This window comes from Sneathiella sp. P13V-1 (assembly GCF_015143595.1).
Lineage (GTDB): Bacteria > Pseudomonadota > Alphaproteobacteria > Sneathiellales > Sneathiellaceae > Sneathiella.
Window position 1 is genome coordinate 686,102 of the sequence record NZ_WYEU01000002.1, and the last position, 115,343, is coordinate 801,444.

A 115,343-nucleotide genomic window follows, 5' to 3' on the forward strand; every position below is an offset into this window, starting at 1 on the left:
GCTAATGAAGCCATAACGCTGCTGATGTGCGGCTTCAAATTCCGCCTTTGCGGCGGCGACATTCCCTTCGGAAACGAACATACTGCTGTCGGATCCATCATAACGAAGATGCAGCTTCCGCTCTACTTTCAGGCGGTTATCCGGCACATCCTGTTGTTTGAGGTCTTCAATGCCTGCGGCGGCGAGTTCATCAATTTCAGTAGCTGCTATTTTGAGGCTTGAAGCATCAAGTGGCAATTCGACAGATTTCTCTTTTAAGGATCGTTGATCCGCGAGACCCATGCCAAAGGCGGAAAGAACTCCTGCATATGGGTGCAGCAAGATGCGCGACATACCTAAGCTGTCGGCAACCAGACAGGCATGTTGACCGCCAGCGCCACCAAATGATGTCAGAACATATTCTGACACATCATAGCCGCGCTGAACCGAGATTTTCTTGATGGCATTTGCCATATTCTCAACCGCAATGGTCAGGAAACCGGAGGCAACTTCCTCAGGAGACTGATTTCCGCCAGTGGCGTCGTTGATTTCATCTGTAAGGGTTTTGAACTTCTGCCGGACAACGTCCACATCCAATGGCTGATCCGCGTTCGGGCCAAAAACAGGAGGGAAGAAATCAGGGCTTAGCTTACCTAACATGACGTTACAGTCTGTAACGGTAAGCGGTCCGCCTTTGCGGTAACAGGCTGGGCCGGGATTTGCGCCGGCACTGTCTGGTCCAACGCGATAGCGGGATCCATCAAAATGCAGGATCGAGCCGCCACCTGCAGCCACCGTATTAATCAGCATCATCGGTGCGCGCATCCGTACACCGGCAACTTCGGTTTCAAAGGTGCGCTCAAACTCCCCGCCGAAGTGGGACACATCAGTAGACGTGCCGCCCATATCAAAGCCAATGACTTTATCAAAACCAGCCAGTGAAGATGTCTCCACCATGCCCACAACACCGCCAGCGGGGCCGGATAGAATGGCGTCTTTTCCTTGAAATAGACGGGCATCGGTTAGGCCGCCGTTTGACTGCATGAACATGAGGCGGCTATCCCCAAGTTCACTTGCCACTTGATCCACATAACGCCGAAGAATAGGGGAGAGATACGCATCCACAACTGTTGTATCGCCTCGGCTGACCATTTTCATCAAAGGGCTGGTCTCGTGGCTGGTGGAAACCTGCGTAAAGCCGATCTCCTTGGCAAGGTCAGCTAACTTCTTTTCGTGATCAGTAAATCGATATCCGTGTATCAGGACAATGGCGCAGGTCCGAATACCCCTATCATAAACGGCCTGTAACTCTTTACGGGCCTCAATCAGATCCAGCGGTATTTCGATGTCACCGTGGGCGGTAACCCGCTCTGTAACCTCTACCACTTCCTCATAGAGCATTTCGGGAAGATCGATTTTCAATGCAAACAGTTTTGGGCGTGTTTGATAGCCTATGCGCAGAACATCTTTGAAGCCTTTGGTGGTAACAAGAAGTGTCCGCTCTCCCTTCCGCTCCAACAGGGCGTTGGTAGCAACGGTTGTTCCCATTTTGACAGCGGAAATTCTCTTGGAAGGGATTTGTTCGTTTGGCTCAATTTTGAGTAGGTCGCGAATGCCCTGGATCGCGGCATCTTTATATTGTTCTGGATTTTCACTTAATAGTTTGTGGGTGAGAATATTACCCTCGGGATCTTTTGCCACTAGATCAGTAAATGTGCCCCCGCGATCAATCCAGAACTGCCACTGCTTTTCTTCGGACGGTGTTGTCTCTGTCGCCATTACGCTACCCTGATTTATATAATTTATTGAGAGAGTTCGACGGAATAAATGCTCTGTTTTTCAGCTATTCCTTTAAGCTCAAATTCCCCTAGATGATTTGTTTTTTCATTTATCTTTGCGGCGAAATCACTGGATAAAACCAGTGGTTTACCTACATGTTTGGATAGACTTTCTAACCGTGATGTCAGATTAACGGCAGGCCCCATAACAGTGAAGTCTAGGCGGTCCAACGCCCCCACATTGCCATAGGTTACCTTTCCAAAATGAAGTCCCATACCAAAGTGAATTTCCGTCGCACCGGTTTCCGCGCGGGATTTGTTTTCTTCAGTGACCTTTTCAAAAACATCCTTTGCGGCAGACAACGCGGACTGGCAGGCCTCTTCCATTGTGGTTTTGTCATCCACTGGGAAAATAATCAGCACCCCATCACCAATGAATTTCAGGATTTCACCACCATGGGCTTTTGTGTTGTCGGAAAGGATCTGGAAATAACTGTTGAGAACTTCAAGCAGGCTTTCCTCATCAAGTTGTTCTGTCATTTCAGTAAAGCCGCGAAGGTCGCTGAACCAAAGCGCAGCCTTGATTGTTTCACTGTCACCACGCTTTACCTGTCCATCCAGAACCCTCTCACCGCTTCGGTGCCCTACATAGGTGTCAAGCAGGGTAATGGCGACTTTACGGCTCGCATGAACTTCAATGATGGGGGCAATATAACCGATCAGGTCTTCTAACTCTTCGATTTGCTGATCTGAGAAACCATCAGGATGGGCGGTGACATAGGATAGTATGGGAATAGAGCTGTCCATAAAATCCATTGGCATCATCAGATAATCCGTCAGCCCCATCTTGGCTTGCTCAAACAGAAGGTTATGGTCTTTCTCAGGATCCAACTCATTCAACCGGCGACGGAAAGGTTTGTGATTTTGATGGACCCACTCAGCAGGGGATCCAAAGTAAGAGGAGGTTTCTCTAATTCCATGTTGACCGCCCCACTGGACGGCTTTTCTGTCTTCAGATGTCCAGATGTAAGCCCAGATATCGATTTGGGGATGAATGGTTTGAAACCCAATGCGAAGGCGATCAATCTGGATGCCAGCCTTGTTGATCTTCTCCGCAAGTTCCTCAATGAACTCAGTAGGATCGTGTATAAGGCGACCGGTTTTTAAAATCCAGTTTCGAACCGTTTGCATAAACTCTGTTCCACAAAAATTAACTTCTGGCCTCTAAATATCGGTTTAAAGGCAACAGACATCAAGATTAGTTATGCAGGTAGGTTATAATTGATTGCGATTATTGTCGCCTGTTTCTATCAATCAGGTCATTGCTTAAAAGCGCGTGAGGGGCATCATGGCACATAAAGGAATTATTCTGGCAGGGGGAACTGGCTCCCGGCTTCATCCGCTGACATTGGGTGTCAGCAAGCAATTGATGCCGATCTATGACAAGCCAATGATCTATTATCCACTGTCCACCCTTATGCTGGCTGGTATTCAGGATATTCTGGTGATTACAACTCCCGAGGAGCAGTATCTGTTCCAACGACTTTTAGGGGACGGCCACAAATGGGGCTTGAATATCACCTATAAGGAACAGCCATCTCCTGACGGGTTGGCGCAAGCCTTTTTGCTGGGAGAGGAGCATATTGGAAATGATCCATCCGCTTTGATTCTTGGCGATAATATTTTCTATGCCGCCCAATTCAGCCAGTTGCTTGCCAATGCTGTCTCCCGTGAAGTGGGGGCGACAGTTTTTGGCTATCATGTTGCCAATCCAACTGCCTATGGTGTGGCGGAGTTTGATGAAAATGGCAAGGTGATCGGGGTGGAAGAAAAACCGGATCACCCGAAATCCAACTTTGCTATTACGGGTCTTTATTTTTACGACAATCAGGTTGTAGATATGGCCAAATCACTTACGCCGAGCGCCCGTGGGGAGTTGGAAATTACAGACCTGAACCGTCTGTATCTGGAACAAGGTCAGTTGCAGATGGAGTTTCTTGGACGTGGCAGCGCGTGGCTCGACACAGGAACTCATGATCATCTGATGGAAGCATCTTCCTATGTTCAGACGATTGAAAAAAGGCAAGGCCTTAAAATCGCCTGCCCAGAAGAGATCGCCTATGAAAAAGGTTACATCACCGGTGATCAATTGGAAGAACTTGCAACGCCACTGATTAAAAGCGGATATGGCAGTTATCTGCTGTCATTGTTGAAAGACTAAAGAAAAGGCGGCCAATGGCCGCCTTACTTTTAGATGAAATCGTGTTCTTTCAGGTAACTGATAATCTGATCGGCGGCTACATCCGAGGGAGTGTTCGCGCCATCAATAATGATTTCAGCATTTTCAGGGATCTCATATGCGCTATCAATACCTGTAAAGTTTTTAATCTCACCCGCACGGGCTTTGGCATATAGACCTTTGATGTCCCGCTCTTCACAGACGGAAAGCGGTGTGTCGACGAAGATTTCCAAAAACTCACCTTCTTCAAGTAGTCCACGCGCCATCTGACGTTCTGACCGGAACGGGGAGATGAAGGACACCAGTGTGATCAAACCCGCATCCACAAAGAGCTTGGAAGTTTCTCCCACACGGCGGATATTTTCCACGCGGTCTTCATCGGTAAAGCCCAAATCCTTGTTCAGGCCATGACGCACATTGTCACCATCCAGCAAATAAGTGTGCTTGCCCATGGCATGTAGTTTCTTTTCAAGCTGGTTGGCAATGGTGGATTTACCGGATCCAGAAAGCCCCGTAAACCAGAGTACAGCAGCTTTCTGCGCCTTCTGATCAGACCGCGCTTCTTTATTAATATCAACGGCTTGCCAGTGAATGTTGTCTGCCCGACGCAGCGCAAAATCAATAACACCAGCACCAACAGTTGCGTTCGTAAAGCGATCAATCAGGATGAAAGATCCTGTCTGGCGGTTCTCTTCATAGGGATCAAAAGAAAGGGGCTTATCCAGCGCAAAGTTACAGACACCAATTTCATTTAGGTCCAGGGTTTTTGCAGCCGTATGTTCCAACGTGTTGACGTTGATTTTGTATTTCAGTTTCGTCACGCGGGCTTGCGCGGAGGCTGTGCCTAGTTTGATGATGTAATTCCTGTTTGGAAGAAGGGCCTCTTCATTCATCCAGATCAGTTTTGCTTCAAACTGGTCCGCCGCAGATGGACGATGTTGCAAGCTGGCGATCATATCGCCGCGGCTGATGTCAATTTCATCTTCAAGGGTTAGGGTAACAGCTTGACCTGCAATGGCTTCTTTCAAATTGCCATCAAAAGTCACAATTTCTTTTACCTTGCTGGTCTGGCCAGAGGTGGGTTCAACAATTCCGTCACCCACAGAGATACGTCCGCTGGCAATGGTTCCAGAAAAGCCACGGAAATCCAGATTAGGTCGATTAACCCACTGAACGGGCATTCTGAAAGGTCGGTCCAGTGTATCTTTGACAACTTCTACGGTTTCGAGGAAAGGCAAAAGCTGAGGTCCTGAATACCATGGGGTTTGTTCACTTGCCTCAATAACATTATCTCCGCGCAATGCGGACAATGGAATAGGGGTGATATTTTCAAAACCAAGATTAGCCGCAAACTCAAGATATCCGTTGACGATACTATCGAACCTGGATTGGTCATAATCCACCAAATCCATTTTATTGATGGCGAGAACCACATTTTTGATGCCAAGCAGTGACACAAGGAAACTGTGACGTTGTGTCTGGGTCAGTACTCCTTTACGGGCATCTATCAGGATAATGGCGACATCCGCTGTTGAGGCACCCGTGACCATGTTACGGGTGTATTGTTCATGACCTGGTGTGTCCGCAACGATAAATTTGCGTTTATCGGTCGCGAAAAAACGATAGGCCACATCAATAGTAATGCCTTGCTCACGCTCTGCTTGCAGACCATCAAGAAGAAGTGCGTAGTCAATTTCACCACCTTGGGTGCCGATGCGCTTGCTTTCGGAAGTCAGCGTGGCCAATTGGTCTTCAAATAGAAGTTTTGAATCCCATAGAAGGCGTCCGATCAGCGTACTTTTGCCATCATCAACGCTGCCGCATGTGATAAAGCGAAGAAGCGTTTTTTGTTCCTGATCTTTCAGGTATGCATCAATTTCAGTTGGGTTTTGTTCTGCAATACTCATTAGAAATAACCCTCCTGCTTTTTCTTCTCCATTGACCCGGCCTGATCTTTGTCGATAAGGCGTCCCTGACGTTCGGACGTACGGGCAACCAACATTTCCTGAATGATTTCAGGCAGTGTATCAGCTTCAGATTCAACAGCCCCGGTGAGCGGATAACAACCCAGAGTTCTGAAACGCACGGATTTCATTTCAGGTGTCTCACCTTCTTTGAGCGGCATGCGTTCATCATCAACCATGATCAGCATGCCATCGCGTTCGACAACCGGGCGTTCTTTAGCGAGGTAAAGGGGAACAATTGGAATGTTTTCGAGGAAGATATACTGCCAGATATCCAACTCTGTCCAATTGGATAGCGGGAACGCACGGATGCTTTCCCCATCACGAACACGGGCGTTGTAGACATTCCAAAGCTCTGGGCGTTGGTTTTTAGGATCCCAGCGGTGATTTTCCGTACGGAAGGAAAAAATACGCTCTTTCGCGCGGGATGCCTCTTCATCCCGGCGTGCCCCACCAAAGGCTGCATCAAACTTGTAATGATTAAGCGCCTGCTTTAGGGATTCCGTTTTCATCACATCTGTATGGAGCGCAGATCCGTGCGAGAAGGGGCCTATGCCTTTATCAACGCCATCTTGGTTAATATGAACCAATAGGTCCAAATCATATTCCTTGGCAATTTTGTCCCGAAATTCGATCATTTCCCGGAATTTCCACGTGGTGTCTACATGCAACAGTGGAAATGGAATGGGTGACGGATAAAAGGCTTTGCGTGCCAGATGGAGCAAAACTGAACTATCTTTGCCAATAGAATACAACATCACAGGTTTTTCAAACTCTGCGGCGACTTCACGGAAGATATGAATGCTCTCTGCTTCCAGCTGGCGAAGATGTGTAAGGCGATCCTGAGACATGGTTGCTTTCAAAAGAAATATGTTGTTGTCCTTGGATTAGGTCGTTTCATTTTATTCTACAAGCTATTTTTCCATATTAAAACACCAAATAAATGTGAAATTGTGATATTTCCTGTAAAATAATGTTGAAATAGTGATTTTGATTACATTTTCATTTGTCTACAGTGGAATAGCGCCTAATATGTTTCACCTTGGCCGTTTTGTTTATTGAGGGGCGATGGCGCAGTCAGAACAAAATAAACGCGATTATGTACATCCGCGCGTTTGTCCGGAATGTGATCTGGTGCATGAGCATGTCCCAGTTGAGCATGGTCATGCGGCTTATTGTAAGCGTTGCGGCAAGCTATTGTATCGTGGTCATGCACATGCTTTGGAGAGGTCGCTGGCTTTTGCCATTGCGGGAATTGCATTTTTTACTGTCGCAAATCTGGCACCGCTTCTGGTTTTTACAATGCAGGGTAACAGTAATGCCAATCTCCTGATTGATGGGGGCATTGCGTTTATGCAAACGGACTTCTGGGCATTGGGTATTCTGGTGCTGTTTGCCAGTGTGATCGCGCCAATTGCCATACTTTGCTTGCTGGTGATGATGATTACCCCAATTATCTTGGGGAGTGCCCCACGATTTATCGGGCGGGCCTTTCGTCTTTACGTATTGCTGAGACCATGGGCGATGGGGGAGATTTTCGTGATCGGCCTGATTGTGGCTTATGTGAAGCTCGCTGATTTTGCGGAAGTAGGAATTGGGCTATCGATGATCGGTTTTATTGGCATGGTCATCACGACAATACTCGCACTGATGTATCTTGACCCCAGGGAATTATGGCTTCGAATTGAGGAGCTTCGGAAATGACTGGGGTGGAGAAGCAGGATCATGGCAAGGATATCGATCTTGTAGAGTGTCATCACTGTCATCATGTGATGAGCTTGCCGGCGGATCAGCATTTGCGTGGTAAGCAACTTCTGTGTTCCCGTTGTAAAAGTCGTATCACGCACGACCGAAGCCATAGCTTGCAAAGAACCACCGCTTTTCTAATTGCCGCTTTCGTTCTTTATTTTCCAGCAAATATCTACCCGATTATGAAACTTGTTTCTTTTGGTGAGGAAAGCAGGGAGACAATTATTTCAGGTGTTTTGCAATTAATTGCTACTGGTCAAATTGGAATTGCGATTGTTGTCTTCATGGCAAGTGTCTTTGTGCCCATATTCAAAATTGCGACATTGGGGTTTTTGGTCGGATCTGTTTATTTCAACATAGGATGGCGACCTGTTGTAAGAACAAAACTATATCGTTTCGTGGAATGGATCGGACGCTGGTCTATGATTGATATTTTCATGATTTCTGTTCTTATAGCACTGGTAAAACTAAAAGCTCTTGCAACAGTAGAGGCGGGAGTAGGGGCATTGGCATTTGCTGCGGTCATTATCCTGACAATGTTTGCAGCGAATAGTTTTGATCCCAAACTCATTTGGGAAAAGGGTGAAAGCAGGGGCAATGACAGAGGGGAATAATTCTGGCGGTTATGAACAGCCAGTGATTAAAAGCGGCTATGCCGGATTGTTTGCAATCTGGTTGATCCCGTTGCTTGCGCTCGTCATAGCAGGATGGCTGGTTTTCAAATCGGTATATGATAAAGGGCCTGAAATCAGCATCACCCTTCCTAGCGCAAAAGGAATGGAAGCAGGTAAGACACCCCTTAAATACCGTGATGTTGTTATCGGTGTTGTCGATCGCATCGTTATTCCTGATGAACAGGATCAGGTGGATGTGATTGTGTCTGTCAACAAAGAATCCCGAAAATACCTCACTGATACAGCGCGGTTCTGGGTGGTTGCACCGGCCATTGGCTTGGAAGGAATTTCCGGATTGGATACGCTTCTTTCCGGCTCATACCTTGAAATTGACCCAGGTGCAGGCGGTGAGGCTGCTTATGAATTTGAAGGCCTTGAAAATCCGCCGGTGATTTCATCAACCGTTCCGGGGAGGGAGTATCTTCTGCGTACAGGCAGCCTTGGCAATATTCAGCGTGGCAGTCCCGTTATCTATCGTGGGCTGCAGGTTGGTAAGGTCCTTGGTCATCGCCTCGCCCTGAATAACCAGTCCATTGAAATCATTGCCTTTGTGGAAGACCCATATACTAATCTCGTCACCACAAAAACCCGCTTTTGGGATGCGGGCGCCGTAAATGTTCGAGTGTCCACAAGTGGTGTTGATATTGGCGCCAGCTCATTTTCAGCACTGCTTTCTGGTGCGATTGAATTTGCGTCGCTGCGATCAGATGGACCGGCAGGTATTGCCGAAAGTGGTCAGGAGTTTTACCTGTTTACCGGTCGCTCTGCCATGGAAGAAGCGCGTTATACGCATCGCGTGCCCTTTGTCCTTTATTTCGATGGTTCGGTTAGTGGACTTGAAGTGGGTGCACCCGTTGAATTTAAAGGCATCCAGATTGGTACCGTCCGTGATATTTCCCTGCAACTGGAACATAACAGCGGCGAATATGCCATTCCTGTGGTGATCAATATCGAACCGCAACGTATTCGGGTTAAAGCCGATCCAACTCTTCCCAATGACCCTGCAACTAGCCAGAATGCGCGTCGCAGAGCTTTGGAATCCCTGATCAAGAGAGGGCTTCGCGCGCGCCTTAAGTCTAACAATTTCCTGACAGGACAATTGATTGTCGATCTGGATCTCTTCCCGGAAAGAGAAGCGCGCTATTACGCGGAAGGATCGGACATCCCTGAAATTCCCACTTTGCCGACCGAACTTGAAGAGATCACAACATCTCTTACCAAGCTGATTGAAAAAGTCGAAAAAATGCCGATCGATCGCTTGTCGATTTCTTTGACAGAAACAGCTGAAGGATTGCAGGAAATCATTACTGAAGGGCAAATCACGGAAACCATCAAGGAAATCCGGGGTGTGGCCAAATCGGTCACCAGTATCATAGGCAAAGTGGACAAAGAAACGCTTCCGCGGATCAATGAGGCTGTTGACGATGGTCGGAAGACATTGGCTGAAATTGATAAAACGCTCAATAACGCTAGTACTCTGTTTAAAACGGCCGATAATACTTTGGCTGACGGATCTCCGCTAAAGTACGATCTGTCCATCATGCTAAGAGAATTGGCAGCCGCCAGTAGATCTGTTCGTAATCTTGCAGAATTTTTAGAAAGAAACCCAAGCTCTTTGCTCAGTGGAAAGAAATAAAATGAAAATCAAAAGCCTTTCAAAAATTGTTCTTTTCACGGCGATAGTCGGTTTGTTGGGCGCTTGCGGGCAGTTGATCCCGCCTTCCACTCCAACCACATTTTTTAGAGTGACCCAATCACCGATTATGACTAAGGAGATTGTGGCCCCCGCCTTGAGTGCAAAGAATATTCGTCTTGGTGTTGGACCAGTCCAGATACCGGGGTATGCGGATCGCCCTCAGATTGTCTCAGAAGGGGAAAATGGTCAGCTGATCGTTGATGATCTCAATCATTGGGCTGAGCCATTACAGGATAATCTGGAACGGGTTATGGTCTCTAATTTAGGCGCAATGCTCGGGGCGGAGCGTGTTTATCCTTTCCCAACCAGTTTCCATCCTGATCGGGAAAGCCTTCAAGTGGCGATAGAGATCAGAGAGATGATCAAACAGAAGGATGGGAAAGTTCGTTTGCTGGTTAGTTGGAATGTGAAACGCATGCTGGATAACAGTTTGCTGGTACGTGGTTCCGCCAATTTTGTCAGCAATGACATAGCTGTCACATATGGCGCCTATGCTAACAGTATCAGTGCGATGCTCATGCATCTTTCGAAGAAAATTCTACGTTCTATCGAACCAAAGATCTAAGTGTAAGAGTAATCTTTATGAATGTTCTGTTTATTACAATCGACCAATGGCGTGCGGATTTCTTAGCAGCAAATGGAAATGATGGGATAAAGACCCCTAATCTTGATCAACTCGCAGCGGACGGTGTTCTGTTCCAAAATCACTTTAGCTGCTCTGCGCCTTGTGGGCCGTCTCGTGCAACACTGCACACAGGCATGTATCCAAGCAATCACCGGGCAATCAGCAACGGAACGCCATTAGATGGTAACTTGACTAATTTAGCTTTGGAGGCGCGAAAAGCAGGGTATGAGCCTGCTTTGTTTGGTTATACTGATGTAACAGCGGATCCAAGGGAAACGGATTTAAACGATCCTGTGATGTTTACCTATGAAGGGATACTCAAAGGATATAAACCTGAGGTTATCCTTGGCGAGAACAGTCGCCCGTGGCTTTCTTACCTAAAGAATAAGGGATATGATGTTCCGGGTGAGGGATATGCAATCTATTATCCTTCAGAAGATTATGATCTGCCAGATGGCAAGTTTAGAACCTTCGCACCCTCTCGATTTAAGGCTGAAGACAGTGAAACGGCGTGGCTTGCGGATCAGGCAATTGATTATATGGCCAATCGATATGGCCATCCCTTTTTCTGCCATTTGAGCTTCCTTCGGCCGCATCCGCCATTTATTGCGCCGCCCGAATATCACGACATGTATGATCCGGCCGATATGAAGGCTCCGAAGCATTTTGGGGATGTGGAAGCTGTTTCAGATACCCATCCAATGCTTGAGTTTTCATTGGATAACATTCAGCAATCAACATTCTATATGGGCGGTGAAGGGCTGGTGCGTGATCTTACTGAAGATCAAGTGAGGCAAATTCGCGCCACGTATTCTGCCCTTGTCAGCGAGGTGGATGCAAATGTTGGCCGGATTGTAAATGCGCTGAAAGAAGCGGGAGAATATGAAAATACATTGATCATCGTCACCGCTGATCACGGCGAACAACTGGGCGATCATCATCTGATGGGTAAGCTCGGTTTCTATGATCAGAGTTTCCACATCCCTCTAATCATTAAAGCTCCTGAAGAGTTTACTGGTGCACGTGGTCGCAAAGTGACGGCATTTACAGAGTCAATTGATGTGATGCCGACCATATTGGAGATGCTGAACGCGCCGATCCCTAACCAATGTAACGGATTGTCAGTCAAACCGTGGCTAGAAGGTAAAGATCCGGAAAACTGGCGAGATGCGGTTCATTGGCTGTTTGATTATCGTGATATCAAAAATGAACTGCCAGAGCAGGCGTTTGGGTTGAACCATAACCAATGCAATATGATGGTTTACCGGGATGCGCAGTTTAAATATGTGCATTTTGTTGCTCAACCACCGCTGCTTTTCGATCTGGTGAATGACCCGGAGGAGACCAGAAACCTAGCAGAGGAACCTGATTATCAAGCAGTGGTACTGGATTACGCGCAAAAAATGCTGTCTTGGCGGATGGAAAATGAGAACCATACGCTTGACGGTTATCTGGTGACTGCACAAGGAATGCTTTCGGGATACAAATAATCAGGGTCAGATGGGGTTTGGCACAGGTTTTCCGGCAAAAAATGCGTCCAGATTATCAAGGCATTTGAATCCCATTTGATCCCGGGTCTCGTAGGTCGCACTGCCGATATGCGGCAGCAGGAAAACGTTGTTGAGCTCAAGATACCCTTTGTTGAAGTTTGGCTCTCCTTCAAAGACATCAAGACCGGCAGACGCCAGTTTTCCCGATTTTAAGGCCGCCAGCACAGCATTGTCATCAATGATGGGGCCGCGGGCGGTATTCACCAGCACAGCGCCATTGGGCATTTTACTGATGGCTTCTTCATTGATCATGTGATGTGTTTGTTCTGTGAGGGGGCAATTGATCGACAGAAACTCGGCCTGTTCCAGAAGACTATCCAAAGTCTCGTGATAGGTGGCGTTTTCCAACCCGCGCGCGTCAACAGGTCGGCGATTGTGGTAGTGGATTTCCATATCGAAACCTTGAGCGCGGCGCGCAACCGCTTCACCAATGCGGCCCATCCCGACAATGGCTAGTTTCTTTCCGCTGACATGAGTTCCCAAAAATTCAATAGGAGACCAACTGGTCCAATCACCACGGCGAAGGGCTTGCCCTGCTGAATAAGCCATGCGCGATGCCCCTAACATACAAAGCATGGCAATGTCCGCTGTGGCATCCGTGAGAACATCTGGAGTGTTGCCGAGGGCAATGCCTTTACTTTTTAACGCATCAACGTTCAAGTGATCGTAGCCAACCGAGAAGGTCGTTACGATTTTGACACTCTCTGGAAGGGTTGAGACCAGTTTTTCATCAAACAGGCATGTCGGGTCACAGATGATACCGTCCATACCTTCAGCAAGTTGGATAAGTTCTTCGGCAGGCATGGGATCAAGTGAAGAATTTACAACGGCTTCATAGTCCTTATTCAGGCGGATAAGGACATTTTCAGGAAACTGACGTGTTGCAAGAATTTTTGGTTTTGAAGTCATTGTACCCAAACTGCTTTTTATTGTGAGGCGAGGTGATGATACCTGAACATAAATGTGATGCAATCATACCCTTTTCCATCTAGTGAGATTTCTTCTTTGGATCGCTCACAAAGGTTGCTATCTTGCTGCTTACAAGAAATAACAACAACACCGAAAAAAGGGGGGAACATGACAAATTTCATCACAAAAGAAGAGTTTTTAAACTCAGCGGGGACAGTATACGGTCCGGGTGAATGGTTCAAAGTTACTCAAGAGCGCATCAATCAATTTGCCGATGCAACGGATGATCATCAGTTTATCCATGTTGACCCGGAAGCGGCGAAGGAAACACCATTTGGCGGAACTATTGCGCATGGATTTTTGACCTTGTCACTGTTGGCGCATTTGGTACCGCAAATTTCACCCAAGCCGGAAAACCCGAAAATGGGTGTGAATTACGGAATGAACAAACTTCGTTTCCTGAACCCGGTCAAAGTGGATAGTGAAATTCGGGTGACATCCAAGGTTCTGGAAGTCGTGGAAAAGAAACCTGGTCAAATTCTGACCACTTCGGAAATTACAGTCGAAATCAAAGACGAGAAAGTTCCAGCCCTGATCTGTGAGTGGCTTGGAATGACTTTTGTCTAAAAAATAAATCACAAACAATAAGATAGTAGGAGCAGTTATGAGCTTTCGTTTTGATGGTCGTGTTGCCATTGTAACTGGTGCGGGTAATGGTTTGGGCCGTTGCCACGCCATTGAACTTGCCAAACGTGGCGCAAAAGTTGTTGTCAACGACTTGGGCGGTTCACGTGATGGTAGCGGTGCTTCAAGTGACGCCGCGAAAGCTGTGGTCGCGGAAATTGAAGCGGCCGGTGGCGAAGCTATCGCCAACGGCGCGGATGTTACTAAATATGACCAAGTGGAAGCGATGGTGCAGGAAGCCAAAGACAAATGGGGTTCCGTTGACATCCTTGTCAATAACGCCGGTGTATTGCGGGATCGTTCTTTCAATAACGTTGAAATGAGTGACTTCAATTTTGTTTTGGATGTTCACCTGATCGGTTCTGTCAATTGTACAAAAGCGGTTTGGCCAATTATGCGTGAGCAGAATTACGGCCGTATCGTCATGACCACGTCTTCAAGTGGTCTTTATGGTAACTTTGGTCAGACAAACTACGGCGCCGCCAAAATGGGTGTTATTGGCCTAATGAACACCTTGGTTTTGGAAGGCGGAAAATACGGCATTCGGGTGAATGCACTGTCACCATGTGCGGCAACACGTATGACAGAAGACTTGATGCCTGAAAATCTGTTGGGTCTGTTGAAGCCTGAATCTGTAACGCCAGCGCTTCTCTATCTTGTTGGTGAAGAAGGTCCAAACCGGACTATTATTACTGCGGGCGCAGGTACATTTGCCCGTACCATCGTATATGAAACTGGTGGTATGTGGTTGCCTGAAGAAGACCAGACACCTGAGAAAATAGCTGAAAACTGGGGTGCCATTTCAGATCCGGCCACTCAGAAAGAATATACAAGCGGTAACGATCAGACTCAAAACATGCTGACAAAAGCAGCAGAAGGTCTGGGTATCAAGCTGGGATAATAAGTTGAGGCGGCTTTTATTGGGAAAGCCGCCTTTACCTTTGTTCGGTTGGAAAGATACGCTGTCTTTCAATAAAAATAATATACTGTTGGCCTTTTTCCGAACCAGACACTAAAATCCTGAAAATTTCTGGGAGGGAATATTGACGCGGACGATCGGCTCCAATGGGGAGAGGACGCTTAGATCCTTGCGTGAAGCAGGTTTAAAAAGGCTTTATAAACAAGGTTTTGCAGGAACTACTTTGCGTGAACTCGCAAAAGATGTGGGTGTGCAAGCAGGGTCTCTATATAATTACTTCGAAAATAAGCAGGACTTTCTGTTCCAGCTTATGGACTATGTCATGGATACGTTGACGGACGCAACGGATCAACGCCTTGCAGCGGCTCAATCTCAGCATGAGGCGTTGATGATCTATGTTGATTGCCACGTTCGGTATCATTGCGAGAAAAAACGAGAGGTTCTGATTAGTACAACCGAACTTCGTAGCTTAACGCCTCAAAATTATGAGAAAATAATTGCCAAACGGGACGAGTATGAGCGGCGGCTGAAAGATATTTTGGCCAAAGGAAATGAACTGGATGAGTGGAATATCGCAGAGCCTCATATCACCAGTAAATTGATATTGGGCATGATGACAAGTGTGGGCACATGGTACAGAAGTGATGGGAAACTTGATCTTGATAATCTGGTAAGGGTGTATCAGGAAATGGTTTCAAACCTGGTGAACGGTTCAATTGACCTGGAAAAAATAGAAATTTCGCGAGTAAATTAAAACACCTCAGATTTGTCGAAGAAACCATATATTAGATGTGTTAAATTAGTGGCTTGTTAATGAATCGCGGTAATTATGCTACTTATCCAGTAGTAACTTGTATCGATTAGAAATGAAGCAAGACCAAATAATTCAATCGCAATCCTATATCAGGAACAGTCTTCGAAAGCTTCTGATACCCCTTTTTGTATTTTTTATTTGTGCGATCTCCTTAGAAATATACACAGTTTGGAGTATCTCCTCAAAACAGGATACTCTGGAGCGAGATCGATCTGCAAGATTACTGCAATCCGTCTTAAATACCGAACTAGAGAAACTGAACGCTCTTGCCTTTGATGTCGCCTATTGGGATGACTCTGTTATCAATGTTGGCTTGTCCTTAAATGAGGACTGGTTTCATGAAAATAGCGGTGACTATGCAAAGGAGAACTTCAATCTCTCAGCAATTTATCTGGTTGAATTGGATCCCGAACATAAGACGCTCTTGTCTTCAAACGGTATCGTCGGTGGTGACCTCTACACGTCTTTTCCAGGCATGGAAGCAGAACTCAAACGAATTACCCGAAGGGACCTCTCGGTTGAGGAAAATAATTCAGATAGTTTTATGCTGAAACATGCGACAAGCGACAAATATTATATTGTAGCGGCGGCTCGAATTTCACCTGATGAACAGTCTATCACAGAAGAGCTGATCAAAGCTTATGAAGGCACCAATCGGTTTTATATCTATATTCAAGAGATCTCACCCGAATTTTTAAAAAGTATTGAGAGTAGGTTTGGTCTTCAGAATTTAGAGCTGGGCCCCCGTGATCTGGAATATACTTCTTCCAAATCTGCAATTCCGCTTATTGGCGGATCTGGTGATGTTATTGGGTATATCTGTTGGCAACCAAGTCAGGCAGGTAAAGAATTGTTGCTTAAAACGCTCCAAAGTTCTTCGCTGATTTTTGTCGTCATGATCCTGGTGGGTTTCTATATTTGGGCTAGAAGTATTAACTTGCTGAAAGTTATCTCAGGCGGGATTGATAACCTAAGTGAAAGTCAACGTATTGCGAAGGATTACGAGCGGGCCATCAGACAACTTGTGGACGGTGAGTTTATTTATCGTATGTCCGTTAACGAAGCCCTGGTAAAAATCTCCAGCAACGCTTCAGATACTCTTGGGCTCGATCGAATTTGCATCTGGCAATATGATGATCAGTCGGACGAGATGAAAAGCATCTGCCAGTTTGAAAAAGGCGAGTCGAATGCGGGTAAGGCTATTAATTTCAAACTTGGCGAGTTTCCGACCTTGGCAGGCCTTCTGGAAGGAGATGAACCTGCCATCATCAATATGAAGCTGAAAAATGAAGAAATAGAGACACTTCAAAAACGATGTATGGATGAAGTCTACTACCAGTCAATTATGGTGTCCCCAATTGTGCGACACGGTATGAAAGTAGGCGTGATTTTCTTTTCGACTTTGGATGCTGATTACGAATGGACTGAAGAAAAACAGAATTTTGCCTCTTCCATTAAAAATATTGTTTCTTTGATTGTGGAAGTTCATGCCAGAAACCTGATCGAAACAGAACTGCGCATGGCGAAAAATAAAGCGGAAATGGCGAACATGGCAAAGTCAGATTTTCTTGCCAATATGAGCCATGAATTGCGCACGCCCCTCAATGCCATTATCGGTTTTTCTGATATCATGAAACAGCAGATATTTGGGAAACTTGGATCCGATCAATATGTTGAATATGTAGGGGACATAAATGCGAGCGCTAAACATCTCTTGAGTTTGATAAATGACATTCTGGACGTGGCAAAGACAGAGGCGGGAACTTACAAGATTTATCCGGTTGAGGTTAATCTGGAAGAAGAGCTTTCCAGCACCATTCGGATGGTTCAGGGCCGATTTATAGACAAAGCCATTTCAACCCAGTTTAATCTCGGCGAAGGCGCTAAGACAGTTGTGATGGACTTAAAGTGCTTCAGGCAAATAGCGCTTAATATCTTAAGTAACGCTGCAAAGTTCTCTGGTGAGAAGTGTAACATTACCATAGAGGCCATTCGTGACAGGGATTATATGACCTTGAAATTCACTGACGACGGGATCGGTATAGACCCCAAGAAGCAGAAACTTGTTTTCGATGCCTTTATTCAAGTTGAAAATGCCATGAATAAAACCCACGAAGGAACGGGTCTTGGGCTCGCCATTACTCGGGCCCTTGTTGAATTGCATGACGGCAAGATTTCTCTTAACAGCACACCTGGGCAAGGCACAACAATTGAAATTGTAATTCCACAAGAAATAGCCAAAAGTGCAGAAGTTTCAACAATTGCAGTTTAAATTTATATCCACTTGTGATTTTTTTGTTTGGCTATAATCTTTAGGCAACAAATTACTTTAGTCTCGACAGGTGGAAAATGGATCCAAGGGAAGTCAAATCAGTATCAGATGCGAAAGCGATTGTAGAAGAGCGCGGCCTTGAATATGTGAAGGTCGGTATCTTCGATATAGATGGCGTTATGCGCGGTAAATACCTTAGTAAAAAGAAATTCTTTGGTATTTTGGATGATGGCTTTGGTTTTTGTGATGTGGTTCTTGGTTGGGACGTGGATGATCAGCTTTACGACAAAGAAAGCTACACCGGTTGGAAATCTGGATACCCAGATGCCAAAGTTGTCCCTGTCATTGATACCTGCCGCGATTTGCCACTTGAAGGCGATATGCTTCTCTTTATCCTTGAATTTGCGGATCGTGCGGAAGCAGTTTGCCCGCGCGGTACATTGAGGCGCATCATTCAAAAAGCTGCTGATATGGGCTTCACTGCGACAGCCGCCTGCGAATACGAGTTCTTCCTATTTAATGAAACACCAAAGTCCGTTCGGGAAAAAAATTACACGGATCTGGAAAATTTCACTCCCGGCAATTTCGGGTATTCCATGCTTCGCGCAACGACCGAGGCGGACTTCTATCACCAGCTTCTGCATCTGTGTAATGAAATGGATATGCCGATTGAGGGCCTGCACACTGAAACAGGACCGGGGGTTCTTGAAGGTGCGATTGCTTATGATGAAGCCTTGGCAGCGGCTGATAAGGGCGCGTTGTTCAAGACCTTCACTAAAGTACTCGCCCAACAAAACGAATTGATGGCGACCTTTATGGCAAAATGGTCTTCAGATTATCCGGGACAAAGTGGCCATATTCACCTTTCGTTGAGCGGTAAAGATGGGAGCAGTGTGTTCTTTGATGAAAGTAAAGAGCACAACATGAGCGATGAAATGCGCTACTTCATTGGTGGTCAGCAGGCTTTGATGCCACAGTTGCTTGCCATGGTCTCACCGACAGTGAACAGTTACACACGTCTGATCCCGGGTTTCTGGGCGCCAACTGATGCCAGCTGGGGTGTTGAAAACCGTACCTGTGCGCTTCGTGCTATTCCGGGTAATCCGAAATCCCAACGTGTTGAGTACCGTATCGCAGCGGCCGATATGAACCCTTATATTGCCATTGCAGCTGCATTGGGTTCGGGCCTTTGGGGTATTGAGAACAAAATCGAGCCGGGTGAAGCTGTGGAAGGCAGCGCTTACGACAAGACCTTCCCGGAGGAGCTTGCATTGCCACAAACCCTTTGGGAAGCCGCACAGAATCTGAAAGGTTCAGCCGCCGCCCGTGAGTTGTTCGGGGATGCTTTCGTAGATCACTACGCCATTACGCGTGAATGGGAAGAACGTGAATTCAGAAAAGCGATTACTGATTGGGAAATGAAGCGATATTTCGAAATCATCTAATCGAGAAGGGGAGCAATGCTCCCCTTTTTTAATCGGCAATGCGGATGCGTTGTTCCCCGATTTTTTCTATGATTTCCTGAGGCGGTTCCCGATCTGTGATGAGAAGGTCAATATTGTCCAGGTCGCAGACCTTTACGATGCCACTTCGGGTGAATTTAGTGTGGTCCGCGACAACAATGACATTTCGTGCCTGAGGCAGGATCGCCCGTTTAAATTCCGCCTCTGACAGATCATAATCAAGACATCCCTGATCCGCGGTGATTGATCCCATGGAAAGAATGGCGCGGTTTGTTGTGAACTGTTTGGCGAATTCAATGGCCATAGGACCATAGGCGGCACTATCGTCAGACCTGATCTCACCGCCCGCCATGAAAACCCGATTTTGATTACGGGAACACAACTCCCGTGCCACTTCGGTGGAGTTCGTGACGACGGTCAGGTTTTTGTGGGTGATCAGCTCATGTGCGACATAACAGGATGAGGATCCGTTATCCAATAGAATGGTTTCTCCATCATTGATCATGCTGGCCGCAAGGCGCGCTATTTTCTCTTTTTCTTCACGTTGTTCCTGCATTCGGCTTAAGAAGGGCGGCTCCAATGTGTTCTGAGGAAGAACAACACCGCCATGAATTTTCTCAACCGCACCTGAGGCGGCGAGTTGTCTGATGTCGCGCCGGATTGTTTCGTCGGATACATCCAGAGTATTCGCAAGTTCGATGACGCTGCAGCTTTTTTTAACCTGCAGAAGTTTCATTATTTCGGCATGTCGTTTTGATTGTTTAAGCATGAAATCCACCCCCACATAAACATTCACTCATACTCGCTTAGCATGTTTGAGGGAACAACCCAAGAATTATGTGGAAATCCACAGTATGTGTACAAATAAATGTTGATTTTTGGATTTTGAAAATTAGCTCATTAACAAGTTACGCAGACGGGTGAAAAATCTGTTGTGATGGAAAAACAAAAATGACTAAATAGCACCCAAATGGGACACGCCGTTGATCGTAATTTACTCTATTTAAATATTGGAAAACCTTAATGTCAGATAGTTTGAAAACTTACAGCCCTGTTGATGGAAGCCTGTATGTTGAACGCCCGTATATGTCGGTTGATGAGATCCCGGCTATTGTTGCTGCGGCGAAAGATGCCGGTGCAAAATGGCGTCAGGTTCCCATCGCTGAACGTGCGGAGATTTTGACCAAATGTGTTGAAACATTTGTTTCTCGTCAGGACCAGATTGCTGAAGAACTGGCATGGCAGATGGGGCGCCCTATCCGGTACGGTGCGGGTGAGGTTGGTGGTTTCCGTGAACGCGCGGAATACATGATCTCCATCGCGGAGAAAGCGCTGGCACCTGTGAAGATTGAAGAGAAAGAAAACTTCAACCGCTATATCAAACGCGAACCGCTTGGCGTGGTCTTTACAATTGCGCCTTGGAACTTCCCGTATATGACGGCTGTGAACTCCATCGTTCCTGCGCTGATGGCGGGCAATGCGGTGATCCTGAAACACGCGACACAAACGCATCTTTGTGGGGAGACAATGGTGAAAGCCTTTGTTGATGCAGGACTTCCAAAAGATCTGTTCCAGTTGGTCGTTGCCACACATGATTTCGCCGCAAAACTGATCCAGTCTGGCGGTGTTGACTTTACAGCCTTTACTGGATCCGTTCCGGGCGGTGCTGCCATTGAAGAAGCCGCTAAAGGTCAGTTCATGGGTGTTGGTCTGGAACTTGGCGGTAAAGATCCGGCTTATGTGCGTTCTGACATTGATCCTGTGTTCGCTGCTGAAAACCTTGTTGATGGCGCCATGTTTAACAGTGGTCAGTCATGTTGCGGTATTGAACGTATCTACGTTCATGAAGATGTTTACGACGCCTTTATCGCCGCCGTTGTTAAAACTGTGAATGACTATAAACTTGGCGATCCACTGGACCCTGAAACAACATTGGGCCCTGTTGTAAATGCGAAAGCCGCAGATTTCGTTCGCGGTCAGATTGCAGATGCGGTGGCCGCCGGCGCAAAAACTCTGATCGATACATCCAGATTTGAAAAAGATGCAGAAGGCAGTGCCTATTTGGCACCGCAGGTTGTTGTGGATGTAGATCACAGCATGCGCATCATGACTGAAGAGAGCTTTGGTCCTGTTGTCGGTATTATGAAGGTTTCTTCCGATGAAGAAGCCATCAAGCTGATGAATGACAGTGAATTTGGCCTGACGGCATCTGTCTGGACGCTTGACGAAGACAAAGCCATCGAAATTGGTGATCAGATTGAAACGGGTACATGGTTCATGAACCGTTGTGACTATCTTGATCCGGCTCTTGCCTGGACTGGCGTTAAAAATTCCGGACGGGGTTGCACCCTTTCAAGTGTGGGTTATGAAAGCCTGACACGTCCAAAATCTTATCACTTACGTAATAAAATCTAGGAAACTCCTATGACTGTAAATGTTGATCAACTGACAGGTAACTGGAACTACCCAACAGCGGTGCGTTTCGGTGTTGGTCGCGCCTCTGAAATTGGCGCTGCATGTGTTGAACTGGGCATGAAAAACCCGCTTTTGGTAACCGATCCGGGCCTTGCGAACTTGCCAATGGTAACAAACGCGGTGGCGTCCTGCGAAGCTGCGGGCATTAGCTGTGCGGTGTTCAGTGACGTGAAGCCAAATCCAGTTGGCAAGAATGTCGACGATGGTGTTGAAGCCTATAAAGCAGGCGGCCATGATGGTGTAATTGCTTTTGGTGGTGGATCCGGTCTTGATGCGGCAAAAGCCATCGCTTTGATGGTAGGGCAGGACGCTGATGTCTTTGATTTTGAAGATGTTGGGGATAACTGGACACGTGTAAATGCGGATGCAGTGGCACCAATTGTCGCCGTACCAACAACATCTGGAACAGGTTCTGAAGTGGGCCGCGCCTCTGTGATCACAGACGAAGCTAACCATGTGAAGAAAATCATCTTCCATCCAACAATGATGCCATCCATCGTTGTTGCGGATCCGCAGCTTACAGAAGGTCTGCCTGCGCATATTACAGCGGCAACCGGTATGGACGCGCTGTCTCATAATATCGAAGCCTATTGCTCCCCTTTCTATCATCCTATGGCAGAAGGTATCGCGGTTGAAGGTATTCGTCTTGTGAAGGAATATTTGCCTGCGGCGGTAAAAGATGGGTCAGACCTGGTTGCCCGCAGCCAGATGATGGTGTCTTCTACTATGGGCGCGACAGCGTTCCAGCGTGGTTTGGGAGGGATGCACGCGCTCGCGCATCCACTTGGCGCTTTGTATGACGCGCACCACGGTTTGTTGAACGCCATCCTGATGCCATATGTGCTGATCCGCAACCGTTCAGTGATCGAAGATCGTATTGCACGCCTTGCTGCCTTTATGGGATTGGAAGATGCCAGCTTTGATGGCTTCCTGAAATGGGTTCTGGATCTGCGTCAGGAACTGGAAATTCCAAATGACTTGTGTGCTATCGGCATTGATGATGAAAAAGCCGAACTGGTTGGCAAGATGGCCGTTGAGGATCCGTCCTCAGGTGGTAACCCGATCAGCCTGACAGCAGAAGAATACACAGAAGTGTTCCTAAACGCTGTTAAAGGTGATCTGGGCTAACCAAACGTAATAACGACAATGATCCCGGCGGATAGGATAACAGATGCCACAAGCCGCCGGGTGATAGCCCCTTCGTTCAAGAAGTAACCACCGATAATGACGGAGAGGGGAATTGACGCCTGCCTGATTGTCGTCACCGCAGCAACATCTCCGCCATTTCCATACGCCATAAGGATCAGGAAATATGATCCGTAAACACAGGCGACCAATTTCATATGTAAGATCGGCTGTCGAATTAATCTAATGATACCCATTGCAGGTGGACGCTTGTGCCCAAATAGAGGATATGTCACAGCAAGTATCGGGCATAAGAAAGTATGAACCCAGAAGAACAGTACTGGCGCTTCTATACCCTTCATAAGTTCTGCATCCGCTAAGGAATAGATGCCTGTACCGCACAAGGCTAATACGGCAAACGCAAGAACTCGAATATCACTGAACAAGTTTGTGCCGCGGCGATAAAGCAACAACACGGCACCAGCCATCACCAGTGCAATTCCGCTTAAGATCTCCCAATCATACAACGTTCCCAGCGCGAAATAGTTGAACGCAACAATGAAAATGGGGGAGGCCCGAATGATCGGATAATATGCAGACAGATCACCCCGGCTTAACGTGGCAACAAGCGCAAGGCTGTAGAGCGTCTGACCAGCGACAGAGATCATGACAAACATCCACTGATCTGGTGTCAGCCAGAAGTTCGCTCCCGTCACCAAGCCATGAAGGCCACCCACCAAGGCAATAGAGACTGCCATGGTCATAAAGGCGGAATCAGGTTCGGGGTCCTTTTTGATCAGCAGGTTCCATAAAGGATGGAGCGCAGCGGATGCTAAAACAAGAAGAACGACTGTTAAGGTCAAGCAATCTCTCCATCGGGAAGAGGGAGGTCGTTACAAGTGAAAAACGCTTGAACAATCTGCCGATCCATCTTGTCTTTCAGACAAACAATGGATTCTGTCATAACCGCGCTGCAATCCCTAAGGGGTAACGCGATCAGGCGTTGGTCATGTCCAAATTCAGGTTTGCTGACAAGCCCAACACCGATTTCCGCGGCGACGGCCTCTCGTGCGGCTTCGCGGCCTTGAACTTCCACACCTGTTCTGATGGAAAGTTCCGCGTTTTTGAATTCTTCCTCAATAAGGCGGCGGGTTCTGGACCTTTTTTCGCGTAAAACAAGCGGATAGCGGGAAAGTTCACGTAAAGTCACATCATCCTTGTGAGCGAGCTCGTGCTTTTTTGAGACAAAGGCCACCAGGGGATCTTCGGCAAGTTTGATGGTATGAAACTTATCTTCCGGAGTGACATCAGCAACAATGCCAAGGTCATAGGAAAAACTGTTGAGCCCTTCGATGATCTCTTCCGCATTTGCAAAAGTCGCAGTGACGGAGATACCAGGGTAGAGACGTTTGAAACGGGATATGAGCGGGAAAATATAAAGTGGGGTATCCGACGCAATAGTCAGTGAGCCATTTTCCAACGCTTGATGCGCAGATAGCAAGTCCCGGGCCTGATCTTCCAACTGGTACTTATGTTTTGTAATCTCAAAAAGCTGCTCCCCCAGTGAGGTAAGCTTTACCACGCGTTTATGTCGGTGAAACAGCAGAACACCAAAATGTTCTTCCAGCTTCTTTACCTGATCTGAAATGGCGGGCTGTGTCAGGCCCAGCTTGTCAGCTGCTTTAGAAAAGCCGCCGTGAAGAGCGACGGCATGAAAGGCACGAAGTTGAGAGTTATTCATAAGTAAAAGCGATAAGATAAATTACAAAAAAAGATTATACTTATGGTAGGGGCTTTTCTATATCTAAGTCAAGGTCTAGGCGCAGTTGGGAGTGTCATGAAAATGTATTCTTTTGAATATATGGAATGACGATTGGGACGTTGGTGAACACTGCGTCGCCAGCTAGAAGAGGGTATCATGGCAGAAAACAAACCGCATCAATCGGAAGGGGATGTGAACTTTTCCGCGCGTCGCAAAGAATGGGCAGCGGAAAACATTGGGCCTGAACAGGCGGCACTTCTGAAAAGAGATGCAGATGCTTTCATGCATCAATCGGTATCAACACCCTGCCTGAATACCATCAAAGGTGCCGAAGGGGCCTATATTATTGATGGGAACGGGAAGAAATACCTGGATTTCCATGGGAATAATGTTCATCACATTGGCTATGGTCATCCCCGCCTAAAAGAAGCGATCACCAAGCAAATGGATGAACTGCCATTCGCGCCGCGGCGTTTTACCTGCGATCCTGCTGTAGAACTTGCCGAGAAGCTGGCAGAGATTTCCCCTGGTGATTTAAGTAAGGTTTTGTATGCCACAGGTGGCTCAGACGCCATCGAAATGGCAATGAAAGTTGCCCGCGCAAAAACAGGGCGATTTAAGACAGTTTCATTTTGGGATGCTTTTCATGGCGCCGGTTTTGGCGCGTCCAGTATTGGAGGAGAGCAACTCTTTAGGGGGCAAGATATAGGCCCATTGCTGCCCGGAACTGAACATGTTGCGCCATTTGCCTGTTATCGCTGCCCATATGGATATGAATGCGACACTAATGGCCAGCCTGATTTGAAAGTCTGTAAGACCACCTGTGCCAATATGCTGCGCTACGTCCTAGAAAAAGAAGGGAATGTGGCTGCAGTCATAGCTGAGCCTGCACGGGCTGTCCCGTATACACCACCTAAAGGGTTCTGGAAGATGGTGAGGGAGGCCTGCAATGATGCAGGTGCATTGCTCATTTTTGACGAAATACCGACAGGCCTTGGCAAAACAGGTGAAATGTTCGCCTGTAACCATGATGAGGTTGTTCCGGATATTCTGGTTATGGGGAAAGCTCTGGGTGGGGGCATTTTGCCCATCTCCGCGATGCTGTGCCGGCCTGAGTTGGATATTCTCGGGGACTATGCCATAGGTCACTATACCCATGAGAAGAACCCCGTCACAACGCGGGCTGCACTTACAACAATCCAAATCATTGAAGATGAAGGATTGGTGGAAAACGCAGCCAAAGTGGGGGCTTATGCGTTGGATCGTATGGCCGCCATGAAAGACAAATACTCCCTTATCGGTGATGTTCGGGGACGGGGTTTCCTGTTGGGGCTGGAGCTTGTAACGGACCGGGAGGCAAAAACACCGGCCAATGATCAAGCGGAAGAGATCCTATATCGGGCTTTTGATGCGGGGCTCAGTTTTAAAACAACAATGGGTAATGTTCTGACGCTGACCCCATCTTTGATCACGACAGAAGCACAAATGGATTTTGCACTGGATGTGATTGAGGATGCGCTGAAGGTAGTATCATAAATTTTGGTGATATTTAGAATATAAAATAACGATTTTACTTATATCAAAGGCAGGCGTAAGAATTATTTAAATTCCAACGCCGCCGATGGAGAGAGACGTGAACCAGCAGGTAAATCAGGAAATGCAGTATTCCACAAGTCAGGGTGACTACATCATGGGGGAAGAACCATATCTTCTGACGCCAGGGCCATTGACCACCGCCGCTTCCACAAAAGCCGCCATGTTGAAAGACTGGGGTTCATGGGATGGAGACTTCAAAGCTGTAACCGCTGAAATTCGCGCTCGTCTGGTTGCCATGTGTGAAGGCGGCGATGCATATGATTGCGTTCCTATGCAAGGTAGCGGTACCTTTGCGGTTGAAGCAGCCCTTTCTTCCTTTATTCCAAAAGACGGTAAGGCGCTTGTTCTGATGAACGGTGCTTATGGCAAACGGGCAGGAAAAATTCTGGAATATATCGGTCGTGATTTTGTCAGTCTTGATAAGGGGGATTATCTGCCACCGATGCCGGAAGAAATCGATGAGATCCTGAAAAACGACAAAGCAATCACCCACGTGCTGGCCGTTCACTGTGAGACAAGTTCCGGTATCTTGAACCCGCTTAAAGGGATTTCCGATGTTACCATGAAGCATGGCCGGAAACTTATTGTTGATAGCATGAGTGCTTTCGGCGCTGTCCCGGTTACAGTGGATGAAATTCCTTTTGAAGCGCTTGTCTCTTCTGCCAACAAATGTATTGAAGGTGTACCTGGATTTGGCTTTGTTCTTGCCAAGAAATCTGCCCTGGAAGCCTCAAAAGGTAATTGTCACTCTCTCAGCCTCGATCTCTACGATCAGTGGATTTATATGAACACTTCTGGGCAGTGGCGCTTTACACCTCCAACACATACTGTGGTTGCCTTTTTGGAGGCGTTGCGCCTTCACGAAGCAGAAGGTGGGGTTGCCGGACGCCTTAAACGCTATTCACAAAATCGCGACACCCTCGTCGGCGGTATGAAAGAGATGGGATTTGTTCCACTGTTGGACGAAATGTGGTTATCTCCAATCATAACCACATTTTTTAGCCCTGATGATGAAAAATTTGACTTTACTCGCTTCTATGACGAGATAAAATCAAGGGGCTTCATTATTTATCCGGGAAAACTTACGGAGGCGGAAAGTTTCCGTATCGGGTTTATCGGAGCTCTAGACAAATCGGTGATGGAGGGTGTCCTTAAAGCGATCGCAGAAAGCTGTGCTGCTATGGGGGTGACCAACTTCGCCCCCCCAGCAGGAGTGAAATAACACAGTTTGGACGCAACATTTGTACTAATTAACCTCCTAGGAGGTGTGGCCCTGCTTTTGTGGGGCCTTCGCATGGTCAATACAGGCGTGACACGCGCTTTCGGTCGTGAATTGGGCTATGCCCTCAATTTCAGTTTAAAAAACCGGATAAACGCTTTTTTAGGCGGTCTCGGTGTGACTATGTTGCTTCAAAGCAGTACGGCAACGGCGCTGCTCACGGCGTCATTTGCGGGCAGGGGGCTTGTAACCGCCTCGGCCGGTCTTGCGGTTATGTTGGGCGCAGATGTAGGGACCACACTTGTCGCCCAAATCCTCACATTCGATTTAACGTGGTTGGCCCCCGTTCTTCTGTTTATGGGATTTGTGCGCCATTCAACGTCAAAAACAACCCGCGCAAAGAATTTGGGCCGTATCGGCCTTGGCCTTGGCATGATGTTGACGGCGTTGAAGTTGTTGGTTTTGGCGTCGGAGCCAATTCGTGGCTCAGAGGTTGCTCAGTTTCTGTTTTCATCGCTATCAGATGAGCCGGTTCTCACAGTTATTTTAGGAGCAATCCTAACATTTGTTGCTCATTCCAGTCTGGCAACGGTTCTGTTTATTATCTCACTGGCTGCCTCGGGCGGTGTGCCTTTTGATGTGGCGCTTGCCATGATTTTGGGTGCGAACCTGGGGGGAGCGTTCCCGCCAATTTTGGCAACCCTGAACGGGGATGTTGCCGCCCGCCGTCCTCCTGTCGGGAACCTTATTTGCCGTGTTTCAGTTGTGGTGTTTGTCCTGCCATTCCTTGGTCAAATCGAACCGGAGCTCGCGCGCCTTGGCGGTGATACCACACGCCAGATCGTAAACTTCCATACACTTCTGAATGTCGGGTTGGCGGCTATTTTCATATTTTTCACAGGTCCCATAGGTCGGTTATCTGAAAAACTGATTACGGAAAAGATTAATCCTCTAACCGCGGCAAACAGGCCCATGCATTTGGACCGGGCAGCACTTGAGAGTCCTCAGTTGGCGCTTGCCAATGCCCTTCGGGACACTCTTCGTATGGGTGATATTCTGGAGAAAATGTTCCGCGACTTCCGAACAGCCTTTGAGACAACAGACAAAGAATTGCTGCAGGAACTTCGTGATACGGACGAGTTGATCCTTGAGTTTAATGCCGGGGTAAAAAGTTATTTGACGGAACTTGGGCGCGAACCGCTTGACGATGAAGATGAAAAGCGCAGCACCGAGATTATGACATTTGCAACCAACATGGAAAATGTTGGCAATATTCTTCTCCTTAGCATGGTTGAGATGCTGGAGAGAAGCGCGGATCAACAGGTATCTTTCTCGCAGGAAGATACAGCAGATCATAATGCGCTGTTTGAACAAGTTCTGGAAAATATGAAACTTGGGTTCAATCTGTTGATCAGTCAGAACCGAGGGGACGCGAAGGACCTAATTCGCCGTAAACAGGCTTTGCGTGATCAGGAGCAGAGATATGTTCAAAATCACCTCAAACGGTTACGCCAGAATATCGGAACCGATGAGGCCTCTAGTGCCATTCACTTGGGTCTGATGAGTGACCTAAGACGTATCAATTCGCTTGTGACTGAAATTGCCTATCCAATTGCCCAGGAAAAGAAAAGCAAACATAAAGATGAAAAAGTCACAAAAAAGTCTTCTAAAGACGTTAGAAATTCACCTGATGGAACATTCTAAGCCGATGCGGTTATCTTTATGGGGGTAAAGATGGACAACCTGGAGTTTGAAACGCGGCGCGTTGATGTTCGAAACCTAGAAGAATTGATCGATATTACCAAATCCGTTGGGTGGGAATATGGCGAGATTTACTGGCGCGTAATTTTAGCCTGCTCCACAGGATATGCAGTTTACCATTTAAGCGGTGAAATGGCGGGGTGTGCTTTTGCCGTCAAATTTGGGGCGGGCAGGGGCAATATCGGTGTCGTTATCGTGCGCCCTGAATATCGTGGGAAAGGGATTGCCTCCCACATGATGGATTTGGCCGAAGGCCACATTCTGGAAAACGGTAAAGGGACAGTTACCCTTGTGGCCACTGAAGATGGATATCCGGTTTATGAACACCGCGGATATGAAGTGATTTCCAAGTGTTATGAGATGTTTTCGCGATCAGAAGAAAAAAGGGGAGAAGTGCCACATCTTCCCAACGTTCGCTTTTCTTCAATCTCTGACAAGAACTTTTCAGATGTGCTCCTATTCGACAAAAGAGAATTTGCAGAGGATCGATCCCATGGGCTAACCGCTTTACGCGAGGCGTCAATTAGTTCTGTGGTGCTAAATGATGTGGGAACTGGAGAGATTTTAGGCTTTGGAATTATTTATCCGCGCGCTGATATGTTGAAAATCGGCCCTGTGGTTGCAAAAGAACAGGCGCAAGCAGAAGCCATTGTGAAAATGCTATCATATGGGAAGCAGGGAATAATCCGCACCGATGTTTTCGCCCACCAGCCTGGTTATATTGAATTTCTCAAGAGCCTTGGATTTAATGACGATTGGAACTCAACTGTTATGGCCTTGAATGGACATAAGGGGTTGGTTGATTTGCCAGGCGTGTTCTCAATAGGCGCACAGACAGTAGGGTGAAAAAGGGGAGCATGGCTCCCCTGATTATTTTCAAACAAACTCAAACATGCGATCCGGGTAATCGGTGATGATCGCATCCACCCCCCAATCAAGAAGACGTTTGCCATCTTCTGGATTATTTACAGTGTAAACAAGGAAACGGATACCTGCATCCTGAACGGCTTTAATCAGTTCCGTGGTTGCAAAACTGTGATGGCAGTGAAGGCTGGCCGCGCCAACAGCTTTCAATCGGCGTTCCCAATCAACTGGAACGGCTTCGGTTAAGTAACCACGCTCAATTTCCGGGGCGTGTTTGTAAGCGACTTCCAACGCTTCAATATTGAATGATGAAAAGAGGAGCGGAACCGTATCAGGTAGAGATTTGTTCAAGTCTTCGATAATTTTCAAGGTAGTTTCAACCTGCCAACCCGCAGTGGGCTTGATCTCGAAATTAACGCTCATGTTGAATTCGACCAAAGCATCGATGAGTTCTTGCAGAGTTGGGATTTTTTCACCTTCAAACTTTGGATCAAACTTTGATCCAGCATCAAGGGCGCGAACTTCTTCCAGTGTTTTCAATAACACCGCACCTTGACCGTTTGTACATCTGTTGACGCTTGAATCATGGCAAATCACAACTTGATTGTCTGCCGTCACCATGCCGTCAATTTCAATAGATTTCGCGCCTAAATCTGCCGCAGCTTTGAAAGAGGCAAGCGTGTTTTCCGGTGCATGCCCACAGGCACCACGATGGCTGATAACACGAGGCATTGTGTCGAAGAATGAAGATGACATGATTTGGTTTATCCTCTTGATATCAATTGTTTACAGACCAATTGATAGGTGTTTTATGATGTTGTTCCAGATATGCGTTGGCTTTGGAGAAATGACCATTTCCAATAAAGCCCCGATGGGCTGACAAAGGGGATGGGTGCGGGCTTGTCAGGACCAGATGCCTGTTCCGGTCAATGACTTTTCCTTTCTTCTGGGCATAGCTTCCCCAAAGCATGAAGACGAGGTTTTCGCGCCCTTCATTAAGTGCACTCACCGCGGCGTCCGTAAACTCTTCCCACCCGCGTTTTTGATGGGCACCAGCTGTTGCCTGAACAACCGTCAGAACACTGTTTAGAAGTAGAACACCTTGATCGGCCCAGCTTTCAAGAAAGCCATGATCGGCAATTGGGATCCCAAGATCACGTTCCAGCTCTTTATACATATTGAGCAAGGAGGGAGGTGTACGAACCCCTTTTTTGACTGAAAAGCTCAATCCGTGAGCCTGCCCCGGACCGTGATAGGGATCTTGACCCAGGATCACAACTTTTACCCTATCAAAAGGTGTGTGATCGAAAGCTGCAAAGATTTCATTCGAAGGAGGATAAACGGTTTTTCCGCTTTTCTTTTCATCCAGTAAAAACTGCCTGAGACTTTTCATATAGTCTTTATCAAACTCGCCCTTAAGGACGCTTAACCAGCTTTTTTCCAGTTTGATTTCAGACATTTAATCCCCGAATTACAGATCGTTTGTAAAATGACGTCTTGTTGTTTCGGTTTTATTACAATTCTCGCTTTCAATGAAGCGGAATCTTTTCATATTTCGGAATTTCGCATGTAAAATGAAACTAAAAGGGGCCTTTATCTTGTTTGTTGACCTGTGATAGTCATGAATGATGAAAATAAAGGCATGCGGATGGGAAAATACAGCAAACCCGAGAGTTTAGAGGAAGCGTTGGAGTGTCTAAAAGACAGTGCCGCGACCATTTTGGCTGGCGGAACGGATCTGTATGCCAATGAATCTTTCAAAGCTGATAATCTTCACCTTATAGATATTTCAGAAATTCAAAGCCTTTGCGAAATCGAAAGCACATCAGATGGCTGGTGGATTGGTAGTGCGGTCAGCTGGAGCGAAGTTGCAAAAGCTGATTTGCCACCGCTTTTTGACGGACTTCGAGAAGCGGCACGAATGATTGGTGGGCGGCAGGTTCAAAATGCAGGTACAGTTGGCGGTAATATCTGCAATGCGTCCCCAGCGGCGGATAGTGTTCCCCCACTAATGGCAATGAATACCTCTGTAGAGATTAGAAACATCCACGAGACGCGCCTTGTTAAACTTGATCAGTTTATCAAAGGGCGAAGAGACGTTGACTTAAGGCCTGATGAAATGGTCACGCGCCTCTTCGTACCAGATAACGGCAAGACCTCTCGATCGGTATTTCTTAAAACTGGTGCGCGCGCGCAATTGGTTATTTCACCCGTTATGGCGACGGGTATTCTTCAAATAGATCATGACGATGTTATCATCGATTTTCGAATTTCCATCGGTGCATGTTCGCCTGTTGCAAAAACATTGGACAGCATTGGGGATCGGGTCAGAGGATTGCACATGTCTGAAGATTTGAGCGCATATGTTAGGGAAGAGGATTTTGATATTCTGGATCCGATCAGTGATATGCGAGGAGATGCGGAATATCGTCTCAATACTGCAAAATCCATGACACGCCGGTTGATCCGTGAATTACAGGTGGCTCATGTCTGACAAGCTCACCTTCACCGTAAATGGCATTCCAGTTTCCACAAGTCGGCCCAGAGGGGAAAGGCTATTGGATTTACTGCGGGATGATTTATCGCTCACAGGCACGAAATCAGGGTGTAATAGCGGTGATTGTGGCGCCTGTACGGTACTCATAGATGGGGAGCAACATTGCGCCTGTTTAACGTCCATCGGAAAGTTAAAAGATAAATCCATTCAAACAGTTGAAGGATTATCCGGTGATGCAGAATTAAACAATTTGCAGCGCGCTTTCCTGAAGGCGGGGGCGGCTCAATGCGGGGTTTGCTCCCCCGGAATGCTGATGGCGGCCCACAGCTTGCTACAAGAAAATTCGGCACCAACAGAAACACAGGTTAAAGATGCCCTTGGCGGTGTGTTGTGTCGCTGCACCGGGTATCAGAAAATTGTTGAGGCTGTTCTGATGGCTTCAAAAGATCAGGTGGATTTATCTGATCCAACGGTAACAAGTGACTCTATTGGAAAATCTGTTCTGAAAGTGGACGGAGAAGAAAAACTCAACGGCGCAGCACGCTATGGCGCGGATGTAATTCCGGATGATGCCCTTTATATCCGGGTTTTAAGATCCCCTTATCACAGGGCAGAAGTTGTCTTTCCAAAGGAATGGCCGTCAGCGGATGAGTTTGACGGGATCACTGATATTTTGGGCGCTCAGCACATTCCCAATAACCGATATGGTATTTATCCTGAAGGAAAGGATCAAACCGTCCTTTCTGAAGGTGTTGTGAGATATCGGGGGGAGGCCATTGTCGCCCTTGTGGGTGAGAAAGATCGACTTTCCGATTATTCCCTTGATGATTTTGGGATCACTCTGAATAAATTGCCCGAGATTATGGATGCAGAGGAGGCATTGGCCAAAGGTGCCCCTGAATTTCATGAGGGGCATCCCAACAACATCTTGATCAGTAAGACACTGCGCTCTGGTGAAGAAGGTGTAGTGGGGAAAGTCTCTTCAAGCGGATCATTTTGCACCAGTTTTGTGGAACATGCGGCCATCGAGCCAGAAGCCGGATATGCGTATATGGATGAAGGCCGCCTTGTGATCCATGCATCCACACAGGCAGTGCATATGGACTTGCAGGAAGTGGCTCATATCACTGGAATGGCGGCGTCTGATATTCGTATTATCCCGACCGAGGTTGGCGGTGGGTTTGGCGGAAAACTGGATGTTTCTGTTCAGCCGCTTCTGGCCATCGCAGCGCTTCGATCTAATCGTCCAGTGGCCTTTGTCTATTCCCGCAGCGAAAGTATGCAGGCATCGCCAAAACGGCACGCAGCAAACATCACCGCAGATTTTTCCGCAGATAGGAACGGACATCTGGTATCCGCCAAACTTTACGGCAGGTTCAATACAGGTGCCTATGCATCCTGGGGGCCGACGGTAGCGGGACGTGTTCCCGTTCATGGAACCGGACCGTACCGTGTACCCAATGCTGAAATTACAGGGGAGGCCATCTATGCAAATGGTCCCATCGCGGGGGCCTTCAGGGGATTTGGAGTGCCGCAGGTGGCGATTGCCCATGAATGCCTGATGGATGATTTGGCGTTGGAGCTGGGACTTGATCCGTTGGAGATCCGTATCAAAAACGCACTCCAAGCAGGGGATGTAACGGCAACCGGTCAAAAATTAGCGGCGAGCACGGGTCTTACCGCCTGCTTGGAAGCGTTAAAACCCAAATGGCAGCATTTCAAAGAACAAGCGACCTCCCTCAATAACGCAGACAGCTCAGCACGTTATGGCGTGGGTATCGGGGCCATGTGGTACGGCATAGGCAATACGTCTTTGAGTAACCCTTCTGAAATGGAAGTTGGCCTGACTAGGGACGGGAAACTGGTTTTCCTGAATGGTGCAGTGGATATCGGGCAGGGGTCAAATACCGTTCTATTACAAATTGCGGCTGCGGCGTCCGGATTTCCAGTTGATCAGTTTACTTATGTCATGGGGGATAGTGATCTGACACGGGATGCAGGTAAGACTTCCGCCTCCCGTCAGACATTTGTATCCGGGAAAGCGGCGGAGATTGCCGGTCTGGATATCCGCCAGAAAATCCTGCGTCAGGTTAATGCGTCAGAGAAAGCAGAACTTTCACTGATTGACGGAAATGTTCAGGTGAAAGACAGCGATGAAACCCATGTTATTAATCTGCGGCAATTATCGCCCGATGAAGATGGGTATGTGTTCAAAGGATTTGGGCGCTTTGACCCGCCTACCACTGATCTGGATGAAAACGGTCAGGGAACCCCATACGCCACATATGCTTTTGCCGCCCAGATTGCATTTGTTGAGGTGGACACCGAACTTGGCACTGTGAAAGTGAAAAACATTGTGGCGGCCCATGATGTGGGACAAGCGATTAACCCGCAACAGGTTGAAGGTCAAATTCACGGGGGTATCGCACAAGGGCTTGGGCTCGCCTTGATGGAAGAATATATCCCCGGGAAAACTGAAAACTTACATGACTATTTAATCCCGACCTTTGGGGATATGCCGGATATTGAAAGCATCTTGATTGAAGATCCGGAACCTCTTGGGCCATATGGCGCCAAAGGAATTGGAGAGCCTGCATTGGTCCCGACTGCCCCTGCCATTTTCGGGGCCATCAGAAATGCGACAGGGGTGCGCGTCACACAAGCGCCAATGACCCCGACAAGATTGCAAAAAGCAATCCGAGATCTTAGCGGATCCTGATTTTTAACTTCTCGCCAAGGTAAGAAAGTGGTGTCGCGATAAGCCCTTTTGGAAATAGAACAACGCTTATCATAAACAGGCACCCAAGGATCATAATCCAGAAATCCCCAAATAATTCTGAGAACCAGTTTTCAGCATATCGAGTGACAAAGGCTCCCAATAGGGCGGCAAGCAAAATCTCTTTCCCGCCAAGGGCAACCCAGATCAATACCTCAGTCGATAAGGTGAACCCAATAAGGGTTGGGGAAGCAAAGCCATCCAATGTCACAAATAGCGCCCCTGCAAGCCCTGCGATGCCGGCCCCCAAACAAAAAACAGAGAGCTTTAAGGGTAATATGGCGTAACCAAAAAACGTCAAACGTTCCTGATTTCCCCGAAGGGCCGCGAGCAATATGCCGTATTTGGTCGCCATCAATATTTGCAAGGATACCAGCACGATAAACACAATACTCAGAAGCAGGTAGAAGAGGGGGATCGCATCCCAAAACTCATAAAACACGCCAAAGCTGTTGATGGTAAGCGGCGGAATATCCAATAATCCGTTATATCCCCCAAGGGCGTACCAATTACTCATGATACGTTCCAGTATCAGGGTAACGGCGATGGTCATAATGGCAAGGTAAGCCCCTTGCACCCCTTTTCCGGCAAAAAGAAATATCCCAAGCAAAAATGCGGCGAGGACGGACAGAAATATCGCGAATATAACGCCCAAAATACTTGCGGTGATGTCAGGGGTGATCATTCCTTTAGTGAGTGTCGCCATAGCATACGCGCCAATACCAAAAAACGCAGCTTGCCCAAGGGAGAGAATACCGCCGTAGCCCCAAACAATGGCGAGGGATAATGCGAAAAGACCATAGACGAGATAGTAATTAAGCTGGCTCACCCAATATCCGCTCAAAAATGTGGGTGCCGCCAATAAGATTGAAAAGACCGCAAAGGTCGGAAGCAGGGGGAGAAGCCTGTTTGTCATTTTGATTTCCCACCCAAAATGCCATTGGGACGCATCCGAATAACAACAAGAGCTAGAAGGAAGACAACCACTTGTGCGGCAACGGGAGAAATCCAGGTTGTAAGCAGGCTGTTGGTACCTCCAACGGCGGCCCCGCCCACTAAAACACCCGCAAAGGGCCCGGTGCCTCCAACCAGCAAGGACAAGAAGCCCGGCACCAAATACCCAAGTCCCATTTGCGGATCAACACTGATCGTTGGCGCTACAAAGGCACCTGCAAGCCCGGCTAGCGCCGAACCCGTCACGAAAGACCAGGAATTGATCTTTTTTGTATTTAATCCCAATATTTCTGATGTGATGGGACGGGAGATGACAGCCCGAGCCATCAAACCGTAATTTGTTTTCAAAAACACCCAGAAACACCCGAAAATCATGGCTGCTGCAAACCCCATTACCACCAATCGGTAAAGAGGATATTCAAATCCAATTAAAGACACTCTCATATCCAAAGGAACGGGAATGGACTGAGACTCGGGCCCGAAGAGGAGGACAATGGCCTGCTTCAAAGCGATGGATAGCCCCCATGTGGCAAGGATTGTATCCAACGGACGATGATATATGTGCTGAATGAGCGCTTTTTCGATCAGAAATCCAAGGAAACCCACAATTATCGGGGCGACAAGGATCGAAGGCCAGAAACCAATACCACTTTGACCTGTGAGAACGGCAACATACGCGCCGATCATAAAAAGCTCTCCGTGCGCCATATTGATAACGCCCATAAGTCCGAAAATAATCATGAGCCCAAGCGCCACCATCACAAGGATGAGGATATGGGAAAGCGCGTCCATGGCGATGATCAGAATGTCAGACATCTCCATAGTTCAAATCCCCAGAAACTGATGAAGAAGGTCGCTGTTTTCGCGGATCTCCTCTGCTGTTGCCTGTTGCTTAACCTCTCCATTTTCAAGAAAGATCACATCGTCTGCCAGATCCATAATGAGATCTACATTCTGCTCCACTAGTAAAATGCCGATGCCGGTTTCCTGATTGATGCGTTTAAGGGTTTGGCTTATCTCCTCAATGATACTGGGTTGAATACCCTCAGAAGGCTCATCAAGAAGCAGCAGTTTCGGGGCAGCGATCAAGGCACGGGCAATGGCTAAAATCTGCTGCTGACCACCTGAAAAAGTACCGGCTTTCTGGGTGGCGCGTTCTTTTAACACTGGAAATAAATCATAGATCCGGTCTAGGGGTGTTGTGTCCCCTTTGGCTCCTAAAGATCCAAGTCGCAGATTTTCCTCAACCGTAAATTCGTCAAAAATTTCACGTCCTTGCGGGACATATCCAATTTTTAAGTGAGAGATTTCGTGGGGCGTGGCATTGCTGATATCCTGCCCCTCGAACATAACAGATCCTGCTTGGAGCGGCACAATCCCCATAATGGTCTTTAAAAGGGTCGTTTTCCCCATACCATTTCGCCCAACGAGAGCTGCAATGCGATCTGTTGGGATCTGTAAGTTACATTTGTGTATCACAGTGGATTTCTTGTATCCGGATGTGAGGGAAGAAAGTTCAAGCAAATGACATCTCCCTTTTTCCGAAATACAAGGCCCGAACGTCAGGATTTGAGGATACCTCTTCAAAGCTACCCTTCATGACTATATGACCAGCAGACAGAACATAGATGGGACAGTCCAGCGCCTGAATAAACCGAATATCATGTTCGATGACGATAATTGTCGTCTGAAGTGTTTGATTTAACTCTTTGATCAGGCGAACGGTTTCCTGAGTCTCTCCCACAGTCATGCCGGCGGTTGGTTCATCCAGCAATATAAGTTTAGGGGACTGGATCAGTACCATACTGATTTCCAGCCACTGTTTTTCCCCATGGGATAGAGAACCCGCAAGAACCTCTTTTTTGTGGATCAAACCTACTTTGGTCAGGATGTCTTCGGCGGAAATATTCTGAGGCGTGGCCACGCCAAAACGAATGAGCGGGAGCGCAATGTTTTCCGCCACTGTCATTTCTTCAAATACAGACGGAGACTGAAATTTCCGACCAATCCCCAATTTGCAAATTTCTTCTGCTTTTTTATTGCTGATGTCGACCTGATCAAAGATCACACTACCACTGTCCGCGCTCTCAGCACCGCAGATCACATTGAAAAGCGTGGATTTACCGCATCCATTGGGGCCTATGATCGCACTTAATGTACCTGCCTCGATAGACATCTCCATATCATCAATGGCGATGACGCCACCGAATCTCTTGGATAGGTTTTTTAAGTGAAGCAATGGGTACGGCATGGAGTAATTTTGTAGGTGTTCTTACTAAATTAGAAGTTGGGTCGTCTGCGTTCAAACAAAAAAACATATGTGTGCCGTCAAAGAATTTATCTTATTGAGACTATTTCTGTCTTTTTCCATGAATTTTAAATTTGAATACTTGAATTGGAGTGAAAATACCAGATAAACAACTGCAAAATTGTTGAAATGACAGGTTCATCAATAACTTGTATGCAATCAAATAATTTAAAAAGGTTCGTTATGACTGGGATCAGCCGCAGAAATTTCATTGCCGCTTCAGGCGCTACACTGGCCGCAAGTGCGTTTTCAATGCCCTCCATTGCAAGTGGTAAAACAATTAAAATCGGTGCAGTGCAGCCATTCTCTGGTGGGCTTGAATTGTTTGGCGCGCAGGCCAAAATGGGATTGGATCTTGCCGCATCTCAGATCAACGCCGCTGGCGGTATCCTGGGCCATCAGGTTGAGGTTCTGTATGAAGACAACAAAACTGATCCTAAAACATCAGTTGAACGTGCCCGTAAATTGATCCAGCGCGACGAAGTTATGGCGCTGTCTGGTCCAATTACATCTGCGGCCCGTGACGCTATGGCAGGTACAGTTCGCCGCATGAAAACACCGCTTCTATATGCAACAAATTATGAGGGCGGTATTTGCGATCGTTATTTGTTCTCTTTCAATACGGTTCCAAATCAGGATACGGCACCACTTATTCCTTACTTGAAAGAAATTGGAAAAGGCGACAGCTATTACATGTTTGGTGCAGATTATGTATGGCCGCGTAACATGTTTAAAGCGGCCGGTGACATGATCAACAAAATCGGCGGTAAAAGCGTTGGTGAAGAATACACGCCATTTGGTGTCAAAGATTTCTCACCGATTATTCGCAAAATTGCAGACTCTGGTGCAAAGATCCTACTGTTTGCGCTGCCGGGTGCAGATGGTATTACCTTTATTAAACAGGCAGAAGAGTTTGGCCTGATGGATAAAGTGACCATTGCCTTCCTCGGATTTGCGGAAACTTATCTGGGCGCTTTCGGTGCCGGTAAAGGTGAGGGGATGTATGCAGGTCTTCCAATGGTCGCAAGTTCATCTGAGGCTGGTGTTCAGGATTTTGTTTCTCGCATCAAGGCGCAATCAGGTGCCGATGCAGTTGTGTCTTTCTATGTGATGACTCACTATAATTCGCTGATGGCTGTAAAAGCAGGTATGGAGCGTGCCGGTAAGGTAGATAAAGAAGCATTGATTGACGGTATGGCGGGTCTTGAATTTAATATCCCGACAGGCAAAGCATCTATCACAAAAGATGATCACCACGTTGCCATGAACATGTATATCGGTAAAACTGCAGGTGGTAGTTTGCAGGTTGAAAAATCTCTTGGGATTATTGAACCTGCTAAACAGTGCAGCTAATCGAATTTTGAAATAGTGGGGAAGTAATGCAGATTTCAGAAATTACCACAGCACTTGAGGGGCATATGCCCCTCGGCTTTAAAACACTAAATGTGTTGTCAGACTGCCGAAAGGCTGGCTTGGTAATTGTTGATGAGATCAACGGATTTGCAACTGTTGGCGCCGGAAATCTGGCGCCCCCCGTACCCAATGATCAGGTTACCACTATGGTATCCGAAACGGACCGTATCGCACGGGCGTTCAGTGCCAATGATCTTCCTGTTCTAGCCTTTCTAGATACCCATGAGCCCGGAAAAGCGGAACCACCTTATCCACCGCATTGTGAGGCAGGTACGGGTGAGGAAGAATTGGTTCCTGAGCTTGAATGGCTACATGAAGATGAAAATGCCACCTTGGTTCGAAAAGACTGTATCAATGGGTTTATCGGTGCGTTCGATAAAGATGGCGGTAATGCCGTCATGCAATGGGTGGCAGATAACGGCATTACAGATCTGCTGGTCGTTGGGATTTGCACAGATATCTGCGTAATGGATTTTGTGCTGACATCTTTAAGTGCGCGCAACCACGACATGCTGTCTGATCTGAAAGAGATTTACGTCTACGATAAAGGCTGCGCGACCTTTGATATGCCAAAGGAAGTCGCTGTTGATGTGGGGCTTCCAGAAACATCTGCGCACCCGCAGGATATTACCCATTATATGGGGTTGTACTTTATGGCCTCCCGCGGTGCGGGGCTTGTAAATCAGGTCAATATTTAATATCAGTCTGACTTATTGAAAAGATTATAAATATCAATTTTAATAATTTATCAGCTCTCTTTATACTCCTCATAATTCTGCAATAGTAGTATTGCAATATGACGGGCTGTTTCGGATGGGAAGCAGTTTAAGTATCATCTTAGAAGAGGGTTGAAAGTATGTCGAAAGACACAATCACGGTAAATGGCCGTAATTACGCATGGCCAAAGAAACCTGTTGTTGTGGTTTGCATTGATGGTAGCGAACCTGCCTATATCGAAGAAGCCATTAAAATGGGTGTCATGCCCTATATGGAAAAGGCATTGGCGGGCGGTGCAGATCTTCGTGCAGATTGTGTTGTTCCAAGTTTCACCAACCCAAACAACCTGTCGATTGTAACTGGTCAGCCACCAAAGGTTCACGGTATTTGCGGTAACTATTTCTACGATACTGAAAATGACGAAGAGGTCATGATGAATGACCCGCGTTTCCTTCAGGTGCCGACAATCTTCAAAGCCTTCTTCGATGAAGGTGCCAAAATCGCTGTCGTAACAGCAAAAGACAAACTCCGCACATTGCTGGGTAACGGCCTTGATGTGACATCCGGCCGGGCGATTTGTTTCTCTTCCGAGAAATCAGCCGACGCAACAATGGCTGAAAATGGCATCGATGATGCGGCATCCTGGATTGGCCGCGAAGTGCCGTCTGTTTATTCCGCTGAACTCAGTGAATTTATCTTCGCATGTGGTGTGAAGTTGATGGATGAGTTTGCGCCCGATCTGATGTATCTCTCTACCACTGATTATATTCAGCATAAACATGCACCGGGGACACCTGTTGCCAATGATTTCTATGCGATGCTGGACAAATACATGACGGAACTGGATGCCCGTGGTGCCGTTATTGCGCTGACCGCTGATCATGGCATGAAACCAAAATTCGACGATGCAGGGGAGCCGGACGTTATTTTCTTGCAGGATTTGTTTGATGAATGGTTGGGCGAAGGGAATTCCCGTGTGATCCTTCCAATTACTGACCCTTATGTGGTTCACCACGGTGCACTTGGATCCTTTGCAACCGCATATGTTCCAGAAGATCGCCGCGACGAAATCATCGCAAAACTGAAAGACGTGGATGGCATCATGGAAAGCCTGTCTCGCGAAGAAGGTTGCGCCAAGTTTGAACTGCCAGAGAACCGTACTGGTGACATCATCATTGTCTCAACAACAAACAAGGTTCTGGGGACGAGCGTTAGCCGTCATGACCTGACTGCCTTGAAAGAGCCGCTTCGCTCTCACGGTGGCATTTCAGAGCAGCGTGTACCGCTTCTTTGTAACCGTCCTGTTGGCGATTTTGTGTCCAAAGAAGGTAAGCGTAACTTCGACATCTTCGATATGGCACTGAACTACGCAGAGGCATAAGAAAAACATGGATATCCGTCACGAGCAAATGCGTATCGCCGGTCAGAAAATCGATACTGATGACCGAATTGAAGTACGCCACCCGTATAACAATGAAGTCGTTGGGACGATCCCGGCAGGGCAGGTTGAACATGTCCGCCAGGCCTTTACGGCTGCGGCTGAATACAAGCCGACCCTGACACGCCATCAGCGTTATGAGATTTTGCAAAAAACGGCGGATATCCTTGTTACCCGAAAAGAAGAGATTTCCGACTGCATCACAGCTGAGGCTGGACTTTGCAAAAAAGACAGCCTTTACGAAGTAGGCCGTGCCTATGACGTGTTCAGCCTGTCTGCACGTCTTTGTATTTTAGATGATAGCGAGGTTTATTCCTGCGATATCACGCCGCACGGTAAGGAACGTAAAATCTTCACCATGCGGGAGCCTCTGACAGCCATCAGTGCGATTACGCCTTTTAACCACCCGCTTAATCAGGTGGCCCACAAAATCGCGCCATCCATTGCGACCAATAACTGCATGGTCTTGAAACCAACGGAAAAAACACCGCTAACTGCGTTGTTGCTTGCGGATGTTCTTTATGATGCCGGTCTGCCGCCAGAAATGTTCTCAGTTGTCACCGGTCGTCCGGAAGATATTGCGGATGAAATGCTACTGAACGAACATGCTGAATTGGTGACTTTCACTGGCGGTGTTCCAATCGGCAAATATATTGCTGAAAAAGCAGGATATAAACGCAAAGTGCTGGAACTCGGTGGTAATGATCCGCTGATCGTTCTGAAAGACGCTGACCTTGAAAAAGCAAGTGATCTTGCCGTAGCGGGTGCTTATAAAAACTCCGGTCAGCGCTGTACGGCTGTTAAGCGTATTTTGGTTGATGACAGTGTAGCGGATGAGTTTGTGGCTTTGTTGGCCGCGAAAACTGAGAAGATCAAATACGGTGATCCTTTTGACCCTGATGTGGATATGGGTACCGTGATTAATGCCCAGTCTGCAGAAATGTTTGAACGCCGAGTGAATGATGCTGTGGCGGCGGGTGCCAAGCTTATTTGTGGCAATAAGCGGGATGGGGCACTTTATTCCCCAACTGTAGTTGATCATGTGCCATTTGATTGCGAATTGGTGCGTGAAGAAACCTTTGGCCCTGTGGCCCCGGTTATTCGTTTTAAAGATGAAGAAGATGCCATCCGCATTTCCAATTCCACGGCCTTTGGATTGTCTTCAGGTATTTGCACCGATAGCTGGCCATCCATTCAGAAATTCATTCGTGAACTGAATGTGGGGACTGTGAATGTCTGGGAAGTGCCGGGCTACCGTATTGAAATGTCTCCATTTGGCGGTATCAAGGACAGTGGTCTTGGATATAAAGAAGGCGTCCTGGAAGCAATGAAGAGCTTTACTAACGTGAAGACTTATTCACTTCCCTGGACTTAAAACACCCCGATTTTCGAAAAGCCGTATCCTCGTGATACGGCTTTTTTTGTTGTTCACGTTGTTTTGAAGCGCTTTTTAGATAAATATGGTTAAGGTGCTGCAAGATAAGTGATCATCAGGGTGCAAATGCAGGGTTTAGTTTTAAAAAATCTGGTTACCGAATTTGATAACAAAGAAAAAATCGGTCCGGTTTCCCTGACTTTGGATAAGGGCAAAATGCTTTCCCTCCTTGGTGGGTCGGGTTCAGGAAAAACCACCACCCTTCGGATGATTGCGGGCTTGGCGCCAGTTGCCTCTGGCCAGATCCTTTTTGAAGGTAATGAAATTTCACATCTGCCGCCGCAAAAGCGGGGAGTTGGTATGGTGTTTCAGAACTTTGGTCTGTTTCCCCATATGACCGTGCGAGATAACATCACCTTTGGCCTTCGAATGGCGAAAAAACCTGCAGACTTTATCAATCAGAAGTTCGAATGGATTGCCGAAAAGACCAGATTACTTGAGTTGTCAGACAGATATTCAAGTCAGTTATCTGGTGGTCAGAAACAGCGGGTCGCGCTTGCCAGAACATTGGTAATGGATCCCGATATATTGCTGCTGGATGAGCCGCTTTCAAATCTGGATGCGAATTTGCGCGAAGATATGGGGCGATTTATTCGAGGGTTGCAACAGGACCTGAATATAACAACTGTATTTGTAACCCACGATCAGGAAGAAGCTCTTATGCTGGCGGATGAAGTAGCTGTCATGGATGGGGGAGAAGTCCTCCAACAGGGGAGCCCGGAGGATATTTACAAGCGCCCAATTAATGAGGGAGTTGCCAGATTTATCGGGGGAAGTAACATCATTTCAGGTAAAATCGACAGCTCAGGCGAGTTTGTGTTTTCCGCAGGTAAGTTAAAATCAAAAATAAATAATAACGTTCAAAATCATAAGGTTATGCTGCGATCTGAAGACCTTAAATTGATGCAGTTGGATGACTTTGAAATTGGCTGCAATGCATTCAAAGGTACAATTCAAGAGGCGAGATTTAAAGGCGGTTATTTTGAGTATCGCGTGCAGGCGGGGGATGAGGATCTGATCATTCGGCATATGGGAGAAGAAAAGTTTCCCGTTGGTGCTGATGTGTCTATTTCAGTGGCCGAGAAGGATGTTTGGCCACTTAATTTAAATTAATGACTTTCATAACAGGGTGTTTTCATAATGGTAAAAAGCATTTTAAGTGTCGCCACAGTGTTGGCGGTGGGCTTATCTGCAAGTGTGACGCTTGCGGCGGATAAAGCTGCTTCTGATTTTCGAGACGCATTTTTAAACGGGAAAGCCACTTGGGCTGATGTGGAAGCGCGCGCCAAGGAAGAAGGGGAAGTGAACTGGTTTCACTGGGGCGGCAGTGAGAAACTAAATGCGTGGATTGAACGTGCTGTTGTGCCTGTGATGAGAGAAAAAGGGATTACCCTTAAAACAACACGCATCGGCGGCACGCGTGAAGCGGTTGATCTTGTTCTTGCTGATAAACAAGCAGGTAAAGGGATCGGTGAAGGCAGCGTCGATATGATCTGGCTCAACGGTGATAATTTCTACACTTTAGCCCAACAAGACGCTCTGTTTGGATCTTTCGCCAATAAAGTCCCACATGCCGTGAACTTCGCGTTTGATCCTGCGGATCCGCGCTCGCAGCTCAATTTGGCCGATTTCGGTACGCCAACGGAAGCCCGTGAAATGCCGTGGTCAGGGGAACAATATGTCTGTTACATCGATACATCACGGCTATCACAGGCCGACGCCCCAAAAGACTTTAAAGAATTGGAAAGCTGGCTTGTCAAAAATCCGGGCCGATTTACCTATGTGAAGCCACCGCACTATATCGGAAACACATTTGTTCAAACGGTTATGTATGCCCATGGCGGCGGGTTTAAGCCCTTCCAGAAATCCATATCAGAATTTACACCGGAGAGCTTTGCAGCCCTTGTTAAACCGGGGTTTGAGTATCTGAAGCGTATCGAGCCTAATCTGTTGCCAGTCTATCCGCAAAACCAAGCGGCGAACCAAGCCATGTATAACAACGGTGAAGTGGACATGGCCTGTGAGTTCGGTCTCTATTTCGTGGCAAACCAACGTGAAAGCGGAGCATTTTCTGACACAACAGAAACAGTGCTGTTTCCAAAATCAGGCATGATCAAAAATAAGAACTTCCTTGCGATTCCATCAAATAGCCCGCATCCAGCCGCAGCACTGGTTTTAGCAAATGTGATGTCTACGGTAGATCTACAGATCTCTAAATTGAAAGATATTGGATATCCACTTGGTGTTGATATCTTTAAACTGTCTGCGGAAGATCAGAAACGTGCAGTAGACGCAGCGCCTAAACAATATGGTGTGACTGATGCCGAGCTTGCGGGAGCCGCTGTGGCTGACACCAATGCGTCTTTGGTTAAAGTGATTGAAGCCATCTGGATTGAGTATATCGAACGCAAATCAGACAAGCCATTCAATGAAATTGTGGCAAATGCCATGAAGAAATCCGGCTGATCTAACATATGAATATCCACCGCCAAGGCATACACAAAAGCTGGGCCCGGTTAATGGGGCTTTTTCCTGCTCTGGCGGTCTTGTGTATCCTGTTTTTTGGGGCTTTGTTTTATGCCCTTTCACAAAGCCTTGGTTATGCTCCTCAATATGGCGTATCTGAGTTTATAACTTTCCGCTTTTATGGTCAGTTGTTTGTTGATCCAGGGTTTTGGAAATCACTGGGACTGACTTTCTATTATGCGCTTATCCCTACATTTATAGGGTTGGTGATAAGCATTGTCTTCGCCGTTCTGTTATCCAACAAATTTCGGGGACGGGGATTTGCCTTGATCATCTACAAAATCCCTATGGTGGTGCCCTATCTGGTTGGGGTGAGTTTGGTCCTTTTGCTTTTCTCAAATGGCGGGTTAATTGCCAGATTTCTGTATCTAGTCGATATTATTGATCGGCCATCAGACTTCCCGAGGCTGCTTCAAACCGCGGGTGGCTATGGCGTTATGCTTGTTTATCTATGGAAACAAGTGCCCTTTATGACCATCATTCTATCTTCACATCTGTTGGTGCTCGGCCGTGAAGCGGAAGAAAGTGCCGTTATGCTTGGGGCGAGTAAGTGGCAAATCTTGTGGCATGTAACAATCCCACGATTAATCCCAGCCATAGTGAGCTCAACACTTATCGTTTTTGCCTTTAATTTTGGATCATTCGAAGTGCCATATATTTTGGGCGCGGGGTTTCCCAACACACTCACAGTGGAGGCGTGGCGGCTGTTTGATGACCCTGATTATTCCATCAGACCGAAGGCCATGGCGATTGCAACAGTGGTGAGTGTTGTGTCAGGTACCTGCTTGCTGCTGTATTTAAGCCTTTACCGGCGTTACGAGAAGAAGAGGGGGCGGTTATGAAGACGCTGTCCCTTCGTGGTAAATTGCTTCTGTTATTCTTTCTGACTTCTATCGTGGGTCCTTTTATTCCTCTATTGATGGCGTCTATATCCTTTCGGTGGGGGTGGCCAGACTTGATCCCGTCTATCTGGTGGTGGGAAAAGAGAGACGTAGTGGCAACACCGCTCGCGTGGGATTACATCCTAAGCCCCGTTTCCAGAATTGTTCCAGCACTTGGGAATACTTTATTTATCGCGGCAGCGGTAACTGTCATTTCGCTTCTTCTTGCCATTCCTGCAGCCCGTGTCATTGCACGTGAGAATTTTAGGGGTAAATCGCTGATTGAGCTTGCATTTGCAAGCCCGCTTATCGTGCCTGAGATTGCGGTTGGCATAGGAATGTATCTGGTTTTTGTCTCTTTAGGGATGCAGGGAAATTTACTGGCGGTCATTCTATCACATTTAGTGCCTGTGTTGCCTTATCTGATCCGTGTTTTAGTTGGGATTTATGCGGAACTTGACCAATCCATGCTGGATCAGGCGGAACTTTTGGGGGCGTCACCATTTCAACGATTTCTGAAAATTGAACTTCCGCTTCTCATGCCAGGTGTCATAGCAGGGGCGTTATTCGCCGTTCTGATTTCAACGAATGTCTTTCTGCTGACCTTCTATATGGGGCAGGGGCAGATCGAAACCCTCGCCACAATCCTGTTTTCAAAACTTAGCGGTGGAGGTTCGCTAGATCCAGTGTCTGCTGGGCTTACAATTATGGTATCCCTTCCGGGGCTTTTATTCCTTATATTGTCCAGCAAGACCATACGCGAAGATGTTTTCGCCGGAGGGATAAGCCGGGAATAACATCAATAAATGAGGCATTAAATGATTGTTGTTCTAGGCTCTATCAATATCGATCAGATCTATCATGTAGACCAGTTGCCCACCCCGGGTGAGACCCGTATGGGGAAAGGGTATCTGCAAGTTCCAGGGGGAAAGGGGGCTAATCAGGCACTGGCGGCACGGCGTGCAGGCGCAGATGTTGTCATGGTCGGGGCTGTTGGCCGGGACAATAATGCTCAAGCGGCTCTTTCTCTGATGGCAAAAGATGGTGTCCGTTTGGATAAATTAAAAATCAGCTCTAATCCAACTGGTTCAGCTTCCATTTGGGTCGGGGAAAATGCTGAAAACTCTATCATCGTAAATGGCGGCGCGAATATGGATGTCTCTGCTGATCAATTGTCTGATGATATATTGAAAGACGCTACTTACCTGATGATGCAGATGGAAATTCCAGCGGAAGAAGTCTCAGAAGCTGCGAAAATGGCAAAGTCTGCAGGTGTCAAAACCATTCTCAACCTTGCCCCTTATCAGGACGTTGATTTATCCCTTTTTCAACATATTGATATTTTGGTTGTGAATGAAACCGAGGCGAGAAATATTGCTCATAAAGTAAGTGCTAACACTGATAGTTATGAAGATATGTGTATGCAATTATCAGTAGACCTATCCCTCACATGTGTGTTGACGATGGGTGAAAAAGGGGTGTGTTATCTGCAGGATAATTTAATATTACAAATCCCTGCAAATAAAGTGTCCGCCGTAGATACTACCGCAGCAGGGGATTGTTTCTGCGGCTATCTTGTAGCGGATTTGGATGCCGGAAACACCATAAAAACAGCGATTGAGAAGGCAAATAAAGCGGCGTCTTTAAGCTGTATGGTGGAAGGGTCGCAAAACTCAGTCCCCTGGAAAACTGATATTTAAATATTTCCAAAAAGTATAATTACTTTTCTGAAATATGAGAAAAAGGTTGAAAATATAAATATGAAGGATAATCATATTTACGGTATTAGTAAAAATTTTACATGTTTACATTAACGGGAATAGAGCAGCATTGGGGGGTTATATGTTGCAGAGAATTTCTAGACAGTATCCCAAAACAGGGATACATGGCCGAGTTGTACATGAGCTTGGCAAGGATATCGTAAGAGGGGTCTTTTTGCCTGGTCAAAGGCTTCCAAATGAAAACGTTTTCATTGACCGTTTTCATGGAAGTCGAACCGCAATTAGAGAAGCGTTTCGTGTTCTGTCGGCAAAAGGTCTTCTTGAGGCTCGGCAACGGGCAGGAACTCATGTAAGGCTTCGTCATTTTTGGAACTTATGTGATCCGGATGTACTGAGCTGGCATGATGCGGTATCAATTTCAGAAGCCGAAATAAGACAGATTTCTGAATTGCGCCGGTTGTTTGAGCCGGAAGCCGTCAGGCTTTTCAGCATGACGAGGATGAGTGAGCAGGAGGGGGATGAACTGCTAACACTTCTTCGGAAAATGGAGCGATGTGAGATCCTCGGCGAATATCCAGAAATGCATGATCTTCGACTGCGATTTCACCATACAATAATGGAAAACTGCGGGAACGAGTATTTACGCACAATGCATAGTGTTGTGAGGCTTGTGCTTGATTACGTGTTTACCCGCAGTATGCAGGAGACAAAACTGCCAGACATTAATATGCGTTGGTATTATCTTCTTCTGGATAAAATTAAATCTTCAGATAGCGAAGCCGCTGTGAGCGCAATCAGGTCTTTAACAGTGAGAGACCATGAAGCTATTCTGGAGAGGGATATGCATAGAACGAGGGTGGTTGCCTGAACCACCCCCCTTGCAATCTGGTGAAAAGGTTATTGATTGATTTGATAGGCTTTATGGATTTGATCGATCGAGTTCATATCGACCTCCAAATCCTTCAAAATGCCGTCATGAAGGCTGTAAACCCAGCCGTGAATTGTCAGTTCCTGACCTTTTCGCCATGCATTTTGCACAATTGAAGTCTTCGCCACGTTGCGGACCTGTTGAATGACGTTTAGCTCCACCAGACGATTTACCTGATCATTTTCATCTTCAATAGATGTGACTTCGTCATAGTGATCGCGCAGGACGTCTTTGATGTGGGCCAGCCAGTTATCAATCTGCCCGTGATCCTGATCTCCTAAAGCCGCCCGAACACCGCCACAGTTATAGTGGCCCGTGACAATAATGTGCTCAACTTTTAAAACCTCCACAGCGTATTGAATAACCGCCAGGCAATTGGCGTCGCTGTGGGGAACAATGTTGGCGACGTTTCTATGTACAAATAGTTCACCGGGCTCCAGACCTACAATTTCATTCGCAGGAACACGGCTATCGGCACATCCAACCCACAAATAGTTAGGCTCTTGTATGTCACTCAGTCGACTGAAAAACTCGGAATCTGCCGTCAATTTGTTCATTGACCATTCCTTGTTTCTCTCGAATAACTCTTGTGGTGTTGGTTTTTTCATAACCTTCTCCTGATTTCCACTCGCCATTATCAAACAACTGTTTGGCCAGGGGAAGGATAGTAAAACTGCCATTTTCTTCAAGAGGAAATATGAGGAATCTTATCCAGAAAATAATATGATACAATTTTTGTTGATTGTTTTTTATTTATGTATCATATTTAAGGTATCAGGATGAAACTTAAGAACAAGGTGTGTGATGGTTGAGAGTGCGACTAAGGCTCTGAGCGAAGAGCAACTGAACGAAGCGTTTCAAGATCGTGTAGACGCTGAAATCAAAATCGAACCGAAAGACTGGATGCCAGAAGGCTATCGTAAGACACTGATCCGTCAGATGTCGCAACATGCACATTCTGAGGTTGTTGGGATGCTTCCTGAAGGAAACTGGCTGACCCGTGCACCTTCTTTGAAGCGTAAAGGTATTCTTATGGCCAAAATTCAGGATGAAGGTGGTCACGGACTATATCTTTATAGTGCTGCTGAAACGCTGGGTATTTCACGTGATGAAATGTACGATCAGCTTCATTCCGGTAAAGCAAAATACTCTTCCATCTTTAATTACCCGACCTTGAATTGGGCTGATGTTGGTGCAATCGGCTGGTTGGTTGATGGCGCGGCGATTACAAACCAGATTGCGCTTTGCCGTTGCTCCTATGGCCCATATGCCCGCGCCATGGTGAAGATCTGTAAAGAAGAAAGTTTCCACCAGCGTCAGGGTTACGAAATCATGCTGGAAATGGCGAAGGGCACACCTGAGCAGAAGGAAATGGCGCAGGATGCGTTGAACCGCTGGTGGTGGCCTGCTTTGATGATGTTCGGCCCGCACGACAGCACAAGCACGCATACAACACAGAATATGCGTTGGAAAATTAAACGTACTTCCAATGACGAACTACGTCAGCGCTTCGTGGACGCAACGGTTCCGCAGGCTGAATTCCTTGGGCTGACAATCCCTGATGACAAGCTTGCTTGGAATGAAGAAAAACAGTCTTACGATTGGGGTGAGATTGATTGGGATGAGTTCGCAAATGTTGTTGCCGGCAATGGCCTGTGCAACCGTGAACGTCTGGAAACACGCCGCGAGGCACATGATGGCGGTAAATGGGTTCGTGACGCCGCTGTTGCCTATGCAGAAAAACGTAAAAACCGTGCCGCATCGCAGGCCGCTTAAAAGAACAGGAATAAAGAAATGTCTGAGCAAAATAAAGAACTGCCACTATACGAAGTCTTCATTCGTTCCAAAAACGGTCTGCATCACAAGCATGTAGGAAGCCTGCATGCATCTGACGATGAAATGGCCCTTACCAATGCTCGCGACGTATATACACGTCGTAGCGAAGGAGTGAGCATCTGGGTTGTAAAAACTGAAAATGTTGTCGCTTCTCAGCCAGAAGACAAAGAAGCCTTCTATGATCCGAATGACGACAAAATGTATCGTCACCCAACATTCTATAATATCCCCGAAGAAGTCGGGCATATGTAATTGATGATGGCAGGATAAGATCATGACAGATAAAGAGATGCTTTTTGAATATCTCCTTCGCATGGGAGATAACTGCGTCATCCTTAGCCATCGTCTTTCTGAATGGTGTGGTAAGGCTCCGGTTCTTGAAGAAGAAATGGCGTTAATGAATGTGGGCCTCGATCTTGTAGGTCAGGCACGCATGATCCTTGATTATGCAGGCAAGGTTGAAGGCGCAGGTCGCGACGAAGACAAGCTCGCCTATCACCGTGACGCAAAGGATTGGCGTAACTTCCTGCTGGTTGAACAGCCAAATGGTGACTTTGCTGTCACGATGGCACGTCAACTGTTCTTTGATGTGTTCCAGTATCTTCAATACGAAGCATTGACTCAGTCAAAAGACCAAATGATCGCGGAAATTGCGACCAAGTCTTTGAAAGAAAGCACATATCACGTTCGGCACAGCGCAGACTGGGTCATTCGCCTTGGTGACGGTACTGACGAAAGCCATAAGCGGATGCAGGATGCCCTGGATCGTCTTTGGGGCTTTGTTCCAGAGATGTTTGATATGGACGAGGTGGATAACGCAATGGTCGCTGCTGGTATCGGAATTGATGCCGCTGCACTTCGTTCCAAGTGGGATGCCAAGATTAATGAGGTCCTGAACGAAGCAACTTTAAGAACACCTGACGTGAGCTGGGAAGTTCGTGGAAGCCGTGAAGGGAAGCATTCAGAATATCTTGGATATATTCTGGCCGAGATGCAGTTCCTGCCGCGGGCATATCCGGACGCGACCTGGTAGGTTCAATGTCTATTCCGGCACCTGACTATGACCCGCAGTCGATTGGGGGTATTCTGGAACTTGTTAAGGATCCAGAGATCCCGGTTCTGACTGTAGAGGATATGGGCATTATCCGACGTGTGGATGTAGATGGAGATACAGTTGTTGTCTCCATTACGCCTACATATTCGGGTTGTCCTGCGATGGATCATATTGCAAGCGATATCAAAACCACGTTGAACCTGCACGGTTATCCCGAAGTAGAGATCAAGACGGTTTTGTCACCTGCATGGACGACCGATATGATTACCGAACGTGGACGCCAGAAAATGGAAGAATTTGGGATTGCTCCTCCTTCATCCAAAGGGTCCAAGGCGGCGATGATCGGTATTGATCCGGTTGCCTGCCCACAATGTAAATCAGAAAATACCTCACTTGTGAGCGAATTTGGTTCTACAGCCTGCAAAGCGCTGTATAAATGTAATGACTGCATGGAACCGTTCGACTATTTCAAATGTGTCTAGGAAAAATTACCAATGACAATCTTTCATAGTTTGAAGATTGCCGAAGTCGTCAAAGAAACAGAAGATGCGATTTCGGTAACCTTTGATGTGCCTGATGAACTTCAAAAAGAATATAAATTTACTCAAGGTCAGCATCTTACCCTGAAAGCGGATGTGGACGGTGAAGAACTCCGCCGTTCCTATTCCATTTGCACCGGCGTGGATGAAGGTTGCCTAAAAGTGGCGATTAAGCAAATCGAGAAGGGTAAGTTTTCAACCTTTGCCAATAGCTCGTTTGAAGCAGGTCAGGAAATTGATGTGATGGTACCACAGGGGCGCTTCTTTACGCCTTTGTCACCATCCAATGCAAAGAACTATCTGGCTGTTGCGGCAGGTAGTGGTATCACGCCAATGATGTCTATCATCAAAACAACGTTGGCGACGGAACCAAAAAGCACTTTCACACTGATCTATGGCAACCGCACTGTGAGCAGCATTCTGTTTCTGGAACAGATTGAAGACTTGAAGAACGCTTATCAGAAACGCTTCAACGTTGTTCATATTTTGAGCCGCGAACCGCAAGATACGGAACTGTTTAATGGCCGTATTACTGCAGAGAAATGCGAGTCTCTTTTCTCAGGTATTGTAGATGCTTCACGCCTGAATGAGGCCTTCTTGTGTGGCCCGGAACAGATGATCATGGATGTGAAAGACTTCCTTAAAAACAAAGGAATGGCATCAGAAAACATCCATTTTGAATTATTTGTAACCGATGCGGCGATTGCGGCGGCCAATAAACCAGTGGCGGAAGCCAGTAGTTCTACGCCTCATCACGCTGTAACCGTTATTATGGATGGGGCGCAGACAACTGTAACCATTCCAGAAGAAGGCAAATCCATTCTGGACGCGGCCTTGGAAGCAGATCTGGATGTTCCGTTTGCTTGTAAAGGTGGTGTTTGCTGTACATGCCGTGCAAAGGTCATTCAGGGCGAGGTTCGCATGGACCTGAACTATGCGCTTGAGGATGACGAAGTTGAACAAGGTTATGTTCTAACATGCCAATCACATCCGATAACTGAAGATGTCATTGTTGATTTCGACCTTTAATTAAAGGGCGTTAATTCAATCTTCAGGGGCTGCGTGCCATATCACGATATGCTAACGTCCTGACATGCGGTATTCGCATGGTCCAGTGGGGGAAAGATAGTGTCGAATGATATGCGCAACGCAGCCATTTTTTATGAAGCTGATGGATTTCAAACTACAGGTGTTCGCCTTCTTGGACGGCAAGCGGCTGGCGAAAGTTTCCTGAAAGGCTATGCGTTACACGCAAATGTGGATAAATTTCATTGTCTGACGGACCGCCGCGAAAAATTCCTGCAATTTCAACAACAGGTCGCCGGATATCGCGGACAGCCTACTGCTTACAATTGGGTTCATCCATTAAGGCTTGAGCAGATGCGCGAAGCGGGGAGTGTGTTTTACTCTGGCCCCGGCATAACGCCCTTCGCCTGGCAACGTCGTTACACATCTCCTTCTGATTTCAGTTTATGTGGCCTGACCCACACGACTTGTTCTTATGAAGCGATCCATTCCATTACAGAACTGATGACAGGCCCTGTTGAAGAATGGGATGCCCTGATATGCACCTCACAATCAGTGAAGAAGACTGTAGATTACCTTCTTGATAATTGGGCCGAACATCTGGGAGAGAGAACGGGTGCGAAGCCAAAGGTGAGGGTACAATTGCCTGTTATCCCACTGGGTATAAACTGCGACGATTTCCTCGCAGACGATGAGACCGAAGCCTATGTTCGAAAATTTAAAACCGAACATGGGATAGGTGAGACAGATATTGTCATCCTTTATGTGGGGCGACTTGCCGCTCATGCAAAAGCACATCCACTTACAATGTATCAGGCACTTGAAAAAGCTGCTCAAAAAACCAAAAAGAAAATTCATCTGGTACAGGCGGGCTGGTTTGCCACGCCTGCCATTGAAAAAATGTTTGTTGAAGGGGCGAAGGAGTTTTGCCCTTCTGTGAACGCTGTTTTTATTGATGGACGTCCGAAAGAAACCAGAAAATGCATCTGGCATGTAGCGGACATTTTTACGTCTCTGTCCGACAATATTCAGGAAACTTTTGGCATTACACCAATTGAAGCGTTGGCAGCTGGGGTGCCTGTTGTCGCAACAGATTGGGATGGATACCGAGAGACTGTCCGCGACGGGAAAGACGGTTTACTCGTTAGGACGTCTGCACCTATGGCAGGGGCCGGTATTCCCCTTGCTCAGCGATACCAAGGCGGCGTGGATAGTTATGACAGGTATGTTGGGCAAGTCAGCCTATTTACCAACGTGGATACAGATCATTGTGCTGAACAGTATTTAGCCTTGATAGAAAATGATGGCCTTCGAAAGAAGATGGGGGAGGAGGGGCGTCGGTATGTGCGCTCAACTTTCGATTGGTCAGTTTTGATCCCGGTTTATCAGGACCTATGGCAGGACCTGGCTGAACGGCGTCCGGACAACCGCGTTCATTACGAACATGTTGCCGCCCCTTTACATGATGATCCATTTGCTTTGTTTGAACATTATCCAACAGATGCCATCACAGGAGAGACTGTAATGACGTTGCAGGTGGGGGCTAAGGGCAAAGTGGGACGATATTTGTCCAATGGTCTGGGGAATGGTGTGGCTCACCTTCTACCAACAGAAGACAAACTTGAAGATATGTTATCATTAATTGAAAATAACGGATCTATGACAGTCGCTGAGATAGCAGAACAATCCCAAATCAAGCCTTCTCACATGCTGTTGTTTGCAGGATGGCTTGCTAAGATGGATTTGATAAAAATCTAGGAGCTAATAGGAAGGAACACCTTCAATTTTGCAGCTGCCTGTCGTGTAAACGTTGGCAAAGCCACAGGCTCTGTCCACGTGTACTACCAGATTACCCTTGCATTCGTTGAAGCTGTACCAGGTTTCAAACCCCATAATGGTACCGCTATCTCCAAAACCACCATATATGGGCAGGAAAGAACTGCTTTTTAAAGTCAGATTTTTGATTTCAATATTGTTATAGATGTCCTTGATAGTGCCTTTACAACTATCAGAACTATAGGCGAGGACAGATGCACTTACTGAGCTTGTCAAAGCGACTAAGGTGAGGCCCGCGAGCATGCCAGCAAAGATTTTTTTCATTCTATCATCCTGTCGATCAACACAGTTCGGTCTCTTGAGACCTTAGTCTACAGCGGTTGAGCGAGCCAATCAAAAATAATCACAATTGGGAGCTTTTGCTTTGGGCGAGCGTGTTTTCTTTGCGGGCGCGATCACTTTCTTCAAAACGAAGGCGGGCCAGCCGATTTACATTATTCAAGCCGTCAAGCAGTCCGGGAATAACAACTTCTGACGGCTTTTTCTGCTGACACAACTGTTTAAGGGCCGTTGCCATGGTGTTCGATGATCTTGCACCGTCATCTACAAGGACACTGATTAGACCAAGCTCCGCAGCGCGGGTGGCGCGAATATATTGTTCAAGCCGCGGTACTGTTCGTGGAATGATAAGCGCACGTTTATCCATGGAAAGGACTTCGCAGAAAGTGTTGTATCCGCCCATGGCGACCACGGCTTCCGCTTTCTCCATCAACTGTTCCATGTTGTTGTTAAAGGTCACAGCGGTTGCATTTTCGATATGATTGATGCGTTCTCTGAAATTGGCACGAACTTCTGGTGGCATGAAAGGCCCAAGAACGAACAACGCATTTAGTGGTAATTCTGGATTTTCTTCATAGGCACGCAACACCCAATCCGTCAGAAGGTCACCGTCTCCTCCGCCTCCAACCGTTATCAGAATATAAGGGTTGTCAATTTCATCCAAAATGGCAGGTTCAACGGACTGTTGAACTGATCTCGGCAAATATCCAGTATAGGTTATTTTTCGTTTTACGTTTGCCGGCAAATCCAACTCTTTAAGGGGATTGTACAGCTGTTCTACGCCAAAAATCCAAATATCGTCGTAAAGTTCATTAAGCGCCGGAAGCACATTTTTACGTTTCCATTCAGGTACCAGCAAGGCCGGGTCGTCAAGTACATCCCGAAGGCCAAGAACGAGGCGCGTCCCTTTATCTTTCAGCATACGAAGGGTATCTTCTACTTCACCACGCAGGCCAAAAGGTTCCTTATCGACAATAAAGATATCGGGATCAAAAGTCTCGGCTGTATGTTTGATGATGGAGGCCCGCATGGCCAATGTCTGTTCAGTATCAATATGGAGACTAAGAGATGTGTATTCGCCATTACGCAGTTTAATGATGCCGGGGATGCGGACAAAATCCACGCGCGCTCGGAAATCAAAACTGCCGATAATCGGTGATCCTGAAAGGATGAGGACTGATAGGTTTTGATTTTGTTCAACAAGCGCATGAGCGAGAGTTCTGCATCGACGTAGATGTCCAAGACCAAATGAGTCATGGCTATAGATCAGGATCCGCCGTGCCTCGTTATTTTCAGTCATCCTAAAGCCCCCTGGCAGTTGCATGATACCTAACTTAATAAAGTCCCTTGTATAAACAGTTATGGTTAGAAATTCATCATGAAATTGTTGGCGGCGCTACAAAAAGTAAGTGCAAAGATTCTTTAGCCAATTAAAAATGCAAATAAAATGTGTAAAATAAATATGACATTTATAGTTTCAAAAATACTATAAATAACAATAGATTACTAATATTATTTATGAAATCTATTGGAAAAAATATATTGAAATACAACAATTTAAATTCATTTTTAACGTCATTTACAAAGTATGATTAATTGAATTAACCATAATTAGAATTTTATACATCTCGACTCTTCATCAATTCAATTTATAGAAATTTTTATCCATTGGCGTGACCGAACGTCTGGGGAGATGAACTCTTTTCGCTTTGATTTGCCAATCAAATTGAAAAGACGGTCAACCAATGGATAACAAAAAAAACCAAAATGAAGGGGTTAAGATGAAACAGTTATTTGTTGATTTCTTTCTTGAAGAAGAAGGGGTTACAGCAGTCGAATATGCTTTGCTGGCGTCCGCCGCAGCTGGTGCCGTAACAGGGATTGCAAGCGGCTTTTACACGGATCTGGGTACATTTTTTGATGGTATTACGTTAAGCGGTGACAGTTCTGGCAGTGGCTCTGGCGGAAGCCAGCTGCCTTAAAGTAGAGGGGGAGCGAAATGATGACTTCACCCGATATCAGTGGAATAGTCATTTCGCTCATTTTGTTTGGCATGTCACTATTGTGTCTGACAATCGCTTACACTGATCTTGTAAGTCGCAAAATCAAAAATAATCATCTGATTGGATTGTTCGTGATGGCTTTGCTTTTAAAGTCATCCACATTGGGACCTGTTGATATCCTTATGGATTTCACGGTTTCTCTGATCGTTACAGCAGCGACTTTTATTTTGTTTCTTTACCGGAAAATGGGTGCCGGAGACGTCAAATATATTGGTGTCTCTTTCTTTGTTTGTGGTCTTCAGTATATGCCAGAATTTAGCCTGGTTCTTTTTGTCAGTAACATTGCTATCGCGATTTACACTTTCTCAGAAAGTTTGAAATTCACTTGGCTCACCATAGCTAATTTTCTGGGTGTTCCTGCGCTCAAGGAGATGGCCCTAGAAAGAAACTCAATTCCGTTCGGTGTTCCAATCTCTATCGCTAATGTTCTCTGCATTGCCTGGATGATGTGAGTCACTAACGAATGCGGTCATTTCTATTGTTCATAACCGGATTTTTCTTTCTCTCCTTTGCTGTTTATCTGGGGCTCGGGCTCTACACAGAGGAGGCGAACACTGCAAATGCTGTCGTTCCCAAAAAAATCTGGTTGGCGACTGTTCAAAGAACAATTGAAAAAGGTGATTTTCTGTCTGCAACAGATTTGCAATGGACCTATGTGGAGGCGGCGGACGGGTACGAGGAATTTGTCTCTAAAGAAAGTATAAAAGGCGATGAAACTAACAGGTATCTGGCATTGGAAACGCTTGAAATCGGCGAGTTGGTCAAGACATCGGACATTCTTGGGGTGGATAATCCCGACGTGATCAAGCTAGCAGTGAAAGCGGGGCATCAACTGACAAATCTACCTGAAAAGATGGAGAACAGTTTCGTATCTAACCTTTTCATTGGTGAAAGCGTGGATGTTTACTGGGTAATGAAAGAACAGCGCTCCAACCGAGAAGTGGTCCTGAAAATTGGTACAAAATGGCGGGTTTTGAAGAAGGATAAAGAGCAGTATATGGAGATTCCAAAAGATTTTGTCTCCCTATATCTGTCAATTCAACGACACGGAAAGATAACGTTCTTACGATCATCCAGTGCCGATGATAAAGAAACAGCAACACCGCCTGATGAACTTACCACTCAGATAGACAAGCTCTTGGCAGCTCCCGTTCAAAGTGTAGTTCAGTATAGAGAAATCCGTATTCATCGGGGAACATCTGTTACCAGTGTTTCTACAGAGACAAATTATCCAGATGTGAGAGGTGTTATCAAGGATAAGCGTCAGAAGGTGAAAGAATGAAAAACCTTATTTCATTCATTGCGGCGCTATTATTCTCATCTCTTTGCTTCGGCGATGAGTTGGAGATCAATGTCAACGAAGGTAAACTGCTGCGTATCTCGGACGAGATACAGGATATCGTTGTTACCAATCCAGAAATTGCAGATGTCAGATTAACCCAGGATAAGAACCTGTTTGTTTTCGGAAAGTCTTCCGGTCAAACACATATCGTTGTCTTGGGAAGACAGGATCGTATTCTTGTAAATCGAACAGTAACTGTAAAAGCCAATCTAAATCGTCTTCAGCGCGTGCTGGATCAACATTTTCCAGAGAGCCGGATGCAGGTGACTGCCTCACCCGGACGGATCATTCTGTCAGGATTGGTGCATTCTGCGGCATCCATGACCAACGCGTTAACAATTGCTGAGGGCTTTTTAGGAGACGGCGGCAAGATCATAAATCAAATGACGGTCATGGGCCCTAACCAAATAAATGTGAAGGTTCGGGTTATGGAGATGAACCGTGTTGCCATTAAGGAAATTGGCCTTAATTGGGACATTCTGTTCAATCCGGGATCATTGGCTGTCAATATCCTGACAGGTCGCAGTAGTCGCGGGATAGGGGGCAACTTTATTCCTGATTTTGGAACCGGTGGCGGCGGTGTTTCCGCAAGAATTGGCTCTTCTGGAACGGATGGCGATGTTTCAACGGTTATTGATGCCTTGGTGAAAGATCAGCTTGTGACGGTTTTGGCGGAACCTAATCTCACATCGCGCTCCGGCAGTACGGCGAGTTTCTTTGCTGGCGGCGAATTTCCTATCCCAATCGCCGCAGATAACAACAAAATTACCATCGAATTCAAAAAGTTTGGGGTCATTCTGGATATGACACCGACCCTTCTTTCCAGGAACAAAATCAGATTGCATATCAAACCTGAAGTAAGCGAGCTTACTGCAACAGGTGCTATTGTAACGGAAGGCATCTCCATTCCAGGTGTTGCCATCAGGCGCACTGAGGCAACCATTGAGCTTGCGGATGGTCAGAGCTTTGCGGTGGCTGGAATGTTTCAAAATCAACGACTTGATACGGTTAGTAAAGTTCCGTGGTTGGGTGACATTGACGTCCTTGGACCTTTATTCAGATCGAAAAAATTCCAAAACTCAGAGAGTGAGCTGGTCATTGTCGCAACAGTAAGCATCGTCCGCCCAACCTACGAGGATCACTATAGATCTCCATTGGAAGTCAAGCGTGAACATGAACTGGAGGTTGATGACCACATTAGGCAACCTCAGTACTTGAGAACATCTCCCGATTACCCGGCCTTTAAAATGCTAAATGGGTATAAGGTCTATGGCCCTCATGGGATTGGAGAGAGGCGATAGGCATGAGGATAATTCTTGTGACATTGATGAGCTTTGCTCTTTTATCCTGCAAATCTCTGATTGCTGACCCGGAGCCTTTGGACAGCAGCTTACAGGCAACATCACTGCGCTCCTATTACATTGAAAAATCCATATCTACGGGCATTGTGAGAAATTCCGCTGGGGACGTCGATCCTTCTTTGGAACTTGCAGCGTGGCTCTTTGAGGCGAAGGCTGGTATCGACGAGCGTCTGGTTATCCTGTCAGATGCAAATCTGGACCAGGAAACTAAGGATAAATTAGCTGGCATATGGAGTGAATTTAATAACTCGAAAGTTCATTTTATTGCTAAGTCAGACGCTCAATACAGGGTTACGGCAAGGCTTTACAGATATTCGCTTAAAATAGACGACTGTCAAAATAGAAAGGGGCAATACCGGCTTGGATGCGCAACAGAAATCAACAGGCAATTGAGCCGTTATAATCTCAATCCAGTACAGGGTAACACCGATATTACCTCTCCTGCTATATACGAACAGGTTCCTGTCGCCCGAGACGTCCAGTTCATAAAATCTCCCTGGATTTCAGAACGGGAGGATCGGGAATGAACAGTCCATATCCGATGTTATCCCAACGCAGCAAGAACACTCTCATCGCCTTTCTCAACAGCGAGGAAGAAATCGAACGGCTGTCTCAAATATCGGTAAATCAGGGCATTCAATTGTTAAAAGCCCAAGTGGGAACAATCAGAAATTCAATTGAGTTTTTCAAAAACAATCCCTCTTCGAATATCCTTATCGTTGACATCACTGGTGAAGACTTTCCTTTGGATCGTATTGATGAATTGGCTGAAGTTTGTGCGCCGGCTGTCAAAGTTGTGGTGGTGGGCGATCGGGACAGCGTGGGGCTTTACAGGGCTTTGCTCGACCGTGGGGTTTCCGATTACCTCGTGCGGCCTCTTCCGGAAAGCTTGTTGGTGGATATACTAAAACAACTTGTGGTAGGAGACGTACAAAAAAGAAGGCCTTCCTCAAATGGCAAAACCATTGGGGTGATGGGAGCAGTCGGCGGCGTTGGAACCAGTCATCTTGTTGCTAATATGGGATACATATTATCAAGCATAAATAACAGCCAAACAACCATTGCTGACTTGGGAGGGGGAAGCCATTTTTCCCTTATTTATGGGCAAAAGCCCGTTGGTGGATTGGAAGAACTTCTTCAAAATCCGGACCGAATTGATGACCTTCTATTAGAAAGGTCACTTCAATTTCTTGGAAGAAGACTGGATCTTCTGGGGGTGAATTCTGAGACAATGCTCCCCCACATAGATAGGGAGGCGTTTACCAAACTTATCAGATTAATTTCCCATCGCCGGCACTATCTATTGCTGGATTTTCCATCTTATCACTCTGCTAATCATTTTGAAAATTTTTGCAACTGCGATGCTAAATTTATCCTTGTACCTCCTTCATTGCGAGGGTGTCTGACAGCCCGCAATATACTCAAAAATGCAAGGGCATTAAATCCGGAGGGCGGCATACAGGTTGTCCTTTCAAATGCACGGCCAACGTCGAAGGATACTCTGCGTCTAAATGAGGTAGAGGATATTCTGGAGAAGAAAATCGCTGCCTTTATCCCGTTTGATGGAAAGTTGTTCACCAAGTCGGAGTTGGAAGGGCAGCCTGTCTTCTCGTTGAACTCAAGAGGGAGAACCCTATACTCCCAAATCCTGCCCCTCATTTCTTCACATAAGCAAACAAAGGAAAAGGCCACATCAAAGTGGGGGGGACTGAATGTTTGGAAAAAGAAATAGCGCTACCGGCCTTACCGAATTTGCCGAAGAGAACGATGAATATTCTTACGAGAATAAGAGGGAAGATGAGCAAGGTTCACAGTCAAAAATAGCCCGGCCACTGGGGCATATGGAAACCATACGAGGGGAATTTTTTGAACGGGTAAATCCTACCTTTGCGAACGGATTATCTAACGACCAGCTTCTGGTGAAAATCAACGAGGCGGTTGAGGAGATTGTAGAGAGTGCAAAACTGCCGATCAATTGGAAGGAGCAGACTAACGCAGCATTGGAATTGCTGAACGATATTGTCGGTTTGGGACCAATTGAAACGTTGCTGGATGATAAACAGGTGACAGATGTTCTGATCAACGGATATGCCGCCATCTTTGTAGAGCGAAATGGCCTTCTTGAGAAAACGGACATGGCATTCAGAGATGAACACCATCTGCTGAATGTTGCAAAACGGATCGCACTCACAGCAGGGCGACGGGTTGATGAAAGCTCTCCCATGGTGGATGCCAGACTGATAGATGGAAGCCGTGTGAATATCATCATTCCGCCGCTTTCTGTTCATGGGACCATTATATCCATAAGAAAATTTCCCAATCATAAAATCTCGTTAAATGACCTTGTTGCATATGGCGCAATGAGTGAAGACATGATGCATTTTTTGAAATTTGCTGCGAAAATTCGCCTTAATATTCTAATCTCAGGTGGTACTGGATCAGGCAAGACAACAATATTAAACGCTTTGTCTGGGTGCATTAGCGAAGGGGAGCGGATAGTAACCATTGAAGATGCCGCAGAAATAAACCTTCAACAACCTCATGTTATCAGTTTGGAAACCCGTCAGCGGAATATGGAGGGTGGCGGAGAAGTTTCCCAACGGGATTTGCTTCGAAATGCCCTTCGGATGAGACCTGATAGGATAATAATTGGGGAAGTGAGAGGGCCTGAGTCTCATGAGATGCTGCAGGCCATGAATACCGGGCATGATGGGTCCATGTCGACGGTTCATGCAAATTCTCCAAGAGATGCAATGTTACGTGTAGAAGATCTTGTTCTCTCCTATCAGTCTAATTTTAATCCTCTGGCTGTCCGGCGCCAGATTGGGTCAGCCCTGGACCTTGTTATTCATGTGGTTCGGGACTTTGGCGGCCGAAGATATGTGCAATCCATCAGTGAAGTTCAGGGAATGGAAAATGATGTGATCACAATGCAGGAGTTATTTGTTCATGACATCACTTCGACATTGTCTTCTTCTGACAGTGGGGCCGGATTTATCACCAGAAGGGTGCGTCCTCACTGTGCCTTGAAAGCAAAATCATTTGGTTTAGAGGCGGACGTTTTGAAACTGTTCCGAGGGGCGCATGACTAAATATCTGATTTTATGTGCCTCTCTCACGATTTTCTGGTTAGGCGGATATATTCTTTTTCGGTTGTACAAAGAAAGGAAACGTCACGAGTGTATTCGTTTGGCCTCGCTGTTGAAGGTGCAGGACATCAAGAATAGTTCCGAACCCCAAACTACTGAAAGTGAAATTGGCGTTCGTGAAAAACTATTCCAGTATTTGATGTCCAGAAGGGTGGTCTGGGCGCTTTGTGGTTTCGGGGCATCACTACTTATTGTGTGGCGGACATTTCCCCATTTGTTCATTCCGTGGTTAGGACTGGCGCTGATATGGGCGACTGTCACAATGACAGTTCTCGTGTTGCGTTGGCGTAAATCCAGAGAGCTGAGCAAAATGACCGAACAGTTTCCAGAAACACTGGATCTAATCGTTCGCGCGGCCAAGGTTGGGGTGACACCAGATGCAGTGTTAAGGGAAATCGGTGGAAATATTCCTGATCCCCTTTGCAGGGTTTTTGAGGAAATTGAGGGATTGCGTTTTGCCGGTATGCCGATGGAAGTGGCGTGTCAGAAGGTTCATTTCAACTATCCGCTTAAAGAATTGCTCTACCTGCAAGCTGTACTTTCGATCCAAAGGAAGGTTGGAGGGAGTTATGCAAAATTAGTGGAAGTTCTGGCGCAAAATATGCGTGAGAGGCAGCAAAAGGAAAAGCGGGTAAATGTTGCAACGTCTGAGGCACGAACAGCAGCCAAGGTGGTTGGTTTGCTTGCTCTCGGGTCCATTGTAAGCCTGTTCTTTTTAAATCGGGATCAATTTCTATTCCTAATTCAGGACGCATCGGGACATTCAATCCTTCTATATAGCGCCTTAAGTATCGCTTCTGGTTTTTTCATTATTCGGCAAATGCTGAGGGCCGTATCATGAGCAATGAGGTGATCGTGATCGTAATAGCGGTGTTGATACTGTCTGCTATTTTTTGCCTGTTTGTGTCCTTCAAAGAAACAGCTAAAGAGAAAAGAAGGTTTCTGTTTGAAAGAGCAGGGGCGAGGCGCGGCGAAACTGAATTTGACGCGATCTCACGGTTTATTGTCGGATTTGGTGTCGGAACTTCGGAACCTAAATTCCTTCTAAATAAAAACAGTCTTTCTGAAGAGAGGGAGGAGTGGGACAGAGGGGATAACATTGCAAATCAGTATTTTGGCACCTTCCACATACATAGAAAACTCCACAGTGCACTCAATATCGGCATTAAGGTGGGGACGTCAGTCGCCCTTTTTTGTATAATTTTTGCTCTCCTCTCAGGCTTCAATTTGCATGACACTGATATACGCTCAGTTCTTGTATCTGCGGGTTTGTCTGTGAGTTTCGGGATATTAGGTCCAGAATATGCTATGAAGGCTCACCTCAAGAAGATCATCCATGTCATCGAGCAAGACGCCCCTGATGTGATTGATTTGTTGATGCTTGGGGTGGAGGCGGGCTTGAGTTTCGATCAGTCCGTAGAAATGGCCCGGCATCATATTAAATCCTATTCACCCAAAATTGGCAAAGAGCTGGAAACTCTCTCTGCTGAGTTGGTGATGTTACCGGACAGGACACAAGCGCTTGAAAATCTGGCTTGGCGTACAGGGTCGGAGACATTCAGATACCTGAAAGTGGCCTTAATACAGGGTGAACATTACGGAACTCCCATCGCGAGTTCCCTGAAAACGGTGGCCAAGGAAAATCGTGAACGGCTTCTATCTGACAAGGAAGAAAGGGCAAGACGAGTCCCTGTTTTTTTAAGCATCCCGTTGATGTTACTTATTTTGCCGCCCGTCATTGTTATTTCTGCGGGGCCCGGTTTCATATCCATGATGCGTGTGTTGGGAGGGGGGCAATGAGTCGAATTTGCCTGAAATTACTTGGCCTGTTTTTTCTACAGATGGGATTATCTGCCTGCGCGGAGTTAGAGCCTCTTTCTATGTTCTCTAATGTAAATCACTCACTTGTAGAGGAAGCCGTATCGGAAACCAAAAAAGGTGAAGCAGTTGCGGATGCATTTTTTAAACAAGGACAATATGAAGCGGCGCTAGAGATTTATGAGAATATCCTTGATCGTACTGAGTTGGATGACCGGGCTCCAATTTTGTTGAAACATGGGCAAGCGGCCAACGCAGCAGGCCTTCATTTAAAGGCAGTAAAATCCTTTGAAAAGTTGAGTTATTACGTGGACCACAAATGTCCAGCCTATGTGGGGCTTGGTAAAGTTCAAATGAAACTGGGTAAGCCTAAAACAGCAAATGAGACTTTTGCGGCCTGCTTGAATATTGAGGAAGAGCACAAAGAGGCCAGCGAGTGGTTTGCCCTTTCAAAATTATTCTTGTCAAAAGATCCGCAGACGGTTCTCTATCTCAAAAAATTGGCAAATCAAAACCCAACGGATTTGTTCCGCCAAAATAACTTTGCTGTTTCGCTCATCTTGCACCATGAATTTGAGAAAGCGAAGCAACATCTTGAAATATATGCATTTTCAAAAATTTCGAACAGGCAGGTTCGACACAATCTCGCGCTTACCTACGCGTTGATGGGGGATGAAGACGCGTCACGTTACGTGTCCTTATTGGATATGCCGCCAGAGGCTGCAACGACAAATCTGACCTACTATCGGTATATCCGGCAGAGCAAGAATGAAGAGGCGCTTCACGCGTTGCTGCTGGGTGTCGCCAAATGAAAGGACTGGCATCAATCATACGTGAAACGGAAGGGAGTTTGGCAGTAGAGCTAGCCCTCTTTCTGCCGATTTTGTTTTTGTTTGTCCTAACGGCTTTTGATTTTTTCAGATTTTCCCTCGCAGAGCGAGAGCTATCAACAGCTCTTGCAAGCACGGTGAATTATCTGCAGAAAGCATCAGTTGAGGAGGTTGGCGTAACCGACATAGCGTCGAATGTTTTGAAAAAGGAAATCAGCGGGTTAGGGGTTAAAAGCCTAGATGTTGAAAAAGTCACCTTAACCATCTCTTCTTTTGAAGAAATTGGGGGAAACAGCCACTTTAAGAAAGCAACAGCCACAGCAAAAACTTCTTTTAGCTCATTGATATCTGTTGGATCGTTAAAGGCTTTTCCTGAAATTCAAGTGGCAAAAGCCCTGTTCTTCCGAGCGTCTTCGGTCAATGAATGATGTGGCATCGGTTTATAGAAAACACTGAGGGAAGCACGCTTGTCGAGGCCGCAATCACCATGCCTTTTGTGATTTTTCTGTTTCTCGGTGGCGTAGATCTTAATCGCGTCGTGGACATGGAAGAGATCGTCTCAGACATCTCAAATTCTGGTTTGTTTTTAATCACAACCGAGGCGCTCACCCCCACGAAGATGTCGGATATATTGAAAAATACCTATGAAGATAAACTTGCAGGGGGCGAGCTAGAAATTGCCTTTCAATTCCAATTGTTGGAGGTCAATAGAGACGGTCGCTCCGCTATCAAAAAGGAGTTCCTGACAGGTCAGGCCGGTTTTACCTGTTACATTGATGTAACTGATGCTGCGCTAAGCCCATCATTTGATGAGGGAGCGATTACACCAAATTCGAGCCACATCGTTGTTGGAAGAACCTGTGCGCGTGCAAAAGGGGGATTTTTCCTAAGCTCACTTCTGCCAGATTTTCTAGTAAATCATCAGGTTCTTCGACAGATTAAGGATCCTTTGTTTTGAGGGCCTTAGAACTGCGCACAGAATGGCGGGATGAACGCGGTTCTGTCGCGATATGGGGAGTGTTCGCGATCATGATCCTGATCGGTGTTTTTGCGTTCGCCATTGATGTGGGGCGCTATCTGGTTGCCAAAAACCAAGTGCAGACAGCGGCACAGAATGTTGCGCTTTCAGTCGCAGATCATTTGTATCTGTTACAGGACGAGGAACTTGTCTCCTACCTTGATCAGCAGATTTTCCTGCAAGCTTCTATGTTTAAATCTGGGTTTTTGTTTGGGCCAGGCAATGTACAGTTTTCAAAGAAAAACGGAGTAATACAGGTGGCGCAGGCTTCTGTTCAGGTCGAACTGCAAATCCGCCTTACACCGTTGTTTTTGCAGTATGTAAGCGATGCAAAGATCATTGAAGTCTCGGCTGATGCAGAGGTTACCCATACCTTGGAGGCGGCGGAGATTGCCTTCGTTCTGGATGGATCTAATGGCGCCTCACTTCACACAGAGAATAAATTGCTGGGGTTTCTGGAGGCTTTGACCAATAAATATAACTCCAGTCAGCCCAAGATATCTGTAGGGCTTGTCCCGCACGCAACTGGATTGATGCGCGTGGGTTCCAGAAGAAACTGGGTGGTGCCCGGGATGTGGCCAGATGCAGTGCCACCTAATGTACCGGGCATTCCCTTGTGGGCGGGTGCGTTGGAAGATCAAAGATGGTGTGTGGGACCAAGAGCTGATGATTATGATCTGAAAACGCCCGGCACAGCGCCATTCCCACTAGAGATGGAGATCACCGTCGAGACAGCAATTGATGGAACAGATGAGTATTCAGTTACAACCACAGAGGATTGCCCAGAAACATCAGTTCAGCCAGTTGCAGCCTCCAATTCGTTGCTCTCGACAGCGTCGGCGAGGGTTCAGACGGGTGATTTTGATCCGGGGATGGGAATGATGTGGGGGCTCCGGGTATTAGATCAATCCTGGAGTTCTGCCTGGGGCCGAGTGGCCGAAAATGAGGCGCAAAAACTCGTCGTTTTTCTGGTGAGTTCTGCTTACGAAGAAAATGAAAGCCGATCTCAGAGATTAAATGCGGCCTGCCAAATTGCCGCGTCTAAGCAAGTAGAGGTCATCATCGTAGACGTTGCGCAGGAACCTTCAACTCTTTTGGATAAGTGTGAAAATGCCTTGGTGGTTTCAGCAATAAATGAAGAAGAACAGAAAAGTATGGCTTACAAAATCATTCAAAGCCTTAGCCGATCAACCCTTCAATTACCCTAAACCCTGTTCTGTAAAGTCCATGTGTCCGGCATGATGAACAGAGTCTGTTGTATATGTTCCCCGTGTTTGTTGATAAGGAAAGCAACTTGTTTCGGTGTAGAGTTTTTATCGAAAATATCTGTCATAGTCTTCACGAATTGCTCAATTGAAAAGTCTTTCCATTCACCTTTCAATATAGGCGAAAGCCAATCTTTCTTTTCCAAGATACAATAGGAAGAAGGGTGATCAAGGCGTTGATTAATTATGGTGTTTTCGAAATCGCCAAGTGTTACCCATTGCCCCTTTAGACCCATATCCGACATTCGTTCTGGCCTGATCCCTGATTGTTTATCTACAGGATCATAAAGACATCCTTTCACAAAAGGATAGGTATGAATTTGAACATTGGACAAGCCGAGATCATCCAAAGTGGGTTTGGCATAATCTTCCAAAGAGATTTGCATTTGATGATCGAACAACCGATCGAGTTTACGTTTCAGGTTGTCCCGGCGGAGGGGACCCAGCCAGTCTGCTTCGTCTTCTGGATCGCCATCACAGGCATAGAATTTTATGGCGAGTTCCCACTGATAGAGGGTGCCTTCATATTCAAACAATAGATCAAGTTCACCATAAGTGGTTTTCTCGTCCCTAATTTGAATGTTGGTGCCAATTACACGGACCTCGGGCAGATTTTCTAACCAAAAGAAAACCAGTTTTTCGAACAGAGTGCCCAGATTTTTGCGTTTTGCAGTTGTCAGATACTGTAGCAGTTTGGAAGGGTCATTCTTTGTCTCTGCTATCAGCGTTTGACTTGCCTCCAGCTCCCATAATTTGGGCTCCACTGGTGCTGATAGCAAAAGGGGAGAATTAATCACCCAGTCGAGCGCATCACCAGCTTTTTCCGGGTCCAGCATCAATCTTCCGTTACCCAAAAATGCCGTAGAACATTCTAAGCGACGTTAAAAACAGGAAGAAGGCAAATGCCTTTTTAAGCATTCCAGTATTGATCGTATGGGCGATATGGGCGCCTACCGGTGCAAACAGCATGGTCATCGGCACAATGATCAAAAAGCCCAGAATGTTGACATAACCAAGATTGCCGGGTGGCAAATCAGTGACATTCATGCCGGCCGCCAGAAAACCAATGGTTCCCGGAATGGCAATGATCAATCCAATTGCAGCTGCCGTTCCAACGGCCTGTCGAATGGGATAATTGAACAAGGTCAGAATAGGGACGGAGAAGGTGCCGCCACCAATGCCCATCATGGCGGAGAACCAGCCAATAAAGAGGGCCAGAACTTCTTTGAGCGGAGAAGAGGGGAGCTTATCAGCCAGATGAGCCCCATCCGGACGGAAGGCCATATTGGCGGCAACAAGAAGGGCCAGTACTGCGAAAACACCGGTCAGTATCTTAGCGTTGACGATGCTTGCCATCCAGGTGCCGCCTAGGACGCCCAGAAAGATGATAATCCCCCAACTTTTAAGGAGTTTTACATCAATTGCCCCTTTTTTATGGTGGGCCCGTGCCGATGAAATTGAGGTCAAGATGATGGTTGCGAGTGATGTGCCAACGGCTACATGCATCCGCACCTCTTCCGCAACGCCCACATAGGACAAAAGATGATAAAGCACAGGGACAATCACAATGCCGCCACCTACACCGAGGAGACCCGCGAGAATACCGGCGACGATACCTGTACCAATGAGGGCTGCCCCCAAGACGAGAAGAAGTTCTATATCTTGTCCTGCAAAATCAAACATTTACCACTTTACTTTCACTAATTTGATTTAAGAAGATCGCGGATGACGAGCTCCAGTTTATTGAGGGAATTACAAGTATCTGCAACTGTGCAATAAGGCGCAATTCTATCCATCTCGGAATCTCCGGAGCCCCACAAAGATTTCCGTTCAGGATTAAGCCAGATAACACGTTTCGCCCGCTTTTTGATGTCTTTTAGAATATCTGTTCCGGGGTCGGATCCGTTAGAGCGTCCATCCCCCAGAATGATGACCGTAGTGCGATTATCGATTTCATCAAAAACGAGATCCTTGAAATCCTGCATGGCCCGGCCGTAATCCGTCGACCGTCCACCATATTTATCAATGGCGGCAGGAACAGCCTCTTCTGGACCGTTATCTTTTAATAGATCCGTGATTTCACCAAGATCACCTGAAAAGGCAAATGACCTCACATTGGGAAGCACTTCATTCATGCTGTAAAGAAACAGAAGTAGAAAACGCGCAACAGAGGCAACCGAGCCACTTACGTCACAGACCGCCATGACTTTAGGGCGATCTTTTTCCTTTTGTTTCCAATGGGTTTCAAACAGAATGCCGTCATAGGCCACATTGCGGCGCATGGTTTTGCGAATATCCAGATGCCCGCGATTTTTGACCTTCTTAACCCGCGAATTCATATCCGTCAGGCGCTTGGCCATTTTCCGAACCAGATCGCGCATGATCTTAAAATCACGGGTTTCGATATTGGAGAGCCGGACTTTCTTAAGAACGTCCTGCCTAAACTCAAGGCTTTTCCCTTCAGCGGTCAGGGCAAGTTGGCGGTCCACCATATCGCGGGTGGCTTCAAACAGGATATTAAGGCGGCGATCTAGCTCGTCTGCGCTTTCATCTTCCCCCTGATTGCGACGATCGCGGACCTCTTGGGTCACATCATTTAGACCCATGGCCTCCATAATCCGGCGGGTAAATAATCCACGCTGCGTAGAAAGCACAATATTACCAAGTCCGACTTCATCGGCAGCTTCGTTCATTGCCATAGTCAGGGCGGTACGATCCCCACTTTCCAGCATATCAATAAGCGAAGGTGTCCCTTGACCTTCAGCAGATGGTTGGTCCTCACATTGGCCGCTTCCGCCGCCACTGCCCCCACCTTCGCCATTTTGTGGCCCCATATCATTCTGAAGATCGTCCAGTGCGTCTTGTGGGGCTGATCCTTCTGGCCCGTCCCCATTATCAGACCCTTCATCCCCCAATTGTTCTTGCAGGTTCCCGCCTAAATCGAGGTTTGTTTCAATTTTGAAGAAATCATCGAAACACTGGTCAAAACTGGCCATTTCATCTTCGGTTTTGGCCATTACCTGACTTAAGGCGCCCTTGAGGAGCGACCGATCTTCATAGCCGAGCAGTTCAATGGTGCGCGCGGCATCAATGGCCTCTCCGATAGAGACGGGCACATCAGCGTGGCGCAACATATCCACAAATTCGGCTAAGGGGCGGCTCATCGGCGGGCGTCCTTTAACGCGGCGGTCACCATTTTTGGTACTTCACTATCCATATTGTCGATATCGTCTTCGAATTTCAGCAGCATGTTAAGTGTATTTCGCACCATTTCCGTGTCCAGATTATCTGCATGCAGTAACATCAAGGTACGGGCCCAATCAATGGTTTCACTAACGGCAGGCAGTTTTTTCAGATCCTGTGTGCGAAGTTGCTGTACAAAAGAGACAAGCTGATTGCGAAGTTTCTCATCAATTTCTGGAACACGGGCCTTGATAATTTCACGTTCGCGATCGGCGTCGGGGAACGGGATGTAAAGATGCAAACAACGGCGTTTGAGGGCATCGCCCATCTCACGGCTGTTGTTACTGGTCAGGAACACAACAGGTTTGTGTTTGGCTTTGATGGTTCCAATTTCAGGAACTGTGATCTGGTAATCTGACAGAATTTCCAACAGATAAGCTTCAAATTCATGATCTGATTTGTCAATTTCGTCAATCAACAGAACTGTCTGATTTTCGGCTGTTAACGCCTGAAGAAGAGGGCGGGCCTCCAAAAAGTCATGGGAAAAGAACTGGTCACTAAAACCGTGCAATTTTTCCATAGACGCGTCTATGCCTTGTGCATCTTCAAGGAGATCACCAAGTTTCTCTTTCAAAATTTGGGTGTAAAGAAGCTGCTTGCCATATTTCCATTCATAAAGCGCTTTGCTTTCATCCAGACCTTCGTAACATTGTAGGCGCACAAGATCCGCGTCCATAAGCTCAGCTGTTGCTTTGGCAAGCTCTGTCTTACCGACACCCGGCGGGCCTTCAACAAGGATCGGTTTATCCAGTTTTTGAGAGAGATAGATAGATGTCGCGATATGTCGGTCGCAAATATATCCAGCTTTTTCAAAGCGTTGCTGGATTTCATTAATTGCCTGTGCCGGATCTTTATCAACAATACTCACAAGAAAATTCCATTTTTGGGGCCAAACCTAGTGAAGTTTAGGAGGGGCAGATTTCTTATTATTTTCATTTTTTCTCCCCTTTGCTTATCAGGAAGTTTAGAAGATTTCCAGCTTTTGCAGACTAATGCATAATGATCCTCACTGGACAGTCTACTTTTCACGGGTTAAAAGGCGTGAAAAGGCAATAATTTAATGCAAACTGTCCCCGTCATTCTGCAGGATGGCGAACAGGAGTTAGAATATGACGACCGCTAAGGAAATACGCTCTTCATTTTTGGACTTTTACGCCAAAAATGGTCACGAAATTGTGGATAGCTCGCCGCTGGTACCACGTAACGATCCAACCTTGCTGTTTACAAACGCGGGTATGGTGCAGTTTAAGAACGTATTCACAGGACAGGAAAAACGCCCTTACAGCCGCGCGGTAACTACGCAGAAATGTGTGCGCGCAGGCGGAAAGCATAATGACCTTGAAAATGTGGGTTATACTGCGCGTCACCACACATTCTTTGAAATGCTGGGTAACTTCTCCTTTGGGGATTACTTTAAGGATTTGGCAATTGAACTTGCCTGGAACCTGTTGACCAAGGAATTTGGTCTGTCAAAAGATAAACTGCTGGTCACAGTTTATCACGACGATGACGAAGCCGTTGACCTTTGGAAGAAAATTGCTGGCATTGGTGACGACAAAATTATCCGTATCGCCACATCAGATAACTTCTGGTCCATGGGCGATACCGGTCCATGTGGTCCGTGCTCCGAGATTTTCTTCGACCATGGTGAAGGCATCCCTGGTGGTCCTCCAGGCTCTCCTGATGAAGATGGAGATCGTTTTATTGAAATCTGGAACCTGGTGTTCATGCAGTTTGAACAACAGGCTGGCGGAGATCGTGTAAACCTGCCACGCCCATCCATTGATACAGGTATGGGACTTGAGCGTATTGCCGCTGTTCTGCAAGGTAAACACGACAACTACGACATCGACCTGATGCGGAAAATCATCGAAGCCTCCGCCGATGCATCAAATGTTTCTGCGGACGGTGACCTTGCTGTGTCCCACCGCGTGATTGCCGACCACCTGCGTTCTTCTTCTTTCCTGATTGCGGATGGTGTTCTGCCATCAAATGAAGGCCGTGGTTATGTGCTTCGCCGTATCATGCGCCGTGCCATGCGTCATGCGCATCTTCTGGGCGCGAAGGAGCCGATGGTTTACAAGCTGGTGCAGACACTTGTGGATGAAATGGGATCTGCCTTCCCTGAATTGGAACGGGCGCAGGCACTGATCACAGAAACACTGAAACTGGAAGAAACGCGCTTCAAGGAAACGCTTGGCCGTGGATTGAAACTTCTTTCAGATGAAACTGATGGTCTTGGGGATAATCAGGCATTGTCCGGTGATGTAGCGTTTAAACTGTATGACACATTCGGCTTCCCGCTTGATCTGACTAAAGATATTCTGCGCGGGCAAGGACGTGATCTGGATGAAGCCGGTTTCGATGCCGCCATGCAGAAGCAGAAAGAAGCGGCGCGTGCCGCGTGGTCCGGCTCCGGTGAAGCTGCAACCGATCAAGTCTGGTTTGATCTGTATGATCAACATGGCGCAACTGAATTCCTTGGCTATCAGACCGAAGTTTCTGAAGGTCAGGTTCAAGCTGTTCTCGTTGGCGGTGAAGTCGCAGAAAAAGCCTCCGCTGGTGATGAAGTGATGTTGGTCCTGAACCAGACGTCTTTTTATGGCGAGTCCGGTGGCCAGGAAGGTGACAAAGGTCAGCTTGTTTCTGAAAATGGTCTGGAAATCCAGATTACCGATACCCAGAAACGCGAAAACCTGCATGTTCATATTGGTAAGATTATCAAAGGCGAAGTTGCCGCGGGTGCCATTGTGGAAACGCAGGTTGATGGTGGACGCCGTGCACGCCTTCGTGCGCACCATTCCGCCACACACCTTTTGCACGAAGCCTTACGTCAACGCCTTGGGGATCATGTCACACAGAAAGGATCTTTGGTTGCCGAAGACCGTCTGCGTTTTGACATTTCCCATCCAAAACCGATCAGCGCGGAAGAACTTCGCCAAATTGAAAAAGATGTGAACGATCGCATTCGAATGAATGCAGAAGTTTCTGTCATTCTGACCACACCAGATGAAGCCATTAAAGCAGGTGCTATGGCACTCTTTGGTGAAAAATATGGGGATGAAGTTCGTGTCGTCTCCATGGGCGGTGAAGATATTGGCAAAGGTGCCGGTAAAAACTACTCAACAGAGCTATGCGGTGGTACGCACGTGTCCCGCATGGGTGACATCGGTATGCTGAAAATTATCGGTGAGGGTGGCTTGGCTGCGGGTGTTCGCCGTATCGAAGCCGTCGTTGGTGAAGCGGCGCTTGACTATATGAACGGTCAGGAAAGCCTGCTTTCCAATGCAGCGGGAGCCTTGAAAGTCGCGCCAGCTGAGCTTGAAAAACGTATCAATGGCCTTTTGGAGGAACGTAAGAAGCTGGAGCGGGAATTGAAAGAGACCCGTAAGAAACTGGCAACTGGCGGTGCTTCCGGTGGTAATGATCAGGAAGAAATTGGCGGTGTGAATGTCGTTGCTAAAGTTCTGGAAGACGTGCCACCAAAAGACCTTAAACCAATGGCCGATGACATTAAGGCACAAGTTAAATCCGGCGTTGCGGTCTTGATCGCCGTGAACGAAGGTAAAGCCTCCATCGTGGTAGGTGTTACCTCAGACGTAGCTGAAAAACTGAGCGCAGTTGATCTTGTCCGTGTTGGTTCAGCGGCCCTTGGTGGTAAAGGCGGCGGTGGCCGTCCTGATATGGCGCAAGCCGGTGGTCCGGATGGGTCTAAAGCAGAAGACGCCATTAAGGCAATCAAAGAGACAATCGCAAACGGTTAAGATTATGAAAAACGGCAGGATCTGATCCTGCCGTTTTCCTCTGTGTATGCGGGAACACAGAACGCCTCCGAGTGACTCTCGGACTCCCTTTACCTATATATTTCAGTGTTTTGGAAAGGGAAGTTACACTTTGCAAATAGTTCCTGTCAGCAATAAGGCTCAACTAAGGAACTTTTGTGACAGGATTTTTTCCAGAATTGAATTTCACCTAGGTAGTTTCCATATATGCAGGGTAGGAAATAGGGCGAGATCATGAATTACCTTAAAACAGGAATGTTAATTGCTGCCATTACGGCGATCTTTCTAACGGCTGGTTTTCTGCTGGGCGGTCAAAGCGGGATGCTGATCGCTTTGGCGATCGCTGTTGTGATGAATTTCTTTGCTTACTGGAATTCAGACAAGATGGTTCTTCGCATGTATGGTGCGAAAGAAGTGGATCAATCTACAGCACCGGAGTTTTACAACCTCGTTGCTAACCTGGCGCAACGGGCTGATCTTCCTATGCCGAAAGTCTATATCATGGAAAATCCGCAGCCCAATGCCTTTGCGACAGGCCGAAACCCTGAAAATGCCGCAGTTGCTGCGACAACAGGCCTTCTGAAAATCCTCAACCGTGAAGAAATCGAAGGTGTGATGGCCCATGAGTTAGCTCATGTGAAGAACCGTGACACGCTGATCATGACGATTACAGCGACCATTGCTGGTGCCATCAGTATGCTCGCGAATTTTGCGCTGTTCTTTGGTGGAAATCGCGACAGTAATAATGGCGGAATTGGGATTATTGGGGTGATCCTGACCATGATTATGGCACCACTGGCGGCGATGCTGGTTCAAATGGCCATCAGTCGGACACGTGAGTATTCTGCCGATAAGCTGGGCGGACAGATTTGCGGAAATCCGGAAAGTCTGGCGTCTGCATTGTACAAATTGCAGCATGGCGCTGACCAGATTGAAAATGTGACCGCTGAGAGAAACCCTGCTTCTGCCAGCCTGTTTATTGTGAACCCTTTGCATGGGCAAAGGGCGGATAATCTGTTTTCAACCCACCCGAAAACAGAAAACAGGATTGCCAAATTACGTGAACTGGCAGCAGAAATGTTTCATTCTCAAAAGCCAGCCCGTTACCGCCGAACTGAGAAGAGAGCCACCCAAACCCGTAAAAGTGTTATTCCTGAAACAGGAAATACTAAAAAACATGATAAGGGGTCAGACGGTCCCTGGGGTTAGAGGCTGCTTGAGTTCTTTACCATCGCACGTGACAGGAAACTGGCGAGGAGTTTGACAAACTCTTCACGGCTTTTGCCCATGCGGTAGGCTTGCGGTGCCGTTGACTGAATAACCCCCATCATGGCGTGCCCCATCAGTTCAGGATCCACGTCATCATAAAGCTCATCACGTAATTTCGCTTCTTTCAGGATACGAATAAATCCTGACGCAAATTTAGTCCGCACTACAGATGCTGTCTTATCGGTCGGATCAAAAACTTTGATGTCAACGAGTGCAGAGCGCAGCAGCCCAGGATTTTGTTCCGCAAATTCCTGGATGGCGTTAAGTGCGTGATTCAGATAATCCTCGAAGGTTTGAACTTCTGGGATATGCTCAACAACATAGTTTGTTAAATCCTCTTGTGCTTCACTGGCAAAAGCTAAAAAAATCTCACGTTTATCATCAAAGTGACTGTAGAAAGTACCATGGGCAACATCGGCTTCGCGGGCAATATCCTGTGGCCTTGTTTCGTGATAACCCTTTTGAATAAATAACTTTTTTGCTGCTGCTAGCAGACGTTCTCGTTTTTCTGCTTTACGCTTACTTGCGCGGTCGTTGGCTATTTTGCCATCAACTATGCCGCTCATACTGCACGCCCCTTATTATTTTTTTTCAGCCGCGGCTGGAAATCCCTTTGACAATTTGTCATCTTATCGAAGTTATAAAAAAAACCAAAAAAAACAAAATAAAAATCAGGGGAGACTAAAACATGCATTCCGCAGTTCCATTCAGGGCGTTAAATCGACCAGCTCCCGATACATCCGTTACAAAACGGACGGACGGTTCCTATCTGATGCAAAGCAATATTGCAATCGGAGAATATGAAACAAACATTTCAAAACTTTGGCATGATGCAGCTATTGAAATGCCAGACAGGCCCTTTCTGGTTCAATGTAGTCCTGAAGAAACATGGGCAGAGCTGACCTACAAAGAAGCAAAAGAAAAAGCGGACCAAATCAGTAATTGGCTGTTGAAAAACGGATATTCGGAAAAAACGTCCATTCTGATCCTGTCCACCAATAGTTTTTCCCACGCACTTCTTGCCATGGGCGCATTGCAAATCGGTGTACCGATAGTGCCGGTTTCTCCATCTTTTTCCTTGATGACAAAGGACTTTGAAAAGCTGAAATATGCCGCTGATCTGGTGGAGCCAAAAATGGTATTCGCCGAAGACGCCGCGATGTTTGGTAAGGCCATTGATATCTTAAATGAAGGCTCACGAGATATTTTCACAGCCAAGGGAGTTTTTGAAGGGACAGGGCGTCCTTTTGAAGATTTGCTTGATGAAGATATTGATCTGGAGGCTATCGAAGAGGCACGCACCAAGGTTCATGCGGATACGCTCGCAAAAATCCTGTTTACGTCAGGATCTACGGGTATGCCAAAGGCGGTGCCCAATACCATGAAGATGATATGTTCCGGCCAGAAGATGTTGGAACTGATCTCGGAGCCGCGGGACCCAATCAATGATCCGCTGGTCTTTTTGGATTGGTTGCCGTGGCATCATACTTACGGCGGCAACGTCAATTTCTTCAGTGTCATGCGGGTGGCAGGCACCATGTATATGGATGATGGTAAACCGGTCCCGGGATTGTTTGAAAGAACCATTGAAAATATCAAACGCGTAAAACCAACACGGTTCAGCAGTGTGCCAACGGCGTTCAGTTTCCTGCTGGATCGTATGGAAAATGATGAAGAGTTTGCAAACGCATTCTTCTCACGCGTAAAGATCTGCCAATATGGTGGTGCGGCGCTATCGCAGGAACTGTTCGAACGTATGCAGGTACAGGCCATCAAATATACTGGCCTTCGTATGCCTTTTGGAACAGGTTGGGGAGCGACTGAGACAACAGCCGTAGGAACAGCAGTTTACTGGAATGAAGAAAAGGTTGGATTGCTTGGCGTGCCCTATTCAGGCATTGACGTCAAATTGGTACCAGTCGCCGGCAAATATGAAATCCGCGTAAAAGGCCCGGCAATTCTGGAAGGGTATTACAAACGCCCGGATTTGACGAAAGAGTATTTTGATGAGGAAGGGTTTTATTGCATTCGTGATGCGGTGAAATTTATTGATCCTGAGGATCCGTCACATGGACTGACATTTGCGGGTCGCGTTTCGGAAGATTTCAAACTGTCAAATGGCACATGGGTCGAGGTGGGAAGTCTGAGGCTTAACCTGATTGACGCGCTTGATCCATATGTTCGGGATATTGTGATTGCAGGGCATGATATGGAGGATATCGGTATCTTGTTGGTCCCAAGCGAGCCGGCCATGAAAGAAATCATGGCAAATGGCTTTAAAGCTCAAATCGTACTTGATGCAATTGCTGATACAACATACCTTCAGAACATAAAAGAAAAGCTCGAAAGCTATAACGAAAAAAATAAAGGAAAAAGCAGGCGAGTGGGACATGTCCTTGCTATGGGCTATCCATTGTCGCCAGACAAAAACGAAATTACCGACAAGCAATATATCAACCAATCTGCTGTTCTGGAGAACCGGGCGCAACTCGTAGAACGGCTATTTAACAGCACTGACAGTGATGATGTGCTTCATTTCTAAATAATGGAATTAAAGTAAATGACTGAAATGAACAAACAATGGCTTCTGAAATCCCGCCCAGTAGGCGAACCTACTCTTGATAACTGGGAGTTTGTCGAAACACCAGTTCCTACACCAGGTGAAGGTGAGATGCTGCTGAAGACAATCTATATGTCTTTGGATCCTTACATGCGCGGTCGCATGAATGCGAGCAAAAGCTACGCGGCGAGCGCTGAAATTGGCGAGCCAATGAGTGGTACTGGTGTTTCTGTCGTCGTTAAAAGCAACAACGACAAATTCAGAGAAGGGGACTATGTGGTTTCTCATACTTTGTGGCAGTCCCACTCCATTTCCAATGGTCAAGGTGTCATGAAAGTGGATCCAGCCAATGCGCCAATTTCTACAGGTGTAGGTATTCTGGGGATGCCAGGATTGACCGCTTATGTTGGTCTTTTGGATATCGGTCAGCCAAAAGAAGGTGAGACAGTTGTGGTTTCAGCAGCGTCCGGTGCTGTTGGCTCCATCGTAAGCCAGATTGCGAAACTTAAAGGATGCCGTGTTGTTGGTGTGGCTGGTTCTGACGACAAATGTAGATATGTTGAAGAAGAACTGGGGGCGGATGTCTGCGTAAATTACAAAGACGACGACTTCGAAGCCAAACTTGAAGCCGCGTGCCCGAACGGTATCGACGTATATTTTGAAAATGTGGGCGGTCGCGTGTTTGACGCGGTATTTCCATTGATGAATGACTTCGCCCGTATTCCGCTTTGTGGCCGTATCGCTAACTACAACATGACAGGCGATCCAGACGGTCCGAACAAGCTTCCAGCCTTTTTTGGATCCATGCTCGTTAAACGAATTCTTCTAAAGGGTTTCATAAGTTTTGATCACTATGATCGCTTCCCGGATGTGGTTCGGGATCTTGGAAACTGGATCAGAACCGGTGAAGTTAAGTATAAAGAAGACATCGTACAGGGTATTGAAAACGCTCCAGAAGCGTTTCTCGGTTTGTTGAAAGGTAAGAATTTTGGAAAGCTGCTTGTGCAGGTTTCTGATGATCCAACTCGGGGTTAACACCCCTCCAAAAACAGTCAAACCTTGGAAGGATTTATTGAATGACTGCTATTACGGAAAAAGTAAGTTACGAAGCAGAGGGTGATGTTGGTGTGATCACGGTGGATAACCCACCGGTAAATGCCCTTGCCGCTGCTGTGCGTGCCGGTATCAAAGGTGGTATCGAAGCTGCCAACGCGGATGATAGTGTTAGCTCCATTGTACTTGTATGTGCAGGACGTACCTTCATCGCGGGCGCTGATATCACCGAATTTGGTAAGCCACCTCAAGAGCCTAACTTGAACGCGGTGATCTCTGCGATTGAAGAAAGCTCTAAGCCCGTTGTTGCGGCAATCCACGGTACTGCGCTTGGTGGTGGACTGGAAACAGCACTTGGTTGTCATTATCGCGTCTGTAGCCCAGCGGCGCAAGTTGGCCTGCCAGAAGTTAAACTTGGTATTTTACCAGGTGCAGGTGGCACGCAGCGTCTGCCACGTGTTGTTGGCGTTCCAATGGCATTGCAGATGATCACAAGCGGGGCGCCAATTAAAGCGCAGAAAGCACTTGAAGTTGGTCTGGTAAGTGAAATTGTCGATGGTGACCTTAAAGAAGGTGCCATTGCATTTGCTAAATCTGTCGTTGCAGAAGGTCGTCCGCTGGTGAAAATCAGTGAACAGAATGACAAGTTGCAAGAAGCAAAAGACAATCCTGCAATCTTTGATGATTTCCGTAAATCTATCGCCCGCCGCACACGTGGTTTCCAGGCTCCTGAAAACTGCATCAAGGCAATTGAAGGCGCTGTGAAACTTCCTTTCCCAGAAGGATTGAAGCGTGAACGTGAGTTGTTCATGGAACTGATGACCGGTGAGCAATCCATCAGTCAACGTTACATGTTCTTCGCAGAACGTCAGGCTATGAAGATCCCTGATGTGCCACGTGAGACCAAAACTTTTGATATCAATTCTTGTGGTATCATTGGTGCGGGCACCATGGGCGGCGGTATCGCCATGAACTTCCTTCAGGCTGGTATTCCAGTAACCATTGTTGAAACTTCTCAGGAAGGTTTGGATAAAGGCCTTGAAATCATCCGCAAAAACTATGCGGCAACCGTTTCAAAAGGCCGCATGAGCCAAGCCGCCATGGATCAATGCATGGGGCTTCTGACAGGGACTACGAACCTGGAAGATGTTGCGGATGTAGATATCGTAATCGAAGCCATCTTCGAAAATATGGAAGTGAAAAAAGAGCTGTTCGAGAAACTGGACGGTATCTGTAAAGACGGTGCCATTTTGGCAACCAATACTTCTACATTGGACATTGATGAAATCGGCAGCGTCACCAAACGTCCTGAATTTGTTATCGGTCTGCACTTCTTTAGCCCAGCGAACGTTATGCGTCTGTTGGAAGAAGTGCGTACCAAGAAGACAAGTAAGGAAGTTATGGCAACCTGTATGAACCTTGCAAAACGCATTGGTAAGGTTCCGGCCATGGTTGGTGTATGTGAAGGTTTTGTGGGTAACCGTATCCTTCACCGTCGTTCCGAACAGGCAACAGCCCTGATTATGGAAGGTGCACTGCCACAAGATGTGGACCGCGTTCTGTTTGATTTTGGTCTTCCAATGGGTCCATTTGCCATGTCTGACTTGGCAGGTAATGATGTTGGATGGCGTATCCGCCAAGGTAAGGGGGAGACAAGCCCTGTTGCTGACAAGATCTGTGAAATGGGTCGTTTTGGTCAGAAAACCGGTTCCGGTTATTACCTTTATGAAGAGGGGAGCCGTACACCGAAGCCTGATCCTGTTGTGGAAGAAATCATTGTCAATGCTTCAAAAGAAGCTGGCATTGAACGCCGCGAGATTTCTGATGAAGAAATTCTGGAACGCTGCATTTATCCAATGATCAATGAAGGCGCTAAAATCCTTGAAGAAGGTATTGCGGCCCGTCCAAGTGACATTGATGTGATCTGGGTTTACGGCTATGGCTGGCCTGTATATCGCGGTGGCCCTATGCGCTATGGCGACGCAACTGGCCTTCAGAAAGTTTATGACAAACTTTGTGAATATCAGAAAACACATGGTGACTTCTTCAAACCGGCTAAGCTTCTTGAGAAGCTGGTTAAAGAAGGAAAAGGTTTTGTAGATCTGTAAGCGACACAAATCATTAGAAAAGCCCCGCATATTGCGGGGTTTTTTTTAGGTTGATGTTTGTTCTTTCCGATAGGTTCGAAGCATGTAAATTGCAGGGACAAGGGCAAGTGCAAACACGGTTGCGGTGATCATAAAGACATCCTGAAAAGTGTGGGTCATGATTTCAACTGTTTGGCCCTGATTAAGTGGTCCGCTGGCATTTATCTTGGCTTCGGCCACATAACCGTTTGTTTTGGCAGTGATCAAAATTGCGGTGAGATTAACCCCGATGGAGCCGCCGACCATCCGCACAAAATTAAGCGATCCTGAAGCTTGCGTCACTCGGTTGGGAGGAACGGATGAAAGGCCAAAGGTGCTGTAGGATGGCATAACAAAACCAAGGCCAACACGTCCCACAATAATCCAACCCGCCAGATAGAGATAATCCGTGTTTTGTTCCGAATAGCTCAGGATAAAAGTTGAGACGATAAAGAGAACTTGACCAAAAAGGATCAGTCGATGGGCAGGCATGATGTCAATCAAACGTCCAACGACGGGAAATACGATGACCATCAACAGGCCAGCGGGGAAAAGGACCATTCCAGCGTCTGTAGCCGACGCCCCTTGAACAGTTCGGGCAAATAAGGGAATGGCATAAAAACTGGAAAACAGCCCCGCACTTGTGAAAACACCAATCATCGTGGCGGAAGAAAACTTTAGGTTCTTAAAAAGCCTGAGATCCACAAGAGGATTTGCGCTTGTCCAGTCGCGCCGGAAGAACAAAGTAAACCCGATACAGGCGATTAAGAAGTAAGGATAAACTTTTATGCTGGTTACTGAATTAAATTGCGTATTGGTAAAGGCCGTAAGCAATGCTGCCACTGAAAGTGCGATCAGTATAAAACTCAGCATATTGAAACGTACTTTCTCACGCTCCCCAGATCGGTTGGGCAGGAATACAAACCCGAGAAGAGCGGAAAGCAGGGCGAGGGGGATCACCAAGGAAAAAGTAGTATGCCAATCCATGCTGTCAGTAACGATCCCGCCAATAACCGGACCAAAGGCGGGGCCTATCACAACACCCATTCCGAACAGACCCATGGCTCGTCCCCGCATATTTGCAGGAAAGAGAAGAAAAATAAGGGACATGGATAGAGGTTGCAGGATACCCGCGCCTGCACCTTGAAGAAGTCGCGCGATAACAAGAATGGGAAAATTAAAAGATTGCCAACCGAGCAAACTGCCAACCACGAAAACACCAATAGCAATAAGAAAGGTCGCCCGCGTGCCAAACTGGCTTACCAGCCAGGCAGTTGCCAGCATGGCAATGCTACTGGCGCATAGAAAACCTGTTGAAAGCCACTGCGCGTCACCTTGCGAAATTCCAAAGGTTGCCATTACATCTGTCAGGGCCACATTGACCATCGTCGATGAAAAAATGGTAGTCAAGAGGCCCAGAACAACAGCACCACCAGCCATCCATTTATACGCTTCGCCATATCTAGCCTGCAAATATTCATTTCGGGATTGGCCGGATGCATCGCTCATTATTCGCTGCCAAATTCTTTCCTAAGTGCCGCATTATGTTCGCCCAAGGCGGGAATTGGGCCGTAACTTTCCTCATCACCTGCAAATCTAATCGGTGAGGAGATGAGGCTGACAGGTCCATTTTCAGATTGGACCTCCGTTCGTTCCAATTGTGGATGGTCGATAAGATCAGCAACTGTGTTTAGAGACCCAAAGGCAATGCGAGCCTTTAAAAGCTTATCTGTCAGGACATTTCTTTCTTGCGTTGCGAATATATCCAGAATTTCCTGACGAAGCTGTTCCCGGTTAGCAACCCGAAGCTCATTATTGGCATAATCTGGATGGTCTACAAAATCAGGACGATCCAGAACCTGTTCACACAAGTTTTTCCATTCGGTCTGATTTTGAATGGAGATCACGATTTCACCGCCATCTTTTGCCGTGAAGGCCTCATAAGGAGCAATTGAAGGATGACTTAACCCACCACGTCCCGGCGCCTTGCCACCATATTGCTGATGGAGAAGAGGGACCGTCATCCAATCTGCCATCCCGGCAAATAATGTGGATTTAATGGATTTGCCTTTTCCGGTCGTCTTCCTCTCATAAAGGGCTTCCAATACAGCAACAAGGCCATGCATACCCGCTGCAATATCACAAACTGAGACACCAACCCTTCCGGGTTCCTGCGGTGACCCAGTCACCATGGCTAGACCTGTTTCAGATTGAACCAGCATGTCGTAGGCCTTCATTTTGGCAAATGGTCCATCTTCACCATATCCGGAAATATCAACTGTAATCAGTCTTTTATTGGTAGCGCGTAGGTTCTCACTGTCCAAATCGTATTTGTCCACTACATTAGGGGCAAGGTTTTGAATAAACACATCCGCTTTGCTAATAATTTTTTTCAGTAAAGCAAGATCTTCGTCCTTTTTTATATCCAATTGGAGGGATTCTTTGCCTCTGTTGAGCCAGACAAAATAGGCGCTTTGACCATTGACGACACTGTCGTAATAGCGTGCGAAATCGCCTTCGGGCCGTTCAATTTTGATTACGCGCGCACCGGCATCAGCAAGGCGCGAAGAAAGGTAAGGGGCCGCAACGGCCTGTTCCAGTGAGACCACAAGGATATCGTTCAAAGGTCGTGACATTATTGTTCTTTATTGGTTGAGGCAGGTATGAGACACTATTGTTTAATATGCGCCAGTATAACTGTTTTACTAAGCCCGTAATAAGAAAAAAGACTTTTGGTTTGGTAATTAATTGGCTCGATTGTTAAATGTAATCATTTTGTTAGGGATTTAGAACTTAATGTAGTTGAATAAATAAGGGCGGAAACAGTAATGATGTACAGAAAAGCTATGACATTAGTAGCGACCCTTGCTGCAATGCTAACCATATTCGTCCATGCCGAATATGCATTTTCAGCTGAACAAAGCACAACATATTGGACTGTTGACGAATATCTCTCCAATAACCCTTCACAGGTTGATTTATCTGAAAGTTTCGAAAAGAAAATTCAGAGCGCCGTTTCGGGTAAATCCAAAGTTACAACCCCAGTTAAGATCGTGATGGTATTACCTGGATTGCAGGTATCCGATTACTGGCGTCGCAGCATTACTTCAATGGAAGAACGGCTTAAAGAACATGGTGTTGACTATGTGCTGAAAACACATTTTACAAAGCCCGGTGATGTGTTCCGTGAACAGAGTAAAGTACTCATTCAGTATTTGAGTGAAGATCCTGATTATGTTGTTTTCACGCTTAATGCGGATCAACATAAAACGTTAATTAGTCAGCTTATCAGAAAACCAAAAATAAAGGTAATGCTGCAGAATATTACAACTCCCTTAAAAACTTTTGGCGCGAGGCAACCTTTTCTGTATGTGGGTTTTGACCACCGTATCGGGACTGAGCAGCTCGCGCAGGTTTATTTAAAGCGTTTTGGTGGAAAAGCGAAGTTTGCCATATTGTATGGAGAGAAGGGATATGTCAGTGAAATGCGATGCGGCGCCTTTGAGGATTTAATGAGAGCCCATCCGGAGATGATTCAACTGACAACTTACCATGTGGGTTTTAACCGTGAAAAAGCGTACCTTGCGACAAAAGATGTTTTAACTGCCCATCCTGATATAGATTTTGTTTTCAGTTGCTCAACAGATATTGCTTTTGGTGCGATAGATGCCATCAAAGAAGCAGGTAAGCAAGACAGGGTGATCACTAATGGCTGGGGGGGAGGATCCGCGGAGTTGCAGGCCATTGAAGATAAAGAACTAGCCTTTACTATTATGCGGATGAATGATGATAATGGCGTAGCGATGGCCGAGGCAATCGTCATGGACATTAACAAATTGGGTGAAAAGGTTCCCGTCATCTACTCAGGATCAATGGTCATCGTTGATCAAAAAACAAGTGTAAATCGTATTATGGAACTTAAAACGCGTGCCTTTAGATACTCAAAATGAGAAAGTAAAAAAGGGAATTAAACTCCAGCTCCTGCTGGCGGGAGGGTTGTTTAGTGTTCTGACGCTGGTGACGCTTGCCATTCTGGTTGTCACGTTTTTCAGTTCCAGCCTGGTTATAGATAACGAACGGCAGCAGATTTCAGGGAAAAGTGGTGCTATCGCTGATCTCGTCCTGGAAAAACGCATGGATGCCTCTCGACAGTTTGCTGATTTGATCGCGGAAGAAGTTGCGACCAAACAAGCTGACAATCTGGAAGAAATTTATAGCTATATTGAAGCGGCGTTCTATACCCAGAAAGAGGGGAGTGTCGATTATGTCGCGCTATTGACAGAGCACGGCGATATTGTTGAGGAAATTCATATTCAACTGAACCAATTTCCGTCCATCCGTGAGCAGATTTCCAAAATGCGGACAAGCAGGAATTTGTGGAATATCGCAATTGAGCCTGAAAATAATCGTAATACTGCACAAGTACTTGTCTACTACAAAACAGAACTTCTAAATAAAAGGACGGGTAAGGTGGATGGATACATCCTTTCCGGCCTTTTTCTGAATGACAATGTGACGCTTTTGGAGGAAATAAAGAAAAGGACGAATGCAGATTTTGTATCCTTGGTGGTTCAGGGGTTTGAAGTCAGTAAATTTGGCGAACCTAAAGACGGAATAAGTTATTCGTCGGGGGCTGCAAAAATTGTAGAAAATAATAAAGATGAACTTTTCTTTGCTCCTCGTATTTTAGAGGATGTATTCCCTGACAGTGGACTTGTCGTATTTGTCCACTATCACACCCTCGGATACCAACCTCTATCAAATCTTTATGTGGTTTCTGCCGCGCTCGGTTTTGTTGTCATCTTCATACTGTCCATATTTGCCTATTACATTGGGAAAAGTTTCATTGTTTCTCCGATCAAGCAACTTAGTAGTTATTCAAAAAGGCTGGAGAAAAGGGATAAACATGCGCCCACACCCAAGTTTGCGGCGGAAGAGTTTAATGACCTGACCAATAACTTGAAGAGTGTTTTCACTAATTTTATCGAAAGCGAGAAGAGATTTCAGGATTTCGCCAGTGTCACCTCAAACTCCATGTGGGAGACCGACTCTGAGCATAGGTATACCTTTATTTCACGGGATAAGAATGCCTCACAACCAACCCGGTATGGATCGCTGGTCGGATTAAGGCGATGGGAAGTGGAAGGTGTAGATTTCGACTATTCAGATTGGGAAGCACATAAAGTTGAAATCAGAGATAGAAAACATTTCCGGAATTTCATTTTCAGGCGCGTAAATCCTGTTGGTGAAATGGAATATTGGAGCTGTTCCGGTAAACCGATAATCAACGAAAGGGGTGACTTCCTAGGGTATAGAGGGACATCCACAAATATCACCGCAGAGTATCTGGCGCAGGAGGAAGCTGAACGTATTCAGGAACAGCTTCGTCAATCTCAAAAGTTGGAGGTTGTTGGGCAGCTAACCGGCGGTATCGCCCATGATTTTAATAACCTTCTTGCCGTGGTTATTGGTAATCTGGAGCTTGCTCTTGAAAATGAAAGCCTGAATGCAAGCACAAAGAAACTTCTCAACGATGCGTTTCGTGGGGCAGAAAGAGGTGCCTCTCTTACGCATCAGCTGTTGGCCTATTCCAGGCAACAAACCCTAACACCATCCGTTGTAAAGCCAGATAATATTGTCAGTGGCATGTACAGCTTATTTACCCGTGCTGTTGGGGAAAGTATTTCTCTCAAGACGTTTCTGGAGAATAAATGGTCTGTGTATATTGACCCTAACGAGCTTGAAAATGCATTGATGAACCTTCTTGTGAACGCCCGGGACGCAATGCCCGAGGGAGGTGACATTTCCATCGAGAGCTTTGATGTCGCCATCGAAAAGGATTTTCATGCTACAGGGAGTGATATCGAAGCTGGTGAATATGTTTGTATAGTGGTAACGGACAGTGGTTCTGGGATGAGCAAAGAAATTCAGGAACGAATTTTTGAGCCGTTCTTCACAACAAAAGAGGTTGGAAAAGGTAGTGGCCTTGGCCTGAGTATGGTGTTTGGTTTCGCTAAACAGTCTGGTGGTCACATCAGCATTTATAGCGAAGAAGGAGTTGGCACCAGTATTAAACTCTACTTGCCAAGGGCCCTGCAGGAAGAAGAGAAAGCCACTAAATCAAGGGATGTAATTAGATTTGGGAATGGCGAAACTGTTCTGGTCATTGAAGATGATGTGAAAGTCGCAGAAATGATTTCCAAACAGCTTCGGTCGATCGGATATGTACCTGATGTCTATGTGGATTCGGAAGCTGGAATTCTGGCGCTCGAGAAAGATCAAGCGGACATTCTGCTCGTCGATGTCATTATGCCTGGAAGATTCTCCGGGTTTGATGTTGTGGAGCATGTGAAAGATAGATATCCGGGTCTTCCTTATGTTTTGATGTCGGGTTTTACAGGGAATAACCTGCCGACGGGTCAAAAGGACAAGGTGGTCATAGAGAACATCCTCATGAAGCCATTTAGTAAAGTTCAGTTATCAGAAGCACTATACGTAGCGCGAATGCAAAACCCTGTATTGAAAAAGGCGAACCTGTAAAGGTTCGCCTCTTTTTTTATCAGATGCTGTAACCAGCCTTGGTAATTGGGAGTTGTCTTAACCGGTCTCCATTGGCTTGAAATATGGCGTTCGTAACCGCCGCCGCGATGGGAGGCGTCCCTGGTTCTCCCACACCGCCCATGGGTCTTCCAGACGGGGCAAGTTCAACAATGATCTCAGGGCAAGTTTCCATAGTCACCATCTGGTAGTCAGGGAAATTGCCTTGGACGACTTTTCCGCCATCCAGATTGATATCACCATATAGGGCAGCCGTTAGGCCAAATATGATGCCACTTTCCATCTGCGCGATGACCGTATCCGGGTTCACAATAGTACCGCAATCTACAACGCAATATACCTTGTCAACTGACAGGTTCTTGTCGGCATCCACCGAAACTTCAGCTACCTGACCCACGATACTGCCAAAGGATTCATGCAAGGAAACACCGCGGCCCTTACCTTTACCAAGCGGGGATGACCAATTGCTGAGTTTTGCAAGTTTTTGTAAAACGTCACTGAAATCCTTGTGATCTGACAGATGTTTCATTCTGAAGTCAATGGGATCAGCGCCCGTTTTGGCAGCCAGTTCGTCCATAAAACTTTCCGTAAAGAAAGCGTTATATGAATGGCCAACGCTACGCCAGTATCCGACAGGAACAGGAGTAGGGGACGGGAAATGCTCAACCAGCTTGTTCGCAAACTGATAGGGCATGTCTGCCGAGCCTTCAGCCGTCGTATTGTCCGGCATGTCAGAGCCCGCCCATGGAAGCAGACGTTGTGTAAATTGACGGGTGATTGAGGGGCTGGCGATCTGATTGTGAAATGCGTCGATCTGGCCATCTTTACCAAGGGCGGCAGAGAATTTTGACAGAGCAGCCGGTCGATACATGTCATGCTGCATATCCTGTTCTCTGGTCCAAATGAGTTTTACAGGCTTATCTTTGTATTCCTTTGCAATCTTCACTGCCATGACAAGGAAATCGACTTCTGCACGGCGGCCAAATCCACCACCCAGATAAGTGGTGTTTACTTTCACATTTTCTGCAGGAACATCAGCGGCTTGTTCAGCCAGCCATGCGGCCAAAGTTGCGGATTGATGTGCAACCCAGACTTCAACACTGTCATCACCAACTTTCGCTGTACAGTTCATCGGTTCCATTGTGGCATGTGCAAGGAAGGGCACTTTATATTCTGCTTGAAGTTTGTCGCCGCTGTTTTCAAGGGCAGTGATGGTATCACCTTCATCCACATAACTACGACCATCCCCGGCTGCGATATTTTTTTCAAACATGCCGTAGATATTGTCCATGTCGAGGCTGCCATTGCCACCGTCATCAAAGGTGACTTCAATTTCTTCCACCGCCATTTTTGCACGCCAGAAGCTGTCTGCGATAACAGCCACAGCATTGTCGAGCTTAACTGTTTTCAGAACACCTGGCATTTTCTTTGCTGCGGTGTCATCCCAGCTTTTGACAGTTCCCCCAAATACAGGGGCAATTCTGACAGCCGCGAAACCCATGTCCGGTAAAACAACGTCAACGCCAAATCCGGCACTCCCATCCACCTTAGATGGCAGATCCAGTCGTTTCTGGCTTTTACCGATGATTTTCCAGTCTTTAGGATCTTTAAGAGGGATATCCCGATCCAGTTTGATTTTCGAAGCATCTTCCACAAGTTCAGCATAAGTAGCTGATTTGTCGCCAGATCTGGTTTTGATTTCCCCATTTACGGCAACACATTGATCTGCAGATATTCCCCATTTTGTGGCGGCAGCTTGGATAAGCATTTCACGGGCAGTGGCACCCGCGTGACGCATCGGCTCCCAGAAGTTTCGAACACTCGTACTTCCACCGGTAACTTGCAAGCCAAGCATTTCGCCAACATTTCTCATCAGCCACGCACCTGCAGTGGCTTCCCCTTTATGGTGACCATCTGAGAAGGGTAAGCTATCCATGACAGCAACGACGTTGGCGTATTTTGGATCAACCGGTGCAGCCTCTGGCGTTACTTTATCTAAATCGACTTCAAGCTCTTCAGCAACGAGCATTGAAAGGGCGGTGTAAATTCCCTGTCCCATTTCTGCCTGGGAAATGGCAACGGTGATCTTTCCGTCGGTATTTATTTTTACCCAAGCATTTAACGGATATTCGCCTGCTGCGGCTGTTTTCTCAAAAACTGAAACGCCATCATCACCGCCCAGAGCATAAGCGACAGCTATACCGCCACCAACAAGCCCACCTGCGATCAGGAAGTTTCTGCGTGTCATCATTTTTGGCATGATATCAGGCTCCTGTCTGGATTTTTACGGCTTCGTGGATGGCTTTACGGATACGGGGGTACGTACCGCAGCGACAGATATTCGTGATAGAGGCATCTATATCTTCATCTGTCGGATTTGGATTTTCCTCCAACAACGCGCTCACAGCCATGATCATGCCAGATTGACAATAGCCACATTGAGGTACCTGTTCTTGAAGCCATGCCATTTGAACGGCGGATTGTTTTTCTTGTCCAATCCCTTCGATAGTTGTTATGTCTTTGCCGGCTGCTTCCTCAAGCGTGTATGAACAGGAGCGTACAGCCTCACCATCCACATGAACCGTGCAAGCCCCGCATGCACCTACACCGCACCCAAATTTGGTGCCTGTCAACTTGACAGTATCTCTTAATACCCACAGAAGAGGGGTATCCGCCTCCGCGTCAACACTCGTTGGTTGACCATTTATGTTGAGATTTATCATTATCTTGTGTCCCGGCAAAATTAAATGACCACTGGTCATTATAATGTTGGAATTCATCCAAACAAGTCAATATAATAATTTGGTGATAATTGGCTTTTAATCAGATTACCTATTAGATAGATATAGCGTGTTGCTTCTTCTAGGGCGTAGTAATTGATGAATAAAGTGTTGGGAAAACGGGCTGTAAGCGAGCAGCAAAAAGGTGTGCGCCGGGAAAGTGTACTGTCGGCTGCAAGGCGCCTTTTTATAGATGCAGGCTTTTTTGATGTCAGTATGTCCATGATCGCCAAAGAGGCAAAGGTTGCGAAGGGAACTGTCTATCTCTACTTCAAAACCAAAGAAGAAATTTTTCTGGAACTGTCAAAACGAGATTTCGAGGATTGGTTTGACTGTCTTTATGCACGCATTGAAGCGGAGTCAAAACCCCTAACAAATAGAGATTTTTCGGACCTATTTTCCGAAACATTAAGAGGGCGTGAAACGGCTATTCGCTTGATGTCTCTTCTTCACTTGGTTTTGGAGAAAAATGTCTCCTATGACGATGTGTTGGAATACAAACTCGCTTTGCTTCAAAAATCAGCGAAACTGAGTGAATTGGTTGAAGAGACGTTGCCGTTTTTGTCAAAGGGAGAAGGGATACAACTTCTGGCAAAAATTCACAGTTTGCTCATCGGTTGGGGGCAGATGTGTGATGTTTCGCCGGTTGTAGATCAAGTTCTGGAGCATGAAATGCTGGCTGATCTAAGATTTGATTTTCATTCCCACTTTACAGAAAGTCTCTTTTTGTTGTTGGAGGGGATGAAAAGCGCAACGTTTTTTGCGAGTAAATAAAACAAACTAAGTGGACGATAATATTAATAGTATTTTTATTTAGGTCAAAAGTAGTAAAGTTTTGACTTTTTCTCAGAAAAATATACTATCCTCGAAGTTGTATAGCCGATTACAGGTTCCTTAATGTCCCTATATCCAGCACGTTTTACTCTAATTCGTGCCGCCGCTGTTGCGATACTGCTTTGCGGCGTTGGTATTTCTTTGATCGTTCAATTCCGAGTTCAAGACAAACAGGATGGTATGTTCAAAGAATATATCACCTCTGAAAGCCGATTTCTGTCGCGCGCGGTGGAGGCTGAACTTCTGTCGGTTCAACGTGAATTACAGTTCTTATCCGAAAAATTTCTATATAACGGTGTCGAGGGCAGATCCAATGAACTCGGAGATTGGGCTTCATTTATCGCGAATATGCCCGGCGGATATACGATTGCTGTAATTGCAGATGACATGACCGTGAAGTGGAATTATCAGGATATTAGTACGATTTCACTCGAAAATATTCTTAAGCAGCAAAAAAACAACTCATCTGAACTATCGAGCGGAGGAGTCTACAGCACCCCCAGTTTGAGTGTGGAAAATGCCTTTGATCATTATCTCGTTCTTCAAACGCCCTATGTTACAAGTCAAACCGGTCAGCAGTTAAAATTTATGATGCTGCTAAATCCTGGGCCGTGGCTGCATAATGTTGTGAAAAACCTGAATTCAGAATATTCGAATAAGCAGTATGAAATGCTGATCAGGCAGGGAAATAAAATTCTATTGGAGAGCCCCAAATATTCGACTTCTGAATTTCAAGAATGGATCTCTACAACGCGTATTTCAGCAAACGGTATTAAACTGGATGTCTCCATTCGCCCAACCGAAGCGCTGTATAGGCAGATACATCAGTTCTCTGGCAATTGGTTGATGTTGGCGGTGGCATCCGCTTTCTTCCTTGCTGCTTTACTTACTTATTTACTTGCACGCAGCAAGTCGGACAGCGAATTGAAAGATGAGGCAATTTCATTCCTAAAAAAGGAAAACAAGCGACACACGGACAAAATTGAATTTGTAAAAGCAAAAAACAGAAGTATGGATTGGTCACATTCCCATATTTTGAGAGACACGCGTCAATCACTGGAAGATTTGGTGCGTCTGGTGCTTCATCTCGATAAAGACAAGTTTCCGGAGCATGTGAAAAACCAGGTCAGGAACGTCAAAAATTCTGCTTTTTATCTGCTCGCCCTTTTAAGTCAACTTTCCACTTTTGATAGTGAAGATGAGGGTAACGGTTATGATTTGACGGATTTTGATATCGAAACTCTGATCTCGGGCTTGCTGAAAATTTTTGAACCGATGGCTGAACGGCGTAACATTATAGTCCACTATAATTTTATCGGTGATACAGCTACGCTATTAAGATCTAATCCGGAAGTCATTCGACTTCTTTTGTTCGAGCAAATAAAGGACATTTTGTCGTCAAGAACACATGGCACTTTAGGTGTGCTTGTAACGCTATCACCACAAATGGATAAAGAGCACCTTCTTGAGGTGGAGATAACTTTTCACGGGGATGAGCGGCATTTACGACCTTCTTCCGCTGGTGATAAATTTATCGAACCGCGTAGTGAGCTATTGAATATTTTGGGGGCGAGGTTCAAGTTTGAAGGGCCGCAAAGCTGGCAGGTTGCGACTGTTATCAGTATTCCAGTGAAAACGTCTAATCTGCAGCGACCCAAGGTTAAACTGTCCGGGACTGAAATTGAAATTCCTAACCTTCAGATTTTGCTGGTTGAGGACAATCACATTAATCAGTTGATTGTGAAGGAAATGCTGACATCTGACGGACATATTGTCGTAGTTGCCCAAAATGGGGCTGACGCTTTGCAAAAAGTGAAACAGGCTCCCGACAGATTTGATCTAGTCCTTATGGACATTCAAATGCCCGTTATGAACGGTGTGGATGCAACCCGCGCAATCAGGGAAATGGGGATCTCTGAAGAACAACTTCCTATTTTTGCGATGACAGTAAATACCTTAAAAAGTCAGGTTGATAAATATATTCAGGCAGGAATGCAAAACGCATTGGTAAAGCCAATTATTCATGGTGAGTTGAGGCAGTCACTAGGCGCATTAATCTACAATCAAAAATCAGGTGATAAAGACTTTAGGGAAGTACCTGCCCCTGTAATGGCGATGCTATTGATAGATGAAGACATATTAGGAACCATAAAAAATCTAATGTCTAAAGAGCAAGTGCGTACGCTGGTTCAGACCTTGGAAAGCGGGATGGAGCAGAATTTCAAAGATCTGAAAAACCAATCAATTTCCATGAAGAAAAAACGGCTGGTTGCTCACGACATGAGAGGACAGGCTGCCAATTCAGGTTTTGTCGCTGTGGCTGATCTGGCCACTGTTATTGAAGAGCAATTGAATCAGGGTGGCTACAAGGAAGCTGACGTCCGTGAATTGGAAGAGATATTTGATAGAACTCTTGCCGTTGCGAAAGAGTATCTGGAATGTAACAGTCCGGAAAATACAACATATAAAGATACTTAATGATTGACCGCGACCGGTGAATTTGATTCACTCTGCATATGAGCGCAAGATACGAAATCCAGAAAAGATTGAAGACAGGGGTGGGGCCAATTCTAGGCTTACTCGTCATCTGTTATTTCAGCTATCACCTTGTTGAAGGGGATAGGGGGCTTTTTGCGTATCTGAAGCTGCAGCAGGATATTCAGTCAGCAAATGCTGAATTGATGATCACAGAGCAGGAAAGATCTAAACTTGAAAAACGGGTTTCTTTACTGCGTCCAGAGAATCTGGATCTGGATATGTTGGAAGAACGTGCGCGTGACGTTTTAGGACTGGCACATCCGGATGAACTGGTCATCTATACAAAATAAGTTTCAAGCGAGACCTTCGTTATTTTCTGATACCAGAATTAACTCTGCACAAATTTAATTACGCATCATTGTCAAAAATTATCGGTATATTTCAATTTCAGTGAATTAACTGAAGTTGCTGCATTTTTATGTCGCGATGCAACAAATTAACTCGATTAACTGTAATCCGTGTAATTTTATGATTTTCACTTGTCTATGCCAATTTTGTTAACCACATTCGATCATATTAACGCTTGAGCAGGCAGTGGTTTCAGGGAAGTGCTGCCTTATTTATTATCTCGCAACCAAGGGAGAGATGATGGCTAAATCAGCATCAACGACCAGACGCAGAAACGCGAAGGTCGATCCTGAACTCACCAAGAAATATTTCCGTGACATGCTTCTTATTCGTCGCTTTGAAGAAAAAGCCGGTCAGATTTACGGTATGGGCCTGATCGGCGGCTTCTGTCACCTCTATATTGGACAGGAAGCCGTTGTTGTTGGGATGCAATCCACCATTACACCTGATGATGCTGTTATCACTTCCTATCGCGATCATGGCCATATGCTCGCCTGTGGGATGGATGCAAAAGGTGTAATGGCAGAACTTACTGGCCGCGAAGGTGGTTATTCAAAAGGTAAGGGCGGCTCCATGCATATGTTCTCCAAAGAAAAAAACTTCTATGGCGGCCATGGAATTGTGGGCGCTTGTGTGCCCTTAGGAACGGGTATTGCCTTTAGCCAAAAATATCAAGACAACAACCAGGTGACCCTATGCTACATGGGCGATGGTACTGTGAATCAGGGGCAGGTCTACGAAAGCTTCAATATGGCGGAACTTTGGAGTCTGCCTGTTGTTTACGTTATCGAAAATAATGAATATGCCATGGGTACGTCTGTGAAGCGCGCGTCCGCGCAGCCAGACTTGTATCGCCGCGGTGAAAGTTTCAATGTGCCGGGTGAACAGGTCGATGGTATGGATGTTTTTGCCGTCGCCGAGGCCGGGCGTAAAGCCGTTGAATGGGCCAAAAGCGGTAAAGGTCCTTATATTCTGGAAATGAAGACATACCGTTATCGCGGTCACTCCATGTCTGATCCGGCAAAGTACCGTTCAAAGGAAGAAGTGAACAAGAAGCGTGCGGAAAGTGATCCGATCGAACGTGTTCGGGAAAAACTGCTGAACGAAAAAATCTACACAGAGGATGAGCTGAAAGAAATCGACCGTGAAGTGAAGGCTATCGTCGCCGAAGCGGTTGAATTCGCTCAGGAAAGCCCTGAGCCGCATCCAGATGAACTGATGACAGACATCGTCATTTAACCCCACAGAGCAGATAAGACATAGAGGACATTCAAAATGCCTACAGAAATTCTCATGCCGGCTCTGTCGCCGACGATGACTGAAGGAAAGCTGGCCCGCTGGCTGGTAAATGAAGGGGATGAAGTCGCCTCCGGTGACGTTCTCGCCGAAATTGAAACCGATAAAGCCACCATGGAAGTGGAAGCCGTTGATGAAGGTGTCATTGGTAAAATCCTGATCGCAGGGGACACAGACAATGTGGCCGTGAACACCCCAATCGCACTGCTTCTGGAAGATGGTGAAGATGCATCTGCGGCTGATAATTATCAGGCAGGTGGCAGCGCTCCTGCACCAGCCGCAGTTGAAGCTCCGGCAGAAGGTACCACAGCTCCAACCGCGCAAGTGATCGAAGCCAATAGCGAAGGCTATGACGCATCTGTCGAAATCCCTGCGGGAACGGAAATGGTCAGTACCAGCGTCCGTGAAGCCCTTCGCGATGCAATGGCGGAAGAAATGCGGAGCGATGATCGCGTTTTCATTATGGGTGAAGAGGTTGCCGAATATCAAGGCGCTTACAAAGTGACGCAAGGCCTACTGGATGAGTTTGGCGCGAAACGCGTCATTGATACCCCGATTACAGAACATGGTTTTGCCGGTATCGGTGTCGGTGCGGCGTTCCACGGCCTGCGCCCAATTGTTGAGTTTATGACATTTAACTTTGCCATGCAGGCCATTGACCAGATTGTGAACTCAGCGGCGAAAACCCGTTATATGTCAGGTGGTCAGATGGAAAGCCCGATTGTTTTCCGGGGACCAAATGGTGCGGCATCCCGTGTGGGCGCGCAGCATTCACAATGTTATGCCGCATGGTACGCTCATGTGCCGGGTCTTATCGTTGTGGCACCGCATACGGCGGCTGACGCAAAAGGATTGCTGAAATCCGCCATTCGGAACCCCAACCCGGTGATCTTCCTGGAAAATGAAATTCTCTATGGTCAAAGCTTTGATGTGCCGGTCATGGATGATTTCACTGTGCCGCTTGGAAAAGCAAAGATTGCCCGCTCCGGTGATGACATAACTATCGTTTCCTTCGGTATGGGCATGACTTATGCGTTGGGTGCGGCTGAAAAGCTCGCAGAAGAAGGCATTTCTGCCGAAGTGATTGACCTTCGGACAATCCGCCCGTTGGATATGGACACGGTTCTGGCGTCAGTGCGCAAAACCAATCGCTGTATCACCGTCGAAGAAGGATGGCCGCAACATGGTGTGGGCGCGGAACTTTCCGCCCAGATTATGGAGCAAGCCTTTGATTATCTGGATGCACCGGTCATGCGGGTCACAGGTAAGGATGTCCCGATGCCATATGCGGCAAATCTTGAAAAACTGGCACTGCCAAATGTTCAGGAAGTTGTCGAAGCTTCTAAAACAGTCACTTATCGCAAATAGGGGGAAGAGGGATGCCAATTACCATTACTATGCCAGCCCTGTCCCCAACCATGACAGAGGGCAAACTTGCTACCTGGCATGTTGCGGAAGGGGATGAGGTTTCCTCCGGTGATGTGATCGCCGAAATTGAAACCGACAAAGCCACCATGGAAGTGGAGGCTGTTGATGAAGGGGTTATTGGGAAAATCCTGATTGATGCCGGTACTGAAAATGTATCTGTGAACAGCCCGATTGCCTATCTTTTGGAAGACGGTGAAGATGCGTCTGCCCTTGAAGGGATGAGTACTTCTGCAGCGCCTGCACCCGCTGCGGCTCCCGCTGCACAAGAGACTGCATCAGCGCCTACTGCGGTGACACCTGCACCGGCAGCACCATCATCACCGCAAGGCTCACGCGTTTTTTCTAGTCCGCTTGCCCGCCGTGTGGCGGCTGATGCGAGTCTTAATATCGCGGATATCCAGGGTACTGGCCCACGCGGTCGTATTATTCGGGCTGATGTGGATGCGTTCATTGCTGCGGGCGGTACTGCGAAAGCGGCACCTGCACCAAGTGCTGATGCCCCTGCTGCAACACCAGCACCTGCTGCCGCGCCGGTTGTAACAACCCCACCACATGCAGGGGAGCATGAAGAAATTCCGCTCACTGGTATGCGTAAAACCATTGCGAAGCGTCTTACAGAAGCCAAGCAAACCATCCCGCATTTCTATCTGACCATTGAATGCGAGTTGGATAACCTGCTGGCTATGCGTAAAGAGCTGAATTCCCGCGGGGATGATTACAAAATCTCCGTTAATGATTTCATCATTCGCGCAAGTGCACTGGCGCTTAAGAAACTGCCCGCGGCCAATGCCATTTGGGGCGGGGACAAGATCCTGCAATATAAAGATATTGATATCTCCGTTGCGGTTGCCGTGGAAGGTGGTCTGATTACTCCTGTGGTCAAGAACGCTGACAAGCGAGGTCTTGCGGATATTTCCAACAATATGAAGGAACTCGCCGGGAAAGCCCGTGATGGCAAGCTGATGCCTGAGGAATATCAAGGTGGTTGTTTCTCCATCTCCAACCTTGGCATGTTCGGCATCAAGGAATTCTCTGCGGTGATTAACCCGCCACAATCTGCCATTTTGGCCGTTGGAGCAGGAGAACAGCGTCCTATCGTGAAAGACGGAGAACTGACCGTTGCCACAATGATGAGTGTGACCTTGTCCTGTGACCACCGTGTGATTGACGGTGCCTTGGGTGCGGAACTGTTGAAATATTTTAAAGGCTATATCGAAGAGCCGCTGACCATGATGCTTTAGGGGGATACCCAAATGAGTGAACAGAATTTCGACGTTGTGGTCATTGGATCGGGCCCGGGCGGTTATGTTGCCGCTATCCGCGCCGCGCAGCTTGGCTTAAAAGCCGCGGTTGTGGAGCGGGAACATCTTGGTGGGATTTGCCTGAACTGGGGCTGTATCCCGACAAAGGCGCTTCTTCGTACCGCAGAAGTTTATCGCAATATCAAGCATTCCACCGCCTATGGCATCAAAGTAGACGCCGCTGCGGTTGATCTGGAAGCAACCGTGAAACGCTCCCGCCAAGTGGCGTCGCAGCTTTCCGGTGGTATTGCAGGTCTATTGAAGAAAAACAAAGTCGCTGTGTTTGATGGCTTTGGCAAATTGGCGGGCGCAGGGACTGTTGCCGTTGAAAAAGACGGTAAAGTCACCAAAATCGGCGGAAAACATATCATTCTGGCAACCGGCGCGCGCGCACGTGTCTTGCCGGGGATGGAGCCTGACGGCAAGTTTATCTGGTCCTATAAAGAAGCATTGGTGCCGGATACAACACCAAAACGGCTTCTTGTCGTGGGATCCGGTGCCATCGGTATTGAATTTGCCAGCTTCTTTAATGAACTTGGCAGCGACGTCACCGTTGTTGAGGTCATGGATCGCGTTCTGCCAGTGGAAGATAAAGATATTTCTGATTTTGCGGAAAAATCCTTCAAGAAACAGGGCATGAAAATCCTGAAAGCGACCACAGTGGAAGGCGTGAAAAAATCCACCAACCACGTCACCGCGTCTTTCAAAGACAAAAAAGGCAAAGTCACCACAGCAGATTTCGATCGTGTGATCATGGCAGTGGGCATTGTCGGTAACGTGGAAAATATCGGCCTTGAAGGCACCAAGATTAAAGTGGACCGCACCCATATTGAAGTGGATGCGTATTCCCAAACGGCAGAACCGGGGGTTTACGCTATCGGTGATTTGACCGGCCCACCATGGCTGGCTCATAAGGCATCGCATGAAGCCGTGATCTGTGTTGAGAAGATCGCTGGTGTCAAAGACGTGCATCCATTGGAAGTTCAAAACATTCCGGGCTGTACCTATTGCCATCCTCAAGTGGCAAGCGTTGGCCTGACGGAAGCTGCCGCCATTGAAAAAGGATACAAGGTTAAAGTTGGCCGTTTCCCTTTCATTGGTAATGGTAAAGCCATTGCCTTGGGGGAAGCCGAAGGCCTTGTTAAAACCGTGTTTGATGAGAAAACTGGTGAGCTTTTGGGGGCCCATATGGTGGGCGCCGAAGTTACAGAGTTGATTCAAGGGTACGGCATTGCTAAAACCCTAGAAACAACTGAGCTGGAGTTGATGCACACGGTCTTCCCGCATCCGACCTTGTCGGAAATGATGCATGAGTCGGTGCTTGATGCCTATGGTAAGGCACTCCATATTTAGTTTATGTTATTAGTTTAGTTCCGCGATCGGAAACGCCATGACAGATATTGCTTCGGAAACAAAACGGGTTCGCCATCCTGAGAAGGTCAACAAACCCGATAACCCCATTCAGCGGAAACCTTCCTGGATCCGTGTGAAGGCCCCTGTTTCCAAGCAATATAACGAAACGCGGGAACTGATGCGCGGCCTAAACCTCACCACCGTGTGTGAGGAGGCATCTTGCCCAAATATTGGTGAATGCTGGTCCAAGAAACACGCGACCATGATGATCATGGGCGAAATTTGTACCCGTGCCTGCGCGTTTTGTAACGTCTCCACCGGTAAACCAAACGCCCTTGATCCGTTTGAGCCTTTCAATGTGGCGAAAGCTGTGAAAACCATGGGGCTCAACCATGTGGTGATCACATCGGTGGACCGTGATGATCTGGCAGATGGTGGTGCGCAGCATTTCGCAGAAGTTATTCAGGCCATCCGTGAAGCATCGCCAGAGACAACTATTGAAATTCTAACCCCTGATTTTCTTAAAAAAGAAGGCGCGTTAGAAGTTGTGGTAGCCGCGAAACCAGACGTGTTTAACCACAACCTGGAAACCGTGCCGAAGCTTTACACAACGGTGCGCCCCGGTGCCCGTTATTTCCATTCTTTACGTCTGTTGCAGCAGGTGAAAGAACTGGATCCCACCATCTTCACCAAATCTGGCATCATGGTAGGACTTGGTGAAAACAAGGACGAAGTTGCTCAAGTGATGGATGACATGCGCGTTGCTGACATCGATTTCCTGACAATTGGGCAGTATCTGCAACCAACGGTGAAGCATCACGCCATTGATCGTTTTGTGACACCAGAGGAATTTCAGGCCTACGAAAAACAGGCTTATAATAAGGGCTTCCTGATGGTATCGTCCTCACCGCTAACCCGCTCCAGCCATCACGCTGGTGAAGATTTCGCCAAATTGAAGGCGGCACGGGACAAATTGAACGCTGCAAAGGCTTGATCTATAAAAATAAGAAGCGCGTAATCGAGTAACCCATGCCCACACATGCAGAAAAAAAGGTCCTGCCTTACACTCCGGAACAGTTATTCACTCTGGTGGCGTCGGTTGATAAATACCCTGAATTTCTGCCTTGGTGCATTGGCGCGCGTGTGAAAGAACAATCCGATGTTCATATGGTCGCCGACCTTGTGATCGGGTTTAAGATGTTCCGCGAACGCTTTACATCGCATGTGAAAATGGACGCGTTAGAGCCACGCATAGACGTGGAATATAAAGACGGACCGTTCAAGTACCTCAACAACCACTGGATCTTCCTTGATCATCCTGACGGCTGCGAAATCGACTTCTTCGTGGATTTCGAGTTTAAATCCGTCATCTTGCAAAAAACCATCGGCATGCTTTTCAACGAAGCCGTCCAACGCATGATCGCCGCGTTCGAGTCCCGCGCCAAAGACCTTTACGGTGCACCCGACGGGGTTGTTAGTCCCTCTAAATAAAGTCTATTATCCCCTGACAGCTTTTACAGCTTGGGCGAGGGGATAAAATGGCAAAAATACATAAAGGGTCCTGCCTTTGCGGGGCGGTCACTTTCGACATCACGGGTGAATTTCAGCAGTTCTTCCTCTGCCATTGTCATCGCTGCCAAAAAGGAAGCGGTTCCGCCCACGGTGCAAATCTTTTCTCGACCGAGGCCAAGTTAAAATGGCTGACCGGAGAAGATCAGATCACAACCTTTAACGTCAAAGGCACCCGCCACACCCGAAGTTTTTGCAAAACATGTGGTGCCGTGATGCCAATCACACAAGGCGACCTCCTCGTCGTCCCCGCGGGCACTCTCGACACCCCTGTCGACATTAAACTCAACGGTCACCTTTTCATGAAAGACGCCGCGAGTTGGGAAGAATGCTTAACGGATGCACCCAGATTTGAAGAGTTTCCTGAGTAATCACATCTCTTCCAGCGCGCTTAGCAGCATTTCAAGGGCTGTCTCAATTGTGGCGAGGCGGACTTTGTCGCGGCCGATGTCGCCGTAGTCCATTTTTTTGTGCAGGATGATGCCGTCGCGGTTTGCGGTGGCGAGGTGGACGCGGCCACCGGGTTTGTGGTCACTACCGCCGGGGCCTGCGATGCCGGTGACGGCAACGGCAAGGTGGGAGGCGGATTTGGCGATGGCGCCATTTGCCATTTCACAGGCCGTGCGTTCAGAGACCGCGCCAACTTCGCGCAATGTATCGGCAGAAACCCCAAGCACCTGCATCTTTGCCTTGTTGGTGTAGGTAATAAAACCCCGATCCACAACGGCGGAGGATCCGGCGATGTCCGTGAGTGACCCGCCAATGAGGCCGCCTGTGCAGCTTTCGGCGGTGGCAACATACACACCTTTTTCAGCGCCTTTTTTGATGACTTTGGTGGCAAGGGTTTCGATATGTTCGGGAAGAATGCTCATCAGATTACCTGTTTTATAAGTGCCAATGCGCCAAGGGCCAGAACACCTGCCGCAATATCATCAACCATCACGCCAAGAGCGCCTTTTATATTTTTATCCATCCATCCGATGGGCCAAGGTTTCCAGATATCAAAAATCCGGAAAAAGACAAATGCCAGTAGATAGAGAAGGGGGGAAGTCCCTGCGATGAGAAGCGGGATCCATTGACCCGCTACCTCGTCAATCACTACCTCGCCGGGGTCTGTGCGGCCCGTTTTCTTGCAATAGATATGGGTCACCAGAATACCCAACAGGAAGACCACAACAATAGCCTCCATCAGGTAAACTTGCCCGCCCAGCATATAAATACCGTATCCAAATGGCAGCGCCGCCAAGGACCCGAGTGTCCCCGGAGCCTTTGGGGACAGGCCGGACCAGAACCAGGTCGCCATAATCGTTGCCGGATGAAAGGCAGAGATATTATTGAGCTTTGTTGTCATTCTCGTTCTTGTCTATTCCGGCAGTTTGACGGTGGCAACGGCTTGCGCGGCGATGCCTTCTTTGCGGCCTGTGAAGCCGAGTTTTTCTGTTGTGGTGCCTTTGACCGAAACACGCGGTGTGGCGATTTCAAGAATTTCAGAAATTCGGGCGCGCATTTTATCCCGATGCGGCCCGATTTTCGGGGCCTCACATATTATGGTGAGGTCGATATGGGAAATTACACCGCCTTTTTCCGCGACCAGTTTCGCCGCATGAGCAAGGAAGCGATCAGAAGACGCGCCTTTCCATTTATCATCAGACGGTGGGAAGTGAGTGCCGATATCACCTTCCCCAATGGCGCCGAGAACTGCGTCGGTAATGGCGTGCAATGCTACATCTGCGTCTGAATGTCCGGCGAGTCCTTCTTCGTGAGGGACCTTGATCCCGCCTAGCCACATGTCCCGGTCAGGGGCAAACTTATGAACGTCATAGCCCATGCCGGTTCGAATATCTGTCAGATTGCTTGATTTGATCATGGCGATATCTTCGTGGGTTGTGATTTTGATATTGGCCTGACTGCCGCGGATCCAGTGGACAGGAATGCCGGAAAGTTCGGCAAGTGCCACATCATCGGTGACTTCTTGCGAGTTATATATCCGGTGTGCGCCCAAAATGGCTTCATAGTCAAAGCATTGGGGGGTTTGGGCCGCCACAATATGGTTCCGGTCGAGGGTTTCTTTAACCTCATTTTCCCGCACGGATTTAAGCGTATCCACAACGGGGAGGGCGGGAAGGACCGCTTTGTATTTCTCCATCGCTTTAAGGCAACGGCTAATCAGATCGGCGCTGACAAAAGGGCGTGCGGCATCGTGAATAAGGACGGTGTCTGGCGCAAAACGTTCAATTGCATCAAGGCCAGCATGAACACTTTTCTGGCGCGTTGTACTGCCCGCCACCCAATGGGGTAGCTTGAAACCCTTGATGGCCTCCCGATAAAGATCAATGTCATCGGGGTTAATCACCACCTGAATCTGGTCGATTTCCGGGTGGTCGTAAAAGGCACGAATGGTCTTGGTCAGCATCATTTCATCCCCAAGGGACAAATATTGCTTGGGAAAATCAAGTCCGGTTCGGCTGCCGCTTCCCGCGGCGACAATGAGTGCAACTGAGGTCATGCCCCTAGATTAAGGCGAGGCTGCAAGGGGTTCAACAAAATAGAGAAAGTGAACAGGTTTCAGTTGCAATTCCTCTTTCACTACCCTAAATTGCACAAAAGTTAATCATTTTTATTTTTGCATAAAAAATGACCATTTGTATCGGTGACATTAAATTAGACAAGCTCGCGCTGCTCGCGCCAATGGCCGGAATTACCGATTTGCCATTTCGAAGAATTGTATCCCGATACGGGGCTGGTCTTGTGTTTTCAGAAATGGTGGCGAGTAAGGCCATGGTGGCGGAAACCCGCCGATCTCTTCGTATTATTCGTGCTGACGATGATGTAGATCTGATGGCCGTGCAGCTTGCCGGATGTGATCCAGAGATTATGGCAGATGCCGCCCGATTGAACGAAGAACGCGGTGCCAAGATCCTTGATATCAATATGGGCTGTCCTGTGAAGAAGGTGACGTCCGGTATGGCTGGATCGTCACTGATGAAGGATCTGGAGCACGCAGGCAAGATCTTAAAAGCTACTGTGGACGCGGTGGATATTCCAGTGACACTTAAGATGCGGACCGGATGGGATGACGACAGCCGCAACGCACCAGAACTTGCTAAAATCGCCGAAGATGTGGGGATCAAGATGCTTACCGTGCATGGGCGTACCCGCTGTCAGTTCTTTAAAGGATCTGCCGATTGGCGCTTTATCCGAAATGTGAAGGACGCTGTATCGCTGCCCGTCATTGCCAATGGGGATATCCAAACAGTGCAAGACGCACGTGAGGCTATGGACCAGTCGGGGGCTGACGGCGTTATGATCGGGCGCGGGGCCTATGGTCGCCCGTGGTTCGTCAATCAGGTGTGTGAGTATCTGAAAGACGGCACCATTGTTGCCGATCCCGATTTTGAGACCCAGCGCGATCTGGTTCTGGAACATTATGACGGAATTATTGATTTATACACCCCACGGGTTGGTGTGCGTGTCGCACGCAAACATCTGGGCTGGTACTCTGAACGTCTTCCAGGCGGCAAGAAGTTTCGCGACACCGTGGTGCGTCTGGATGACCATCTGCAAGTGCGCGATGAGATTTTCAAATTCTATGATCAGCTTGACCGGGAAGGGAGCGAGGTTGCCTAAACCATGTTAGAGAAGTTGAAGAAAACTCCGGACCCTTTAAGCATCCTTTCCGCACTGGCTGATCCAATCATTGTGGTTGATGAGGAAGGGTATGTACCTTACGCCAATCCGGCGGGAGAGGAGTTCTTTTCCTCCTCTGTTAAAGTGCTAAGGAAAACAAAGCTGGAGCAACTGGTTCCCTTTGGAAGCCCGATTATCAATCTGGTAGATCAGGTGCGGAAATACAAAGACCGTATCTCTGAATATGGGGTTGATCTTGGAACGCCGAAAACCGGCTCCAAGAATGTGAATATTCAAGTCTCTTCCATGTATGACAAGAACCTCGTGGTGGTTCAGATCGAAGAACGTTCCATGGCGTCCAAAATGGATCGCCAACTGACCCACCGGGGTGCCGCGCGATCTGTTACCGCCATGGCAGCCATGCTTGCCCACGAAGTGAAGAACCCGTTGTCTGGCATTCGGGGATCAGCACAGCTTCTTGAGATGAATGCCTCAGACGGAGATCGCGCGCTTACACGGCTTATCTGCGATGAAACGGACCGCATCTGCGCCATCGTGGACCGGATGGAGGCGTTTTCCGATGATCGACCGATTGAGCGGGATGCGGTGAACATCCACGAAGTACTTGAACATGTGCGCATGATTGCCAGAAATGGTTTTGGCAAGAAAGTAAACTTCATTGAACAATATGATCCATCTTTGCCTTACGTATATGGCAACCGGGATCAGTTAATTCAGGTGCTCTTAAATCTGGTGAAAAACGCCTGCGAAAGTGTCCCTGAAGACAGTGGTGAAATTACCCTGACAACTGCCTACAAGCCGGGTGTTCGGCTGGCAGTGCCAGGAAGCAAGGGCCGGGTACAACTTCCTTTGGAAGTTGGTGTGAAAGATAACGGTCCGGGAATATCCGAGGAACTTCTCCCTCATATTTTTGATCCTTTTGTCACGACGAAAACAGGCGGTAGCGGGCTGGGGCTGGCCCTTGTTGCCAAAATCGTCGGGGATCACGGGGGAATTGTTGAATATGACAATAGCGGAAAAGGTGGGCATTTCCTGATCCGTCTTCCCGTCTATCATGTCGCCAAACAGAAAGATGAAAGCTAATGGCTGGAACCATACTTGTTGCAGATGACGATCAAGGGATCCGTACGGTCCTTGACCAAGCCCTGTCCCGTGCAAACTATACTGTCAGATCCACCGGAAACGCAGCCACCCTTTATAACTGGGTGCTGGAAGGAGAAGGGGATCTTGTTCTTACCGACGTTGTGATGCCAGATGAAAACGGGCTTGATCTTCTACCGCGGCTTAAGAAAATCCGCCCTGAACTGCCCATCATCGTGATGAGCGCGCAAAACACCCTTCTGACTGCGGTGAAGGCAACGGAACGCGGTGCCTATGACTACTTACCAAAGCCATTCGATTTGAAAGAACTTCTGCAGGTAGTGGAGCGTGCTTTATCCAAGCCAAAGAAAGTACGCAGCAATACGGTAGAAGAGGAAGATACAGAAGGGAAAATCCCTCTGATCGGTCGCTCCCCTGCGATGCAGGAAATTTACCGCGTTCTTGCCCGTCTGATGGGAACAGATCTCACCGTTATGATCACAGGTGAAAGCGGAACCGGTAAAGAGCTTGTTGCCCGTGCTTTGCATGAATATGGCAAACGCAAAAGCGGCCCTTTTGTTCCGATTAACATGGCGGCGATCCCAAAGGAATTGATTGAATCAGAGCTGTTCGGTCACGAAAAAGGCGCCTTCACCGGCGCAGAAAGTCGCGCTGTTGGACGTTTCGAGCAGGCCCAGGGCGGCACACTGTTTTTGGATGAAATAGGTGATATGCCGCTTGATGCACAAACCCGTCTTCTGCGGGTCTTGCAGCAGGGGGAATACACGACCGTTGGCGGCCGCACTCCTATGAAAACAGATGTGCGTATCGTTGCCGCAACAAACAGGGACCTTCGTCAATTTGTCCGTCAGGGATTGTTCCGTGAAGATTTGTTCTATCGTTTGAATGTGGTGCCACTCCGCTTGCCACCCTTACGGGAGAGATCGGAAGACATTCCGGATCTGGTGCGTCACTTTTTGGCACTCACTCAGGAAGAAGGACTTCCGGTCAAAAGTATCGACAATGAAGCGCTTGAGATCCTGAAGAAACATAAATGGCCGGGTAACGTTCGCGAACTTGAAAATCTGGTTCAGCGTTTGGTGGCGCTTTATTCTGAAGAAGTGATCGATGCCAAAGTGGTTGCCATGGAATTGCAACCAACAGCAAGTACCCCATCCACTGACGTGATTCCCGAAGATGAAAGCCTTGGCGATGCGGTTGAGCGGCATATAGCGAAGTATTTTGCCGCCCATCCCGGCAGTTTACCGCCATCCGGCCTCTATGAGCGGGTAATTCGAGAGGTCGAACGTCCTCTGATTACGCTGTCGTTGGATGCGACAAACGGAAATCAGATCAGAACCGCAGAATTGTTGGGTCTCAACCGAAATACATTACGGAAAAAGATACGAGAGCTTGATATTCAGGTTGTTCGCGGCGTGAAGTGATGCTTAAATACCACAGATGTGGTTTTTGGGAATCGTAACACGTACGGGGGCAGGTTGAGCGATGTGTAAAAGATGCCTTTGTGGCTGTGTGGCAGAGCTGTGACACAGATGCAAAGTAACATTTCGCAAACTGAAAGTTTTTGGAGCCGTTGGTCAAAGAGATTTGGCCTGGGGCCGAAAAGCTCACTTGCTGTTGCGCTCCTTGCACTGGCTTCCGGAATTGCGACATATGGTTCGTTGACGGTCGGCGACAACAATTATACCAAACTTCTGGTTATCGCAGATCTAGTCTTTCTCGTGATTTTGGCGGGACTTGTCAGCCAGCGCCTTATGCGCATGTGGCGCAGAAATAAAACCGGCAAAGCCGGCAGCGCCATGCATCGCCGCGTGGTACGCCTGTTTATCCTTATTGCTGTGGCTCCCGCTTTGATGGTCGCGCTCTTTTCTGCGCTCTTTTTCAATATTTACTTTCAAAAGCACTTTTCAGATCCTGTGAATGAAGCGGTTGCGGAATCCTTGGGGGTCGCGGACGCCTATATCAAAGAGAATATTCAGAATATTCGTATTGATGCCCTGGGTATTGCTGCAGACATCAATCGTGTTCCAGTTCAAATCCTGCAAAGCAAAACTCTTTTCAGTCGTTTTTTGACAGAACAGGTTGCGGCCAGAAACCTGAGTGAAGCGGTGGTTCTCGATGGTAATAAGCGCATCATTGCCCAATCAAACCTGAGTTTTCTGGTCGAATTTGACCAGATGCCCAATGAACTGATTGAAAAAGCAACCTCAACTCAGGTGATCATCGCAACCGAAGAGGGAGATGAACGCGTTCGGGCACTTGTTCAGCTTGATCGTATCTTGGATGGATATTTGTTTATCAGCCGTTACATTGATCCGCGTGTTCTGGGGCATCTGGAGCGCACCCGTAAAGCATCAGAAGATTATCGGCAGCTGAAAGAGGAAGGCTTTGGTATTCAAATTCAGTTCGCGGTGATTTTTATCATTATCTCCTTGATGGTGGTCCTTGCGGCCGTTTGGTTTGGCCTTGCTATTTCATCGCGGCTTGTGGGACCAATTGCAGGCCTCGTTGATGCAGCAGAACGCGTTCGTGATGGCGACCTTAAAGCCAAGGTGGATGAGAGGGTTGCGTATGATGAAATGGCGATCCTAAGCCGGTCTTTTAACAGTATGGTGGGGGAACTTTCCTCTCAACAGGAACGATTGAGAGAGACAAACCAGCAGCTTGATGAACGGCGTCGTTTCACTGAAACAGTCCTATCTGGTGTCTCCTCTGGTGTAATCGGTCTTAACAAGGAAGGTGTGATAACTCTTCCCAACAGAACCGCCAGTGATCTGTTGTCACTGGATGTTGATGATATGGTGGGGCAGTCGCTATATGATGTCGCTCCAGAGTTCAAAGATCTTCTAAATGAAGTGCGCGAACGTCCTTCTCGTATTTCCCAAGGGCAAATCCATTTAGAAAGTGGCGATAAACACAGGCAACTTCTTGTCCGGATTGCCGCCGAAATTTCCGCATCTGGCGTTGAGGGCTTTGTGGTTACCATTGAGGAGATTACCGAACTTGTCTCTGCACAAAGAATGGCAGCGTGGGGTGATATTGCTCGCCGCATCGCCCATGAGATCAAAAATCCTCTGACACCAATCCAATTGGCGGCGGAACGTATTCGCCGTAAATACGGAAAAGAAATCACAAGTGACCGTGAAGTTTTTGACAAATGTACGGATACAATCATTCGCCAGGTAGGCGATATTGGCCAGATGGTGGATGAGTTTTCGGCTTTTGCACGGATGCCCGCACCGGTATTTAAAGCTGAACCGCTTGCCCGGATTTTGGAAGAAGCGGTCTTCCTTCAAAAGGTTGGGCATCCGGAAATTGTCTATACGCTTAACGAATTGCCCTCCTATACCACCTGTAAAATTGATGAACCGCAGGTGAAACGTGTGTTCACCAATTTGATGCAGAACGCGGCGGATGCCATTGAGGGGCGCGAAGGGGATTCAAAAGACCTGCCTGAAGGATCTATTGAAATTACAGTTATCGAGGAAGATACCGACATTATTGTCCGGTTTGAGGATAATGGTCGTGGTCTTCCGAGTGAAGACCGAAACCGTTTGACAGAACCCTATGTAACCCACCGCGAGAAAGGGACTGGGCTTGGCCTTGCGATTGTAAATAAGATTATGGAGGAACATGGAGGATCACTTATTTTAAGAGACGCCTCTAATCCCCCAGGTGCGTGTGTAGAAGTATTTTTTAAAAAAACCGATATTGACGACGAAACAGGGAAATAAACAATGTCCGCTGACATACTTATTGTCGACGACGAAGCAGATATCCGGGAATTAATTGCCGGTATTCTGGAAGATGAAGGTCATGAAACCCGTGAAGCGGGGAATAGTGACGAATGTCTAAGTGAAATTGCAAACAGATGCCCAACCATGGTCATTCTGGATATCTGGCTTAGGGGAAGCAAGCTGGATGGTATTGAAATACTGCAACAAATTAGAAAGACCAACCCTGACCTGCCTGTGGTGATGATCTCTGGTCACGGAAATATTGAAACGGCGGTCAATACGATCAAAATCGGTGCTTATGACTTTATTGAAAAGCCTTTTAAGGCTGTACGATTACTTCAAGTTGTTGAGCGGGCTTTGGAATCTTCGCGCCTTAGGCGCGAGGTTGAAGAACTGAAGGCTAAAATGGGCGGGGCTCCCCATAAGCTGGTTTTTCGATCCAATATAATGGTTCAGGTTGAACAGTCCATTATGCGGGTTGCACCAACAAACAGTCGTGTGTTGATCACGGGCCCTTCCGGATCAGGAAAAGAAGTCGTCGCGCGAATGATTCATGAAAACTCCCTTCGGGCGAATGGGCCGTTCGTTGTCTTGAATGCCGCAACCATGGCACCGGAACTATTGGAAATTCAGTTGTTTGGTGTTGAAGAAGGACACTTGAGTTCAACAAAAGGGGCAAGGCGCGGTCTTCTGGAACAGGCCCACGGTGGCACCATTTTCCTTGATGAAGTGGCAGATATGCCGTTGGAAACTCAAGGCAAGATATTACGTGTCCTTGTGGACCAATCCTTCCAGCGTGTTGGTGGTAGTGACAAAGTGAAAGTTAATGCACGCGTAGTCTCCTCCTCAAGCCAGAATTTGGCAGAAGCAATGGAGCAGGGGCGTTTCCGCGAAGATCTCTATCATCGTCTGGCTGTTGTTCCGCTGGATTTACCATCCCTAAAAGAACGTTCGGAAGATGTTGCGCCGCTGGCACGTCACTTCATAGAAAGTTTCGCAAAATCTTCCGGCCTACCTATACGTAAAATTGGTGAAGATGCCATTGCTACATTGCAGGCGGCAAGTTGGCCGGGGAATGTTCGTCAGCTAAAGAATATGATTGAACAGATTATGATCCTGGAAACAGGAGACAGGAATGCAACCATTACCTCTGATATGATCCCATCTGACTCAGGACCAACCAAATCAATGCTTGGGAAGAGTGACAACAGTGAGCAAGTTGAAATCATGACATTGTCGTTGCGTGAGGCAAGGGAGAGGTTTGAAAAAGAATATCTGGAGGCTCAGGTGAATCGTTTTGGTGGAAATATCTCCCGAACGGCCTCTTTTGTAGGGATGGAAAGGTCTGCTCTTCATCGAAAATTGAAATCTCTTGGAATTCATAATAATGATAAGGGTAAGGATGCGGACTAATCTTCAAGGCCATCTGTCTCCTGAACCTAGAGGTAATGGATCATGCGGGTAATTATTTGTGGTGCCGGTCAAGTGGGCTCCAACATCGCACGTCAACTTTCCCGTGAAGGGAATGAAGTCACACTTGTTGATCAAAATGCCGATCTGATTAAAAAAATCGGCGATGAACTTGATGTGCGTGGTATGGTTGGACATGCTTCCCACCCAGATGTACTTGAAGCTGCAGGAGCCCAAGAAGCAGATATGATCATTGCTGTGACCTACAGTGATGAAGTTAATATGGTTGCCGCGCAGGTCGCACACTCACTGTTTGATGTTCCAAAAAAAGTGGCACGTATCCGCTCTCAGCAATATCTGTTGCCGATTTGGGCCGATCTATATAGCCGTGACCACCTACCTATCGACGTTATTATTTCACCAGAAGTCGAAGTCGCCCATGCGATTGCCCGTCGCCTAAAGGTACCTGGGGCTTTTGACATGGTGTCTTTTGCGGAGGGGAAGGTGCAGGTCATTGGTGTTCGCCTTGATGAAAGCTGCCCGATTGTTAATACGCCATTGCGCCAGTTGACCGAACTATTCCCGGATTTGAACATCGTTGTAGTAGGCATTTATCGTAATGGCAAAATGATTGTACCTACCAGTAATGATCAGATGTTCCCCGGGGATGAAGTTTATTTCGCTGCGGACGTGGGGCATGTAGGCCGTGCAATGCCTCTTTTTGGTCACGAAGAGCAAGAAGCCCGAAGCGTTGTGATCGTCGGCGGAGGTAACATTGGCCTTCACCTGGCCAAAATCATTGAAAATGACATGAAAAATGTGTCGCTTAAAATCATTGAACGCGACAGAAAACGTGCAGAGAAAATTCAGGAAGAGTTGGAAAAATCTATTGTTCTCAATGGTGAAGCCCTTGATCCTGATATTCTGAATGAAGCTAACGTAAGTCGTGCAGAGACGGTTGTAGCCCTCACAAATGACGATGAAGCTAATATTTTGTCTTCTCTACTTGCCAAAGGCCAAGGGGCGGAAACAGCGATTACCCTTATCAATAATCCTATTTTTGGAAACCTGATCACAGATCTGGGGATTGATGTTGTCGTCGACCCTCGTGCCACAACTGTCTCCGAAATCCTGCGCCATATTCGCCGCGGTCGAATTCGCGGTTTGCATTCATTCCAGGATGGAGCCGCAGAGGTTGTTGAGGGCGAAGCCCTTGAAACGTCAAAACTTGTAGGTAAAGAACTTCGCAACGTGAAATTGCCAAAAGGAACTATTATTGGCGCGATTTTGCGTGATGAAGAGGTTGTTATCCCTAGAGGAGATACTGTAATTAAAACTCATGACCGGGTTGTGATCTTCGCGCTTCGGAATACTGTTCGCAAGGTGGAAGAAATGTTCTCCGTCAGTTTGGAGTTTTTCTAAGCACATGAACTTAAACCCGGTTTTAACAATTCTGGGATGGGCGTTATCAGTGTTGGCCTGCCTTATGCTGGTACCGATCATGTTTGCCTTTGATATAGGGACGATTGATACAGCTGGTTCTTTCCTGGTGTCTTCAATTGTGACCTTTTTTGTGGGGGGAGGGCTGGTTTTTGCGAGCCGGCGTGAAAACACAAGTATGGAAAGGCGGCAATCATATCTTACAGTCACATTAGTTTGGATCGTCATTCCTCTGTTCGCAGCAATGCCTTTTTATTTCTCGGGTGTTTCTACTGATTTGATTGATGCTTATTTTGAAGCTATGTCCGGTTTTACAACGACCGGAGCATCCATTTTCTCTGACGTTGAAGCACTACCAAGATCTATTTTGTTCTGGCGGGCATTACTTGAATGGTTTGGTGGATTTTCCCTGATTATCATGCTGTCCATTCTTGCGACGACAGTGAACGATATGGCCAACAACTCCCTTGGTCGTGCGATCGCCAAAAGTAACCGAAGGCGGTTGTCACGCAAAGTTCGTTATGCGGTCATCTCGATCCTCGGGGTTTATTCATTATTGACGGTAAGCTGCATTCTCCTTCTTTGGCTTGCCGGTATGGGGATGTTTGAATCCATTTGTTATGCCTTTAGCACCCTTTCCACTGGTGGATTTATGATTTCCAACAGCGGGGCAGAGTTGTTCTCTGGAAGATTAATAGAATTGGTGTTGATGATTTTTATGGTCATTGGTGCCATAGATTTTGCTCTTCACTGGGCATTTTTCAACGGCGACAGAAAAGCGTATTTTCAAAACCCAGAATATCGCTATCTGATTTACGTGTTGATCGCTCTCATCGCTGTAA

101 protein-coding genes (2 of these 101 running past the window's edge) are annotated in these 115,343 nt (G+C 47.0%); 72 read left to right on the plus strand and 29 right to left on the minus strand.

All coding sequences use genetic code 11. The features are described 5' to 3' along the window. Both GUA87_RS10270 and GUA87_RS10275 read right to left on the minus strand, forming a co-directional pair. Positions 1–1,758, minus strand: the 5' portion of a protein-coding gene (locus GUA87_RS10270; RefSeq protein WP_193716463.1) for a hydantoinase B/oxoprolinase family protein. The gene continues 1,863 nt to the left of window position 1, outside the view; the window shows 1,758 of its 3,621 coding nt (coding positions 1–1,758); its start codon is at positions 1,756–1,758; its stop codon lies beyond the left edge, outside the window. Positions 1,759–1,781: 23 nt separating this feature from the next. Beyond that, on the minus strand, positions 1,782–2,948 hold the full coding sequence (locus GUA87_RS10275) for an adenylate/guanylate cyclase domain-containing protein (RefSeq protein WP_193716464.1): 1,167 nt from the start codon (positions 2,946–2,948) through the stop codon (positions 1,782–1,784). 157 nt (positions 2,949–3,105) lie between these two features. On the opposite strand from GUA87_RS10275, the gene rfbA reads away from it, so the two are divergent. Next, positions 3,106–3,978: a glucose-1-phosphate thymidylyltransferase RfbA gene (gene rfbA / locus GUA87_RS10280; protein ID WP_193716465.1), complete on the plus strand. Its 873-nt coding sequence runs from the start codon at positions 3,106–3,108 to the stop codon at positions 3,976–3,978. A gap of 29 nt (positions 3,979–4,007) precedes the next feature. Here the strand turns inward: rfbA and cysN are convergent, their stop codons facing one another. Both cysN and cysD read right to left on the minus strand, forming a co-directional pair. After that, positions 4,008–5,903, minus strand: coding sequence for a sulfate adenylyltransferase subunit CysN (cysN, locus tag GUA87_RS10285; RefSeq protein WP_193716466.1), 1,896 nt, complete (start codon positions 5,901–5,903; stop codon positions 4,008–4,010). Beyond that, positions 5,903–6,811 (minus strand): sulfate adenylyltransferase subunit CysD, encoded by a 909-nt coding sequence (cysD, locus tag GUA87_RS10290; RefSeq protein WP_193716467.1) that lies wholly within the window; start codon positions 6,809–6,811, stop codon positions 5,903–5,905. Before cysD ends, cysN begins: the two co-directional genes overlap by 1 nt. 217 nt (positions 6,812–7,028) lie before the next feature. On the opposite strand from cysD, the gene GUA87_RS10295 reads away from it, so the two are divergent. The 5 genes from GUA87_RS10295 to GUA87_RS10315 are packed head-to-tail and all read left to right on the plus strand — an operon-like array spanning position 7,029 to position 12,194. Beyond that, positions 7,029–7,664, plus strand: a complete 636-nt coding sequence (locus GUA87_RS10295) for a paraquat-inducible protein A (RefSeq protein ID WP_193716468.1) — start codon at positions 7,029–7,031, stop codon at positions 7,662–7,664. Next, positions 7,661–8,323: a paraquat-inducible protein A gene (locus GUA87_RS10300; RefSeq protein ID WP_193716469.1), complete on the plus strand. Its 663-nt coding sequence runs from the start codon at positions 7,661–7,663 to the stop codon at positions 8,321–8,323. The genes GUA87_RS10295 and GUA87_RS10300 overlap by 4 nt, the downstream gene beginning before the upstream one ends. Further along, positions 8,307–10,019 (plus strand): intermembrane transport protein PqiB, encoded by a 1,713-nt coding sequence (locus tag GUA87_RS10305; protein ID WP_193716470.1) that lies wholly within the window; start codon positions 8,307–8,309, stop codon positions 10,017–10,019. Before GUA87_RS10300 ends, GUA87_RS10305 begins: the two co-directional genes overlap by 17 nt. Position 10,020: 1 nt before the next feature. Continuing rightward, positions 10,021–10,644 (plus strand): membrane integrity-associated transporter subunit PqiC, encoded by a 624-nt coding sequence (locus tag GUA87_RS10310; protein WP_193716471.1) that lies wholly within the window; start codon positions 10,021–10,023, stop codon positions 10,642–10,644. A 17-nt stretch (positions 10,645–10,661) separates the two neighbouring features. Then, on the plus strand, positions 10,662–12,194 hold the full coding sequence (locus GUA87_RS10315; RefSeq protein ID WP_193716472.1) for an alkaline phosphatase family protein: 1,533 nt from the start codon (positions 10,662–10,664) through the stop codon (positions 12,192–12,194). A 6-nt stretch (positions 12,195–12,200) separates the two neighbouring features. Here GUA87_RS10315 and GUA87_RS10320 read toward each other — a convergent pair whose 3' ends face one another. After that, positions 12,201–13,163, minus strand: a complete 963-nt coding sequence (locus GUA87_RS10320; RefSeq protein ID WP_193716473.1) for a 2-hydroxyacid dehydrogenase — start codon at positions 13,161–13,163, stop codon at positions 12,201–12,203. Positions 13,164–13,331: 168 nt separating this feature from the next. On the opposite strand from GUA87_RS10320, the gene GUA87_RS10325 reads away from it, so the two are divergent. From GUA87_RS10325 to GUA87_RS10345, 5 genes are all read left to right on the plus strand, one after another. After that, positions 13,332–13,790 (plus strand): MaoC family dehydratase, encoded by a 459-nt coding sequence (locus tag GUA87_RS10325; protein WP_193716474.1) that lies wholly within the window; start codon positions 13,332–13,334, stop codon positions 13,788–13,790. Between the two features lie 37 nt (positions 13,791–13,827). Beyond that, entirely contained in the window at positions 13,828–14,748 is a 921-nt protein-coding gene (locus GUA87_RS10330) for an SDR family NAD(P)-dependent oxidoreductase (RefSeq protein WP_193716475.1), read from the plus strand. 142 nt (positions 14,749–14,890) lie between these two features. Continuing rightward, complete coding sequence (locus GUA87_RS10335; RefSeq protein WP_193716476.1) at positions 14,891–15,520, plus strand: TetR/AcrR family transcriptional regulator; 630 nt, start codon at positions 14,891–14,893, stop codon at positions 15,518–15,520. Positions 15,521–15,632: 112 nt separating this feature from the next. Continuing rightward, positions 15,633–17,852 (plus strand): ATP-binding protein, encoded by a 2,220-nt coding sequence (locus GUA87_RS10340; RefSeq protein ID WP_193716477.1) that lies wholly within the window; start codon positions 15,633–15,635, stop codon positions 17,850–17,852. 77 nt (positions 17,853–17,929) lie between these two features. Continuing rightward, complete coding sequence (locus tag GUA87_RS10345; RefSeq protein ID WP_193716478.1) at positions 17,930–19,297, plus strand: glutamine synthetase family protein; 1,368 nt, start codon at positions 17,930–17,932, stop codon at positions 19,295–19,297. Positions 19,298–19,325: 28 nt separating this feature from the next. Here the strand turns inward: GUA87_RS10345 and GUA87_RS10350 are convergent, their stop codons facing one another. Beyond that, the gene (locus GUA87_RS10350; protein WP_193716479.1) at positions 19,326–20,084 is read right to left on the minus strand and encodes a DeoR/GlpR family DNA-binding transcription regulator; all 759 of its coding nucleotides are present in this window, start codon (positions 20,082–20,084) and stop codon (positions 19,326–19,328) included. A gap of 254 nt (positions 20,085–20,338) precedes the next feature. Between GUA87_RS10350 and GUA87_RS10355 the strand changes: the two genes are divergently transcribed. Beyond that, on the plus strand, positions 20,339–21,730 hold the full coding sequence (locus tag GUA87_RS10355; protein ID WP_193716480.1) for an aldehyde dehydrogenase family protein: 1,392 nt from the start codon (positions 20,339–20,341) through the stop codon (positions 21,728–21,730). A gap of 9 nt (positions 21,731–21,739) precedes the next feature. Beyond that, positions 21,740–22,918 carry an iron-containing alcohol dehydrogenase gene (locus GUA87_RS10360; RefSeq protein ID WP_193716481.1) on the plus strand — a complete coding sequence of 393 codons (1,179 nt, stop codon included), beginning with the start codon at positions 21,740–21,742 and terminating at the stop codon, positions 22,916–22,918. Here GUA87_RS10360 and GUA87_RS10365 read toward each other — a convergent pair. Both GUA87_RS10365 and GUA87_RS10370 read right to left on the minus strand, forming a co-directional pair. Then, complete coding sequence (locus GUA87_RS10365; protein ID WP_193716482.1) at positions 22,915–23,778, minus strand: DMT family transporter; 864 nt, start codon at positions 23,776–23,778, stop codon at positions 22,915–22,917. The genes GUA87_RS10360 and GUA87_RS10365 overlap by 4 nt on opposite strands. Then, positions 23,775–24,656, minus strand: a complete 882-nt coding sequence (locus GUA87_RS10370; RefSeq protein WP_193716483.1) for a LysR substrate-binding domain-containing protein — start codon at positions 24,654–24,656, stop codon at positions 23,775–23,777. Before GUA87_RS10370 ends, GUA87_RS10365 begins: the two co-directional genes overlap by 4 nt. Before the next feature lie 177 nt (positions 24,657–24,833). Between GUA87_RS10370 and GUA87_RS10375 the strand changes: the two genes are divergently transcribed. The 4 genes from GUA87_RS10375 (at position 24,834) to GUA87_RS10390 (ending at position 30,099) form a co-directional block, all read left to right on the plus strand. Then, positions 24,834–26,213: an aspartate aminotransferase family protein gene (locus GUA87_RS10375; RefSeq protein WP_193716484.1), complete on the plus strand. Its 1,380-nt coding sequence runs from the start codon at positions 24,834–24,836 to the stop codon at positions 26,211–26,213. A gap of 121 nt (positions 26,214–26,334) precedes the next feature. Then, the gene (locus tag GUA87_RS10380) at positions 26,335–27,495 is read left to right on the plus strand and encodes a 2-aminoethylphosphonate--pyruvate transaminase (protein WP_415774795.1); all 1,161 of its coding nucleotides are present in this window, start codon (positions 26,335–26,337) and stop codon (positions 27,493–27,495) included. Between the two features lie 6 nt (positions 27,496–27,501). Further along, positions 27,502–29,196 (plus strand): Na/Pi cotransporter family protein, encoded by a 1,695-nt coding sequence (locus GUA87_RS10385; RefSeq protein ID WP_227711827.1) that lies wholly within the window; start codon positions 27,502–27,504, stop codon positions 29,194–29,196. Between the two features lie 30 nt (positions 29,197–29,226). Continuing rightward, positions 29,227–30,099, plus strand: coding sequence for a GNAT family N-acetyltransferase (locus GUA87_RS10390; protein ID WP_193716486.1), 873 nt, complete (start codon positions 29,227–29,229; stop codon positions 30,097–30,099). A gap of 30 nt (positions 30,100–30,129) precedes the next feature. On the opposite strand, the gene GUA87_RS10395 is transcribed toward GUA87_RS10390, so the two are convergent. Next, the gene (locus GUA87_RS10395) at positions 30,130–30,873 is read right to left on the minus strand and encodes a glycerophosphoryl diester phosphodiesterase (protein ID WP_193716487.1); all 744 of its coding nucleotides are present in this window, start codon (positions 30,871–30,873) and stop codon (positions 30,130–30,132) included. Between the two features lie 22 nt (positions 30,874–30,895). Further along, positions 30,896–31,576, minus strand: coding sequence for a uracil-DNA glycosylase (gene ung / locus GUA87_RS10400; protein WP_193716488.1), 681 nt, complete (start codon positions 31,574–31,576; stop codon positions 30,896–30,898). Positions 31,577–31,738: 162 nt separating this feature from the next. On the opposite strand from ung, the gene GUA87_RS10405 reads away from it, so the two are divergent. Together GUA87_RS10405 and GUA87_RS10410 are read left to right on the plus strand one after the other, a co-directional pair. Beyond that, positions 31,739–32,611 (plus strand): FAD binding domain-containing protein, encoded by an 873-nt coding sequence (locus GUA87_RS10405; protein ID WP_193716489.1) that lies wholly within the window; start codon positions 31,739–31,741, stop codon positions 32,609–32,611. After that, positions 32,604–35,333: a molybdopterin-dependent oxidoreductase gene (locus tag GUA87_RS10410; protein WP_193716490.1), complete on the plus strand. Its 2,730-nt coding sequence runs from the start codon at positions 32,604–32,606 to the stop codon at positions 35,331–35,333. Before GUA87_RS10405 ends, GUA87_RS10410 begins: the two co-directional genes overlap by 8 nt. On the opposite strand, the gene GUA87_RS10415 is transcribed toward GUA87_RS10410, so the two are convergent. Genes GUA87_RS10415 through GUA87_RS10430 form a run of 4 tightly spaced genes read right to left on the minus strand, consistent with a single transcriptional unit; the run spans position 35,320 to position 38,595 of the window. Continuing rightward, positions 35,320–36,306: an ABC transporter permease subunit gene (locus GUA87_RS10415; RefSeq protein ID WP_193716491.1), complete on the minus strand. Its 987-nt coding sequence runs from the start codon at positions 36,304–36,306 to the stop codon at positions 35,320–35,322. The two genes, GUA87_RS10410 and GUA87_RS10415, sit on opposite strands and share 14 nt — an antisense overlap. Beyond that, complete coding sequence (locus GUA87_RS10420; protein ID WP_193716492.1) at positions 36,303–37,160, minus strand: branched-chain amino acid ABC transporter permease; 858 nt, start codon at positions 37,158–37,160, stop codon at positions 36,303–36,305. Before GUA87_RS10420 ends, GUA87_RS10415 begins: the two co-directional genes overlap by 4 nt. Before the next feature lie 9 nt (positions 37,161–37,169). Then, a complete protein-coding gene (locus GUA87_RS10425) occupies positions 37,170–37,868 on the minus strand; it encodes an ABC transporter ATP-binding protein (RefSeq protein WP_193716493.1) in 699 nt (232 codons plus the stop codon). After that, the gene (locus GUA87_RS10430; protein WP_193716494.1) at positions 37,861–38,595 is read right to left on the minus strand and encodes an ATP-binding cassette domain-containing protein; all 735 of its coding nucleotides are present in this window, start codon (positions 38,593–38,595) and stop codon (positions 37,861–37,863) included. Before GUA87_RS10430 ends, GUA87_RS10425 begins: the two co-directional genes overlap by 8 nt. 240 nt (positions 38,596–38,835) lie before the next feature. On the opposite strand from GUA87_RS10430, the gene GUA87_RS10435 reads away from it, so the two are divergent. From GUA87_RS10435 to GUA87_RS10480, 10 genes are all read left to right on the plus strand, one after another. Then, positions 38,836–40,005: a substrate-binding protein gene (locus GUA87_RS10435; RefSeq protein WP_193716495.1), complete on the plus strand. Its 1,170-nt coding sequence runs from the start codon at positions 38,836–38,838 to the stop codon at positions 40,003–40,005. 26 nt (positions 40,006–40,031) lie between these two features. Beyond that, entirely contained in the window at positions 40,032–40,763 is a 732-nt protein-coding gene (locus tag GUA87_RS10440; protein ID WP_193716496.1) for an isochorismatase family protein, read from the plus strand. A 158-nt stretch (positions 40,764–40,921) separates the two neighbouring features. Continuing rightward, entirely contained in the window at positions 40,922–42,163 is a 1,242-nt protein-coding gene (gene phnA / locus GUA87_RS10445) for a phosphonoacetate hydrolase (protein ID WP_193716497.1), read from the plus strand. A 7-nt stretch (positions 42,164–42,170) separates the two neighbouring features. Continuing rightward, the gene (phnY, locus tag GUA87_RS10450) at positions 42,171–43,595 is read left to right on the plus strand and encodes a phosphonoacetaldehyde dehydrogenase (RefSeq protein ID WP_193716498.1); all 1,425 of its coding nucleotides are present in this window, start codon (positions 42,171–42,173) and stop codon (positions 43,593–43,595) included. Positions 43,596–43,721: 126 nt separating this feature from the next. After that, entirely contained in the window at positions 43,722–44,768 is a 1,047-nt protein-coding gene (locus GUA87_RS10455) for an ABC transporter ATP-binding protein (RefSeq protein WP_193716499.1), read from the plus strand. Between the two features lie 27 nt (positions 44,769–44,795). Further along, positions 44,796–46,121, plus strand: coding sequence for an ABC transporter substrate-binding protein (locus GUA87_RS10460; RefSeq protein ID WP_193716500.1), 1,326 nt, complete (start codon positions 44,796–44,798; stop codon positions 46,119–46,121). A gap of 53 nt (positions 46,122–46,174) precedes the next feature. Then, the gene (locus GUA87_RS10465) at positions 46,175–47,023 is read left to right on the plus strand and encodes an ABC transporter permease (RefSeq protein WP_193716501.1); all 849 of its coding nucleotides are present in this window, start codon (positions 46,175–46,177) and stop codon (positions 47,021–47,023) included. Then, positions 47,020–47,859 (plus strand): ABC transporter permease, encoded by an 840-nt coding sequence (locus tag GUA87_RS10470; RefSeq protein ID WP_193716502.1) that lies wholly within the window; start codon positions 47,020–47,022, stop codon positions 47,857–47,859. Before GUA87_RS10465 ends, GUA87_RS10470 begins: the two co-directional genes overlap by 4 nt. Positions 47,860–47,880: 21 nt before the next feature. Then, a complete protein-coding gene (locus GUA87_RS10475; RefSeq protein WP_193716503.1) occupies positions 47,881–48,762 on the plus strand; it encodes a ribokinase in 882 nt (293 codons plus the stop codon). Between the two features lie 142 nt (positions 48,763–48,904). After that, positions 48,905–49,651 carry a FadR/GntR family transcriptional regulator gene (locus GUA87_RS10480; protein WP_193716504.1) on the plus strand — a complete coding sequence of 249 codons (747 nt, stop codon included), beginning with the start codon at positions 48,905–48,907 and terminating at the stop codon, positions 49,649–49,651. Positions 49,652–49,680: 29 nt separating this feature from the next. Here GUA87_RS10480 and can read toward each other — a convergent pair whose 3' ends face one another. After that, positions 49,681–50,319: a carbonate dehydratase gene (gene can, locus GUA87_RS10485; protein ID WP_193716505.1), complete on the minus strand. Its 639-nt coding sequence runs from the start codon at positions 50,317–50,319 to the stop codon at positions 49,681–49,683. Between the two features lie 196 nt (positions 50,320–50,515). On the opposite strand from can, the gene paaA reads away from it, so the two are divergent. The 6 genes from paaA to GUA87_RS10515 all read left to right on the plus strand — a co-directional run bounded on the left by paaA (position 50,516) and on the right by GUA87_RS10515 (position 55,924). Next, entirely contained in the window at positions 50,516–51,487 is a 972-nt protein-coding gene (paaA, locus tag GUA87_RS10490) for a 1,2-phenylacetyl-CoA epoxidase subunit PaaA (protein ID WP_193717023.1), read from the plus strand. A gap of 18 nt (positions 51,488–51,505) precedes the next feature. After that, positions 51,506–51,799: a 1,2-phenylacetyl-CoA epoxidase subunit PaaB gene (gene paaB / locus GUA87_RS10495; RefSeq protein ID WP_193716506.1), complete on the plus strand. Its 294-nt coding sequence runs from the start codon at positions 51,506–51,508 to the stop codon at positions 51,797–51,799. Positions 51,800–51,821: 22 nt separating this feature from the next. Further along, positions 51,822–52,580 carry a 1,2-phenylacetyl-CoA epoxidase subunit PaaC gene (gene paaC / locus GUA87_RS10500; protein ID WP_193716507.1) on the plus strand — a complete coding sequence of 253 codons (759 nt, stop codon included), beginning with the start codon at positions 51,822–51,824 and terminating at the stop codon, positions 52,578–52,580. Positions 52,581–52,585: 5 nt separating this feature from the next. Further along, positions 52,586–53,083 carry a 1,2-phenylacetyl-CoA epoxidase subunit PaaD gene (paaD, locus tag GUA87_RS10505; RefSeq protein ID WP_193716508.1) on the plus strand — a complete coding sequence of 166 codons (498 nt, stop codon included), beginning with the start codon at positions 52,586–52,588 and terminating at the stop codon, positions 53,081–53,083. Positions 53,084–53,095: 12 nt separating this feature from the next. Next, positions 53,096–54,169 carry a 1,2-phenylacetyl-CoA epoxidase subunit PaaE gene (paaE, locus tag GUA87_RS10510; RefSeq protein WP_193716509.1) on the plus strand — a complete coding sequence of 358 codons (1,074 nt, stop codon included), beginning with the start codon at positions 53,096–53,098 and terminating at the stop codon, positions 54,167–54,169. A gap of 99 nt (positions 54,170–54,268) precedes the next feature. Continuing rightward, complete coding sequence (locus GUA87_RS10515; RefSeq protein WP_193716510.1) at positions 54,269–55,924, plus strand: glycosyltransferase family 4 protein; 1,656 nt, start codon at positions 54,269–54,271, stop codon at positions 55,922–55,924. Positions 55,925–55,927: 3 nt separating this feature from the next. On the opposite strand, the gene GUA87_RS10520 is transcribed toward GUA87_RS10515, so the two are convergent. Beyond that, entirely contained in the window at positions 55,928–56,266 is a 339-nt protein-coding gene (locus tag GUA87_RS10520) for a hypothetical protein (protein ID WP_193716511.1), read from the minus strand. A gap of 79 nt (positions 56,267–56,345) precedes the next feature. Further along, positions 56,346–57,581 (minus strand): glycosyltransferase family protein, encoded by a 1,236-nt coding sequence (locus tag GUA87_RS10525; protein ID WP_193716512.1) that lies wholly within the window; start codon positions 57,579–57,581, stop codon positions 56,346–56,348. Between the two features lie 481 nt (positions 57,582–58,062). Between GUA87_RS10525 and GUA87_RS10530 the strand changes: the two genes are divergently transcribed. From GUA87_RS10530 to GUA87_RS10590, 13 genes are read left to right on the plus strand one after another with little or no spacing between them, the layout of a single operon-like run. Further along, positions 58,063–58,263, plus strand: a complete 201-nt coding sequence (locus tag GUA87_RS10530; protein WP_193716513.1) for a Flp family type IVb pilin — start codon at positions 58,063–58,065, stop codon at positions 58,261–58,263. 17 nt (positions 58,264–58,280) lie between these two features. Next, the gene (locus GUA87_RS10535) at positions 58,281–58,796 is read left to right on the plus strand and encodes a prepilin peptidase (protein WP_193716514.1); all 516 of its coding nucleotides are present in this window, start codon (positions 58,281–58,283) and stop codon (positions 58,794–58,796) included. Between the two features lie 11 nt (positions 58,797–58,807). Then, on the plus strand, positions 58,808–59,626 hold the full coding sequence (locus GUA87_RS10540; RefSeq protein WP_193716515.1) for a hypothetical protein: 819 nt from the start codon (positions 58,808–58,810) through the stop codon (positions 59,624–59,626). After that, complete coding sequence (locus GUA87_RS10545; RefSeq protein WP_193716516.1) at positions 59,623–60,987, plus strand: type II and III secretion system protein family protein; 1,365 nt, start codon at positions 59,623–59,625, stop codon at positions 60,985–60,987. The genes GUA87_RS10540 and GUA87_RS10545 overlap by 4 nt, the downstream gene beginning before the upstream one ends. 2 nt (positions 60,988–60,989) lie before the next feature. Then, positions 60,990–61,574, plus strand: coding sequence for a hypothetical protein (locus GUA87_RS10550; protein WP_193716517.1), 585 nt, complete (start codon positions 60,990–60,992; stop codon positions 61,572–61,574). After that, complete coding sequence (locus GUA87_RS10555; protein WP_193716518.1) at positions 61,571–62,779, plus strand: AAA family ATPase; 1,209 nt, start codon at positions 61,571–61,573, stop codon at positions 62,777–62,779. The genes GUA87_RS10550 and GUA87_RS10555 overlap by 4 nt, the downstream gene beginning before the upstream one ends. After that, entirely contained in the window at positions 62,760–64,139 is a 1,380-nt protein-coding gene (locus GUA87_RS10560; protein WP_193716519.1) for a CpaF family protein, read from the plus strand. The genes GUA87_RS10555 and GUA87_RS10560 overlap by 20 nt, the downstream gene beginning before the upstream one ends. After that, the gene (locus tag GUA87_RS10565) at positions 64,132–65,037 is read left to right on the plus strand and encodes a type II secretion system F family protein (protein ID WP_193716520.1); all 906 of its coding nucleotides are present in this window, start codon (positions 64,132–64,134) and stop codon (positions 65,035–65,037) included. Before GUA87_RS10560 ends, GUA87_RS10565 begins: the two co-directional genes overlap by 8 nt. Beyond that, on the plus strand, positions 65,034–65,996 hold the full coding sequence (locus tag GUA87_RS10570; RefSeq protein ID WP_193716521.1) for a type II secretion system F family protein: 963 nt from the start codon (positions 65,034–65,036) through the stop codon (positions 65,994–65,996). Before GUA87_RS10565 ends, GUA87_RS10570 begins: the two co-directional genes overlap by 4 nt. Continuing rightward, positions 65,993–66,826: a tetratricopeptide repeat protein gene (locus tag GUA87_RS10575; RefSeq protein ID WP_193716522.1), complete on the plus strand. Its 834-nt coding sequence runs from the start codon at positions 65,993–65,995 to the stop codon at positions 66,824–66,826. The genes GUA87_RS10570 and GUA87_RS10575 overlap by 4 nt, the downstream gene beginning before the upstream one ends. After that, entirely contained in the window at positions 66,823–67,272 is a 450-nt protein-coding gene (locus GUA87_RS10580) for a TadE/TadG family type IV pilus assembly protein (RefSeq protein ID WP_193716523.1), read from the plus strand. Before GUA87_RS10575 ends, GUA87_RS10580 begins: the two co-directional genes overlap by 4 nt. Continuing rightward, complete coding sequence (locus tag GUA87_RS10585) at positions 67,269–67,802, plus strand: TadE/TadG family type IV pilus assembly protein (protein ID WP_193716524.1); 534 nt, start codon at positions 67,269–67,271, stop codon at positions 67,800–67,802. Before GUA87_RS10580 ends, GUA87_RS10585 begins: the two co-directional genes overlap by 4 nt. Continuing rightward, on the plus strand, positions 67,799–69,070 hold the full coding sequence (locus tag GUA87_RS10590) for a pilus assembly protein (protein WP_193716525.1): 1,272 nt from the start codon (positions 67,799–67,801) through the stop codon (positions 69,068–69,070). Before GUA87_RS10585 ends, GUA87_RS10590 begins: the two co-directional genes overlap by 4 nt. On the opposite strand, the gene GUA87_RS10595 is transcribed toward GUA87_RS10590, so the two are convergent. Genes GUA87_RS10595 through GUA87_RS10610 form a run of 4 tightly spaced genes read right to left on the minus strand, consistent with a single transcriptional unit; the run spans position 69,067 to position 73,238 of the window. After that, positions 69,067–69,963, minus strand: coding sequence for a DUF1853 family protein (locus tag GUA87_RS10595; RefSeq protein WP_193716526.1), 897 nt, complete (start codon positions 69,961–69,963; stop codon positions 69,067–69,069). The two genes, GUA87_RS10590 and GUA87_RS10595, sit on opposite strands and share 4 nt — an antisense overlap. A gap of 10 nt (positions 69,964–69,973) precedes the next feature. Then, entirely contained in the window at positions 69,974–70,810 is an 837-nt protein-coding gene (locus tag GUA87_RS10600) for a sulfite exporter TauE/SafE family protein (protein ID WP_193716527.1), read from the minus strand. A 17-nt stretch (positions 70,811–70,827) separates the two neighbouring features. Beyond that, the gene (locus GUA87_RS10605) at positions 70,828–72,291 is read right to left on the minus strand and encodes a VWA domain-containing protein (RefSeq protein ID WP_193716528.1); all 1,464 of its coding nucleotides are present in this window, start codon (positions 72,289–72,291) and stop codon (positions 70,828–70,830) included. After that, positions 72,288–73,238: an AAA family ATPase gene (locus tag GUA87_RS10610; protein WP_193716529.1), complete on the minus strand. Its 951-nt coding sequence runs from the start codon at positions 73,236–73,238 to the stop codon at positions 72,288–72,290. The genes GUA87_RS10605 and GUA87_RS10610 overlap by 4 nt, the downstream gene beginning before the upstream one ends. 241 nt (positions 73,239–73,479) lie before the next feature. On the opposite strand from GUA87_RS10610, the gene alaS reads away from it, so the two are divergent. Beyond that, complete coding sequence (gene alaS, locus GUA87_RS10615; RefSeq protein ID WP_193716530.1) at positions 73,480–76,134, plus strand: alanine--tRNA ligase; 2,655 nt, start codon at positions 73,480–73,482, stop codon at positions 76,132–76,134. 252 nt (positions 76,135–76,386) lie between these two features. Next, a complete protein-coding gene (gene htpX / locus GUA87_RS10620; protein WP_193716531.1) occupies positions 76,387–77,361 on the plus strand; it encodes a zinc metalloprotease HtpX in 975 nt (324 codons plus the stop codon). Here the strand turns inward: htpX and GUA87_RS10625 are convergent. Further along, positions 77,358–77,987, minus strand: coding sequence for a TetR/AcrR family transcriptional regulator (locus GUA87_RS10625; protein ID WP_193716532.1), 630 nt, complete (start codon positions 77,985–77,987; stop codon positions 77,358–77,360). The two genes, htpX and GUA87_RS10625, sit on opposite strands and share 4 nt — an antisense overlap. 122 nt (positions 77,988–78,109) lie before the next feature. Between GUA87_RS10625 and GUA87_RS10630 the strand changes: the two genes are divergently transcribed. From GUA87_RS10630 to GUA87_RS10640, 3 genes are read left to right on the plus strand one after another with little or no spacing between them, the layout of a single operon-like run. Beyond that, positions 78,110–79,963: an AMP-binding protein gene (locus tag GUA87_RS10630; RefSeq protein ID WP_193716533.1), complete on the plus strand. Its 1,854-nt coding sequence runs from the start codon at positions 78,110–78,112 to the stop codon at positions 79,961–79,963. Positions 79,964–79,981: 18 nt separating this feature from the next. Beyond that, positions 79,982–81,016 (plus strand): NADP-dependent oxidoreductase, encoded by a 1,035-nt coding sequence (locus GUA87_RS10635; RefSeq protein WP_193716534.1) that lies wholly within the window; start codon positions 79,982–79,984, stop codon positions 81,014–81,016. Between the two features lie 41 nt (positions 81,017–81,057). After that, complete coding sequence (locus tag GUA87_RS10640) at positions 81,058–83,142, plus strand: 3-hydroxyacyl-CoA dehydrogenase NAD-binding domain-containing protein (RefSeq protein ID WP_193716535.1); 2,085 nt, start codon at positions 81,058–81,060, stop codon at positions 83,140–83,142. A 45-nt stretch (positions 83,143–83,187) separates the two neighbouring features. Here GUA87_RS10640 and GUA87_RS10645 read toward each other — a convergent pair whose 3' ends face one another. Both GUA87_RS10645 and GUA87_RS10650 read right to left on the minus strand, forming a co-directional pair. Continuing rightward, complete coding sequence (locus GUA87_RS10645; RefSeq protein ID WP_193716536.1) at positions 83,188–84,669, minus strand: DHA2 family efflux MFS transporter permease subunit; 1,482 nt, start codon at positions 84,667–84,669, stop codon at positions 83,188–83,190. Beyond that, complete coding sequence (locus tag GUA87_RS10650) at positions 84,669–85,796, minus strand: CaiB/BaiF CoA transferase family protein (protein ID WP_193716537.1); 1,128 nt, start codon at positions 85,794–85,796, stop codon at positions 84,669–84,671. Before GUA87_RS10650 ends, GUA87_RS10645 begins: the two co-directional genes overlap by 1 nt. Before the next feature lie 192 nt (positions 85,797–85,988). On the opposite strand from GUA87_RS10650, the gene GUA87_RS10655 reads away from it, so the two are divergent. After that, complete coding sequence (locus GUA87_RS10655) at positions 85,989–87,110, plus strand: substrate-binding domain-containing protein (RefSeq protein ID WP_193716538.1); 1,122 nt, start codon at positions 85,989–85,991, stop codon at positions 87,108–87,110. 46 nt (positions 87,111–87,156) lie between these two features. Beyond that, positions 87,157–89,700, plus strand: a complete 2,544-nt coding sequence (locus GUA87_RS10660; RefSeq protein WP_193716539.1) for an ATP-binding protein — start codon at positions 87,157–87,159, stop codon at positions 89,698–89,700. A 19-nt stretch (positions 89,701–89,719) separates the two neighbouring features. Here GUA87_RS10660 and GUA87_RS10665 read toward each other — a convergent pair whose 3' ends face one another. Then, a complete protein-coding gene (locus GUA87_RS10665) occupies positions 89,720–91,978 on the minus strand; it encodes a xanthine dehydrogenase family protein molybdopterin-binding subunit (protein ID WP_193716540.1) in 2,259 nt (752 codons plus the stop codon). 4 nt (positions 91,979–91,982) lie between these two features. Then, positions 91,983–92,441, minus strand: a complete 459-nt coding sequence (locus GUA87_RS10670; RefSeq protein ID WP_193716541.1) for a (2Fe-2S)-binding protein — start codon at positions 92,439–92,441, stop codon at positions 91,983–91,985. 156 nt (positions 92,442–92,597) lie between these two features. Between GUA87_RS10670 and GUA87_RS10675 the strand changes: the two genes are divergently transcribed. The 10 genes from GUA87_RS10675 (at position 92,598) to GUA87_RS10720 (ending at position 103,536) form a co-directional block, all read left to right on the plus strand. After that, positions 92,598–93,272, plus strand: coding sequence for a TetR/AcrR family transcriptional regulator (locus tag GUA87_RS10675; RefSeq protein ID WP_193716542.1), 675 nt, complete (start codon positions 92,598–92,600; stop codon positions 93,270–93,272). A 123-nt stretch (positions 93,273–93,395) separates the two neighbouring features. Beyond that, the gene (locus GUA87_RS18215; RefSeq protein WP_321575901.1) at positions 93,396–95,810 is read left to right on the plus strand and encodes a response regulator; all 2,415 of its coding nucleotides are present in this window, start codon (positions 93,396–93,398) and stop codon (positions 95,808–95,810) included. A 38-nt stretch (positions 95,811–95,848) separates the two neighbouring features. Continuing rightward, on the plus strand, positions 95,849–96,160 hold the full coding sequence (locus tag GUA87_RS10685) for an FtsB family cell division protein (protein WP_193716543.1): 312 nt from the start codon (positions 95,849–95,851) through the stop codon (positions 96,158–96,160). Between the two features lie 298 nt (positions 96,161–96,458). After that, on the plus strand, positions 96,459–97,457 hold the full coding sequence (gene pdhA / locus GUA87_RS10690) for a pyruvate dehydrogenase (acetyl-transferring) E1 component subunit alpha (protein WP_193716544.1): 999 nt from the start codon (positions 96,459–96,461) through the stop codon (positions 97,455–97,457). A 36-nt stretch (positions 97,458–97,493) separates the two neighbouring features. Continuing rightward, entirely contained in the window at positions 97,494–98,882 is a 1,389-nt protein-coding gene (locus tag GUA87_RS10695) for a pyruvate dehydrogenase complex E1 component subunit beta (protein ID WP_193716545.1), read from the plus strand. A gap of 11 nt (positions 98,883–98,893) precedes the next feature. Next, positions 98,894–100,183 carry a pyruvate dehydrogenase complex dihydrolipoamide acetyltransferase gene (locus GUA87_RS10700; protein ID WP_193716546.1) on the plus strand — a complete coding sequence of 430 codons (1,290 nt, stop codon included), beginning with the start codon at positions 98,894–98,896 and terminating at the stop codon, positions 100,181–100,183. A gap of 12 nt (positions 100,184–100,195) precedes the next feature. Next, the gene (lpdA, locus tag GUA87_RS10705; protein WP_193716547.1) at positions 100,196–101,596 is read left to right on the plus strand and encodes a dihydrolipoyl dehydrogenase; all 1,401 of its coding nucleotides are present in this window, start codon (positions 100,196–100,198) and stop codon (positions 101,594–101,596) included. 37 nt (positions 101,597–101,633) lie between these two features. Beyond that, the gene (gene lipA / locus GUA87_RS10710; RefSeq protein WP_193716548.1) at positions 101,634–102,590 is read left to right on the plus strand and encodes a lipoyl synthase; all 957 of its coding nucleotides are present in this window, start codon (positions 101,634–101,636) and stop codon (positions 102,588–102,590) included. A 35-nt stretch (positions 102,591–102,625) separates the two neighbouring features. After that, positions 102,626–103,087 carry a type II toxin-antitoxin system RatA family toxin gene (locus GUA87_RS10715; RefSeq protein ID WP_193716549.1) on the plus strand — a complete coding sequence of 154 codons (462 nt, stop codon included), beginning with the start codon at positions 102,626–102,628 and terminating at the stop codon, positions 103,085–103,087. 47 nt (positions 103,088–103,134) lie between these two features. Continuing rightward, positions 103,135–103,536 carry a GFA family protein gene (locus tag GUA87_RS10720; RefSeq protein ID WP_193716550.1) on the plus strand — a complete coding sequence of 134 codons (402 nt, stop codon included), beginning with the start codon at positions 103,135–103,137 and terminating at the stop codon, positions 103,534–103,536. Here GUA87_RS10720 and GUA87_RS10725 read toward each other — a convergent pair whose 3' ends face one another. Genes GUA87_RS10725 through GUA87_RS10735 form a run of 3 tightly spaced genes read right to left on the minus strand, consistent with a single transcriptional unit; the run spans position 103,537 to position 105,671 of the window. Then, positions 103,537–104,037, minus strand: a complete 501-nt coding sequence (locus GUA87_RS10725) for a CinA family protein (protein WP_193716551.1) — start codon at positions 104,035–104,037, stop codon at positions 103,537–103,539. Then, a complete protein-coding gene (locus GUA87_RS10730) occupies positions 104,037–104,516 on the minus strand; it encodes a phosphatidylglycerophosphatase A (protein ID WP_193716552.1) in 480 nt (159 codons plus the stop codon). The genes GUA87_RS10725 and GUA87_RS10730 overlap by 1 nt, the downstream gene beginning before the upstream one ends. A 12-nt stretch (positions 104,517–104,528) precedes the next feature. Then, entirely contained in the window at positions 104,529–105,671 is a 1,143-nt protein-coding gene (locus GUA87_RS10735) for a bifunctional 2-C-methyl-D-erythritol 4-phosphate cytidylyltransferase/2-C-methyl-D-erythritol 2,4-cyclodiphosphate synthase (protein ID WP_193716553.1), read from the minus strand. Positions 105,672–105,799: 128 nt separating this feature from the next. On the opposite strand from GUA87_RS10735, the gene dusB reads away from it, so the two are divergent. The 7 genes from dusB to GUA87_RS10770 form a co-directional block, all read left to right on the plus strand. Then, positions 105,800–106,792, plus strand: a complete 993-nt coding sequence (dusB, locus tag GUA87_RS10740; RefSeq protein ID WP_193716554.1) for a tRNA dihydrouridine synthase DusB — start codon at positions 105,800–105,802, stop codon at positions 106,790–106,792. A 3-nt stretch (positions 106,793–106,795) separates the two neighbouring features. Continuing rightward, on the plus strand, positions 106,796–107,896 hold the full coding sequence (locus tag GUA87_RS10745; protein WP_193716555.1) for a two-component system sensor histidine kinase NtrB: 1,101 nt from the start codon (positions 106,796–106,798) through the stop codon (positions 107,894–107,896). Next, on the plus strand, positions 107,896–109,338 hold the full coding sequence (gene ntrC, locus GUA87_RS10750; protein WP_193716556.1) for a nitrogen regulation protein NR(I): 1,443 nt from the start codon (positions 107,896–107,898) through the stop codon (positions 109,336–109,338). The genes GUA87_RS10745 and ntrC overlap by 1 nt, the downstream gene beginning before the upstream one ends. Positions 109,339–109,446: 108 nt before the next feature. Then, complete coding sequence (locus GUA87_RS10755) at positions 109,447–111,648, plus strand: sensor histidine kinase NtrY-like (RefSeq protein WP_193716557.1); 2,202 nt, start codon at positions 109,447–109,449, stop codon at positions 111,646–111,648. A 3-nt stretch (positions 111,649–111,651) separates the two neighbouring features. Further along, positions 111,652–113,064, plus strand: coding sequence for a sigma-54-dependent transcriptional regulator (locus tag GUA87_RS10760; protein WP_193716558.1), 1,413 nt, complete (start codon positions 111,652–111,654; stop codon positions 113,062–113,064). 42 nt (positions 113,065–113,106) lie between these two features. Next, positions 113,107–114,483, plus strand: coding sequence for a Trk system potassium transporter TrkA (gene trkA, locus GUA87_RS10765; RefSeq protein ID WP_193716559.1), 1,377 nt, complete (start codon positions 113,107–113,109; stop codon positions 114,481–114,483). A gap of 49 nt (positions 114,484–114,532) precedes the next feature. Continuing rightward, positions 114,533–115,343: the 5' portion of a TrkH family potassium uptake protein gene (locus GUA87_RS10770; RefSeq protein ID WP_321575902.1), read on the plus strand. The gene runs 629 nt beyond the window's last position; the window shows 811 of its 1,440 coding nt (coding positions 1–811); the start codon lies at positions 114,533–114,535; the stop codon falls past the right edge of the window.

Bases quoted from the DNA above. Each gene is read 5' to 3' on its own strand.
- GUA87_RS10580 (WP_193716523.1), top strand. From the start codon at position 66,823: ATGAAAGGACTGGCATCAATCATACGTGAAACGGAAGGGAGTTTGGCA.
- GUA87_RS10475 (WP_193716503.1), top strand. From the start codon at position 47,881: ATGATTGTTGTTCTAGGCTCTATCAATATCGATCAGATCTATCATGTA.
- GUA87_RS10350 (WP_193716479.1), bottom strand. From the start codon at position 20,084: ATGCTTAAACAATCAAAACGACATGCCGAAATAATGAAACTTCTGCAG.
- GUA87_RS10605 (WP_193716528.1), bottom strand. From the start codon at position 72,291: ATGAGCCGCCCCTTAGCCGAATTTGTGGATATGTTGCGCCACGCTGAT.
- paaE (WP_193716509.1), top strand. From the start codon at position 53,096: ATGACAATCTTTCATAGTTTGAAGATTGCCGAAGTCGTCAAAGAAACA.
- GUA87_RS10310 (WP_193716471.1), top strand. From the start codon at position 10,021: ATGAAAATCAAAAGCCTTTCAAAAATTGTTCTTTTCACGGCGATAGTC.
- GUA87_RS10370 (WP_193716483.1), bottom strand. From the start codon at position 24,656: ATGAATAACTCTCAACTTCGTGCCTTTCATGCCGTCGCTCTTCACGGC.
- GUA87_RS10375 (WP_193716484.1), top strand. From the start codon at position 24,834: ATGGCAGAAAACAAACCGCATCAATCGGAAGGGGATGTGAACTTTTCC.
- trkA (WP_193716559.1), top strand. From the start codon at position 113,107: ATGCGGGTAATTATTTGTGGTGCCGGTCAAGTGGGCTCCAACATCGCA.
- GUA87_RS10480 (WP_193716504.1), top strand. From the start codon at position 48,905: ATGTTGCAGAGAATTTCTAGACAGTATCCCAAAACAGGGATACATGGC.
- GUA87_RS10410 (WP_193716490.1), top strand. From the start codon at position 32,604: ATGTCTGACAAGCTCACCTTCACCGTAAATGGCATTCCAGTTTCCACA.
- GUA87_RS10315 (WP_193716472.1), top strand. From the start codon at position 10,662: ATGAATGTTCTGTTTATTACAATCGACCAATGGCGTGCGGATTTCTTA.
- GUA87_RS10630 (WP_193716533.1), top strand. From the start codon at position 78,110: ATGCATTCCGCAGTTCCATTCAGGGCGTTAAATCGACCAGCTCCCGAT.
- GUA87_RS10695 (WP_193716545.1), top strand. From the start codon at position 97,494: ATGCCTACAGAAATTCTCATGCCGGCTCTGTCGCCGACGATGACTGAA.
- GUA87_RS10735 (WP_193716553.1), bottom strand. From the start codon at position 105,671: ATGACCTCAGTTGCACTCATTGTCGCCGCGGGAAGCGGCAGCCGAACC.
- GUA87_RS10625 (WP_193716532.1), bottom strand. From the start codon at position 77,987: ATGAGCGGCATAGTTGATGGCAAAATAGCCAACGACCGCGCAAGTAAG.
- GUA87_RS10520 (WP_193716511.1), bottom strand. From the start codon at position 56,266: ATGAAAAAAATCTTTGCTGGCATGCTCGCGGGCCTCACCTTAGTCGCT.
- GUA87_RS10300 (WP_193716469.1), top strand. From the start codon at position 7,661: ATGACTGGGGTGGAGAAGCAGGATCATGGCAAGGATATCGATCTTGTA.
- GUA87_RS10535 (WP_193716514.1), top strand. From the start codon at position 58,281: ATGATGACTTCACCCGATATCAGTGGAATAGTCATTTCGCTCATTTTG.
- GUA87_RS10595 (WP_193716526.1), bottom strand. From the start codon at position 69,963: ATGCTGGACCCGGAAAAAGCTGGTGATGCGCTCGACTGGGTGATTAAT.
- GUA87_RS10380 (WP_415774795.1), top strand. From the start codon at position 26,335: ATGCAGTATTCCACAAGTCAGGGTGACTACATCATGGGGGAAGAACCA.
- dusB (WP_193716554.1), top strand. From the start codon at position 105,800: ATGACCATTTGTATCGGTGACATTAAATTAGACAAGCTCGCGCTGCTC.
- GUA87_RS10295 (WP_193716468.1), top strand. From the start codon at position 7,029: ATGGCGCAGTCAGAACAAAATAAACGCGATTATGTACATCCGCGCGTT.
- GUA87_RS10635 (WP_193716534.1), top strand. From the start codon at position 79,982: ATGACTGAAATGAACAAACAATGGCTTCTGAAATCCCGCCCAGTAGGC.
- GUA87_RS10700 (WP_193716546.1), top strand. From the start codon at position 98,894: ATGCCAATTACCATTACTATGCCAGCCCTGTCCCCAACCATGACAGAG.
- GUA87_RS10355 (WP_193716480.1), top strand. From the start codon at position 20,339: ATGTCAGATAGTTTGAAAACTTACAGCCCTGTTGATGGAAGCCTGTAT.
- GUA87_RS10565 (WP_193716520.1), top strand. From the start codon at position 64,132: ATGACTAAATATCTGATTTTATGTGCCTCTCTCACGATTTTCTGGTTA.
- lpdA (WP_193716547.1), top strand. From the start codon at position 100,196: ATGAGTGAACAGAATTTCGACGTTGTGGTCATTGGATCGGGCCCGGGC.
- GUA87_RS10655 (WP_193716538.1), top strand. From the start codon at position 85,989: ATGATGTACAGAAAAGCTATGACATTAGTAGCGACCCTTGCTGCAATG.
- ntrC (WP_193716556.1), top strand. From the start codon at position 107,896: ATGGCTGGAACCATACTTGTTGCAGATGACGATCAAGGGATCCGTACG.
- GUA87_RS10440 (WP_193716496.1), top strand. From the start codon at position 40,032: ATGCAGATTTCAGAAATTACCACAGCACTTGAGGGGCATATGCCCCTC.
- GUA87_RS10665 (WP_193716540.1), bottom strand. From the start codon at position 91,978: ATGCCAAAAATGATGACACGCAGAAACTTCCTGATCGCAGGTGGGCTT.
- GUA87_RS10345 (WP_193716478.1), top strand. From the start codon at position 17,930: ATGGATCCAAGGGAAGTCAAATCAGTATCAGATGCGAAAGCGATTGTA.
- pdhA (WP_193716544.1), top strand. From the start codon at position 96,459: ATGGCTAAATCAGCATCAACGACCAGACGCAGAAACGCGAAGGTCGAT.
- GUA87_RS10305 (WP_193716470.1), top strand. From the start codon at position 8,307: ATGACAGAGGGGAATAATTCTGGCGGTTATGAACAGCCAGTGATTAAA.
- GUA87_RS10460 (WP_193716500.1), top strand. From the start codon at position 44,796: ATGGTAAAAAGCATTTTAAGTGTCGCCACAGTGTTGGCGGTGGGCTTA.
- GUA87_RS10670 (WP_193716541.1), bottom strand. From the start codon at position 92,441: ATGATAAATCTCAACATAAATGGTCAACCAACGAGTGTTGACGCGGAG.
- GUA87_RS10325 (WP_193716474.1), top strand. From the start codon at position 13,332: ATGACAAATTTCATCACAAAAGAAGAGTTTTTAAACTCAGCGGGGACA.
- GUA87_RS10455 (WP_193716499.1), top strand. From the start codon at position 43,722: ATGCAGGGTTTAGTTTTAAAAAATCTGGTTACCGAATTTGATAACAAA.
- GUA87_RS10320 (WP_193716473.1), bottom strand. From the start codon at position 13,163: ATGACTTCAAAACCAAAAATTCTTGCAACACGTCAGTTTCCTGAAAAT.
- GUA87_RS10650 (WP_193716537.1), bottom strand. From the start codon at position 85,796: ATGTCACGACCTTTGAACGATATCCTTGTGGTCTCACTGGAACAGGCC.
- GUA87_RS10420 (WP_193716492.1), bottom strand. From the start codon at position 37,160: ATGTCTGACATTCTGATCATCGCCATGGACGCGCTTTCCCATATCCTC.
- GUA87_RS10645 (WP_193716536.1), bottom strand. From the start codon at position 84,669: ATGAGCGATGCATCCGGCCAATCCCGAAATGAATATTTGCAGGCTAGA.
- GUA87_RS10555 (WP_193716518.1), top strand. From the start codon at position 61,571: ATGAACAGTCCATATCCGATGTTATCCCAACGCAGCAAGAACACTCTC.
- cysD (WP_193716467.1), bottom strand. From the start codon at position 6,811: ATGTCTCAGGATCGCCTTACACATCTTCGCCAGCTGGAAGCAGAGAGC.
- GUA87_RS10725 (WP_193716551.1), bottom strand. From the start codon at position 104,037: ATGAGCATTCTTCCCGAACATATCGAAACCCTTGCCACCAAAGTCATC.
- paaC (WP_193716507.1), top strand. From the start codon at position 51,822: ATGACAGATAAAGAGATGCTTTTTGAATATCTCCTTCGCATGGGAGAT.
- paaB (WP_193716506.1), top strand. From the start codon at position 51,506: ATGTCTGAGCAAAATAAAGAACTGCCACTATACGAAGTCTTCATTCGT.
- GUA87_RS10530 (WP_193716513.1), top strand. From the start codon at position 58,063: ATGAAACAGTTATTTGTTGATTTCTTTCTTGAAGAAGAAGGGGTTACA.
- GUA87_RS10430 (WP_193716494.1), bottom strand. From the start codon at position 38,595: ATGCCGTACCCATTGCTTCACTTAAAAAACCTATCCAAGAGATTCGGT.
- GUA87_RS10330 (WP_193716475.1), top strand. From the start codon at position 13,828: ATGAGCTTTCGTTTTGATGGTCGTGTTGCCATTGTAACTGGTGCGGGT.
- GUA87_RS10550 (WP_193716517.1), top strand. From the start codon at position 60,990: ATGAGGATAATTCTTGTGACATTGATGAGCTTTGCTCTTTTATCCTGC.
- GUA87_RS10600 (WP_193716527.1), bottom strand. From the start codon at position 70,810: ATGTTTGATTTTGCAGGACAAGATATAGAACTTCTTCTCGTCTTGGGG.
- GUA87_RS10415 (WP_193716491.1), bottom strand. From the start codon at position 36,306: ATGACAAACAGGCTTCTCCCCCTGCTTCCGACCTTTGCGGTCTTTTCA.
- GUA87_RS10390 (WP_193716486.1), top strand. From the start codon at position 29,227: ATGGACAACCTGGAGTTTGAAACGCGGCGCGTTGATGTTCGAAACCTA.
- GUA87_RS10405 (WP_193716489.1), top strand. From the start codon at position 31,739: ATGAATGATGAAAATAAAGGCATGCGGATGGGAAAATACAGCAAACCC.
- GUA87_RS10470 (WP_193716502.1), top strand. From the start codon at position 47,020: ATGAAGACGCTGTCCCTTCGTGGTAAATTGCTTCTGTTATTCTTTCTG.
- GUA87_RS10340 (WP_193716477.1), top strand. From the start codon at position 15,633: ATGAAGCAAGACCAAATAATTCAATCGCAATCCTATATCAGGAACAGT.
- GUA87_RS10585 (WP_193716524.1), top strand. From the start codon at position 67,269: ATGATGTGGCATCGGTTTATAGAAAACACTGAGGGAAGCACGCTTGTC.
- paaD (WP_193716508.1), top strand. From the start codon at position 52,586: ATGTCTATTCCGGCACCTGACTATGACCCGCAGTCGATTGGGGGTATT.
- GUA87_RS10575 (WP_193716522.1), top strand. From the start codon at position 65,993: ATGAGTCGAATTTGCCTGAAATTACTTGGCCTGTTTTTTCTACAGATG.
- htpX (WP_193716531.1), top strand. From the start codon at position 76,387: ATGAATTACCTTAAAACAGGAATGTTAATTGCTGCCATTACGGCGATC.
- GUA87_RS10395 (WP_193716487.1), bottom strand. From the start codon at position 30,873: ATGTCATCTTCATTCTTCGACACAATGCCTCGTGTTATCAGCCATCGT.
- cysN (WP_193716466.1), bottom strand. From the start codon at position 5,903: ATGAGTATTGCAGAACAAAACCCAACTGAAATTGATGCATACCTGAAA.
- GUA87_RS10525 (WP_193716512.1), bottom strand. From the start codon at position 57,581: ATGACTGAAAATAACGAGGCACGGCGGATCCTGATCTATAGCCATGAC.
- GUA87_RS10640 (WP_193716535.1), top strand. From the start codon at position 81,058: ATGACTGCTATTACGGAAAAAGTAAGTTACGAAGCAGAGGGTGATGTT.
- GUA87_RS10570 (WP_193716521.1), top strand. From the start codon at position 65,034: ATGAGCAATGAGGTGATCGTGATCGTAATAGCGGTGTTGATACTGTCT.
- GUA87_RS10560 (WP_193716519.1), top strand. From the start codon at position 62,760: ATGTTTGGAAAAAGAAATAGCGCTACCGGCCTTACCGAATTTGCCGAA.
- can (WP_193716505.1), bottom strand. From the start codon at position 50,319: ATGAAAAAACCAACACCACAAGAGTTATTCGAGAGAAACAAGGAATGG.
- GUA87_RS10760 (WP_193716558.1), top strand. From the start codon at position 111,652: ATGTCCGCTGACATACTTATTGTCGACGACGAAGCAGATATCCGGGAA.
- phnA (WP_193716497.1), top strand. From the start codon at position 40,922: ATGTCGAAAGACACAATCACGGTAAATGGCCGTAATTACGCATGGCCA.
- GUA87_RS10730 (WP_193716552.1), bottom strand. From the start codon at position 104,516: ATGACAACAAAGCTCAATAATATCTCTGCCTTTCATCCGGCAACGATT.
- ung (WP_193716488.1), bottom strand. From the start codon at position 31,576: ATGTCTGAAATCAAACTGGAAAAAAGCTGGTTAAGCGTCCTTAAGGGC.
- GUA87_RS10275 (WP_193716464.1), bottom strand. From the start codon at position 2,948: ATGCAAACGGTTCGAAACTGGATTTTAAAAACCGGTCGCCTTATACAC.
- GUA87_RS10360 (WP_193716481.1), top strand. From the start codon at position 21,740: ATGACTGTAAATGTTGATCAACTGACAGGTAACTGGAACTACCCAACA.
- GUA87_RS10720 (WP_193716550.1), top strand. From the start codon at position 103,135: ATGGCAAAAATACATAAAGGGTCCTGCCTTTGCGGGGCGGTCACTTTC.
- phnY (WP_193716498.1), top strand. From the start codon at position 42,171: ATGGATATCCGTCACGAGCAAATGCGTATCGCCGGTCAGAAAATCGAT.
- GUA87_RS10745 (WP_193716555.1), top strand. From the start codon at position 106,796: ATGTTAGAGAAGTTGAAGAAAACTCCGGACCCTTTAAGCATCCTTTCC.
- GUA87_RS10755 (WP_193716557.1), top strand. From the start codon at position 109,447: ATGCAAAGTAACATTTCGCAAACTGAAAGTTTTTGGAGCCGTTGGTCA.
- GUA87_RS18215 (WP_321575901.1), top strand. From the start codon at position 93,396: ATGTCCCTATATCCAGCACGTTTTACTCTAATTCGTGCCGCCGCTGTT.
- GUA87_RS10465 (WP_193716501.1), top strand. From the start codon at position 46,175: ATGGGGCTTTTTCCTGCTCTGGCGGTCTTGTGTATCCTGTTTTTTGGG.
- GUA87_RS10715 (WP_193716549.1), top strand. From the start codon at position 102,626: ATGCCCACACATGCAGAAAAAAAGGTCCTGCCTTACACTCCGGAACAG.
- paaA (WP_193717023.1), top strand. From the start codon at position 50,516: ATGGTTGAGAGTGCGACTAAGGCTCTGAGCGAAGAGCAACTGAACGAA.
- GUA87_RS10675 (WP_193716542.1), top strand. From the start codon at position 92,598: ATGAATAAAGTGTTGGGAAAACGGGCTGTAAGCGAGCAGCAAAAAGGT.
- GUA87_RS10685 (WP_193716543.1), top strand. From the start codon at position 95,849: ATGAGCGCAAGATACGAAATCCAGAAAAGATTGAAGACAGGGGTGGGG.
- alaS (WP_193716530.1), top strand. From the start codon at position 73,480: ATGACGACCGCTAAGGAAATACGCTCTTCATTTTTGGACTTTTACGCC.
- lipA (WP_193716548.1), top strand. From the start codon at position 101,634: ATGACAGATATTGCTTCGGAAACAAAACGGGTTCGCCATCCTGAGAAG.
- GUA87_RS10435 (WP_193716495.1), top strand. From the start codon at position 38,836: ATGACTGGGATCAGCCGCAGAAATTTCATTGCCGCTTCAGGCGCTACA.
- GUA87_RS10545 (WP_193716516.1), top strand. From the start codon at position 59,623: ATGAAAAACCTTATTTCATTCATTGCGGCGCTATTATTCTCATCTCTT.
- rfbA (WP_193716465.1), top strand. From the start codon at position 3,106: ATGGCACATAAAGGAATTATTCTGGCAGGGGGAACTGGCTCCCGGCTT.
- GUA87_RS10540 (WP_193716515.1), top strand. From the start codon at position 58,808: ATGCGGTCATTTCTATTGTTCATAACCGGATTTTTCTTTCTCTCCTTT.